Source organism: Buttiauxella agrestis (assembly GCF_900446255.1).
In the GTDB taxonomy this organism is placed as follows: Bacteria; Pseudomonadota; Gammaproteobacteria; order Enterobacterales; family Enterobacteriaceae; genus Buttiauxella; species Buttiauxella agrestis.
Map to the genome: position 1 here is coordinate 1,610,180 of NZ_UIGI01000001.1, position 115,343 is coordinate 1,725,522.

Annotated in this window: 108 protein-coding genes, 2 pseudogenes, 1 riboswitch and 1 other annotated feature (2 of these 112 running past the window's edge); of the genes and pseudogenes, 84 read left to right on the top strand and 26 right to left on the bottom strand. The window is 51.1% G+C overall.

Annotated elements, in window-relative coordinates:
- The 5 genes in view from DY231_RS07625 to DY231_RS07645 are tightly spaced (at most 19 nt apart) and all read left to right on the top strand, a layout consistent with a single transcriptional unit that may run on beyond the window.
- A protein-coding gene (locus DY231_RS07625) for an ABC transporter substrate-binding protein (RefSeq protein ID WP_115627854.1) crosses the window boundary here: on the top strand, nucleotides 1–285 show its 3' end. Its footprint begins 1,350 nt before the window's first position; 285 of the gene's 1,635 nt are visible here — the last part of the coding sequence; its start codon lies off the left edge, out of view; its stop codon occupies nucleotides 283–285.
- On the top strand, nucleotides 282–1,319 hold the full coding sequence (locus DY231_RS07630) for an ABC transporter permease (RefSeq protein ID WP_115627855.1): 1,038 nt from the start codon (nucleotides 282–284) through the stop codon (nucleotides 1,317–1,319). Before DY231_RS07625 ends, DY231_RS07630 begins: the two co-directional genes overlap by 4 nt.
- Nucleotides 1,316–2,221: an ABC transporter permease gene (locus DY231_RS07635; protein ID WP_034496802.1), complete on the top strand. Its 906-nt coding sequence runs from the start codon at nucleotides 1,316–1,318 to the stop codon at nucleotides 2,219–2,221. Before DY231_RS07630 ends, DY231_RS07635 begins: the two co-directional genes overlap by 4 nt.
- Nucleotides 2,193–3,059 (top strand): ABC transporter ATP-binding protein, encoded by an 867-nt coding sequence (locus DY231_RS07640; protein WP_115627856.1) that lies wholly within the window; start codon nucleotides 2,193–2,195, stop codon nucleotides 3,057–3,059. The genes DY231_RS07635 and DY231_RS07640 overlap by 29 nt, the downstream gene beginning before the upstream one ends.
- Before the next feature lie 19 nt (nucleotides 3,060–3,078).
- A complete protein-coding gene (locus DY231_RS07645) occupies nucleotides 3,079–3,852 on the top strand; it encodes an ABC transporter ATP-binding protein (protein ID WP_115631789.1) in 774 nt (257 codons plus the stop codon).
- Between the two features lie 31 nt (nucleotides 3,853–3,883).
- Here the strand turns inward: DY231_RS07645 and yegS are convergent, their stop codons facing one another.
- The 8 genes from yegS to DY231_RS07685 all read right to left on the bottom strand — a co-directional run bounded on the left by yegS (nucleotide 3,884) and on the right by DY231_RS07685 (nucleotide 17,618).
- Complete coding sequence (gene yegS / locus DY231_RS07650) at nucleotides 3,884–4,783, bottom strand: lipid kinase YegS (protein WP_115627857.1); 900 nt, start codon at nucleotides 4,781–4,783, stop codon at nucleotides 3,884–3,886.
- A gap of 384 nt (nucleotides 4,784–5,167) precedes the next feature.
- Nucleotides 5,168–6,529 (bottom strand): prephenate-dependent tRNA uridine(34) hydroxylase TrhP, encoded by a 1,362-nt coding sequence (gene trhP, locus DY231_RS07655; RefSeq protein ID WP_034496690.1) that lies wholly within the window; start codon nucleotides 6,527–6,529, stop codon nucleotides 5,168–5,170.
- A gap of 108 nt (nucleotides 6,530–6,637) precedes the next feature.
- Nucleotides 6,638–7,360 (bottom strand): envelope stress response regulator BaeR, encoded by a 723-nt coding sequence (baeR, locus tag DY231_RS07660; protein ID WP_034496689.1) that lies wholly within the window; start codon nucleotides 7,358–7,360, stop codon nucleotides 6,638–6,640.
- Nucleotides 7,357–8,751, bottom strand: coding sequence for an envelope stress sensor histidine kinase BaeS (baeS, locus tag DY231_RS07665; RefSeq protein ID WP_115627858.1), 1,395 nt, complete (start codon nucleotides 8,749–8,751; stop codon nucleotides 7,357–7,359). The genes baeR and baeS overlap by 4 nt, the downstream gene beginning before the upstream one ends.
- The gene (locus DY231_RS07670; RefSeq protein WP_115627859.1) at nucleotides 8,748–10,163 is read right to left on the bottom strand and encodes an MFS transporter; all 1,416 of its coding nucleotides are present in this window, start codon (nucleotides 10,161–10,163) and stop codon (nucleotides 8,748–8,750) included. The genes baeS and DY231_RS07670 overlap by 4 nt, the downstream gene beginning before the upstream one ends.
- On the bottom strand, nucleotides 10,160–13,243 hold the full coding sequence (gene mdtC, locus DY231_RS07675; RefSeq protein ID WP_115627860.1) for a multidrug efflux RND transporter permease subunit MdtC: 3,084 nt from the start codon (nucleotides 13,241–13,243) through the stop codon (nucleotides 10,160–10,162). Before mdtC ends, DY231_RS07670 begins: the two co-directional genes overlap by 4 nt.
- Nucleotides 13,240–16,371: an MdtB/MuxB family multidrug efflux RND transporter permease subunit gene (locus DY231_RS07680; protein ID WP_115627861.1), complete on the bottom strand. Its 3,132-nt coding sequence runs from the start codon at nucleotides 16,369–16,371 to the stop codon at nucleotides 13,240–13,242. Before DY231_RS07680 ends, mdtC begins: the two co-directional genes overlap by 4 nt.
- Nucleotides 16,371–17,618 (bottom strand): MdtA/MuxA family multidrug efflux RND transporter periplasmic adaptor subunit, encoded by a 1,248-nt coding sequence (locus DY231_RS07685; protein WP_115627862.1) that lies wholly within the window; start codon nucleotides 17,616–17,618, stop codon nucleotides 16,371–16,373. The genes DY231_RS07680 and DY231_RS07685 overlap by 1 nt, the downstream gene beginning before the upstream one ends.
- Before the next feature lie 229 nt (nucleotides 17,619–17,847).
- Here DY231_RS07685 and DY231_RS07690 point away from each other — a divergent pair.
- Both DY231_RS07690 and DY231_RS07695 read left to right on the top strand, forming a co-directional pair.
- A pseudogene (locus tag DY231_RS07690) lies at nucleotides 17,848–18,194 on the top strand (type II toxin-antitoxin system RelE/ParE family toxin).
- Nucleotide 18,195: 1 nt separating this feature from the next.
- The gene (locus DY231_RS07695; RefSeq protein WP_115627863.1) at nucleotides 18,196–18,513 is read left to right on the top strand and encodes a helix-turn-helix domain-containing protein; all 318 of its coding nucleotides are present in this window, start codon (nucleotides 18,196–18,198) and stop codon (nucleotides 18,511–18,513) included.
- Nucleotides 18,514–18,543: 30 nt separating this feature from the next.
- Here DY231_RS07695 and yegD read toward each other — a convergent pair whose 3' ends face one another.
- Nucleotides 18,544–19,902, bottom strand: coding sequence for a molecular chaperone (gene yegD / locus DY231_RS07700; RefSeq protein ID WP_034496673.1), 1,359 nt, complete (start codon nucleotides 19,900–19,902; stop codon nucleotides 18,544–18,546).
- 133 nt (nucleotides 19,903–20,035) lie between these two features.
- Between yegD and alkA the strand changes: the two genes are divergently transcribed.
- Entirely contained in the window at nucleotides 20,036–20,881 is an 846-nt protein-coding gene (gene alkA / locus DY231_RS07705; RefSeq protein ID WP_115627864.1) for a DNA-3-methyladenine glycosylase 2, read from the top strand.
- Here the strand turns inward: alkA and DY231_RS07710 are convergent.
- A complete protein-coding gene (locus tag DY231_RS07710; protein WP_115627865.1) occupies nucleotides 20,874–24,209 on the bottom strand; it encodes a diguanylate cyclase in 3,336 nt (1,111 codons plus the stop codon). The two genes, alkA and DY231_RS07710, sit on opposite strands and share 8 nt — an antisense overlap.
- A gap of 342 nt (nucleotides 24,210–24,551) precedes the next feature.
- On the opposite strand from DY231_RS07710, the gene udk reads away from it, so the two are divergent.
- The 3 genes from udk to asmA all read left to right on the top strand — a co-directional run bounded on the left by udk (nucleotide 24,552) and on the right by asmA (nucleotide 27,788).
- On the top strand, nucleotides 24,552–25,193 hold the full coding sequence (gene udk, locus DY231_RS07715; RefSeq protein ID WP_034496665.1) for a uridine kinase: 642 nt from the start codon (nucleotides 24,552–24,554) through the stop codon (nucleotides 25,191–25,193).
- Between the two features lie 145 nt (nucleotides 25,194–25,338).
- A complete protein-coding gene (gene dcd, locus DY231_RS07720) occupies nucleotides 25,339–25,920 on the top strand; it encodes a dCTP deaminase (protein ID WP_034496664.1) in 582 nt (193 codons plus the stop codon).
- 23 nt (nucleotides 25,921–25,943) lie between these two features.
- Nucleotides 25,944–27,788: an outer membrane assembly protein AsmA gene (gene asmA, locus DY231_RS07725; RefSeq protein ID WP_115627866.1), complete on the top strand. Its 1,845-nt coding sequence runs from the start codon at nucleotides 25,944–25,946 to the stop codon at nucleotides 27,786–27,788.
- Nucleotides 27,789–27,927: 139 nt separating this feature from the next.
- On the opposite strand, the gene DY231_RS07730 is transcribed toward asmA, so the two are convergent.
- Entirely contained in the window at nucleotides 27,928–29,508 is a 1,581-nt protein-coding gene (locus tag DY231_RS07730; protein WP_115627867.1) for a TerC family protein, read from the bottom strand.
- Between the two features lie 735 nt (nucleotides 29,509–30,243).
- Here DY231_RS07730 and DY231_RS07735 point away from each other — a divergent pair.
- From DY231_RS07735 to wzzB, 38 genes are all read left to right on the top strand, one after another.
- Nucleotides 30,244–31,377, top strand: a complete 1,134-nt coding sequence (locus DY231_RS07735) for a polysaccharide export protein (protein WP_034496656.1) — start codon at nucleotides 30,244–30,246, stop codon at nucleotides 31,375–31,377.
- A gap of 6 nt (nucleotides 31,378–31,383) precedes the next feature.
- Nucleotides 31,384–31,827, top strand: coding sequence for a low molecular weight protein-tyrosine-phosphatase Wzb (gene wzb, locus DY231_RS07740; RefSeq protein WP_034496653.1), 444 nt, complete (start codon nucleotides 31,384–31,386; stop codon nucleotides 31,825–31,827).
- A gap of 2 nt (nucleotides 31,828–31,829) precedes the next feature.
- Nucleotides 31,830–33,998, top strand: a complete 2,169-nt coding sequence (gene wzc / locus DY231_RS07745) for a tyrosine-protein kinase Wzc (RefSeq protein WP_115627868.1) — start codon at nucleotides 31,830–31,832, stop codon at nucleotides 33,996–33,998.
- Between the two features lie 117 nt (nucleotides 33,999–34,115).
- Nucleotides 34,116–34,952, top strand: coding sequence for a colanic acid biosynthesis glycosyltransferase WcaA (gene wcaA / locus DY231_RS07750; RefSeq protein WP_034496648.1), 837 nt, complete (start codon nucleotides 34,116–34,118; stop codon nucleotides 34,950–34,952).
- A 2-nt stretch (nucleotides 34,953–34,954) separates the two neighbouring features.
- Nucleotides 34,955–35,440 (top strand): colanic acid biosynthesis acetyltransferase WcaB, encoded by a 486-nt coding sequence (gene wcaB / locus DY231_RS07755; RefSeq protein ID WP_115627869.1) that lies wholly within the window; start codon nucleotides 34,955–34,957, stop codon nucleotides 35,438–35,440.
- On the top strand, nucleotides 35,437–36,654 hold the full coding sequence (gene wcaC / locus DY231_RS07760) for a colanic acid biosynthesis glycosyltransferase WcaC (protein WP_115627870.1): 1,218 nt from the start codon (nucleotides 35,437–35,439) through the stop codon (nucleotides 36,652–36,654). The genes wcaB and wcaC overlap by 4 nt, the downstream gene beginning before the upstream one ends.
- The gene (gene wcaD / locus DY231_RS07765) at nucleotides 36,629–37,849 is read left to right on the top strand and encodes a colanic acid polymerase WcaD (RefSeq protein ID WP_115627871.1); all 1,221 of its coding nucleotides are present in this window, start codon (nucleotides 36,629–36,631) and stop codon (nucleotides 37,847–37,849) included. Before wcaC ends, wcaD begins: the two co-directional genes overlap by 26 nt.
- An 11-nt stretch (nucleotides 37,850–37,860) precedes the next feature.
- Nucleotides 37,861–38,613 (top strand): colanic acid biosynthesis glycosyltransferase WcaE, encoded by a 753-nt coding sequence (gene wcaE / locus DY231_RS07770; RefSeq protein ID WP_115627872.1) that lies wholly within the window; start codon nucleotides 37,861–37,863, stop codon nucleotides 38,611–38,613.
- An 18-nt stretch (nucleotides 38,614–38,631) separates the two neighbouring features.
- Nucleotides 38,632–39,174: a colanic acid biosynthesis acetyltransferase WcaF gene (gene wcaF / locus DY231_RS07775; protein ID WP_115627873.1), complete on the top strand. Its 543-nt coding sequence runs from the start codon at nucleotides 38,632–38,634 to the stop codon at nucleotides 39,172–39,174.
- Nucleotides 39,175–39,255: 81 nt separating this feature from the next.
- Complete coding sequence (gene gmd / locus DY231_RS07780; protein WP_034496631.1) at nucleotides 39,256–40,377, top strand: GDP-mannose 4,6-dehydratase; 1,122 nt, start codon at nucleotides 39,256–39,258, stop codon at nucleotides 40,375–40,377.
- Nucleotides 40,378–40,379: 2 nt separating this feature from the next.
- Nucleotides 40,380–41,345: a GDP-L-fucose synthase gene (gene fcl, locus DY231_RS07785; protein WP_115627874.1), complete on the top strand. Its 966-nt coding sequence runs from the start codon at nucleotides 40,380–40,382 to the stop codon at nucleotides 41,343–41,345.
- Nucleotides 41,346–41,347: 2 nt separating this feature from the next.
- The gene (locus tag DY231_RS07790; RefSeq protein ID WP_115627875.1) at nucleotides 41,348–41,827 is read left to right on the top strand and encodes a GDP-mannose mannosyl hydrolase; all 480 of its coding nucleotides are present in this window, start codon (nucleotides 41,348–41,350) and stop codon (nucleotides 41,825–41,827) included.
- Nucleotides 41,824–43,044 (top strand): colanic acid biosynthesis fucosyltransferase WcaI, encoded by a 1,221-nt coding sequence (gene wcaI / locus DY231_RS07795; protein WP_115627876.1) that lies wholly within the window; start codon nucleotides 41,824–41,826, stop codon nucleotides 43,042–43,044. The genes DY231_RS07790 and wcaI overlap by 4 nt, the downstream gene beginning before the upstream one ends.
- Nucleotides 43,045–43,061: 17 nt before the next feature.
- Nucleotides 43,062–44,507: a mannose-1-phosphate guanyltransferase gene (gene cpsB, locus DY231_RS07800; protein WP_115627877.1), complete on the top strand. Its 1,446-nt coding sequence runs from the start codon at nucleotides 43,062–43,064 to the stop codon at nucleotides 44,505–44,507.
- A gap of 73 nt (nucleotides 44,508–44,580) precedes the next feature.
- Nucleotides 44,581–45,951, top strand: a complete 1,371-nt coding sequence (gene cpsG, locus DY231_RS07805; RefSeq protein ID WP_115627878.1) for a colanic acid biosynthesis phosphomannomutase CpsG — start codon at nucleotides 44,581–44,583, stop codon at nucleotides 45,949–45,951.
- Nucleotides 45,952–46,104: 153 nt separating this feature from the next.
- On the top strand, nucleotides 46,105–47,499 hold the full coding sequence (gene wcaJ / locus DY231_RS07810) for an undecaprenyl-phosphate glucose phosphotransferase (RefSeq protein WP_115627879.1): 1,395 nt from the start codon (nucleotides 46,105–46,107) through the stop codon (nucleotides 47,497–47,499).
- Nucleotides 47,500–47,561: 62 nt separating this feature from the next.
- The gene (locus tag DY231_RS07815) at nucleotides 47,562–49,037 is read left to right on the top strand and encodes an MOP flippase family protein (RefSeq protein ID WP_115627880.1); all 1,476 of its coding nucleotides are present in this window, start codon (nucleotides 47,562–47,564) and stop codon (nucleotides 49,035–49,037) included.
- Nucleotides 49,034–50,314 (top strand): colanic acid biosynthesis pyruvyl transferase WcaK, encoded by a 1,281-nt coding sequence (wcaK, locus tag DY231_RS07820; protein ID WP_115627881.1) that lies wholly within the window; start codon nucleotides 49,034–49,036, stop codon nucleotides 50,312–50,314. Before DY231_RS07815 ends, wcaK begins: the two co-directional genes overlap by 4 nt.
- A complete protein-coding gene (gene wcaL / locus DY231_RS07825) occupies nucleotides 50,311–51,531 on the top strand; it encodes a colanic acid biosynthesis glycosyltransferase WcaL (RefSeq protein ID WP_115627882.1) in 1,221 nt (406 codons plus the stop codon). The genes wcaK and wcaL overlap by 4 nt, the downstream gene beginning before the upstream one ends.
- Before the next feature lie 6 nt (nucleotides 51,532–51,537).
- Nucleotides 51,538–52,965, top strand: a complete 1,428-nt coding sequence (gene wcaM, locus DY231_RS07830; protein WP_115627883.1) for a colanic acid biosynthesis protein WcaM — start codon at nucleotides 51,538–51,540, stop codon at nucleotides 52,963–52,965.
- 230 nt (nucleotides 52,966–53,195) lie between these two features.
- A complete protein-coding gene (locus DY231_RS07835) occupies nucleotides 53,196–54,191 on the top strand; it encodes an NAD-dependent epimerase/dehydratase family protein (protein WP_115627884.1) in 996 nt (331 codons plus the stop codon).
- Nucleotides 54,192–54,393: 202 nt separating this feature from the next.
- Nucleotides 54,394–55,290 carry a UTP--glucose-1-phosphate uridylyltransferase GalF gene (gene galF, locus DY231_RS07840; RefSeq protein ID WP_115627885.1) on the top strand — a complete coding sequence of 299 codons (897 nt, stop codon included), beginning with the start codon at nucleotides 54,394–54,396 and terminating at the stop codon, nucleotides 55,288–55,290.
- A gap of 338 nt (nucleotides 55,291–55,628) precedes the next feature.
- A complete protein-coding gene (locus DY231_RS25555; RefSeq protein ID WP_115627886.1) occupies nucleotides 55,629–56,252 on the top strand; it encodes a CatB-related O-acetyltransferase in 624 nt (207 codons plus the stop codon).
- Nucleotides 56,245–56,835, top strand: coding sequence for an acyltransferase (locus DY231_RS07850; protein WP_115627887.1), 591 nt, complete (start codon nucleotides 56,245–56,247; stop codon nucleotides 56,833–56,835). The genes DY231_RS25555 and DY231_RS07850 overlap by 8 nt, the downstream gene beginning before the upstream one ends.
- A 126-nt stretch (nucleotides 56,836–56,961) precedes the next feature.
- Nucleotides 56,962–58,047, top strand: a complete 1,086-nt coding sequence (gene rfbB, locus DY231_RS07855) for a dTDP-glucose 4,6-dehydratase (protein WP_115627888.1) — start codon at nucleotides 56,962–56,964, stop codon at nucleotides 58,045–58,047.
- A 42-nt stretch (nucleotides 58,048–58,089) separates the two neighbouring features.
- Entirely contained in the window at nucleotides 58,090–58,965 is an 876-nt protein-coding gene (gene rfbA / locus DY231_RS07860) for a glucose-1-phosphate thymidylyltransferase RfbA (protein ID WP_115631790.1), read from the top strand.
- 41 nt (nucleotides 58,966–59,006) lie between these two features.
- Nucleotides 59,007–59,561 carry a dTDP-4-dehydrorhamnose 3,5-epimerase gene (gene rfbC / locus DY231_RS07865; protein WP_115627889.1) on the top strand — a complete coding sequence of 185 codons (555 nt, stop codon included), beginning with the start codon at nucleotides 59,007–59,009 and terminating at the stop codon, nucleotides 59,559–59,561.
- Nucleotides 59,562–60,392, top strand: a complete 831-nt coding sequence (locus tag DY231_RS07870; RefSeq protein ID WP_115627890.1) for an NAD-dependent epimerase/dehydratase family protein — start codon at nucleotides 59,562–59,564, stop codon at nucleotides 60,390–60,392. It abuts the gene before it with no gap.
- On the top strand, nucleotides 60,389–61,843 hold the full coding sequence (locus tag DY231_RS07875; protein WP_115627891.1) for an oligosaccharide flippase family protein: 1,455 nt from the start codon (nucleotides 60,389–60,391) through the stop codon (nucleotides 61,841–61,843). Before DY231_RS07870 ends, DY231_RS07875 begins: the two co-directional genes overlap by 4 nt.
- A gap of 66 nt (nucleotides 61,844–61,909) precedes the next feature.
- Nucleotides 61,910–62,791 carry a glycosyltransferase family 2 protein gene (locus DY231_RS07880; RefSeq protein WP_218568333.1) on the top strand — a complete coding sequence of 294 codons (882 nt, stop codon included), beginning with the start codon at nucleotides 61,910–61,912 and terminating at the stop codon, nucleotides 62,789–62,791.
- Between the two features lie 7 nt (nucleotides 62,792–62,798).
- On the top strand, nucleotides 62,799–64,043 hold the full coding sequence (locus DY231_RS07890) for a hypothetical protein (protein ID WP_147295633.1): 1,245 nt from the start codon (nucleotides 62,799–62,801) through the stop codon (nucleotides 64,041–64,043).
- On the top strand, nucleotides 64,027–65,061 hold the full coding sequence (locus tag DY231_RS07895; RefSeq protein ID WP_115627895.1) for a glycosyltransferase family 4 protein: 1,035 nt from the start codon (nucleotides 64,027–64,029) through the stop codon (nucleotides 65,059–65,061). The genes DY231_RS07890 and DY231_RS07895 overlap by 17 nt, the downstream gene beginning before the upstream one ends.
- Nucleotides 65,024–65,662, top strand: a complete 639-nt coding sequence (locus tag DY231_RS07900; RefSeq protein ID WP_256682649.1) for a DapH/DapD/GlmU-related protein — start codon at nucleotides 65,024–65,026, stop codon at nucleotides 65,660–65,662. Before DY231_RS07895 ends, DY231_RS07900 begins: the two co-directional genes overlap by 38 nt.
- Complete coding sequence (locus tag DY231_RS07905) at nucleotides 65,655–66,680, top strand: WaaS/CpsH family glycosyltransferase (protein ID WP_115627896.1); 1,026 nt, start codon at nucleotides 65,655–65,657, stop codon at nucleotides 66,678–66,680. Before DY231_RS07900 ends, DY231_RS07905 begins: the two co-directional genes overlap by 8 nt.
- A 3-nt stretch (nucleotides 66,681–66,683) precedes the next feature.
- Nucleotides 66,684–68,111, top strand: coding sequence for a mannose-1-phosphate guanyltransferase (gene cpsB, locus DY231_RS07910; RefSeq protein ID WP_115627897.1), 1,428 nt, complete (start codon nucleotides 66,684–66,686; stop codon nucleotides 68,109–68,111).
- A 73-nt stretch (nucleotides 68,112–68,184) separates the two neighbouring features.
- Nucleotides 68,185–69,555: a colanic acid biosynthesis phosphomannomutase CpsG gene (gene cpsG, locus DY231_RS07915; protein WP_115627898.1), complete on the top strand. Its 1,371-nt coding sequence runs from the start codon at nucleotides 68,185–68,187 to the stop codon at nucleotides 69,553–69,555.
- A 146-nt stretch (nucleotides 69,556–69,701) separates the two neighbouring features.
- Nucleotides 69,702–71,111: an NADP-dependent phosphogluconate dehydrogenase gene (gnd, locus tag DY231_RS07920; protein WP_115627899.1), complete on the top strand. Its 1,410-nt coding sequence runs from the start codon at nucleotides 69,702–69,704 to the stop codon at nucleotides 71,109–71,111.
- Nucleotides 71,112–71,367: 256 nt separating this feature from the next.
- Nucleotides 71,368–72,354 (top strand): LPS O-antigen chain length determinant protein WzzB, encoded by a 987-nt coding sequence (wzzB, locus tag DY231_RS07925; RefSeq protein WP_115627900.1) that lies wholly within the window; start codon nucleotides 71,368–71,370, stop codon nucleotides 72,352–72,354.
- A 57-nt stretch (nucleotides 72,355–72,411) separates the two neighbouring features.
- Here wzzB and hisIE read toward each other — a convergent pair whose 3' ends face one another.
- The 9 genes from hisIE to hisL form a co-directional block, all read right to left on the bottom strand.
- Nucleotides 72,412–73,023 carry a bifunctional phosphoribosyl-AMP cyclohydrolase/phosphoribosyl-ATP diphosphatase HisIE gene (gene hisIE / locus DY231_RS07930; RefSeq protein WP_115627901.1) on the bottom strand — a complete coding sequence of 204 codons (612 nt, stop codon included), beginning with the start codon at nucleotides 73,021–73,023 and terminating at the stop codon, nucleotides 72,412–72,414.
- On the bottom strand, nucleotides 73,017–73,793 hold the full coding sequence (hisF, locus tag DY231_RS07935) for an imidazole glycerol phosphate synthase subunit HisF (RefSeq protein WP_115627902.1): 777 nt from the start codon (nucleotides 73,791–73,793) through the stop codon (nucleotides 73,017–73,019). Before hisF ends, hisIE begins: the two co-directional genes overlap by 7 nt.
- Complete coding sequence (gene hisA, locus DY231_RS07940; protein ID WP_115627903.1) at nucleotides 73,775–74,512, bottom strand: 1-(5-phosphoribosyl)-5-[(5-phosphoribosylamino)methylideneamino]imidazole-4-carboxamide isomerase; 738 nt, start codon at nucleotides 74,510–74,512, stop codon at nucleotides 73,775–73,777. Before hisA ends, hisF begins: the two co-directional genes overlap by 19 nt.
- 5 nt (nucleotides 74,513–74,517) lie before the next feature.
- Nucleotides 74,518–75,108: an imidazole glycerol phosphate synthase subunit HisH gene (gene hisH, locus DY231_RS07945; protein ID WP_115627904.1), complete on the bottom strand. Its 591-nt coding sequence runs from the start codon at nucleotides 75,106–75,108 to the stop codon at nucleotides 74,518–74,520.
- Nucleotides 75,108–76,175: a bifunctional histidinol-phosphatase/imidazoleglycerol-phosphate dehydratase HisB gene (gene hisB, locus DY231_RS07950; RefSeq protein ID WP_115627905.1), complete on the bottom strand. Its 1,068-nt coding sequence runs from the start codon at nucleotides 76,173–76,175 to the stop codon at nucleotides 75,108–75,110. Before hisB ends, hisH begins: the two co-directional genes overlap by 1 nt.
- A complete protein-coding gene (hisC, locus tag DY231_RS07955) occupies nucleotides 76,172–77,254 on the bottom strand; it encodes a histidinol-phosphate transaminase (RefSeq protein ID WP_115627906.1) in 1,083 nt (360 codons plus the stop codon). The genes hisB and hisC overlap by 4 nt, the downstream gene beginning before the upstream one ends.
- Nucleotides 77,251–78,558 (bottom strand): histidinol dehydrogenase, encoded by a 1,308-nt coding sequence (hisD, locus tag DY231_RS07960; protein ID WP_115627907.1) that lies wholly within the window; start codon nucleotides 78,556–78,558, stop codon nucleotides 77,251–77,253. Before hisD ends, hisC begins: the two co-directional genes overlap by 4 nt.
- 4 nt (nucleotides 78,559–78,562) lie before the next feature.
- Nucleotides 78,563–79,462 (bottom strand): ATP phosphoribosyltransferase, encoded by a 900-nt coding sequence (gene hisG / locus DY231_RS07965; protein WP_115627908.1) that lies wholly within the window; start codon nucleotides 79,460–79,462, stop codon nucleotides 78,563–78,565.
- Nucleotides 79,463–79,498: 36 nt separating this feature from the next.
- Nucleotides 79,499–79,621, bottom strand: a sequence feature (His leader region).
- Nucleotides 79,597–79,674 carry a his operon leader peptide gene (gene hisL, locus DY231_RS25605; RefSeq protein WP_115631792.1) on the bottom strand — a complete coding sequence of 26 codons (78 nt, stop codon included), beginning with the start codon at nucleotides 79,672–79,674 and terminating at the stop codon, nucleotides 79,597–79,599. Its footprint overlaps the feature before it by 25 nt.
- A 170-nt stretch (nucleotides 79,675–79,844) precedes the next feature.
- On the opposite strand from hisL, the gene DY231_RS07975 reads away from it, so the two are divergent.
- From DY231_RS07975 to DY231_RS07995, 5 genes are all read left to right on the top strand, one after another.
- Complete coding sequence (locus DY231_RS07975) at nucleotides 79,845–80,672, top strand: SDR family oxidoreductase (RefSeq protein WP_115627909.1); 828 nt, start codon at nucleotides 79,845–79,847, stop codon at nucleotides 80,670–80,672.
- 38 nt (nucleotides 80,673–80,710) lie between these two features.
- A complete protein-coding gene (locus DY231_RS07980) occupies nucleotides 80,711–81,637 on the top strand; it encodes a LysR substrate-binding domain-containing protein (RefSeq protein WP_034496523.1) in 927 nt (308 codons plus the stop codon).
- A 125-nt stretch (nucleotides 81,638–81,762) separates the two neighbouring features.
- A complete protein-coding gene (gene gabT, locus DY231_RS07985) occupies nucleotides 81,763–83,061 on the top strand; it encodes a 4-aminobutyrate--2-oxoglutarate transaminase (RefSeq protein WP_115627910.1) in 1,299 nt (432 codons plus the stop codon).
- Between the two features lie 155 nt (nucleotides 83,062–83,216).
- Complete coding sequence (gene yoeI / locus DY231_RS25610; protein WP_115631794.1) at nucleotides 83,217–83,279, top strand: membrane protein YoeI; 63 nt, start codon at nucleotides 83,217–83,219, stop codon at nucleotides 83,277–83,279.
- Nucleotides 83,269–84,633, top strand: a complete 1,365-nt coding sequence (locus tag DY231_RS07995) for an APC family permease (RefSeq protein ID WP_115631793.1) — start codon at nucleotides 83,269–83,271, stop codon at nucleotides 84,631–84,633. The genes yoeI and DY231_RS07995 overlap by 11 nt, the downstream gene beginning before the upstream one ends.
- A gap of 58 nt (nucleotides 84,634–84,691) precedes the next feature.
- Here the strand turns inward: DY231_RS07995 and sbcB are convergent, their stop codons facing one another.
- The gene (gene sbcB / locus DY231_RS08000; RefSeq protein ID WP_115627911.1) at nucleotides 84,692–86,119 is read right to left on the bottom strand and encodes an exodeoxyribonuclease I; all 1,428 of its coding nucleotides are present in this window, start codon (nucleotides 86,117–86,119) and stop codon (nucleotides 84,692–84,694) included.
- 265 nt (nucleotides 86,120–86,384) lie between these two features.
- On the opposite strand from sbcB, the gene dacD reads away from it, so the two are divergent.
- The 4 genes from dacD to DY231_RS08020 all read left to right on the top strand — a co-directional run bounded on the left by dacD (nucleotide 86,385) and on the right by DY231_RS08020 (nucleotide 89,910).
- Complete coding sequence (gene dacD, locus DY231_RS08005) at nucleotides 86,385–87,551, top strand: serine-type D-Ala-D-Ala carboxypeptidase DacD (protein ID WP_115627912.1); 1,167 nt, start codon at nucleotides 86,385–86,387, stop codon at nucleotides 87,549–87,551.
- A 194-nt stretch (nucleotides 87,552–87,745) separates the two neighbouring features.
- Complete coding sequence (gene sbmC / locus DY231_RS08010) at nucleotides 87,746–88,216, top strand: DNA gyrase inhibitor SbmC (RefSeq protein WP_115627913.1); 471 nt, start codon at nucleotides 87,746–87,748, stop codon at nucleotides 88,214–88,216.
- A gap of 90 nt (nucleotides 88,217–88,306) precedes the next feature.
- Nucleotides 88,307–89,365, top strand: a complete 1,059-nt coding sequence (locus DY231_RS08015) for an FUSC family protein (RefSeq protein ID WP_115627914.1) — start codon at nucleotides 88,307–88,309, stop codon at nucleotides 89,363–89,365.
- A 224-nt stretch (nucleotides 89,366–89,589) separates the two neighbouring features.
- Entirely contained in the window at nucleotides 89,590–89,910 is a 321-nt protein-coding gene (locus DY231_RS08020) for a DUF496 family protein (RefSeq protein WP_034496514.1), read from the top strand.
- Nucleotides 89,911–90,044: 134 nt separating this feature from the next.
- On the opposite strand, the gene DY231_RS08025 is transcribed toward DY231_RS08020, so the two are convergent.
- Nucleotides 90,045–90,905, bottom strand: coding sequence for a GHMP family kinase ATP-binding protein (locus DY231_RS08025; protein WP_115627915.1), 861 nt, complete (start codon nucleotides 90,903–90,905; stop codon nucleotides 90,045–90,047).
- Between the two features lie 180 nt (nucleotides 90,906–91,085).
- A riboswitch (cobalamin riboswitch) is annotated at nucleotides 91,086–91,265 on the top strand.
- A 100-nt stretch (nucleotides 91,266–91,365) separates the two neighbouring features.
- On the opposite strand from DY231_RS08025, the gene DY231_RS08030 reads away from it, so the two are divergent.
- The 20 genes from DY231_RS08030 to cobT all read left to right on the top strand — a co-directional run bounded on the left by DY231_RS08030 (nucleotide 91,366) and on the right by cobT (nucleotide 107,972).
- Nucleotides 91,366–92,748 carry a cobyrinic acid a,c-diamide synthase CobB gene (locus DY231_RS08030; protein WP_115627916.1) on the top strand — a complete coding sequence of 461 codons (1,383 nt, stop codon included), beginning with the start codon at nucleotides 91,366–91,368 and terminating at the stop codon, nucleotides 92,746–92,748.
- Nucleotides 92,745–93,704 carry an adenosylcobinamide-phosphate synthase CbiB gene (gene cbiB / locus DY231_RS08035; RefSeq protein ID WP_115627917.1) on the top strand — a complete coding sequence of 320 codons (960 nt, stop codon included), beginning with the start codon at nucleotides 92,745–92,747 and terminating at the stop codon, nucleotides 93,702–93,704. The genes DY231_RS08030 and cbiB overlap by 4 nt, the downstream gene beginning before the upstream one ends.
- 9 nt (nucleotides 93,705–93,713) lie before the next feature.
- Nucleotides 93,714–94,346 (top strand): cobalt-precorrin-8 methylmutase, encoded by a 633-nt coding sequence (locus DY231_RS08040; protein ID WP_115627918.1) that lies wholly within the window; start codon nucleotides 93,714–93,716, stop codon nucleotides 94,344–94,346.
- A complete protein-coding gene (gene cbiD, locus DY231_RS08045) occupies nucleotides 94,343–95,479 on the top strand; it encodes a cobalt-precorrin-5B (C(1))-methyltransferase CbiD (RefSeq protein ID WP_115627919.1) in 1,137 nt (378 codons plus the stop codon). Before DY231_RS08040 ends, cbiD begins: the two co-directional genes overlap by 4 nt.
- Nucleotides 95,473–96,075, top strand: a complete 603-nt coding sequence (locus tag DY231_RS08050; protein WP_115627920.1) for a cobalt-precorrin-7 (C(5))-methyltransferase — start codon at nucleotides 95,473–95,475, stop codon at nucleotides 96,073–96,075. Before cbiD ends, DY231_RS08050 begins: the two co-directional genes overlap by 7 nt.
- Nucleotides 96,065–96,634, top strand: coding sequence for a decarboxylating cobalt-precorrin-6B (C(15))-methyltransferase (locus DY231_RS08055; protein WP_115627921.1), 570 nt, complete (start codon nucleotides 96,065–96,067; stop codon nucleotides 96,632–96,634). Before DY231_RS08050 ends, DY231_RS08055 begins: the two co-directional genes overlap by 11 nt.
- A complete protein-coding gene (locus tag DY231_RS08060) occupies nucleotides 96,627–97,400 on the top strand; it encodes a cobalt-precorrin-4 methyltransferase (RefSeq protein ID WP_115627922.1) in 774 nt (257 codons plus the stop codon). The genes DY231_RS08055 and DY231_RS08060 overlap by 8 nt, the downstream gene beginning before the upstream one ends.
- On the top strand, nucleotides 97,381–98,442 hold the full coding sequence (gene cbiG, locus DY231_RS08065; RefSeq protein ID WP_115627923.1) for a cobalt-precorrin 5A hydrolase: 1,062 nt from the start codon (nucleotides 97,381–97,383) through the stop codon (nucleotides 98,440–98,442). The genes DY231_RS08060 and cbiG overlap by 20 nt, the downstream gene beginning before the upstream one ends.
- Complete coding sequence (locus tag DY231_RS08070; protein ID WP_034496493.1) at nucleotides 98,436–99,161, top strand: precorrin-3B C(17)-methyltransferase; 726 nt, start codon at nucleotides 98,436–98,438, stop codon at nucleotides 99,159–99,161. Before cbiG ends, DY231_RS08070 begins: the two co-directional genes overlap by 7 nt.
- 50 nt (nucleotides 99,162–99,211) lie before the next feature.
- Entirely contained in the window at nucleotides 99,212–100,000 is a 789-nt protein-coding gene (locus DY231_RS08075; RefSeq protein ID WP_115627924.1) for a cobalt-precorrin-6A reductase, read from the top strand.
- On the top strand, nucleotides 100,000–100,794 hold the full coding sequence (gene cbiK, locus DY231_RS08080; RefSeq protein ID WP_034496489.1) for a sirohydrochlorin cobaltochelatase: 795 nt from the start codon (nucleotides 100,000–100,002) through the stop codon (nucleotides 100,792–100,794). The genes DY231_RS08075 and cbiK overlap by 1 nt, the downstream gene beginning before the upstream one ends.
- The gene (locus DY231_RS08085) at nucleotides 100,791–101,501 is read left to right on the top strand and encodes a cobalt-factor II C(20)-methyltransferase (protein ID WP_115627925.1); all 711 of its coding nucleotides are present in this window, start codon (nucleotides 100,791–100,793) and stop codon (nucleotides 101,499–101,501) included. The genes cbiK and DY231_RS08085 overlap by 4 nt, the downstream gene beginning before the upstream one ends.
- A gap of 3 nt (nucleotides 101,502–101,504) precedes the next feature.
- Complete coding sequence (gene cbiM, locus DY231_RS08090) at nucleotides 101,505–102,236, top strand: cobalt ECF transporter S component CbiM (protein WP_115627926.1); 732 nt, start codon at nucleotides 101,505–101,507, stop codon at nucleotides 102,234–102,236.
- A gap of 1 nt (nucleotide 102,237) precedes the next feature.
- Nucleotides 102,238–102,519 (top strand): energy-coupling factor ABC transporter substrate-binding protein, encoded by a 282-nt coding sequence (locus DY231_RS08095; RefSeq protein WP_034496484.1) that lies wholly within the window; start codon nucleotides 102,238–102,240, stop codon nucleotides 102,517–102,519.
- Entirely contained in the window at nucleotides 102,506–103,183 is a 678-nt protein-coding gene (locus tag DY231_RS08100; RefSeq protein ID WP_115627927.1) for an energy-coupling factor ABC transporter transmembrane protein, read from the top strand. The genes DY231_RS08095 and DY231_RS08100 overlap by 14 nt, the downstream gene beginning before the upstream one ends.
- An 11-nt stretch (nucleotides 103,184–103,194) precedes the next feature.
- A complete protein-coding gene (locus tag DY231_RS08105; RefSeq protein ID WP_115627928.1) occupies nucleotides 103,195–104,001 on the top strand; it encodes an ATP-binding cassette domain-containing protein in 807 nt (268 codons plus the stop codon).
- The gene (locus DY231_RS08110; RefSeq protein WP_115627929.1) at nucleotides 104,001–105,536 is read left to right on the top strand and encodes a cobyric acid synthase; all 1,536 of its coding nucleotides are present in this window, start codon (nucleotides 104,001–104,003) and stop codon (nucleotides 105,534–105,536) included. Before DY231_RS08105 ends, DY231_RS08110 begins: the two co-directional genes overlap by 1 nt.
- Nucleotides 105,533–106,075 (top strand): bifunctional adenosylcobinamide kinase/adenosylcobinamide-phosphate guanylyltransferase, encoded by a 543-nt coding sequence (gene cobU, locus DY231_RS08115; RefSeq protein WP_115627930.1) that lies wholly within the window; start codon nucleotides 105,533–105,535, stop codon nucleotides 106,073–106,075. Before DY231_RS08110 ends, cobU begins: the two co-directional genes overlap by 4 nt.
- Nucleotides 106,075–106,818 carry an adenosylcobinamide-GDP ribazoletransferase gene (gene cobS / locus DY231_RS08120; protein ID WP_115631795.1) on the top strand — a complete coding sequence of 248 codons (744 nt, stop codon included), beginning with the start codon at nucleotides 106,075–106,077 and terminating at the stop codon, nucleotides 106,816–106,818. The genes cobU and cobS overlap by 1 nt, the downstream gene beginning before the upstream one ends.
- Nucleotides 106,819–106,919: 101 nt before the next feature.
- The gene (gene cobT / locus DY231_RS08125) at nucleotides 106,920–107,972 is read left to right on the top strand and encodes a nicotinate-nucleotide--dimethylbenzimidazole phosphoribosyltransferase (RefSeq protein ID WP_115627931.1); all 1,053 of its coding nucleotides are present in this window, start codon (nucleotides 106,920–106,922) and stop codon (nucleotides 107,970–107,972) included.
- A 590-nt stretch (nucleotides 107,973–108,562) separates the two neighbouring features.
- Here cobT and acuI read toward each other — a convergent pair.
- On the bottom strand, nucleotides 108,563–109,537 hold the full coding sequence (gene acuI / locus DY231_RS08130; RefSeq protein WP_115627932.1) for an acrylyl-CoA reductase (NADPH): 975 nt from the start codon (nucleotides 109,535–109,537) through the stop codon (nucleotides 108,563–108,565).
- A 260-nt stretch (nucleotides 109,538–109,797) separates the two neighbouring features.
- Here acuI and DY231_RS08135 point away from each other — a divergent pair, with 260 nt between their 5' ends.
- From DY231_RS08135 to DY231_RS08150, 4 genes are read left to right on the top strand one after another with little or no spacing between them, the layout of a single operon-like run.
- Nucleotides 109,798–110,784 carry an ABC transporter substrate-binding protein gene (locus DY231_RS08135; protein ID WP_218568334.1) on the top strand — a complete coding sequence of 329 codons (987 nt, stop codon included), beginning with the start codon at nucleotides 109,798–109,800 and terminating at the stop codon, nucleotides 110,782–110,784.
- A 9-nt stretch (nucleotides 110,785–110,793) separates the two neighbouring features.
- Nucleotides 110,794–111,573, top strand: coding sequence for an ABC transporter ATP-binding protein (locus DY231_RS08140; RefSeq protein ID WP_115627933.1), 780 nt, complete (start codon nucleotides 110,794–110,796; stop codon nucleotides 111,571–111,573).
- Nucleotides 111,570–112,328, top strand: a complete 759-nt coding sequence (locus tag DY231_RS08145) for an ABC transporter permease (RefSeq protein ID WP_115627934.1) — start codon at nucleotides 111,570–111,572, stop codon at nucleotides 112,326–112,328. Before DY231_RS08140 ends, DY231_RS08145 begins: the two co-directional genes overlap by 4 nt.
- A 12-nt stretch (nucleotides 112,329–112,340) precedes the next feature.
- Nucleotides 112,341–112,841 (top strand): nucleoside deaminase, encoded by a 501-nt coding sequence (locus DY231_RS08150; protein ID WP_115627935.1) that lies wholly within the window; start codon nucleotides 112,341–112,343, stop codon nucleotides 112,839–112,841.
- A 47-nt stretch (nucleotides 112,842–112,888) separates the two neighbouring features.
- Here DY231_RS08150 and cueP read toward each other — a convergent pair whose 3' ends face one another.
- The gene (gene cueP / locus DY231_RS08155) at nucleotides 112,889–113,431 is read right to left on the bottom strand and encodes a copper-binding periplasmic metallochaperone CueP (protein ID WP_115627936.1); all 543 of its coding nucleotides are present in this window, start codon (nucleotides 113,429–113,431) and stop codon (nucleotides 112,889–112,891) included.
- 115 nt (nucleotides 113,432–113,546) lie between these two features.
- On the opposite strand from cueP, the pseudogene proR reads away from it, so the two are divergent.
- Both proR and DY231_RS08165 read left to right on the top strand, forming a co-directional pair.
- Nucleotides 113,547–113,684: pseudogene (gene proR, locus DY231_RS25365) on the top strand (transcriptional regulator ProR); the annotation flags it as partial.
- Nucleotides 113,685–113,936: 252 nt separating this feature from the next.
- Nucleotides 113,937–114,248, top strand: coding sequence for a helix-turn-helix domain-containing protein (locus DY231_RS08165; RefSeq protein ID WP_115627937.1), 312 nt, complete (start codon nucleotides 113,937–113,939; stop codon nucleotides 114,246–114,248).
- 195 nt (nucleotides 114,249–114,443) lie between these two features.
- Here DY231_RS08165 and DY231_RS08170 read toward each other — a convergent pair whose 3' ends face one another.
- Together DY231_RS08170 and DY231_RS08175 are read right to left on the bottom strand one after the other, a co-directional pair.
- Nucleotides 114,444–115,088, bottom strand: a complete 645-nt coding sequence (locus DY231_RS08170; RefSeq protein ID WP_115627938.1) for a helix-turn-helix domain-containing protein — start codon at nucleotides 115,086–115,088, stop codon at nucleotides 114,444–114,446.
- A gap of 126 nt (nucleotides 115,089–115,214) precedes the next feature.
- Nucleotides 115,215–115,343, bottom strand: partial view of a helix-turn-helix domain-containing protein gene (locus DY231_RS08175; RefSeq protein ID WP_115627939.1) — the end only. The gene runs 531 nt beyond the window's last position; the window shows 129 of its 660 coding nt (coding positions 532–660); the start codon falls outside the window, past its right edge; its stop codon occupies nucleotides 115,215–115,217.

Consider the following 115,343-nt stretch of genomic DNA (forward strand, 5'->3'; position numbering starts at 1 on the left):
ACCAACTTCCAGGGCTGGCGCACCAGCTTCTACGACAAACAAATTAATCAGCAAATCGACCAGGCGCTGGTCGAGCGCGACCCGGCAAAGCAGCTCGAGGAATATCAGGCCATTCAGACGCGTTATGACGAGCTGATCCCGGCGTTGCTGCCGCTTTCGCAAATGGTGGACTCGGTAGTGGTGCGCAACGAAGTGCAGAACTACCAGCCGCACCCGTCGGCCACCACTTTCCTGCGCGATGTTTATAAAACGCAAACCGCTGAGAATGGGGAGAACAAAGGATGAGCATGATTTTGCTGGCACCGGGCGGCCGCGCCCGGCGTTTTTCAAAGCGCTTAACTCAGGTGTTGATCACCTTGTTTGGGCTGCTGTTGCTGACCTTTTTCATTGGCCGCGTGATGCCTATCGACCCGGTGCTGGCGATAGTCGGCCCGGATGCCGACCAAAGCACCTATCAGCAGGTTTATCACCAACTCGGCTTTGATCAATCTTTGGCAACGCAGTTCTGGATTTACCTCGGCGGCCTGCTGCATGGCGATTTAGGCAACGCGCTGCTGACCGGGAAACCGGTGGTGGATGACATTCTGCGCGTCTTCCCGGCGACGCTGGAACTGGCGACAGTGGCGATTATCGTCGGTGCGGGCCTTGGTATTCCACTAGGCGTTTGGGCGGCGGCGCGTCGCAACAGCGTGGTGGATTACGCAGTGCGAATTATCAGCCTCGCCGGTTATTCGACGCCGATCTTCTGGGTCGGGATGATGGGATTGCTGCTGTTTTACGCCTGGCTGGGTTGGGTGGGTGGCGCAGGGCGCATTGATTTAGGGCTGGATGGCGTGGTGCCGCGCCGCAGCGGTTTGCTGCTGGTGGATGCTCTTCTTGCCGGAAACAGCGCGGTGTTTTTCAACGCGCTAAATCACCTGATTCTGCCAGCCTCGCTGCTCGGCTTCCATTCGATGGCCTACATCAGCCGTATGACGCGCAGCTTTATGCTGGCGCAGCTGTCGCAGGAATTCATTATTACCGCGCGGGTAAAAGGGCTGACAGAGCGCCAGGTTATCTGGAACCACGCGTTCCGAAACATTCTGGTGCAACTGCTGACGGTAGTCGCGCTGGCGTACGGTTCGCTGCTCGAAGGCGCTGTGTTAATTGAAACCGTATTCTCGTGGCCGGGCTTTGGTTCTTATTTAACGGGCAGTTTGCTGCTCGGCGATATGAATGCGGTGATGGGCTGTGTGCTGGTGGTCGGGGTGATCTTCGTGTTGCTCAATCTGCTGTCCGACATGCTTTACCAACTCTTTGATCCGAGGACAAAATCATGACGGTTTCCTTTGGAACGCCTCAACTGACGGCTGCGGACGAGCGCTCGCTGCGCGTTAAACGTGCAGGTCTTCGCGCGGTTGGGTTTATCGGCAAAATGGCGCGTAACCCCCTGACCGCCATTGGCGGGGGGATTGTCTTCTTGCTGCTGATGGTGGCGATTTTCGCGCCATGGATAGCGCCGTATAACCCGCTGGTGCAGGATCTCAACCGCGCGCTGACGGCACCCAACGCGACGCACTGGTTTGGCACCGACGAATTTGGTCGCGATATCTTCAGCCGCCTGGTTTATGGCTCGCGCATTACGCTCTACATCGTGCTGCTGGTGTCAGTCACCGTTGGCCCGCTGGGTTTACTGCTCGGTGTGACCGCCGGATATTTTGGCGGCAAAGTCGATATGGTTCTGATGCGCATTACCGATATCTTCATCTCGTTCCCAAGCCTGGTGCTGGCGCTGGCGTTTGTGGCGGCACTCGGCCCCGGCCTTGAGCATGTGGTGATCGCGATTACGCTGACCGCGTGGCCGCCGATTGCCCGCCTGGCGCGTGCGGAAACGCTCTCGTTACGGCAGGCTGATTTTATCTCTGCGGTCCGCCTGCAAGGGGCTTCGCCGGTGCGTGTGCTATGGCGCCACATTGTGCCGCTGTGCATGCCGTCGGTCATTATCCGCATCACCATGAATATGGCGGGCATCATTCTGACTGCCGCAGGTTTGGGCTTCCTGGGCCTTGGCGCACAGCCGCCAGAGCCAGAGTGGGGCGCGATGATTTCCAGCGGGCGCACTTACATGATGGAGTGCTGGTGGGTAGTAACGATTCCGGGGCTGGCGATTTTAATCAACAGTCTGGCATTCAACTTCTTGGGAGATGGCTTACGTGACATCCTCGATCCTCGCAGCGAATAACTCGCCGCAACTGCTTGATGTACGCGACCTGAACGTGACGTTTGTGAACGGTCGCCAGCAAACCCACGCGGTGCGTGGCGTTTCATTCCAGCTTGGGCGTGAAAAGCTGGCGATTGTCGGCGAGTCAGGCTCCGGGAAATCCACCGTGGGGCGTGCGCTGTTGCAGCTTCATCCTAAAAAAGCGCAGATCACCGCCGATCGTATGCAGTTTGGCGACGTTGACCTGCTCAATGCCACGGATGCGCAAATGCGAAATGTGCGCGGCAAACGTATTTCTATGATTATGCAGGACCCGAAATACTCGCTAAACCCTGTGATGTGCGTCGGGGATCAAATTGCGGAAGCGTGGCTGACGCACCATCGCGTCGGGCATAAAGAAGCGAAGCAAAAGGTGCTGGAAATGCTGGAAGTGGTGCGTATTCGCCAGCCGGAACGCGTCTATAACCTCTATCCGCACGAAGTTTCTGGCGGCCAGGGCCAGCGCATCATGATTGCTATGATGTTGATTACCGACCCGGAAATGGTGATTGCCGACGAACCGACTTCCGCGCTCGATGTTTCAGTGCGTTTGCAGGTGCTGGCGCTGCTGGATGATTTAGTGCAATCGCGTGGGCTGGGGCTGATTTTCATCAGCCACGACATCAACCTGGTGCGCAGTTTCTGCGACCGCGTGCTGGTGATGTATGCCGGGCGGGTAGTGGAATCTATCGCCGCAAAAGATTTGGACAACGCGCAGCATCCGTACACGCAGGGGCTTATCAGCGCTTTGCCGGATATGGACAAACGTCGTGCGCATCTGCCGGTTCTGCAACGTCAGGCCAGTTGGCTAACCCAATAAGGAGCAACGAATGTCATCCATGATTGAAGTCAGCCAGCTCAATTTAACCTTTGGCGAAGGGGCGAAAACCAACCAGGTGCTGTTTGATGTGAATTTTAACGTTGGGCGCGGTGAGATTTTTGGCCTGGTGGGGGAGTCGGGCTCCGGGAAAACGACGGTGCTGAAATGCCTGGCGGGATTGTTTACCCACTGGCAGGGAAAACTGGTAATTGATGGGACGGAACTCGAGCACAAAATCAGCCGCGAACGGTGCCGCATGGTGCAAATGGTATTTCAGGATCCCTACGGTTCGCTCCATCCGCGCCATACCATCGGCGACATTCTGGAAGAACCGCTGCAAATTCATGGCTTCACCGACCGCGACCGCCGCATCAACATGATGCTCGATAAAGTCGGCCTGAACCGTGCGTTTCGCAGCCGTTATCCGCATCAACTTTCCGGCGGGCAGCGCCAGCGTGTGGCGATTGCGCGTGCGCTGATACTTGAACCGGAAGTGCTGCTGCTTGATGAACCTACTTCAGCATTGGATGTTTCGGTGCAGGCAGAAATTCTCAATTTACTTTCGGATTTACAGCAGGAATCGAAACTCACCTATTTAATGGTCACGCACGATTTAGGCGTGATTGCACATTTATGCCATCGCGTCGGTGTAATGCAACACGGGAAGATTCTTGAGTCACTCAGTACCGATAATTTAATTAGCGGTGCGGCGCAAAATCCTTATACCCAAATGCTGGTGAATGCCAGTCGGCAATATAGCCGGGAGATGGCAAGTCAGGTAGCGAAGTTCTAAGCCCCCTGACATAACAACCTGCCCGCGCGGGCTAACCTAACAGCGGGCAGTTTGGCGGCAGGCGGCAACTGAGCGCATTGGGATGGATATCAATGCGGAATTTCTGGCTGGTCAGCGGCTCGCCATCAAGGTTAAAAGTAATGTCGTGCGGGGCGGTTATCTCGAACCAGGATGAACGCCCATCAATAATATTGGGGTTGTCGTCTGGTTGCGTCAGCGTTTTAAAAATTGCCGGCAGCAACTCTTCGCCAGTAAAAATACGCAACTCTAATAAACCATCATTAATCAATGCCTGCGGGCAAAGCTCCTGCCCACCGCCCGCCTGGCGGCCATTGCCGATACCAATCACCAGCGCGTCGCCTTGCCATTCAAAATTTTCACCCCGGATTTCGCAGCGATCCGGCTTGAGTGTGTCGAGGCGAATCAGTCCGTGAACAAAATAGGCAATTCCACCCAATGCAGCTTTCAGTTTTTCCGGTGTTTCGGTCGTAATACGCGTCCCGAAACCGCCCGTCGCCATATTGATAAAGAACGCGGATTCGTTGACCTGCACCAAATCGATATCCACTCCTTTACCGACAATCGCTAATTGCAAAGCTTTGTCGAGATCCTGAGGAATGCCGACGCTGGTCGCAAAATCGTTGGCGGTGCCTAGCGGGAGAATCCCTAACACCGGGCGGCGTTCAGGAGCAAGTTGTGCCAGCGCGGTCGCCACTTCGTTTATCGTGCCGTCTCCGCCGCCCGCAATGACGGTATCGACACCCAAACTGGATGCTTCTTTAACGTAACGAATCGCGTCGCCTTGTTCCCAGGTAACGCGGATGTGTAACGTGTAACCCTCGTCACGCATGACTTTTACGGCGCTACGCAAGATGTCGTTGTTGGCACCTTTGCCGTTCAGAATGACGAGTGATACGGGAAACTGCTCCATGGCGGACCTCAGGAAATGTAATTGAATTCTGAGTGTATCGTATGTGTGGGATTTGCGGGTAAGAACAGGCTGAGTCTGCGGCGTTTAGCAAAAAAGAAGGCCTGCGGAAGGGAGATTCCACAGGCCAATGAGGTGGTTCTTGGTACATATCCGTCATACTTCAAATTGTAGATGCGTTGGCTTTCCTCGTTCACCCCAGTCACTTACTTGAGTAAGCTCCTGGGGATTCACTGCGTCGCCGCCTTTCTACAATTCGAATTATTAGGATATAGCTAGCATTTATGGGTTATGTTTTTCAGCCCGGCGATAATAACCGCAACAAGCGAAGCGGTATGTGATCGGTTTCTAAGAAATGTCCTGGCGTGAAAAAATACCCCAAATTAACTAGTTAGCATGCGGATCGCGTGAGGTCTGACCGGCTAAATTGCGCATCAGCAGCGCATAATCCAGCGAGACATCTTCCGGCACAGGCATCCATACGGTGTGACCGTCGCCCGGTGCAACGTCAATCGGCTGCGCCTTGGTGTTTTCCAGCACTTCAAGCGTGAAAGTCACGTTACCTTGCGGCGTCATCATCTCCAGGCTGTCACCCAACAAGAATTTGTTTTTCACTTTTACCGCTGCCAGGTCGCCACGGCGTTCACCGGTAAATTCGCCAACAAACTGCTGAGTTTCCGAAACGGAGTGACCGTAATCGTAATTCTGATAAGAATCATGATTATGGCGACGCAAGAAACCTTCGGTGTATCCGCGGTGCGCGAGGCCTTCGAGCGTGGTTAAAAGGGTAGGGTCGAACGGTTTGCCTGCGGCGGCATCGTCAATCGCGCGGCGATAGACCTGAGCGGTACGCGCACAGTAATAGTAAGACTTGGTGCGACCTTCGATTTTCAGCGAGTGGACGCCCATTTTGGTCAGGCGCTCAACGTGTTCAATGGCACGCAAATCTTTGGAGTTCATGATGTAGGTGCCGTGTTCGTCTTCGAACGCCGTCATGTATTCGCCAGGACGCTTGGCTTCTTCCAGCATAAACACCTGGTCAGTGGGTGCGCCTGCGCCCAAAGTTGGTTCAATGTTTTGCACCGGAATGGGCTCATGAAGATGCACGATATTACCGACATCATCTTCTTTGCCTTCTTCAACTTTGTATTCCCAACGGCAGGCGTTGGTGCAGGTGCCCTGGTTCGGGTCACGCTTGTTGATGTAGCCAGAAAGCAGGCAGCGGCCAGAATAAGCCATGCACAATGCGCCGTGCACGAAGATTTCCAGTTCCATGTCCGGTACTTGCTCACGGACTTCAGCAATCTCTTCCAGAGACAACTCGCGGGACAAAATCACGCGCGTCAGCCCCATTTGTTTCCAGAACTTCACCGTCGCCCAGTTCACGGCGTTGGCCTGTACAGACAGGTGAACGTCCATTTCCGGGAACGCTTCGCGGACCATCATGATAAGGCCTGGATCGGACATGATCAGCGCATCCGGTCCCATATCAATAACCGGCTTCAGGTCGCGGATAAAGGTTTTTAGCTTGGCGTTATGCGGAGCAATGTTCACCACCACGTAGAATTTTTTACCCAGCTCATGGGCTTCATTGATGCCGAGCTGGAGATTCTCGTGGTTGAATTCGTTATTGCGCACGCGCAGGCTGTAACGCGGCTGGCCCGCGTAAACCGCATCGGCACCATAGGCAAAAGCGTAACGCATATTTTTCAGCGTTCCGGCTGGCGAAAGGAGTTCTGGTTTAAACATGTTTTTCTCGTTCTGATTTCAGGTCAGAACCGCCACATGGGATGTAGCGGTTTTAAGGCACAATTTTAGGGCGGGAATTGTAGCGCTAATTGGTTCCAGAAACTACTCTCACGCAATTCGGCAGGCGTCAGCTTCCCAGCGATAACCCACACCATAAACGGCGCGGATAAACGACTGTTCTTCATCGAGCGCTTCGAGCTTGCGGCGCAGGTTTTTGATATGGCTGTCGATGGTGCGGTCTGTGACGACGCGGTAATCATCATAAAGTTGGTTCAATAACTGCTCTCGCGAGAACACTTTGCCCGGTTCGTGGGACAGCGTTTTCAGCAGACGGAATTCCGCAGGCGTTAAATCCAGCAGCTTGTCGCGCCAGCTTGCCTGGAAACGGCCTTCGTCGATGATTAACGGGCTGATGTCGTCTGCCGCCACCGGGTCACGCTGGCGTTTGCAGCGGCGCAAAATCGTTTTCACGCGCGCCACCACTTCCCGCGGGCTGTACGGTTTGCAGATGTAATCATCGGCACCAATTTCCAGCCCTAACAGACGGTCGATTTCTTCTATTTTGGCCGTCACCATCACAATCGGAATTTCCGAGAAGCGGCGGATTTCGCGGCACAGCGTCAGGCCGTCGGTGCCTGGCAGCATTAAATCAAGCAGGATTAAATCCGGCGGCGTCTGGCGCACAAACGGCAGCACTTTGTCGCCGTGGGTAATCAATTCCGGGGCGTAACCCGCAGCACGTAAGTAATCAATCAACAGTTGCCCGAGCTTCGGCTCGTCTTCAACAATTAAGATGCGCGGTGTGTTTTCGTCAATGGGTAATTCGGTCATACAGGTCTCAACGATTCAGGCTCCAGCGGTAACTCTACTGTAATGCTAACCCCGCCGAAAGGCGAATGCGTGGCGTAAAGCTTGCCGTTATGGGCGGCAACAATGTTCTGGCAGATGGACAAACCGAGACCAGAACCACCGCTGGCGCGGTTGCGCGAACCTTCAGCGCGATAAAAACGCTCAAACAGCATGGTTAATTGCTCGTCGCTCACGCCCGGCGTGCTATCGGCAAAGTGCATGATAAATCGCTGATTAACCACTTCGCCAGAAATCACCAACTGGCCGCCTGTATCGGTGTAACGCAGGCTGTTTTCCAGCAGGTTATTGAATAACTGCATTAAACGGTCGCTGTCACCGAAAATAGTCACGCTATCGGGCAGCGCCAGGCTGATTTTCAAACCGCGCGAATTGAAACGCTCACGGAAAGCCCCGGCGACAATTTCCAGCAGGTTGATGATATCCAAAGACTGTTTCTGGTAGGCCAGCGCGCCTTCGTCGGACATCGACAGCTGATGCAGGTCATCAACCAGTTTGGTGAGCGTCGCCACTTCCATCTGTAATGATGCAACGGATTCCGGCGTGAATTTGCGTACGCCATCCTGAATCGCCTCCAGTTCGCCGCGTAAAATCGCCAGCGGGGTGCGCAATTCATGGGAAATATCCGCCATATAGGCGCGGCGCATATTGTGGTTTTTCTCCAGCGTGCTGGCGAGTTGGTTAAAGTCCTGTGCCAGTTTGCCGAGTTCATCCTGGCTGGTGGAATCAACGCGGGTGGAGAAATCCCCGGCGGCCAGTTTGTGCGTGCCGTCGACCAGTCGTTTGACCGGAGCCAGCAGCCCACGCGCCAGCAGGAAGGTGGCGGCCGCGGCAAGCAGTGTCGCCAGGCCGACGATTATCCAACTGGTGCGCCGTTGTTGGCGGTCGAAATTAATATCCGTGTTGCGCGTCAGGCGCTCAACCGGCGAGGCGACAACCCAGCCCGCATCACGCCCGTTGACGTTAATCGCCCGGCGCATACCATCGGTCGGCACCGGGCCACGTGGGCCAACCAGCACTTTGTAATCCTGATCGACGACCCAGAATTGGGTGCGCCAGCCGTGCGGCGGCAGGTTGTTGTTTTCCACATCGCCATGCTCAAAAGAGCGCAACAGCTTGAACATAAAGCGATCGTTATTGCGCAGAAACTGCCAGTTGCCGTGCTGCTCGTACTGTTCACCCAGCGCGTCGCTCAACATTTCCAGACGCTGTTCATTGCCACGTTTGATGTAATCAATAAACCCATGTTCGAAACTGAGCCGCACGCCCCAATGCATGATGGCCAGCACCAGAAGGCAGGTCGAGAAAATCGCGAGGAATAGTTTGCCGGTAATACCAGGCCGCCAGAGCTTCATTCGCTCCTCCTTTTGCGTCGCGCAATCACGACATTTTTGGTGGTGTCTTTCGGGACGCGAGCAAAAATCAGCGCGGGAAGGGCGATAACTAGCGCCATACTCAAATATGTATACATAAATACGTGGTGAATAACCGCCGGATCGGCCGCCAGGTGGTGATGGCCGTACATGCCCAAAAGTAGACCGGCAATGGTGACGCCGATACTCATGGAAAGCTGCATGACCATGGAGAGCATGCTGTTGCCGCCGCTTGCGAGGTCGTCTGGCAAGTCTTTGAGCGTCAGCGTGTTCATTGACGAGAAGCGCGTGGAGTTCACCATGCCGAGCATGAACAGCACCACCGGCAGCGCGTAATACCAACCTAAAAGCGCGGTTGCCATGAATAGCAAGATAACCACCGCTAAACCGAGCGTGGTGGCCACCAGCACGTTGCGATAGCCAAAGCGGTTAACCACCTGCACCACAATGCGTTTCATTCCCATACTGCCGAGCACCATCGGCACCATCATCAGGCCCGCGTGGAAGGGCGAAAAACCGAGGCCAATTTGCAAAAATACCGGCGTCATAAACGGGATCATGCCGCTGCCGATACGGCCGCAAAAACTGCCTAACAGGCCGAGCGAGAATGTTTTGGTCTTAAAAAGATTGAGGTTAAACAGGGCATTATCATTGGCTTTAGCGTGCCATAAATAGAGCGCTATTGCTGCCGTACCGCCGCCTACCAACAGCCACACGGTGGAGGGGCTAACACCTAAACCTTTTGCGCCATCAAGGGCAATGGTCAATGCGGCCATGCCAAACGCCAGATAGACAAAGCCCATCATGTCGAATTTGCGTGTCTGCATGGTGTAGTTCGGCATCAGCCACAAGGTGGCGATGGCGCCGATAATGCCAACCGGCAGGTTAATCAGGAAGATCCAGTGCCACGAGGCGTATTCCACCAGCACGCCGCCGAGCGCGGGGCCGAGCAATGGGCCGATTTGCCCCGGCAACGTGACGAAGGTCATCGCCGCCATATATTGTTCGCGCGGGACGATTTTCATCACCGTTAATCGCCCGACGGGCACCATCATCGCTCCGCCGATCCCTTGCACGACACGCGCCATCACCAGTTCGTTCAGCGTGGATGCGTGGGCGCACAACAGCGAGCCGAGGGTAAACAGCACAATGGCGGTGAAGAAGATATTGCGCACGCCAACGCGGTCAGCCAGCCAGCCGCTGGCGGGCAACATCACCGCCACCGTCAACACATACGACACGATAACCGAGTGCATATGCAGCGGGCTTTCCCCCAGGCTCGCCGCCATAGAGGGCAGGGCGGTGTTGACGATGGTGGTGTCGAGCGATTGCATGAAGAAGCCAAAGGCGACAATCCACAGTTGCCAGCGCACGGCGGCAGGCAATTCGGTCATGGGTTCAATACCTCATCTTTACGAGCTTTACGCGCAAACCGCATCCGCAAACGGTCAAAGAACAAGTACACCACTGGTGTGGTGTACAGCGTCAATAACTGGCTGACGACCAGCCCGCCAACGATGGTGATCCCCAGCGGTTGGCGTAACTCTGCGCCGTCACCGCTGGTCAGCACCAGCGGCAGTGCGCCAAACAACGCCGCCAGCGTGGTCATCATTATCGGGCGGAAACGCAACAGGCAGGCCTGGAAAATGGCTTCTTCAGGTTGCAGGTTGCCGTTGCGCTGCGCGTCGATGGCGAAGTCCACCATCATGATGGCGTTTTTCTTCACGATGCCGATTAAAAGCATGATGCCAATGAGCGCAATTAAGCTAAACGGCGCACCAAATATTTCCAGGGCTAACAATGCGCCCACCCCCGCCGAAGGCAGCGTGGAGAGGATCGTCAGCGGGTGAACGTAGCTCTCGTAAAGAATCCCCAACACGATATAAACCGTGGCAATGGCGGCGATGATCAGCAGCACCTGGGATTTCATGGTGTCCTGGAACACCTGCGCGGTTCCGGCGTACATGCCGCGTACCGTTGAAGGCACGCCGAGCGCGGTCATCGTACGGTCAATGGCGTCGCTGGCTTCGGAAAGCGACACGCCAGTCGGCAGGTTAAACGACACGGTAGACGCGGCAGAAAGCCCCTGATGGTTGACCGAAAGCGGCGCATTTGCGGGCTGCCATTTCGCAAACCAGGAAAGCGGGATCGCCTTGCCTTCTTTATTGATAACAAACATTTGATCCAACGCGCTGATGTCTTGCGTATAACGCGAGTCAACTTCCATCACCACTTTGTACTGGTTAAGCGGCTGGTAAATCGTGGAAATCTGCCGCTGTCCAAAGGCGTTATTGAGCAGGGCGTTGGCATCTTCCACGCTGATCCCCAACCGCGCCATGGATTCGCGGTCATAAATCAGATCCATTTCCGCGCCGTTGTTCTGGCTGTCGGAGTTCACGTCCGCAAGCTGCGGCAGTTTTGCCAGCGCCTGGCGGATTTTTGGCTCCCAGGTGCGTAAATCGGCCAGGTTATCGGAAAGCAAAGTGTACTGATAACTGGCGTTGGCCTGGCGACCACCGACACGAATATCCTGTACCGCCATCAAAAACAGGCTGGCTCCCGGCTCTTTGGCCAGCGCTTTACGCAGACGGTCAATCACCTGTTGTGCAGTTTCTTTGCGTTCGGAAAGCGGTTTTAGCGAGATAAACATCATGCCGCTGTTCACCCGCGAGCCACCGGTAAACCCGGTCACGTTTTCCACCGCCGGATCTTCACGAATGATCTTCATAAAGTCCTGAAGTTTGCCGCGCATCGCCTGGAATGAAATGCTTTGGTCGGCCTGGATATTGCCCATTAACCGCCCGGTGTCTTGTTCCGGGAAGAAGGTTTTTGGAATGGCAATATAGAGCCAGACATTCAGCGCAATGGTTGCCAGCAGCACCAGACCCACCAGTTTTGTATGGTTCAGCACCCATTTCAGCGAACGCCCATAGCTTTGCTGCATCGCAATCAGTAAGCGGCCAAAACCACGCTGGCGCGTTGGCGTATGTTGCGGTTTGTTCTTGAGCAACCAGCCGCACATCATCGGCGTGAGCGTAATCGACACCACCAGCGAGATACCGATAGCGACGGAAAGCGTGACGGCAAACTCTTTGAATAGTCGCCCCGGTAAACCGCCCATTAGCAGCAATGGCAGGAAGACCGCCACCAAAGACAGACTCATCGACAGCACCGTAAAACCGACTTCACGCACGCCCTGTAACGCGGCCTGTAAGGGTTTAACGCCCGCCTCGAGATGGCGGGAAATATTCTCCAGCACCACGATGGCGTCATCCACTACAAAACCGGTGGCGATGGTCAGCGCCATTAATGACAAGTTATTCAGGCTAAAACCGCACAAATACATGGCGATAAACGTGCCAATCAGCGACACCGGAACTGCAACGGCGGGGATCAGCGTGGCGCGCCCGGAACGCAGGAACAAGAACACCACCAGAATGACCAGCGCGACGGAGATAATCAGCGATTGTTCGACTTCTTCAAGCGAGGCGCGAATAGTCGGCGAGCGATCCTGGGCAATTTGCAAATCGATTGATGCCGGAATGGTTTCCCGTAGCTCAGGGATTTTCGCCCGGATGCGGTCAACCGTTTCGATGATATTCGCTTCCTGGGATTTACGAATCATCAGCAAAATCGCGGGCTTGGCGTTGGTCATCCCGGCGTTGCGCACGTCCTGCACGGAATCGGTTACGGTGGCGACATCACTCAAATGCACCGCGCCACCGTTGTTGTAGTGAATGATCAGCGGCTGGTATTCGGCGGCGGTTTTAAGTTCGTCATTGGTCTGCAACTGCCAGCGCTGGGTGCCATCTTCCAGCGCGCCTTGCGGGCGGCGCACGTTGGCATCACTAATCGACTTGCGCACCGCGTCCAGTGAAACCCCCTGGTTAAACAGCGCCTGCGGGTTTAGTGCCACACGTACCGCCGGAAGCGAGCTTCCCCCGACATCCACATCACCGACGCCATCAATTTGCGCCACCGTCTGCGCCAGTTGCGTCGAGGCGAAATCATAAAGCTGCCCCTGAGAAAACGTGTCGGAGGTGAGCGTCAGAATAATAATGGGCGCATCGGACGGGTTGGCTTTGCGATACGTTGGGCGGCTTGGCATGCCGCTGGGCAACAGACTTTGCGCGGCGTTGATAGCGGCCTGTACGTCACGCGCGGCTCCGTTGATATCGCGGTCAAAGGTAAATTCCAGAATGATGCGCGTGCTGCCGAGTGAACTCGACGAGGTCATCTCGTTCACGCCAGCAATGCGCCCGAGCGCGCGTTCCAGCGGTGTAGCCACCGATGACGCCATGGTTTCAGGCGACGCACCGGGGAGTGACGCACTGACCATGATCACCGGGAAATCCACCTGCGGCAGCGGCGCCACAGGCAATAGGCGGAAGCCCAGCACGCCGCACAATGTGATGGCGGCGGTCAGTAAAATGGTGGCGACGGGCCGGTAGATGAACAGTGCGAAGAATTTCACAGCACTTCCTCATCACTTTCGTGACGCCCAAAACGGCGGCGCACCGCATGCGACAGGTTATCAAACAGCAGATAGATAACCGGCGTGGTAAACAGCGTTAAGACCTGGCTCACCAGCAGACCACCGACCATGCCAATCCCCAGCGGGCGGCGCAGTTCAGCACCGACGCCGGTTGAAAGCATCAGCGGCAGCGCACCCAAAAGGGCGGCAAGCGTGGTCATCAGAATAGGGCGGAAACGCAGCAAACAGGCCTGGTAAATGGCCTCATACGGTTTCATGCCTTGCTCACGTTCAGCCGCCAGCGCGAAGTCGATCATCATGATGGCGTTTTTCTTCACGATACCGATAAGCAAAATGATGCCGATGATGGCAATCACGTCCAGTTCCGCTCCCGCCAGCATTAATGCCATCAGTGCGCCGACGCCTGCGGTTGGCAGCGTGGAAAGAATGGTTATCGGGTGAATAAAACTTTCGTACAACACGCCGAGCACGATATACATCGCCACTACGGAGGCGACGATAAGCCAGATAGTGCTGCCCAGGGCATTCTGGAAGGCGAGGGTGCTGCCCTGGAATTGGGTGGTGATATCCGCAGGCATCGCCAGCTCTTTTTCCGCCGCTGTAATCGCTTTAACCGCGTCTTCGAGCGAGTGATCGCTTGTGACGTTAAACGAGAATGTCGTCGACGGGAACTGGTCAAGATGGTTGATAGTCAGCGGCGCAAAACGCTGCTCGATTTTGGCAATCGCACTTAACGGTACGCTGCCGCCCTCTGTGCTGGCGAGACGAATATTATCCAGCCCGCTCAGACCCGGCGTGGTGCTGGTGTCGTGTTCAAGCACCACGCGGTACTGGTTGGCCTGGGTGTAAATAGTGGAAATCAGGCGCTGACCAAATGCGTTATACAGGGCGTTATCGACATCCGACATCGAGATGCCAAGGCGGCTGGCGCTGGCTCTGTCAACATTCACATAGGCTACCAGGCCTCTATCCTGCCAGTCGCTGCTGACATCTGCCAGTTGCGGCAAGGTACGCAATTTTTCTGTTAACTGCGGCACCCAGGTGCTGAGTTCATCGAGCGATGTGGCCTGCAATGTGAACTGGTACTGCGTCCGGCTCACCGTGGTATCGATGGTTAAGTCCTGAACCGGTTGCAGATACAACTCGACGCCAGGGACTTTCGCCACGCCATTTTGCAGACGTTCAATCACCACCGGAATACGGTCGTCACGATCGCTTAACGGTTTGAGGTTGATTTGCAAACGTGCGCTATTAAGCGAAGGGTTAGTGCCGTCAACGCCGACAAACGAAGTCAGACTTTCTACAGCCGGATCTTTCAATATGACGTCGGCAACCTGCTGCTGGCGCTGCGCCATATTGGCAAAGGAAACCGACTGCGGCGCTTGCAGCGTGCCCTGAATAATGCCGTTATCCTGAATCGGGAAGAAGCCTTTCGGGATGAACATCCACAGCACAACGGTGAGTGCCAGGGTGCCAAAAGCCACACCCAGCGTGAGCCATGGGTGGTTTAATACGCGGGTTAACATGCGCCCGTAACCGGCAATCACACGGTCAAAGAAGCGCTCGCTGGCGCGGGAAAAACGGTTCTGTTTGCGCAGCGATTCGTGGCTTAACATGCGCGCGCACATCATTGGTGTGAGCGTCAGTGACACTACCGCTGAAATCAAAATCGCGATGGCCAGCGTGACGGCAAATTCGCGGAACAGGCGGCCAACGATATCGCCCATAAACAGCAGCGGAATTAGTACCGCTATGAGCGAGAAGGTCAGCGAGATAATCGTGAAGCCAATTTCTCCGGCCCCTTTGAGCGAGGCGGCGAGCGGTTTCTCACCCTTCTCGATATAACGCGAGATGTTCTCGATAACCACAATCGCATCGTCGACCACAAAACCGGTGGCGATGGTTAATGCCATTAGCGTCAGGTTGTTTATCGAAAAGTCGAGGAACACCATCACTGCAAACGTACCAATCAGTGACAGCGGCACCGCGACGGCAGGGATAATGGTCGCCGGAACGTTGCGCAGGAACAGGTAAATAATCATCACCACCAGGGCGATGGCGAGCATCAACTCATGCTGCGTGTCACTGACCGAGGCGCGGATATTGGTGGTGCGGTCGCTCAGTAATTTTACTTCGACCGACTTCGGCAAACTTTTGGTTAATCCAGGCAACATCGCACGAATGGCATCGGCGGTGTCGATGATATTGGCACCCGGCTGGCGTTGCACGTTCATCACTATCGCGGGCTGTTTGTTCGCCCACGCGCCGAGCCACGCGTTTTCAGCGCCTTGCTCTACGGTTGCGACATCGCCAAGACGAATCGGTGCGCCATTTTGATAAGCGATGATCAGATTGCGATATTCATCCGCAGACTGCATTTGGTCGTTGGCGGACAGCGTGACGGCGCGTTCGGGGCCATCCAGGCTGCCTTTTGCCGAGTTAACGTTGGCGCTGGTAATCGCGGTGCGCACGGTTTCGCTGGTCAGGCCTAGTGCCGCAATCGCCGGGGCGTTAAGTTTTACGCGTACCGCCGGGCGCTGGCCGCCGGAAAGCGTGACCAGTCCGACGCCGGAAACCTGGGAAATTTTCTGCGCCACACGCGTTTCTACCATGTCTTCAACTTGCGTCATCGGCATGGCGGAAGAGGTCACGGCGAGCGTCATAATCGGCGGGTCGGCCGGGTTCACTTTGCTATAAACCGGCGGGTTGGGCAGATCGGTCGGCAGTAAATTGGTTGCGGCGTTAATCGCGGCCTGCACTTCCTGCTCGGCGACATCCAGCGGTAAAGAGAGCTGGAATTGCAGCGTCACCACCGATGCGCCGCCGGCACTTTGCGACGACATTTGTTTCAGGCCGGACATCTGCCCAAACTGGCGCTCAAGTGGTGCGGTAATCGCCGATGTCACCACATCAGGACTCGCACCTGGATAAAGCGTGACGACCTGAATCGTCGGGTAATCCACTTCCGGCAGTGCAGAAACGGGCAGGAAACGATAACCGATGATCCCGGCAAGTAAGATAGCCACCATTAATAATGTGGTCGCCACGGGGCGCAGAATAAACAGGCGCGATGGGCCTCCCGTGGCGCTCGGTGGTAGCACCTGCATCAGGAAGTCGCTCCGTGACGTTGGTGTTTTTGCGGGTGTTCAACTTCTTTCGATGGGGAAGCGGCGGTGGCTGATTGCGCTTCGACCACCTCAACTTTTGCACCTTCTGTCAGACGGTCGATGCCGTCAGTCACCACGCGATCCCCGGCGGAAAGCCCGGCGGAAATCACCACTTTTTGGCTGTCCTGAATACCGGTTGTCACCAGGTGTTTACTGACTTTATCTTCGCTGTTAAGCACCCAGACAAAGTTGCCTTCGTTGCCCATTTGCAGCGCGGCTGTTGGGATGACAACTGCGTTTTGCTGGGTATCGACCAGCATGCGCGCGTTGACGAACTGGTTCGGGAACAGGGCGTCATCTTCATTGTTAAAACGAGCTTTGAGTTTAATGGTGCCGGTGGTGACATCAATCTGGTTATCGAGGCTCAGTAATGAACCGCTGCTTAATTTCAGCTTGTTGGTGCGATCCCAGGCCTCAACAACCAGCGTTGCTCCCGCTTTCTGCGCTTTCACCACGGTTGCAATATCGCCTTCCGGCAGGGTGAAAATCAAATCGATAGGGTGTGTTTGCGTCAATACGACAATTCCGGCGGTATCGCTGCTCGAAATCTGGTTGCCAACATCCACCTGTTTCAGGCCCACGCGGCCATCAATGGGCGCGGTAATCCGGCTCCAGTCGAGCTGCAACTGCGCGCTGGCGACGGCGGCTTCGTCGGCTTTTATGGTGCCCATTGATTCGTTGACCAGCGCCTGTTGCGCGTCCATTTCCTGGCGTGAAACCAGGTTGGTTTTCACCAACTGTTGAAAACGCGCGAGGTCACGGCGTGCATTCGCAAGTGTGGCCTGATCTTTTGCCAGTTGTCCCTGGGCTTGGGCTAATGCAATTTTGAACTGGCTTGGGTCGATTTCTGCGAGTAAATCGCCCGCTTTAACTTGCTGGCCTTCCTGGAAGTGAATCGCCAGCAGTTGCCCATCCACACGGCTACGCACCGTAACAGTATTGGCGGCGGTGATGGTGCCAAGACCGGTGAGGTAGCGAGGAACAGATTCGCTGGTCGCGGTTGCGGCCTGGACAGGCGCTAATGCACCACGCATTCCCTGCCGTGAGCCAGCAGGGCGCTGTTGTGTTGACTGCGAACCCGCGGTTTCGTTACCCGTGCTTGAATGACGCCAGTAAAAAATGGCGGCGATAACGACAATGACGGCGGCTGCAATCGCAAACCCACGTGTGGTGAAAGTGCCTTTCATAGTTGTATTTGTTCTCATCCTGAAACCATTCGGCCTAATGATACTAGTGTAGAGAGTGAGAGCGGCGGAAAAATGGAGGAAATATGAAGTACTGTATGGATAAGTCTTAGATGGCGGTTTTTTGCGTACATCCTCGAAGGAATGCGGCTGAATGATATCCTGTTTGAATCTTCGCCAATAAACTGTGGTTTATATTGTAAATATAAACTATAGTTTATGAGGTGAATGTATGACATGGACGGTTTTTACAACCCGGTGTTTCGATGAGTGGTTTGATGAACAAAGAGAAGAAATCCAGGATCGCATGTTACACGCATTGGGAAACTTGCAATTTTTGGGGCCAGGTTTGTCACGCCCTACGCAGATACGATAAAAGGATCGCGTTTCAAAAATATGAAAGAGCTGAGAGTGCAGCATTGTGGCAGGCCCATTCGCGCATTGTATGCTTTTGACCTTTCCCGCCGAGCCATTGTGTTGTGCGCCGGGGATAAATCGAAAAATAAGCGCTTCTACGAATCCATGACGAGTCTTGCCGACAAAGAGTTTATGGCCTGGTTGAAGTCGCAGGAGAAGTAATATGAAAAGTAATAACAAAGGCTACAGAACGCTCGATGAGATCGTTGCGACTCTCTCGCCAGAAAGACAAAAAAGGGTGGCCGAAGGAACTCAGGAGCTGATTCTCGAATGCTGTCTGCATATGATGCGGGAGCAAAAAGGCTGGTCGCAGCAGCAACTGGCCGAAGTCATGGGTATTAGCCAACCCGCCGTCACTGCGATTGAAAAGCGTGGTAATGAAGTCAAACTAGGGACGCTAAAGCGCTATATCGAGGCGTTGGGCGGTAAACTTTCGCTACACATAGAGTTCCCGGACGGGGTGAAACAACTCAGTATTTAAAACGCCGTGAGTTTCCCCACGGCGCATTGATTAATCGCGGAACACCACATCAGCCCAGCGGGCCAGGCCTGCGGTTACAGAGCCGAAATCATCGCCCCCGGCTAATGGAATGCCCGGTAATTGCTGTGCCAGAGCGTGCTTAAGCAGCGGCGAACGCGCACTTCCCCCGGTCAGATAAATGACATCAGGCTTCACGGCGCTGTTTTCCAACGCAAGCGTGACTTGTTCCATGATGCGTTGCAGCGGCTGGCTAATCGCCATTTCCAGTTCTGGTTGGGTAATTTCGCAACCCAGTTCCTTGCTGATAAATGGCAGCATAGTGGCGACTTGTTTGCTGTCGGACAGCGCAATTTTGCTCTCTTCAGCAGCACGCACCAGGCGATAACTGAGTCGCTGACGCCACACTTTTTGCAGGAATGCTACTTTCTCGGGTTCACGCGAATCGCGTACCAACTCGTTTAGCATGCGACCGTTGGCGCTGCTGTAGAAATCGTTTTGTGCAGGCACGTCGTTGATTGCCACCGCATTCCACCACGGCAATACCGGCAGCGCGATACCTTTTTCGGTTTGGCCACCCATCCCCAATAACGGAGAAAGCTGCTTAAACGCCAGCATAATGTCGAGATCGTTACCGCCAACGCGGCAACCGCTGTGGCCGAGCAAACTCTGTTCACGGTCGCGACGAGCGCGCCATTGCGGCCCCATCAATAACACTGAACAGTCGGTTGTCCCGCCGCCGATATCGACGACCAGCACCTGTTTTTCTTCGGTTAACGTCGCTTCAAAATCAAGTCCTGCGGCGACGGGCTCGAACTGGAACACCACGTCTTTAAAACCTGCGCGATGTGCAGCGCGTTCAAGGATACCTTGCGCCTGTTGGTTTGCTTCATCGCCGCCTAAGCCCTGGAAGTTTATCGGGCGGCCGATCACGGCCTGGGTAATCGGCTCGGCAACCTGGCTTTGTGCCTGTTTGCGAATGTGTAACATCATGGCGCAAACCAAATCTTCAAACACGGCGACCTGCTGCGGTTTTAAGCCCGTGGCACCGAGGAAAGATTTTGGTGATTTAACGAAGTAAACTTCTTCAGGATCTTCCATGTACTGGCGCAGGGAACTCAACCCGAATTGCACACTGCCTGGCAAGACGTCGATGTCTTCATCGCGATTAAAGGAGACTGCGCGGCGCAACAATGCCTGAGTTTCAGTGCCGGTAGCCGGGACTTCATGATGGCGATACAGCCATTCACTGACTGACTCACGCGTCGGGGCGCATAACATTGAAGGAAGCAGCGTCGAGCCGTTTTCCATCTCCAGCGCCTGCGGGACACCATCGCGCATCACTGCCACAGAGCAGTTTGCAGTACCATAATCGAAGCCTATAAATTGCATAAAATCCCCATGCCGGTGAAGAAGGGGGGCGACTTTAGCGGAATGTGACGCATCCGGCAACCGAATATCAAAGCAAGGCATTATTCAAAAGGTAAGCCTATGCTATGCCAACGCGAAATGACAGGATTTGAGAATGTATCAACTGAGCTACAACCCGCCGTACGACTGGAAGTGGATGTTTGGTTTTCTTGCCGGGCGTGCGGTTAACGGCATAGAGATTGTCACCGAAGAGCGTTATTGCCGCAGCTTTGCTTTGGGGGATCATCAGGGTCTGCTCACGCTGGAACCTGATGAAGCCACCTGCACACTCAATGTGACGTTAACTGAAGGGTTGCAGGCCGTTGCAGATGAGGTTTTGCAACGCGTAAAGCAACTGTTGGATCTCGAATGTCAGCCGCATACCATTCTGGAGAGCCTGGGGGATTTGTCGGCGGCGCGTCCCGGTTTGCGCTTGCCGGGTTGTATGGACACTTTCGAGCAATCTATTCGTGCGATTTTGGGGCAGCTCGTCAGTGTGGCGATGGCGGCGAAACTTACCAGTAAACTGGCGCAGGCTTTTGGCGAACCGCTGGTGGAAAATCCTGAGTGGTTTGTTTTTCCCACGCCCCAAAAGCTGGCCGCGTTACAACCTGAGCAGCTAAAACAGCTCGGAATGCCGTTAAAGCGAGGCGAAGCCATTATTCATCTTGCTCAACTCATGGTGAATGGCGAGTTCCCGCTTCACAGCCCTGTCGATGTGGAGAGTGGCGTGAAAGCATTAACGACCTATCCGGGTATTGGGCGCTGGACGGCAAACTACATTGCGCTACGGGGCTGGCAAGCCTCAGATGTTTTCTTGCCTGATGATTACCTGATTAAGCAACGCTTCCCTGGTATGACGCCCGCGCAAATCCGCCGTTATGCGGAGCGCTGGAAGCCGTGGCGCTCCTATGCGCTGTTGCATATCTGGTATAGCGAGGGCTGGGTTCCCGTCAATTGATGGCGAAGTAACTCGAATTGAGCAGCATCTCAAGTGGCAACGGTTGAGTGACTGCTTCACCAAATATCAGATCGACGCCAATTCCTGACAGCGTATCCATCACCATCGGGATATCCGCCGGGCCTGCGATAGTTTGCAGCGTCTGGCGCTGCGCGTGACCCTGAATAATCGTCACCATCATTTCGTCCATCAGGTTGCAATGCACGTTCTGAATCAGTTCTTCATCGACGATGATGTAACTGAAGTATTGGCGCGCAACACGTTTAAAGATATCCAGGTCACGTCCCACATGGCTCAGAATCAACTGACAGCCGCTGTCATGCAGCCTTTGCAGGTTTCTTTCGATTTTTTCATCGTCGTTCTGTAGCACTTCGCAATGCACCATCAGATGCAACAAGCGGGTTGGGAGCGTGCTTCGTGTGAACAGCACCAGCAATTCGTCAACGACCTTGTCACACGCCAGGCTATGAGAGGAGAGGGCAAGGGCGACGCCAAAGCCTTTGTTGGTTACGGACTGAGAAAACTTGCTGAAGAATTCGTTGAAGATCCGCAGATCGAGCGCGCAGTGCAACTCAGCGTCGGTGACGGCTGCGCGGAACGTTTTCTCGTCAATGACCACGCCGTCGTTACCCCAGAAGCGCAGCGAAAGCAGATAGAAGCTGGTTGTCTCAGGGATGCGCGGAGGTGCTACGCCAAGGGCAATCATCAAGATCGGGTTATCATTGATGATAGATTTTTGCTCGGCAAGGGTGATGTTTTGGCCATCTTTACGGATGTCATGTTGGGAAGATTCAAAGACTGTTACCCGGCCACGGCCACCATTTTTTGAGGCATAACAGGCGATATCTGCCTGGGAAAGCACCTCTGATGCCAGGCGATTATCGGCATCAATTTGCGTGATCCCGGCGCTGGCACCAATGCGATGCAAACGCCCGTTCCACGTAAAGTGGTAATCATTGATGCTCTGGATAATCCGTTCCGAAATATGGCGCGCATTGTCAGCCGAACAATCCGGCAGCAGCAGCCCAAACTCATCGCCGCCCAGGCGCGCCAGGAAATCGCCGGTGCGTAACATACTGAGCATCAAAGACGAAAGCTCGCGCAACAGCGCGTCGCCCGCCGCGTGACCCGCGTTATCGTTCACCGCTTTAAAGCGATCGAGGTCAATAAACACTAACGCGTGGCGCTGACGATTTTCTCCGGCACTTTGCAGCAGGCGTTTAAGGTGGTTTTCAAAGCTGACCCGGTTTGCCAGGTGCGTCAGCCCATCGTGTGAGGCGCTGTAGCTCAGTTGCTTGAGCATTTTACGGGATTCGGTGACGTCCTGAATAACCAGCACCGAGCCAATACTTTGCCCATCAAGTGTGGTCAGCGGTGTGATGCTGTAGTGAATGTCGTAGCTGCCACCGTTGCGGCAATGCAGAACCACATCGTGTTCAATCGTCGCGCGGGAATAATCACCGCTATGAATGTTTTCCATTACCGGGCCGTTGTCACCAAAGGTAATGTGCAGGATTGCCAGAATATGCTGACCAATCGCTTGCTGCTGCGGCCAGCCGCTCAACTTTTCGGCGATCGGATTCATAAAGGTGATATTCATATCCACATCAGTACAAATCACCGCTTCGCCAATCGAGTCCAGCGTAATGTGCAGACGCTCTTTTTCCTGATACAGCGCTTCGTTCAGCTGTTTCACTTCGGTCATATCCATGTTGATGCCCAGCAAGCGCTCGACGTCCCCATTTTTATTCAGTACGCGGTTGGCAAGCGATCGAATATGGCGAATGCCTTCTTTGACATGAATGCGATATTCCATCTTAAATGGCACGCGAGCCTGCAAGGCATCGCGCACCGTTTTCTCAGCCGCAGGCGCATCATCAGCGACAATACGCTCCAGCCACAATGCGTAGGTGGGTTTCAGATGCGCCGGAACCTCATAGAGATCAAACATACGTTTGTCCCAACTGATCACGTCAGTCCCAAGATCCCATTCCCAGATACCGATACCGCCGGCCTCATTGGCCAGCGTGATGCGCTCCATCAGGCGTTTGTTCACCCATTCGGTGTGCTTGAGATCGTTAATGTCTTCGATTTGGGCGATTAAATAGAGTGGCGTGCCGTCAATATCTCGCACAATGGAAACCGCCAGCAGCGCCCACACCACATCACCTTTGCTGGTGTAGTAACGTTTTTCCATCGAATAGCTATTGATACTGCCGCTGACCAACATATTGAGCTGGTGCAAGTCGGCGTGTAAATCTTCCGGGTGCGTAATTTGCTGGAAGGTGAGCGAACGGAGTTGATCTGAGGTGTAACCGAGGAATTTACTCAGCGATTTATTCACCTGCAACCATTGCCCGTCGGTCGAAACCAGCGCCATACCGATAGCGGAATATTCCATGGCATTACGGAAACGTGCTTCGCTTTCGGTGATGTGTTTACGCTCTTCGCGAAATGAGTACATCACCATGGTCATCACATTGGCAGGCAATAGAATCATCAGGAACGGCAGCCACGGTGCGTTATTCATGACAGTTGTGTGGGGTTGTTGCATGTCGATGTGACTGTTGGTTGCCATCATTAATGAGACCACCATCAGCGTGCCAAGGAAAACAATAAACGCTTCGAGGCGGGGCAGGCGAATAGCGCTCCACATCAGGAAAACAATAATAAAGGTAAATGGCCACGGCATATAACGCAGGGCGAGATAACTTAACGTCAGGGTAATGACAAAAGTGAATAGGGTTTCTAATAATAATTTTGGATTTTTATGGCGTAAAAGGGTGCTGGGTTTAAACAATAACGCGGTGGGCACCAGGGCTAGGCTGCCGATCGTTTCGGATAGCATCCAGACGAAAAAAGTTTTGGCAACGCTTCCGCCATCAGGTCCGGCTAACCATACCGCCAATATACCGCCAACAATCGGCGGGATGACGGCACTGCATATCACCAGCCGAACCCAATTATGCAAATTTTGCAGAGGGTTATGCTGTGGCAGCAGGCGGCGCATTAATGTTGCACCAAGCACCGCTTCAATAATATTGATGGCGGTATAGCCCAAATTAATTTCGTTTAGGGGAAATAATACTGCTGAGGCGCACAAACTCCCCACGGCGCAAACCGCAATAACCATGGGCCATTGACGGAATGAATTGCGGAATAAAGCCACCATCATGAGAGATGTCGGGAACCAAAGCGGTGCTAAAACAGTTCCAACCAGGGATAATTCGAGTGAATACAGGGTAAATATAAAGCTGAGAAACCCTAATCCCACTGGCAGTACGAAGGAAGGCATTGCGATTAATTCTTTTGTGTTTTGTTTGATCATTACCGCAAATCCGTTAAGGCGTGCCGCCAGGTGCCATGCCCGGATGCAAATAAAAAGATAAGTTTCGGTTTATGCTAGTACAAACAATTTACATTTCCTATGTCGGTTGGTCATAATTTAACATTAAGAGGTAATAAAAAGTGATATTAGACATACTTATTTTCACCGTTTGATAATTGTCCCTGTAATTGGAAGGGCATTGCTGGATTAACCCTGAAAGCTAAAATCACCCGCCAACGTGCATTACTCTGGTATCAGCGGGCGGATCTCCCTATAATTGCCGCGTTTGACGCATCTGCGTCCCCCTTCCTCAACATTTAAGTCAACAAGGCTCGTTACAACATGACTGACAAGTCCCATCAATGCGTCATCATCGGGATAGCCGGTGCGTCGGCTTCAGGAAAAAGTCTTATTGCCAGCACACTGTATCGCGAACTGCGCGATCAGGTTGGTGATGAACACATTGGTGTCATTCCAGAAGACAGTTACTACAAAGACCAAAGCCATCTTTCGATGGAAGAACGAGTTAAGACCAACTATGACCATCCTAACGCGATGGATCACAATTTGTTGTTCCAACACCTGCAAATGCTTAAAGCCGGAAACCCAATTGAACTCCCGGTTTACAGCTACGTGGAACACACCCGCACGGGTAACACGGTTCATTTAATGCCGAAGAAGGTCATCATTCTGGAAGGGATTTTGTTGCTGACGGATGCCCGTCTGCGCGAAGAGATGAACTTCTCCATTTTTGTTGATACGCCGCTGGATATTTGCCTGATGCGCCGCATGAAGCGTGACGTTAATGAACGTGGCCGCTCCATGGACTCCGTTATGGCTCAGTATCAGAAAACCGTTCGCCCGATGTTCTTGCAATTCATTGAGCCTTCTAAGCAGTATGCCGATATCATCGTGCCGCGCGGGGGTAAAAACCGTATTGCCATCGATATTCTTAAGGCGAAAATCAGTCAGTTCTTTGAGTAATCTCCAGGCGTAAAAACCACCGCACCTGCAATGTGAAAGACGACGGGTATCATGAAATCCCGCTATTTACCCGTCGTTGCGTGGCTATCTGCGCCGCGCTGTGGCAGGGTAAACAAAACTGAGCTTGAGATAAGGAGCATCTGAAATGCGTTTGTGTGACCGCGATATAGAGGCCTGGCTTGATGACGGGCGCTTAACGATTACCCCTCGTCCTCCAGTTGAACGCATTAGCGGTGCTACCGTAGATGTGCGCCTGGGGAATAAATTCCGTACTTTCAGCGGCCATACTGCTCCGTTTATCGACTTAAGCGGACCTAAAGATGAAGTGAGCGAAGCATTAGAGCGCGTGATGAGTGACGAAATTGTTCTCCGCGAAGGTGATGCTTTCTATCTGCACCCAGGCGAACTGGCTTTAGCGGTAACGCTTGAGTCCGTGACCATTCCTGCTGATTTAGTCGGTTGGTTGGATGGCCGTTCATCTTTAGCGCGTTTAGGCTTGATGGTTCACGTTACGGCTCACCGCATCGACCCAGGCTGGCATGGTTGCATCGTACTGGAGTTCTTTAATTCCGGTAAACTGCCTTTGGCTTTACGTCCTGGTATGATGATTGGTGCGCTAAGCTTTGAACCACTTTCTGGCCCGGCTGCACGTCCTTACAACAGCCGTCAGGATGCAAAGTATCGCGATCAGCAAGGTGCGGTTGCAAGCCGTATTGATAAGGACTGAGTTCCCATCTGTATGAGGGCTGTATGAAACGATTTATAACCACGCTGATGATATTGCTGGTCGTGCTGGTGGCCGGCCTTTCTGCGTTGGTATTGTTGGTTAATCCCAATGATTTTCGTGCATATATGGTGCGCCAGGTTGAAACCCGTAGTGGCTATCAGCTTCATCTGGATGGGCCGCTGCGTTGGCATGTCTGGCCGCAGCTCAGTATTTTATCAGGGCGTATGTCGCTGACCGCACCAGGGGCAAGCCAGCCGTTGGTCAGTGCCGATAACATGCGCCTCGACGTGGCTTTAGTTCCGCTGTTATCCCATCAGTTGAAAGTCCAGCAGGTGATGCTCAAAGGTGCGGTGATTCAACTGACTCCGCAAACTGAAGAGCGTCGTCCCAAAGATGCACCCGTTGGGCCATCAACCGGCATTACCCCGCCAGGTGAAGACCGTGGCTGGTCGTTTGATATTGCGAAGTTAAAAGTTGCCGATAGTGTGCTGGTGTTCCAGCATGACGGCGATGAACAAATCACCGTGCGCAATATCAATCTGCAAATGGAACAAAATGACAGGAAGCAGGCGCACATTGAACTGAGCAGCCGCATTAATCGCGATCAGCGCGACCTGAATTTTTCTCTGGTGGCTGACCTCGACGCCAGTAATTACCCTCAACAGCTCACGGCGAATATCTCGAAACTGGATTACCAGTTACGCGGTGCCGACCTTCCGGTCAGTGGCATCGCCGGGAGTGCGACCTTCGCTGCCAGTTGGTCTGATCCGCAACATCTTCTTGAATTCAGCCAGCTGCAACTGACGGCTAACGATAGTGACCTGCAGGGTAACGGGCGTGTAGTGCTCGAAGATAAGCCTCAATGGCAGCTCGATCTGCGCTCCAGTAAACTGAATCTTGATGCTCTGGTTGCTGAGAATGCCGTAACCAGCACCAAAGTCGTGCAGCAGGCGCAACAGCAAAGCAGTTTGCCACGCCCGGTGATTGCCTCCGGCGTAGACGATAACAGTTATCAGAGCCTGCGCGGTTTCAGCGCACAGGTGAAAATTGCTGCGGGTAATGTGCGTTGGCGCGGGCTGGACTTCACCGATGTTCAGTCGGCAATGACTAACCAGTATGGCTTGCTTAACCTTTCAGAGCTGGCGGGCAAGTTTGGCAAAGGCAGCATGTCATTCCCGGGCGTTCTGGATGCGCGTAAAAACGAGCCGAGTTTAAACTTCAATCCGAAAGTAACTGACATCGAAATTGGGCCGATCCTCACTGCGTTCGATTATCCGATTGCTTTGACCGGTTTGCTGTCGATGGATGGCGAGTTTAGCGGTGACAAACTCAATGCTGATGCATTCCGCCGCAGCTGGCAGGGCGATGCGAACATCACCATGTCGAATACCACAATGCAGGGGATGAACTTCCAGCAAATGATTCAGCAGGCCGTTGCCCGCAGTAATGGCGATGTGCAGGCCCAGCAAAACTATGACAACGTCACCACGCTTGAAAGTTTTGCAGCGCAGGCGAGCCTCGATAACGGTCAATTGACGCTCGACAAGATGTCGGGTAAATCCTCGGTGCTAGAGCTTACTGGCAAAGGGACGCTCGACCTGGTTAAGCAGCAGTGCGATACGCGATTTAACGTCACTGTGTTGGGCGGTTGGGAAGGCGAAAGCAAGCTGATTGAGGTGCTGAAAACCACGCCTATTCCGCTTCGGGTTTATGGCCCGTGGCAGAAGCTGAATTACTCTTTGCAAGTGGATCAGGTACTGCGCAAACAGTTGCAGGGCGAAGCGAAACGTCGGTTGAATGACTGGCTGGATAAGCACAAAGACAGCAGTAAATCGAAAGATGTGAAAGAGTTGCTAAATAATCTGTAGCGTTGTTTTGTAGGGGGGATAAGCCGTAGGCGTCATCCACCTTGTATGTCGGATTTTGTCGGATGACGCTGGCGCTTATTCGACCTACGACGGGTTTGTCATCACCCTCAGAGAGAACCGAAAGGTTCTCTCTTTTGTTTTACACTTCGTAATCCATCTCTTCATCATCCTCGAGCGGCACAATTTGCACCTTCTGCACCCGGTGGCTTTCCACTTGCAGCGTGCGCAACAGAAAATCCCCCACCTGGACTGCTTCACCGTTAACCGGAATATGTTGCAGCAACTCCATCAGCAAACCGGCGATGGTGTGATAGTTACGTTTGTCATCAAGCGGCAGCGGCACATACTGAATTAAATCCTCAAGCGGCATATGCCCGTTGGCCGTCCAGGTGCCATCCGGGTTTTTCTGGATATCATGGCGCGCGTCAATCTCTTCGATTTCATTAGGCAAGTTACCGGCGATGGTCTCCATCACGTCACTTAATGTCACCACACCTTCGACGGAACCAAATTCATCGACCACAAAGGCAAAGTGCGTGCGTCCATTGCGAAACTGTTCCAGCGCGGCCAACAGCGGCAGCGTTTCCGGGAATATCAGAGGCTGGCGAATCAATGCCTCAAGATCAAGCGGCTCGCCCTTCAACGACTGCTGGAGCAAATCAATGACGTGCACCACACCTAAAATTTCATCGCCTTCACCGCTAATGACCACGCGGGTATGCTGATTTTTATCCAGCAACGCGCGCGTTTGTTCCTCTGGATCGCCAGGTTTGATGTGCTCGACGTCATGGCGCGAGGTCATGATGCTGCTGACGGTACGCCGGTTCAGATTGAGCACTCGTTCAATCATCAACCGTTCCTGAGGCTCAAAAATTTCATCCTGTTGCGAGTGGTCAGCAATCAACGATGCCGTTTGCGCATCCAGTTCCGCTTCTTCCTTTTTCCCGTTAAGCAGACGTAAAACAGCCTCGGCGGTGCGCTGGCGCAATGACTGGTCGGCTGATAAGAAGCGGCGACGATTGAAAATGGCGAGCTGGTTCAGACTCTCAATCATCACCGAGAAACCAATGGCGGCGTACAAATAGCCTTTCGGAATATGGTAGCCAAAACCGTCAGCCACCAGACTAAAGCCAATCATCAACAGGAAACTCAGGCACAAAATCACGATGGTTGGGTGATTGTTCACAAAGCGCGTCAGGGCTTTGCTGGCAAGCAGCATCAGGCAAATGGCGATGATGACCGCGGCCATCATGACGGGCAAATGGTCGACCATCCCCACGGCGGTAATCACCGAGTCGAGAGAAAATACCGCATCGAGAACGACGATTTGCGCCACCACCGGCCAGAAGCGTGCGCCCCTTCGCTGCGAGTGGGATTCGCTGTCTTTACCTTCAAGGCGTTCGTTTAGCTCAACGGTAGCTTTGAATAACAAGAACAGGCCGCCAAACAGCATGATTAAATCCCTGGCGCTGAATGCCAGTTCACCGAGATGAAACAGCGGGCGGGTCAGCGTTACCAGCCAGGAGATAGAAGCCAGCAGCAGCAAACGCATTAACATCGCCAGTATCAGCCCCGTGACACGAGCACGGTCGCGCTGAGCCGGGGGAAGTTTTTCGGCAAGTATGGCGATAAACACCAGGTTATCGATACCCAGAACCAATTCAATAACGACCAGAGTCACCAGTCCTGCCCAGATTGAGGGGTCGACAATCCATTCCATACGCCGGTCAGTACCTCATTAAAGATGACAAATGTCACAATGAAATGATGGATACTCACTGGGGAAATTGCAATGCCAGATGCGGGAATAATCCATTCATGCCGAATTCTTGTGCCTGCCTCGTTTAATTCCACTTAATCACCAGGGTAAATAATTAATTATTTTGCTAAATAAAAGGCAATTGCTTTTTCTTATATTAAAAATCACATGAGATAGTTCTGTATATTCCACTGTGGCGTATCACTTATTAATTTTCTGTCAATATAAAGAAAATCCTAAACGCGTGTAAATGTGCTGTTAATACTAATCTTAAAAGTCAGGTTCTCCTTCTGCGGAACCTTGCCTGATATAGGGTTAGCTGTAACAATCGATATCGGTGTCTGATATTAGATGTATTTTTTATATTCGCTGAAGCCATGATATTTAACCTGGCACCGCAGGGTTTATTTTCTAAGATAATTCTTTGAATTTAATTTCTGTAACGATTACCCATTATAACTTGTCTTTTTTCAGTAGGTTGGTGACTGTAAGCCAGGGGCGGTAGCATGCCCGAAGGCCAGAGAATAAGCCTCAATTATTCTGTCAATAGGATGTCGGGAAATAAGAGTTTTTTTAGGATTGATGCCAGATATTTCTGCGGCAACCAGGTTTACATTCAGACCTCATTCAAATACCTAACGAGTCACTTATTTTATTCGCTCAGGATAATTACTCTGCCATAGTGATAAATACTCAATGATAAAATACAAACTTAAATTGATGCCTTTATTGGTGTCAGTAACCCTTATGAGTGGTTGCACAGTGCTCCCCGGTAGCAATATGTCTACGATGGGGAAAGATGTTATCAAGCAACAGGATTCAGACTTCAATCTGGATCGCATGGTTAACGTTTATCCGTTAACGCCGCGTCTGGTTGAACAATTACGCGTACGCCCTGCGGTCGCTCAGCCAAATATGTCTCTCGACCAGGAAATCGCTGCGTACCAATATCGCGTGGGGCCAGGCGACGTGCTGAACGTCACCGTCTGGGATCACCCGGAACTCACCACGCCTGCGGGCCAATATCGTAGCTCAAGCGATGCCGGTAACTGGGTACAGTCTGACGGCACGATGTTCTATCCGTATGTCGGTAAAGTAAAAGTCACGGGTAAAACCCTTTCTGAAATTCGTAGTGATATTACCAGCCGCCTTGCGACGTACATCGCAGACCCGCAGGTGGACGTTAATATCGCTGGGTTCAGATCGCAAAAAGCCTACGTCTCGGGCCAGGTCAACAAATCAGGGCAACAGGCGATTACTAACGTCCCGCTCACCGTTCTGGATGCGATCAATGCCGCAGGTGGCCTGACCGATGCTGCCGACTGGCGCAACGTGGTGCTGACGCACAACGGCCAGGAAAAGCGCATTTCTCTGCAAGCCCTGATGCAAAACGGCGACCTGAGCCAGAACCATCTTCTGTACCCAGGCGACATTTTATTCGTGCCGCGCAATGACGACCTGAAAGTGTTCGTGATGGGTGAAGTGAAGAAACAAACCACCCTCAAAATGGACTTCAGCGGCATGACGCTGACCGAAGCGCTCGGCCAGGCTGAAGGTCTGGATATGACCTCATCCAACGCCAGCGGCATCTTCGTTATTCGCCCAATCAAAGAGAAGCAGGGCGGCAAAATCGCCAACATTTATCAGCTTGATATGTCCGATGCGACCTCGCTGGTGATGGGCACCGAATTCCAGCTGCAACCTTACGACGTGGTGTATGTGACCACCGCACCAGTCACGCGTTGGAATCGCCTGATCAACCAACTGCTGCCAACCATCAGTGGCGTTCGTTATATGACGGATACCGCCAAAGATATCCATACCTGGTAACGCGCTATGTTCAACAAAATTCTGGTTGTTTGTGTGGGGAATATTTGCCGTTCCCCAACCGCTGAGCGGTTATTAAAGAATTACCATCCGCAGCTTACTGTGACTTCCGCAGGGCTTGGGGCGCTGGTGGGAAAAGGGGCGGATGTGGGCGCAATCCGCGTGGCCGAGCAACACAACCTCTCGCTTGAGGGGCATTGTGCGAAGCAGGTTTCCGGAAAAATGTGCCGCGAATACGACCTGATCCTCGCCATGGAAAAACGCCATATCTCCGCAATTTGCGAAATGGCTCCAGAGATGCGCGGCAAAGTGATGCTGTTCGGTCACTGGGATGCGGAGCGGGAAATTCCCGATCCGTATCGCAAAAGCCACGACGCTTTTGAAGCGGTTTACGGTCTTCTGGACCAGAGCGCTCAGAAATGGGCTAACGCACTCAACGCTCATCAGGGATAACAATGACAGAAAAATCACGCCGTCCGAGCGCCCCGACTGAGGGCAATGACGAAATTGATATTGGCCGATTGTTTGGCACGGTTCTCGAAGCCCGCTGGTGGGTTTTGGGGATCACCGCCGTCTTCGCCATTCTTGCCACCGTCTACGCGATGTTTGCCACACCCATCTATAAAGCCGATGCGCTGGTGCAAATTGAACAAAACGCCGGTAACTCGCTGGTTAATGACATCAGCTCCGCGCTCTCAAACAAACCGCCAGCATCTGCTGCGGAAATGCAGCTGATTCAATCGCGCCTGGTTTTAGGTAAAACGGTTGACGATCTCAACCTTGATATTGCGGTGGAGAAAAACAGTTTCTGGTTATTGGGCGCGGGTTGGGACCGCTTGCAGGGTCGCCAAAATGACACCGTTGTGGTCGATACTTTTAACCTCCCTGCGGGGCAGGGCAAAAACATCTTCACCGTCGAAGTCACTAGCTCAACGCAATATCAGCTCACCAGTGATAACGGATTTAGCGCCAAAGGGCAGGTCGGGCAAACCCTCAGCAAAGATGGCATCACAATGAACGTGAGCGCGATTAAAGCTGAAGTGGGCGATACCTTTACCGTCACCAAATATTCCACGCTTGGCATGATTAACCAGCTACAGGGCAATCTGGTGGTCGCTGAAAACGGCAAAGATACCGGGGTATTAAGCCTTTCTTACACCGGTGAAGACCGGGATAAAATTCGCGATATCCTCGACAGCATCACGCGCAATTATCTTGAGCAGAACGTACAGCGCAAATCGGAAGAAGCGGCGAAAAGCCTGAAGTTCCTTGCCGAACAATTGCCAGAAGTGCGCACGCGTCTGGATGCCGCTGAAAACAAGCTCAACGCCTATCGCCAACAGCAAGATTCGGTTGATTTGTCGCTTGAAGCGAAATCTGTGCTCGACACCATGGTGAACATTGACGCGCAGCTTAACGAGCTGACCTTCAAAGAAGCCGAAATTTCCAAGCTATATACCAAAGTTCACCCGGCGTACCGCACGCTGCTGGAAAAACGTAAAACGCTGGAAGATGAGAAAGCGCGTCTGAATGGCCGTGTGACGGCCATGCCGAAAACCCAACAAGAAATCGTGCGTTTGACGCGTGATGTGGAATCCGGCCAGCAGGTTTACATGCAATTGCTGAACAAACAGCAAGAGCTGAAAATCACCGAAGCCAGCACCGTGGGCGATGTGCGCATTGTTGATGCGGCGATTGCACAACCTGGAATGGTTAAACCGCAACGGGCGTTGATTATTCTCGGCAGCATTATTCTTGGCCTGATGCTTTCTATTATGGGCGTGCTGCTACGTTCGCTGTTCAACCGTGGCATCGAAAGCCCGGCGGTGCTGGAAGAGGCGGGAATTGGTGTTTACGCCAGCATTCCACTTTCTGAATGGCAGAAATCTCGTGATAACGCCACGGTTCGCGGTGTGAAAGCGGCGAAGCGCAATAAACAAAGCCAACTGCTGGCGGTGGGCAATCCCACGGATCTCGCCATCGAAGCCATTCGCAGCCTGCGCACCAGTCTGCACTTCGCCATGATGCAGGCATCGAACAATGTTCTGATGCTCACCGGTGTCAGCCCGTCGATTGGTAAAACCTTTGTCTGCGCCAACCTGGCCGCCGTGATTAGCCAGACCAACAAACGCGTGTTGCTTATCGACTGCGATATGCGTAAAGGCTACACCCACGAACTGCTCGGCACCACCAACACCAATGGCCTGGCCGAAGTGCTGACCGGGCAGGCGGAAATCAGCCGCTGTGCGCAAAAAACTTCCGTACCTAATTTCGACCTCGTTCCGCGCGGTGTGGTGCCTTCAAACCCTTCTGAACTGCTGATGAGCGAGCGCTTTGCCGAGCTGATTGCGTGGGCGAGCAAGAACTATGACCTGGTGTTGATCGATACCCCGCCAATTCTCGCCGTGACCGATGCCGCTGTGGTCGGGCGCCACGCGGGCACCACGCTGATGGTGGCGCGTTATGCGGTGAACACGCTCAAAGAAGTCGAAACCAGCCTTAGCCGCTTTGAACAAAACGGTATCAACGTGCGCGGCGTGATCCTGAACTCCATCTTCCGCCGTGCGGCAGGATATGAAGATTACGGTTACTACGAATACGAATATAAATCTGATGCGAAATAGTCAGGCATCAGCTGGCGGATGACGCTTTGCTTATCCGCCCTACATTTCACGCCCTGTAGGGTGGATAAGCGATAGCGTCATCCACCAATAAATAAAAACGATTTTCGGGGGAACGCCATGAATAACCCACTTATCTCTATTTATATGCCGACATGGAATCGTCAGCAGCTGGCAATCCGCGCCATTAAATCCGTGTTGCGCCAGGATTATGAACACTGGGAAATGTTAATCGTTGACGACTGCTCTTCATCCTACGAACAGCTCCAGCGCTTTGTGGAAGAACTCGGCGATGCGCGTGTGCGTTACACCCGCAATGATTTCAACTCTGGCGCGTGTTCAGTGCGTAACCAGGCCATCAGCCAGGCGACGGGCGAATTGATCACGGGTATTGATGACGATGATGAATGGACGCCTAATCGTCTGTCCGTTTTTCTGGAGCACAAACACCAACTGGTGACACACGCCTTTTTATACGCCAACGACTACGTCTGTGAAGGGCAGGTTTATTCACAGCCCGCCAGCCTGCCGCTGTACCCAAAATCGCCGTTTTCACTAAAGCTGTTTTATAAGCGCAATATTATTGGTAATCAGGTGTTTACCTACGCCAGTCGCTTCAAGGCTTGCCTGTTTGATACCACACTGGCTGCGGCTCAGGACTACGACATCTTCCTGCGAATGGTGGTCGAGTACGGTCAACCCTGGAAAGTGGAAGAAGCCACGCAAATTTTGCATGTTAACCACGGTGAAATGCAGATAACGAAATCGCCGAAAAAATTCGCCGGGTACTTTCACTTCTACCGAAAGCACAAAGATAAATTCGACCGGGCCAGCAAGAAATACCAGCTGTTCACCCTCTACCAAATCCGCAATAAACGCATGTCTTTACGCACGTTATTAGCGCTGTTGAGCGTGCGTAATACCAAACGTCTTGCCGACGGACTACGGGGGAAATAACCGTGCTTGAAGATCTGCGCGCAAATTCCTGGAGCCTCCGCCCCTGCTGCATGGTGATGGCTTATCGCATCGCGCACTTTTGCTCGGTGTGGCGCAAAAAAAGCGTCATCAACAATCTCTGGGCGGCACCGGTCATCCTGCTTTATCGCTTTATCACTGAATGCCTGTTTGGCTATGAAATCCAGGCGGGCGCCACCATCGGGCGTCGTTTTACTATTCACCACGGTTATGCCGTCGTCATCAATAAGTTCGTGGTTGCCGGAGACGATTTCACTATTCGCCACGGCGTCACTATCGGCAATCGCAGCAAAAGCAATGATTGCCCGGTGATTGGCAACAGTGTGGAACTGGGTGCGAATGTGGTGATGATTGGTGATATCACCGTGGGTAATAACGTGGTGGTCGGTGCAGGAAGTGTAGTGCTGGACAACGTGCCGGACAATGCGCTGGTCGTAGGCGAGAAAGCGCAAGTAAAGGTTATAAAATGAATATCTTACAATTCAACGTTCGCCTGGCTGAAGGCGGTGCGGCAGGTGTTGCGCTGGATCTTCATCAGCGCGCCAACGCCGCCGGTTTTAGCTCCCGTTTTATCTATGGTTACGGCAAGGGCGGAAAGAAAAGCGCCAGCCACGATAAATTCCCCGGCGTAGTAAAACACACGCCGCGCCTGACCTCGATTGCCAACATCATTCTGTTCCGCTTTTTCAACCGCGACCCGTTTGGCAACCTCAATAACCTGTACCGAAAAGTGACCCGCAGCACCGGCCCGGTGGTTCTGCATTTCCATGTGGTCCACAGCTACTGGCTGAATCTGGAAGAGATGGTGACGTTTTGCCAGCGCGTGAAAGCCCATAAAGCAGATGTCACTTTTGTCTGGACGCTACACGACCACTGGAGCATTACCGGGCGCTGTGCGTTTCTCGATGGATGCGATGGCTGGAAAACCGGTTGCCAGAAATGCCCAACGCTAAATAACTATCCGCCCGTCAAAACCGACCGCGCCCATTTGCTGGTGGACACCAAACGCCAGTTGTTCCGCGAAATGTTAGCGCTGGGCTGCCAGTTTATCTCCCCGAGCCAGCATGTAGCCGATGCTTTTAACCGTATTTACGGGGCAGGGCGCTGCAAAATTATCAATAACGGAATCGACGTCGCAACCGAGGCGATTCTGGCCGAACTGCCGCTGACGAGTGCGGCGGGTGACAAGCCCAAAGTGGCCGTGGTGGCGCACGATTTACGTTATGACGGCAAGACCAACCAGCAGCTGGTGCAGGCGATGATGGCGCTGGGCGATGAAATTGAACTGCACACCTTCGGGAAATTCTCGCCGTTTAATGGCCCGAACGTCGTGAATCACGGTTACATGACCGACAAAAAAGCGCTGATGAGCGAGCTCAATGAAATGGATTCGCTGGTCTTCAGTTCGCAGGTGGATAACTACCCGCTGATTTTGTGCGAAGCGCTGTCGATTGGCGTGCCGGTTATCGCCACACAAAGTGACGCCGCCGATGAAGTGCTGCGCAAAGTCGACGGTAAAACCTTTAGCGATATGCGCGTGCTGGAACTGGTGAAAATGCCAAAAGAAGCGCTGGCACAGCAGGTGTTTGGCAAGGATTTGCAGAGTTTCAAAACTGCGAGTCGCCAGGCGTTTAGTGGACAACAGATGCTGGAGGAATATGTCTCGTTCTATCAGAATCTGTAGTTATCTGCTGCTGCCGTTCATCTATCTGGTGGTCAACGTCAAGTTGGCCTCACTCGGAGAAAGTTTCCCGATAACGATAGTCACCTTCTTGCCCGCCATTCTCTTTTTGTACATTGAACGCATTAGCGTCAAAAAATTGATGATTGCTTTGGGCATCGGTGCGGGACTCACCGCATTTAACTACATCTTTGGCCAATCGCTGGATGCCAGCAAATATGTCACCTCGACATTATTGTTCGTTTATATCGTGCTGATCATGGCGATGACGTGGAGCTGCCGCTTCAAAACTATTTCACAACGTAATCACCGTAAGTTATTAAGGTTATTTTATGGTGTTGTCGGCATTATTGTGATGTTGGCAGCAGCGGAAATGGCTCAGATTATTCTCACTGGTGGCAGTAGCCTGATTGAGAAAATTTCGAAGTTTCTTATATACAGTAATAGCTATGTTCTGAACTTTATTAGCTTCGGCGGTAAGCGTACCACGGCTCTTTATTTTGAACCGGCGTTCTTCGCTCTGGCGTTAATCTCAATTTGGCTCAGTATCAAACAGTTCGGTATCAAAACACCAAAAACTGATGGTATGATTCTTTTGGGGATAGTGCTTTCGGGATCGTTTTCAGGGGTAATGACTTTTATCCTGTTCTATTTGCTTGAATGGGCATTTCAATACCTTAATAAAAATGCAATAAAGAAGAAGTTACCGTTAGCGATAATTTCTCTCTCCGTATTTTTAGTAGGGTTAATATTCGCATTCCCTTATATCGCCACACGCCTGGGTGATTTGGGAACGGAAGGTTCGTCATCGTATTATCGTATTATTGGCCCTCTGGCAATGGTCGGGCATTCATTGACCAATATTGATGGGGTAGTGCGGTTTGGATCTTTATATGAATATGTCGCATCATTCGGAATCTTTAACGGTGCGGATGTCGGTAAAACAGTAGACAATGGTTTGTATCTGCTAATTATTTATTTTTCATGGTTCGCGGTATTACTGACAATTTGGTATATGTGGAAAGTCATTAAAATGATGCGCACGGCATTTGGTAATAATGAAAATTACCGTGTGCAATTATGGCTCTTTACCCCTGTATCACTGTTTTTTACCGGTTCAATTTTTAGCCCTGAATATGCGTTCTTAATTGTTTGCCCGTTTATTTTACGTAAAGCACTCAATATTACGAACACCTGAGGTCAATAACAATGCTGCTAAGTGTCATCACGGTTGCTTATAAAAATCTTGCCGGAATAGAAAAAACCTGGCAGTCGCTGGCCCATTTAGCGAAGGCGCCTGGTATCACATTTGAGTGGATTGTGGTTGATGGTGGCTCGCAAGATGGTACCGCCGAGTTTCTGGAAAACCTGAATGGGCAGTACAACTTACGTTTCGTGAGTAAGAAAGATAACGGCATTTATGATGCGATGAACAAAGGCATTGATATGGCTCAGGGCCGTTATGCGTTGTTCCTTAACTCAGGTGATGTTTTCCATCAGGATATCGTGAATGTCGCCCGCCAGCTTGCTGAAAGGCCGTTGACGGAAAATGCCATGATCATTGGCGATGCATTATTAGACTTTGGTGACGGGACAAAAATAGAGCGTCGGGCAAAACAGGGTTGGTATATTTACCACAGTTTGCCCGCCAGCCATCAGGCGATATTTTTCCCTATGGATGGTCTGCTTAAATACCCGTATGACCTGCAATATAAAGTATCTTCGGATTACGCCCTGGCAGCTAAAATGTATAAAAGCGGTTATGCATTTAAACGCGTCAAGGGGATTGTCTCCGAGTTTTCAATGGGCGGTGTTTCTACCACCAATAATATTGAGTTGTGCCGTGATGCGAGAAGCGTGCAGCGCAGAATATTACACGTCCCAGGCTTTATTGCGGAATTGTCTTATAAGCTCCGTTTGCGCACCACCGGAAAATCAAAAGCATTATATAACAAAGCCTGATTCTCACAGGAATAACTTATGCAGGAATTAAATGACTTCTCGGTACCGAAAGGTTTTCGGGGTGCAAACTCTATTAAGGTTCAACTCTGGTGGGCAGTACAAGCAACATTATTTGCCTGGTCACCACAAGTGTTATATCGCTGGCGGGCATTTTTATTACGCTTGTTTGGCGCACGAATCGGTAAAGGTGTTGTGATTCGTCCGTCAGTGAAAATTACTTACCCATGGAAATTAACCCTCGGGGATTATGCCTGGGTCGGCGATGACGCCGTGTTATATACGCTGGGTGAAATTACGATTGGTGCAAATTCGGTCGTTTCACAAAAGTGTTATTTATGTACCGGCAGCCACGATTATATGAGCAAGCATTTTGATATTACTGCCACACCCATTGTTATTGGTGAGAAGTGTTGGCTTGCCACGGATGTCTTTGTTTCACCTGGCGTCACGATTGAAAATGGCACCGTCGTCGGTGCTCGCAGCAGTGTTTATAAATCATTACCGGCAAATGCCGTTTGCCGGGGTAACCCAGCCATAAAAATACGTTCCAGAACTTTGTAGATATTACGGTGGATGACACTTCGTTTATCCACTCTACGAACCTACAAATCAGAACCTGGTTTTTAAAGAGGAAAATACATTATGACTAAAGTAGCTCTCATCACGGGTGTTACCGGACAAGACGGCTCTTATCTGGCGGAACTGCTGCTGGAAAAAGGTTATGAAGTTCACGGTATTAAACGTCGCGCATCTTCTTTCAACACCGAACGTGTTGATCATATTTACCAGGATCCGCATTCCGGTAATCCTAAATTCCATCTGCACTACGGTGATCTGACGGACAGCTCGAACCTGACCCGTATTCTTTCCGAAGTGCAGCCGGATGAAGTGTATAACCTCGGCGCAATGAGCCACGTAGCGGTTTCTTTCGAATCCCCGGAATACACTGCTGATGTGGATGCGATGGGAACCTTGCGTCTGCTCGAAGCGATTCGCTTCTTAGGTCTTGAGAAGAAAACCCGTTTCTACCAGGCCTCGACGTCTGAGTTGTATGGTCTGGTGCAGGAAACCCCGCAGAAAGAAACCACACCTTTCTACCCGCGCTCTCCGTATGCCGTAGCCAAACTTTACGCCTACTGGATCACCGTCAACTACCGCGAATCGTACGGCATGTTTGCCTGTAACGGCATTCTGTTCAACCACGAATCTCCACGCCGTGGCGAAACCTTCGTGACCCGTAAAATCACCCGCGCTATCGCCAACATTGCTCAGGGCCTGGAAAAATGCCTGTATCTGGGCAACATGGATTCCCTGCGTGACTGGGGCCATGCCAAAGACTACGTGAAAATGCAGTGGATGATGTTGCAGCAAGACAACCCGGAAGACTTCGTGATTGCGACCGGCGTGCAGTATTCCGTGCGCGAATTCGTGGAAATGGCGGCGGCACAGTTGGGTATCAAACTGCGCTTTGAAGGCACCGGCGTTGACGAAAAAGGCATCGTTGTTTCCGTAACCGGCCATGACGCACCGGGCGTGAAACCAGGCGACGTCATTATCTCCGTTGACCCGCGTTACTTCCGTCCTGCTGAAGTGGAAACCCTGCTGGGCGACCCAACTAAAGCACACGAAAAACTGGGCTGGAAACCAGAAATCACACTGCGTGAAATGGTTGGCGAAATGGTCGCTAAAGACCTTGAAGCGGCGAAAAAGCATTCGTTGCTGAAGTCACACGGCTACGAGGTTGCCATCGCGCTGGAGTCCTGAGTATGAATAAACAACGTATCTTTGTTGCTGGCCATCGCGGGATGGTCGGTTCCGCCATCGTGCGTCAGCTTGAGCAACGTGCAGACGTTGAACTGGTGCTGCGTAACCGCGATGAGCTGAACCTGCTGGACGGCGCGGCGGTTAATGCTTTCTTCGCCGATGCGCGTATTGATCAGGTTTACCTGGCGGCGGCGAAAGTGGGTGGAATTGTGGCGAACAACACCTACCCGGCTGACTTCATCTACGAAAATATGATGATTGAAGCCAACATTATTCACAGCGCGCACACGCACAACGTGAATAAGCTGCTGTTCCTCGGTTCCTCGTGCATCTATCCAAAAATGGCGAACCAGCCAATGGCGGAAAGCGAGCTGCTGCAAGGCACGCTTGAAGCGACCAACGAGCCGTACGCGATTGCCAAAATCGCGGGTATCAAACTGTGCGAGTCCTACAATCGCCAGTTCGGTCGCGATTATCGTTCGGTCATGCCAACCAATTTGTATGGCCCGCACGATAATTTCCACCCGAGTAACTCGCACGTGATTCCGGCATTGTTGCGTCGTTTCCACGAAGCGACTGCGCAAAACTCGCCAGACGTGGTGGTGTGGGGCAGCGGTACGCCAATGCGTGAATTCCTGCACGTTGACGATATGGCGGCAGCCAGCATTCACATTATGGAGCTGGCAAGCGAAGTGTGGCAGGAAAATACCGAGCCGATGCTTTCGCATATCAACGTCGGCACCGGTGTGGACTGCACCATCCGCGAGCTGGCGCAGACCATCGCGAAAGTGACCGGTTACCGTGGCCGCGTGGTGTTTGATGCCACCAAACCTGACGGCACGCCGCGCAAACTGCTCGACGTGACGCGCCTGCGCCGTCTGGGCTGGTATCCGGAAGTCACACTGGAACCTGGCCTTGCCAGCACTTACCAGTGGTTCCTCGAAAACCAGCAACGGTTCCGGGGGTAAGTATGTTTTTGAGTGCTGAAGACTTCGCAACCGTTGTCCGCTCCACACCGCTGATTTCCATCGATTTGATTGTTGAAAATCAGGCAGGAGAATTCCTGCTGGGCTTACGCACTCAGCGCCCGGCGCAGAACTTTTGGTTCGTGCCGGGTGGCCGGGTACAGAAAGACGAAACGCTGGAGCGCGCTTTTGCGCGCTTAACCGAAGCTGAATTAGGCCAGCGGTTTACTCTTTCAGACGGTGAGTTTTACGGCGTGTGGCAGCACTTCTACGACGACAATTTCTCCGGGCCGGATTTCTCCACGCACTATGTGGTGCTGGGGTTCCGCCTGCGCATGGATGCTGATGCGCTGCAACTGCCGACTGCGCAGCATAACGACTACTGCTGGTTAACGCAGGAAGCACTGCTGGCGACCCAGAACGTCCACGACAACAGCCGCGCTTACTTTCTGACCGACAAGGCAGATAAGGTCATCGGATTATGAAGATTCTGGTCTACGGCATTAACTACTCGCCAGAGCTGACAGGCATCGGGAAATACACCGGCGAGATGGTGGAGTGGATGACGAGCCAGGGCCATGAGGTGCGGGTCATTACCGCACCACCTTATTACCCGGTATGGGAAGTACATCCCGATTATTCATCCTGGAAATACAAGAAAGAAGTGGGTGCCGCGACCGTCTGGCGCTGCCCGCTGTATGTGCCAAAGCAGCCATCAACGTTAAAGCGTCTGATTCATTTAGGCAGCTTTGCGCTTAGCTCGTTCTTCCCGCTGATCGCGCAACGTCGCTGGAAGCCGGATCGCATTATCGGCGTCGTGCCGACCCTCTTTTGCGTGCCGGGCATGCGCCTGCTCGCAAAATTGAGCGGTGCGCGCACGCTGCTGCATATTCAGGATTACGAAGTCGACGCCATGCTCGGCCTGGGAATGGCGGGCAAAAAACAGGGCAAAGTGGCGAAACTGGCACAGCGCTTTGAACAAAGTGGATTGCATAACGTCGACCATGTTTCGACCATTTCGCGCTCAATGATGAACAAAGCGGCGGAAAAGGGCGTTGATCCCGGCAAAGTGATCTTCTTCCCGAACTGGTCAGAAGTGGAGCGTTTTCGCGCTATCTCCCACGAAGAGATCCTTGCGGTGCGCAACAGCCTGCAACTGCCTGCGGATAAAAAAATCATTCTCTATTCCGGCAACATCGGGGAAAAGCAGGGGCTGGAAACGGTGATTGAAGTGGCGGAGCGTTTTGCTCATCAGCCATACCTGTTTGTGATTGTCGGCCAGGGCGGTGGCAAAGCCCGCCTGCAAAAACTGACACAGGACAAAGGGCTGCGCAACGTGGTGTTCCATCCGCTTCAGCCTTACAACGCGCTACCTGCACTGTTGCGTCTTGCGGATTGCCACCTGGTGATTCAACGCCGTGGCGCGGCCGATGCCGTGTTGCCATCGAAGCTAACCAATATTCTTGCCGTGGGCGGAAATGCGGTGATTACCGCAGAACCGGATACCGAACTCGGCCAACTTTGCGACGCGTATTCCGGTATTGCCGTGTGTGTAGAGCCTGAGTCGGTTGACGCGTTAGCCGACGGTATTGAGCGCTGCCTGCAATTGCCGGTACACAACACGGTGGCATGTGAATATGCCGAGCGCACGCTCGAGAAAAACAGCGTGCTGAACCAATTTATTGCAGACATTACTGCATAAGAAATCGGGGTTAAATCATGAGTCACAGTCAACTCTACCCAGTCATTATGGCTGGCGGAAACGGCAGCCGGTTGTGGCCGTTGTCCCGCGTACTTTACCCGAAACAGTTCCTGTGCCTGAAAGGCGAACTGACGATGCTGCAAACCACTATCAGCCGCCTGAACGGCGTTGAATGCGAAAGCCCGGTGGTGATTTGCAATGAAGAACACCGTTTTATCGTCGCGGAGCAACTGCGTGAGCTGAACAAGCTGACGGAAAATATCGTGCTGGAACCTGCCGGGCGTAACACCGCTCCAGCCATTGCGCTGGCGGCTCTGGCGGCGGTGCGCAATCAGCCGGAAAACGACCCGCTGATGCTGATTCTCGCAGCAGACCATGTGATTGAGAACGAAGAGGCATTTCGTGACGCTGTGCGTAACGCGCTGCCGTTCGCAGAAGCCGGGAAACTGGTCACGTTTGGGATCGTGCCCGATCTGCCAGAAACCGGTTATGGCTACATTCGCCGTGGCGAACTGGAGAACCCGAATACCCCAGATGTTGATGCTGTGGCCTTTAGCGTGGCGCAGTTTGTCGAAAAACCGGATCTCGACACCGCGCAGGCTTATGTCGCCAGCGGCGAATATTACTGGAACAGCGGCATGTTCCTGTTCCGCGCCGGGCGCTATCTCGAAGAGTTGAAAAAATTCCGCCCGGATATTCTCGTCGCCTGCGAAAAAGCGATGGCGAATATCGATCCGGATCTCGACTTTGTGCGCGTTGACGAAGCGGCGTTCCTGGCGTGCCCGGATGAGTCTATCGACTACGCCGTGATGGAAAAAACTGCCGATGCGGTGGTGGTGCCGATGGATGCAGGCTGGAGCGACGTGGGTTCATGGTCTTCTCTTTGGGAAATCAGCACCAAAAACCAGCAGGGCAATGTGCATCATGGCGATGTGATAAGCCACAATACCGAAAACAGCTACATCTACGCGGAATCCGGCCTGGTCACCACGGTTGGCGTGAAAGATCTGATTGTTGTGCAGACCAAAGATGCGGTGCTGATTGCCGACCGTGACCACGTTCAGAGCGTGAAGAAAGTGGTTGAGCAAATCAAATTCGATGGCCGCCACGAACACCACAACCACCGCGAAGTGTACCGCCCGTGGGGCAAATACGACTCCATCGATGAAGGCGAGCGTTACCAGGTGAAGCGCATCACCGTGAAACCGGGCGAAGGTTTGTCATTGCAGATGCACCATCACCGCGCCGAGCACTGGATTGTGGTGGCGGGTACCGCGAAAGTCACACTGGGTGAAGAGACAAAATTGCTGGGCGAAAACGAGTCCATCTACATCCCGCTTGGCGTGACGCACTGCCTGGAAAACCCCGGAAAAATCCCGCTCGACCTGATTGAAGTGCGTTCCGGCACTTACCTCGAAGAAGACGACATCGTGCGTTTCGAAGACCGTTACGGGCGTATCTAGCCAATAAAAATTTGATGAGTCCCCGCAGACCACTCTGCGGGTTGGGTAACTGTTGCCCGAAGGAGACTGAAAAGTGCAAAAACTGACCTGTTTTAAAGCCTATGACATCCGTGGAAAGCTCGGCGAAGAGCTGAACGAAGAGATAGCCGAGCGCATTGGCCGCGCCTATGGCGAGTACCTGAAGCCGAAAACCATCGTGCTGGGCGGTGATGTGCGCCTGACCAGCGAAGTCCTGAAACTGGCGCTGGCAAAAGGGTTGCAGGATGCGGGCGTGGACGTGCTGGATATCGGCCTGTCCGGCACCGAAGAAATCTATTTCGCCACCTGGCATCTGAATGTGGACGGCGGGATTGAAGTCACCGCCAGCCACAATCCGATGGACTACAACGGCATGAAACTGGTGCGCGAAGGCGCTCGCCCAATCAGCGGCGACACCGGCCTGCGCGATGTGCAGCGTCTGGCGGAAGCCAACGATTTCCCGCCAGTTGATGCCGCAAAACGCGGCAGCTACCAGAAGATTTCGGTGGTTGAGGCGTATATCGACCATCTGTTCACCTACATCAACGTGGCCAACATCAAACCGCTGAAGCTGGTGATTAACTCCGGTAACGGCGCGGCTGGCCCGATTGCCGATGCCATCGAAGCCCGCTTTAAATCACTCAATGTGCCGCTGACGTTTATCAAAGTGCACAACCAGCCTGACGGCAACTTCCCGAACGGTATCCCGAACCCGCTGCTGCCGGAGTGCCGCGACGACACCCGCAATGCGGTGATTGAACACGGTGCGGATATGGGGATTGCCTTTGACGGCGATTTCGACCGCTGCTTCCTGTTCGATGAGAAAGGGCAGTTTATCGAGGGTTATTACATCGTCGGCCTGCTGGCGGCGGCCTTCCTGGAAAAACAGCCGGGGGCGAAGATTATTCACGACCCGCGCCTGTCGTGGAACACGGTGGATATCGTGGAGCGCGCAGGTGGCACACCGGTGATGTCGAAAACCGGGCACGCGTTTATCAAAGAGCGTATGCGTCAGGAAGATGCGATTTACGGCGGTGAAATGAGCGCCCACCACTATTTCCGTGATTTTGCCTACTGCGACAGCGGGATGATCCCGTGGCTGCTGGTGACGGAACTGCTGTGCCTGAAAGGCAAAACCCTGGGCGAGCTGGTGTGTGACCGCATGGCGGCGTGGCCGGCGAGCGGGGAAATCAACAGCAAGCTGGCCGATCCGAAAGTCGCCATTGAACGCGTACAGCAGCACTTTTCGCCGCACGCGGAAGAGATCGATAACACGGACGGCGTGAGCATGGCGTTTGCCGACTGGCGCTTTAACCTGCGCAGCTCAAACACCGAGCCGGTGGTGCGCCTGAATGTAGAATCGCGCAGCGATGAAAAGCTGATGCAGGCGCGAACGCAGGAAATTATGGAACTGTTGAATCAGTGATTGGTGGGGACGGCATCTCCTGGCATTTGTAGGGTGGATAAACGAAGTGTCATCCACCGTGGTGTTGCAAAAACACATGGCGGATGACGCAAGCTTATCCGCCCTACAACGGCAGGAAAGGGGAGCCGTCACTCCTTTAATAAAGGTAAAACGATGACAAACCTAAAAAAGCGCGAGCTGCCAAAAACGAACGCATCGTTGATCTCTATGGTGCAACGTTTTTCCGACATAACCATTATGTTTGTTGGCTTATGGGTAGTGTGTCAGGTCAACGCGTTACCGTTTTTGTACATGCATTTGCTGATGGCGTTGCTGGCCCTCGTCGTCTTTCAAATGATTGGTGGAATAACCGATTTTTATCGTTCCTGGCGCGGTGTGCGAATTTCCAGTGAACTGATGCTGCTGCTGCAAAACTGGACGCTGAGCCTGATTTTCAGCGCCGGGCTGCTGGCATTTAACCCAGATTTCGACGGTTCATTCTGGGTCTATCTCGCCTGGTATGTGTTAACCAGTTTCGGCATGGTGATGTGCCGCTCGTTTATTCGTTTCGGTGCTGGTTGGCTGCGCAATATGGGCTACAACACGCGCCGCATTGCTATCGCGGGTTCTATGCCGGTCGGTTACACGCTCGCCGAAAGCTTCCGCAATGAGCCGTGGTTAGGTTTTGATGTGATGGGCGTTTACGACGACGAACAGCCAGAAACAAAACACGGTGATTATGCGGGCTGTTTCGCAGATTTAGTGGAACAGGCGCGGGCAGGGCGCATCGACAATGTCTATATCGCGATGGCGATGAGCGAAGAAGCACGCATTAAAAGCCTGGTGCGCGAACTGACGGATACCACCTGTTCGGTGATGCTGATCCCGGATGTTTTTACCTTCAATATTCTGAACTCCCGCACCGAAGAAGTGAACGGCGTGCCGGTTGTGCCGCTGTTTGATACGCCGCTCAACGGTATCAACCGCATCCTGAAACGTCTCGAAGATATTGTGCTTTCGGCGATGATCCTGCTGTTTATTTCCCCGGTGTTGCTGTGTATCAGTGCGGCGGTGAAATTGACGTCTCCCGGCCCGGTTATCTTCCGCCAGACACGCTACGGCATGGACGGCAAGCCGATCAAGGTGTGGAAATTCCGCTCGATGAAAGTGATGGAAAACGACACGGTCGTCACCCAGGCCACCAAAGGCGATAAGCGTGTGACGCCGGTCGGGAATTTCCTGCGCCGTACCTCTCTTGACGAACTGCCGCAGTTTATCAATGTGCTGATGGGTGAGATGTCGATTGTTGGCCCGCGCCCTCACGCGGTGGCACACAACGAGCAGTATCGCTCGCTAATTGAAGGCTACATGTTGCGCCATAAAGTGAAGCCGGGCATTACAGGCTGGGCGCAAATCAACGGCTGGCGCGGTGAGACCGATACGCTCGAGAAGATGGAAAAACGCGTTGAGTTTGACCTGGAATATATCCGCGAATGGAGCCTGTGGTTTGACATCAAAATTGTCTTCCTCACCATTTTCAAAGGCTTTGTGAATAAAGCCGCGTATTAAGTGACGAACTTTTTGTAGGTCGGATAAGCGCAGCGTCATCCGACAAATTAACGGATAACCCAATGAGCCTCAGAGAAAAAACCATCAGCGGCGCGAAATGGTCTGCTATCGCCACGGTCATCATTATTAGCCTTGGCCTGGTGCAGATGACCGTGCTGGCGAGAGTTGTCGACAATCATGAGTTTGGTCTGCTGACCATCTCGCTGGTGATTATCGCGCTGGCCGATACGCTGTCGGATTTTGGCATTGCCAACTCGATCATCCAGCGTAAGGAAATCAGCCACCTCGAACTCACCACGCTGTACTGGCTGAATGTGGGCCTCGGGATCGTGGTGTTTGCCACCGTATTTTTACTCAGCGATGTGATCGCTTCGGTGTTGCATGCACCGAAGCTTTCGCCACTGATTAAAACGCTGTCGTTTGCTTTTATTGTCATCCCGCACGGCCAGCAGTTCCGCGCGTTGATGCAAAAAGAGCTGGAGTTTTCGAAGATTGGCTCGATTGAAACGGTTTCCGTGATGGCGGGCTTTACGGTCACGGTGGGGGCGGCGATGTTTTACCCGTTCGCCATGACCGCGATTATCGGTTATCTGGTCAACACCGTGGTGCGCACGTCGTTGTTCGGCTTCTTTGGCCGCAAAATTTATCGCCCTGGCCTGCATTTCTCGCTGAAGTCTGTCAGCTCTAATCTGAAGTTTGGCGCGTGGCTGACGGCTGACAGCATTATCAATTACGTGAACACCAACCTTTCAACCCTTGTGCTGGCTCGTATTTTGGGGGCCAGCATCGCCGGGGGTTACAACCTCGCTTATAACGTGGCGGTGGTGCCACCGATGAAGCTGAACCCAATTATCACTCGCGTGCTGTTCCCGGCTTTTGCCAAAATCCAGGACGATACCGACAAGTTACGTATCAACTTCTACAAACTGTTGTCGATTGTCGGAATCATCAACTTCCCGGCGCTGCTTGGTCTTTTAGTGGTTTCGAATAATTTTGTGCCGCTGGTATTTGGTGAAAAGTGGCAATTCATTACCCCGATTCTGCAATTGCTGTGTGTGGTGGGGCTGTTGCGCTCTATCGGCAACCCGATTGGTTCGCTGCTGATGGCGAAAGCGCGGGTCGATATCAGCTTTAAATTCAATGTCTTCAAAACGTGTCTGTTTATCCCGGCGATTATCGTCGGTGGGCATCTTGCGGGCGCGTTGGGTGTGACGCTCGGCTTCCTGTTTGTGCAGGTGGTGAACACCGTACTGAGCTACTTCGTGATGATCAAACCGGTGCTTGGCTCCAGTTATCGTCAGTACATTCAGAGCATCTGGCTGCCGTTTTACCTTTCCATTCCAACCATTGTGGTGAGTGCTGCGCTGGGGATCGCCCTGAAAGGGCATATCTCCCTCGGCCTGTTACTGGCGACGCAAATTGCGTCGGGCGCACTGGCCTTTATCGTCATGCTGTTGCTTTCGCGTAACGCGCTGGTGGTCGAGATGAAACGTCAGTTCATAAGAAGAGAACCCCATTTGAAAAAGAGGTCTGTATGAAATTATTAATTCTTGGCAACCACACCTGCGGCAACCGTGGTGATAGCGCCATTTTGCGCGGACTTATTGATGCGATTACCACTATTGATGAATCGGTAGACGTTGACGTAATGAGCCGCTACCCGGTGAGTTCTGCCTGGCTGCTGGGCCGCCCGGTGATGGGCGACGGTCTGTATAAGCAAATGAAGCAGCACAACAATGCTGTTGGGTTGATGGGGCGAGTGAAGAAAGTGCTGCGCCGTAAATATCAACACCAGGTTTTGCTGGCAAAGGCGACTGACAACGGGCGTCTGCGCAATATTTCTATCCCACAGGGCTTTATTGATTTCGTGAAATCGCTGCAAAAATATGACGCGATTATTCAGGTCGGCGGATCGTTTTTTGTCGATTTATACGGTGTTTCGCAGTTCGAGCATGCGCTGTGCAGTTTTATGGCGAAAAAGCCGGTTTACATGATTGGGCACAGCGTGGGGCCATTCCAGGACCCGCAGTTTAATCATCTGGCGAGTTATGTCTTCGGCAATGTGGAATCGCTGATTTTGCGTGAAACCGTCAGCCTTAAATTGATGAACCAAAGTAATATCGACAGCAGCAAAGTCGAGCAGGGCGTGGATACCGCGTGGCTTGTGGACCATCACAACGACAATTTTGTACCGAATTATGCGGTCAATCACTGGCTTAACACCATCAAGCGTAAGAAAACTGTCGCAATTACGCTGCGTGAACTGGCTCCGTTCGACAAGCGCCTCGGCACCACGCAACAGGCCTACGAGCAAGCGTTCGCAGCGGTGGTTAATCGCGTGATTGAAGAGGGTTATCAGGTGTTGGCGCTCTCAACCTGTACGGGAATCGATAGCTACAACAAAGATGACCGCATGGTGGCGCTCAATCTGCGGCAGTACGTGAATGACCCGGAGCAATATCATGTGGTGATGGATGAACTCAACGACCTGGAAATGGGCAAGATTCTGGGCGAGTGTGAGCTGACCGTGGGCACACGTCTGCATTCGGCGATTATCTCCATGAACTTCGGCACGCCTGCGATTGCTATCAATTACGAACACAAATCCGCGGGCATCATGCAGCAGTTGGGTGTGCCAGAAATGGCGATAGAAATCCGCCAGTTACTTAACGGTTCGCTCCAGAGTGTGGTGGCGGATGTATTAGGGCAATTGCCTGCCATTAATGAGCGCCTGGCTCATGCGGTGCGCGCTGAACGTGAGGACGGCCTGCGCATGGTGGAGTCGGTATTAACTCGAATTAAGGAGGGAAAATGAAAGTCGGTTTCTTCCTGCTCAAATTCCCGGTGGCATCCGAAACCTTCGTACTCAACCAGATAACCGCGTTTATCGACATGGGGTACGAGGTGGAAATTGTCGCGATTCAAAAAGGCGATTTGACCCATACGCATTCGGCATTCAAGGAGTACGGGCTGGCGGAGAAAACCACCTGGCTGATGGATGAACCTGCGGGAAAGGTCGCAAAACTGCAATCCCGCGCGTTGAACACGCTGCGTGGCTCGTTACGCCCGCGCACCTGGCGTGCGCTGAATGCAAAACGTTACGGCGAAGAAGCACGCAATCTGATTTTGTCCTCTATTTGTGGCAGCCACCCGCAAACCGTGTGCGCGGATGTGTTTATCGCCCACTTCGGCCCGGCGGGGGTGACGGCGGCCAAACTCCGTGAACTGGGCTTGCTGAAGGGCAAAATCGCCACCGTATTCCACGGCATTGATATTTCAGGCCGCGAAGCCCTGAATCATTACACGCCTGAATATCAAAAGCTGTTTACCCGCGGCGATTTAATGCTGCCCATCAGTCAATTATGGGCGGGGCGCTTGCACAAAATGGGCTGCCCGACGGCGAAAATCAGCGTGTCGCGCATGGGCGTCGACATGGAACGCTTTTCACAACGCCCGGTGAAAGCACCGGCCAAAACGCTGGAGATTATCTCGGTGGCCCGGCTAACTGAGAAAAAAGGGCTGCACGTCGCCATCGACGCTTGTCTGATGCTCAAAGAGCGCGGCGTGAAATTCCGCTACAACATCCTGGGGATTGGCCCGTGGGAAAAACGCCTGCGCACGCTGATTGAACAATTTCAGCTCGACGATGTGGTGTTTATGCCGGGTTTTAAACCTAACCACGAAGTGAAAGCGATGCTGGATGAAGCCGATGTCTTCTTGCTGCCTTCTATTACGGGCGAAGATGGCGATATGGAAGGCATTCCCGTGGCATTGATGGAAGCGATGGCGGTCGGCATTCCGGTGATTTCTACGGTTCATAGCGGTATTCCGGAACTGATTGATGCCGGGCGTTCAGGCTGGCTGGTGCCAGAGAAAGATGCGGCAGCCCTCGCAGATTGCTTACAAGCTTTCGGCAATATCGAGGCCAGCGAGCTGAAACCGATGCTGAACCTGGCGCGCGAAAAAGTTGAAACTGAATTCAACCAGAAGGTTATCTACCAGCAACTCGCTCGCCAGTTACAGATGTTATGAGGACGTATGCGCAAAACATTTAAAACTCCCCACACCTCCTTCTCTCCCTCCCGCCGCAAATTACTAAAAGCCAGCTCCGTGCTGGCCGCGGTGCCATTTATCTCCCCTCGCTATGTATTAGCTGCCGCTGGCAAAAGTGAGGTCAGCGTCCAAAAGTTCTATCGTGGTGACTGGATTGCCGCCTTCAAACAGGCATTCTCAACCGCTGATACCGTGACCGTTCCCGCCAATTTAGTCTGCGACAACATCAATACGGCTATCTTTATGCCCGAGGGTAAAACTTTGCATGTTGCGGGCGGCTTAAAAGGCAACGGTAAAGGGCGCTTTGTGATGCAGGACGGCTGCCAGGTTTTAGGCGAGAAGGGCGGGCGATTTAACAATATTACCCTTGATGTGCGTGGCTCAGACTGCACCATCAAAGGGATTGATATGAGCGGCTTTGTGCCGGTTACGCAAATCTACATCGGCGGCAAAGAGAAGCGCACCATGCGTAACCTGGTGATAGACCAGATCACGGTGCACGATGCGAACTACGCTATTTTGCGGCAAGGGTTCCATAACCGCATGGAAAACGTAAAGATCACTAATGGACACTTTAGTCACTTACAAGGTGATGCTATCGAATGGAACGTGGCGATTAACGACCACGATTTGCTTATCTCAGACCATGTCATCGAAAACATTGACTGTACCAATGGCAAGATAAACTGGGGAATCGGTATCGGCCTTGCGGGAAGTACCTACGACAACGACTATCCTGAAGACCAGGCGGTTAAGAATTTTGTGGTGGCGAATATCACCGGTAGCAACTGCCGCCAGCTGGTGCACGTTGAAAACGGCAAACACTTCATCATCCGTAATATAAAGGCACGCAATATTAATCACACTTTCAGTCAGAAAGCGGGCATTGATAACGCTACGGTAGCTATTTATGGTTGTGATAATTTCGTGCTTGATAATATTCATATGACAGATAGTGCTGGGTTTTTAATTGGCTATGGTGTGATCAAAGGTAAGTATTTATCTATTCCGCAAAATTTTAAACTAAACGATATTTCGCTTGATAATAGTCACATGAAGTATAAAAGCCGCGGAATTCAGATATCTTCCGGCAATGCGACCTCCTTTGTGGCTATCACGAACGTCACCATGAAGCGCGCTAGCCTTGAGTTGCATAACAAACCGCAACACTTGTTTCTGAGAAACATCGATGTGATGCAGTACGCTAACGCGGGACCTGCGCTAAAACTAAACTTCGACCTGCGCAAAGATGTGCGTGGCCGTTTTATGGCAAAAGACGAGACGCTGCTGTCGCTCGCCAATGTGCGTGCTGTGAACGAGAAAGGGCACAGTTCGGTGGACATTGACAGGGTGGATCAGCGGTATGTGAATAGTGAGCACCTGAACTTCACATTACCTGGTAATACCCGTTAAGAAATTTTAACGTCAGGTGTTGATGAATGTTGGCGTGATTGATTTTTGATTAACAATTAATTCAGTATCAAAATGAGTAGGCTTTTTGTGCTGGCTATCAGGCTTCAAAAGTTTATAATTCTGCAACAAAATCAGATGCTATACAGGCAAGGCATTTGAAAAACTCCCATGAAATCACACAGCTCACGTTTTGGTGACTTCATCGGAAAAATTAACTTACTGGGCTTAGTATGAAAGATAAGGTTATTTTTGTTGGTGCATCTGGCTTCGTTGGAACCCGACTGATTGAAACAGCACATTCTGAATTCGAGATCAAAAATTTAGATAAACAAGGTAGCCACTTTTATCAAGACATTACTGTTACCGGTGATGTTCGTGAACAAAGCTCTCTTGATGACCATTTCTTCGGACAAAACACCGTAGTGCTACTTGCAGCTGAACACCGCGATGACGTAAGCCCAACTTCGCTCTACTATGATGTGAATGTTCAGGGAACGCGTAACGTCCTGGCTGCAATGGATAAGAATGGTGTTAAGAATATCATTTTCACCAGTTCTGTAGCTGTTTATGGTCTTAACAAAAAAAATCCTGACGAAACCCATCCTATAGATCCCTTCAATCATTATGGTAAGAGCAAATGGCAGGCGGAAGAAGTCCTGCGTGCCTGGCATAATGAAGCGCCTGAAGAACGTTCTCTGACTATCATTCGTCCTACCGTAATTTTCGGTGAGCGAAATCGTGGCAATGTCTACAATCTCCTTAAACAGATTGCCAGTGGTAAATTTGCGATGGTAGGAGCAGGTAACAATTACAAATCTATGGCTTACGTCGGCAATATTGTTGAGTTCATCAAGTACAAACTCCAGAATGTTGAGGCCGGTTATCAAGTCTACAACTATGTTGATAAACCTGATCTCAATATGAATCAGCTAGTATCCGAAGTTGAAAAAAGCTTAAGCAAAAAAATCCCATCTGTTCACTTACCCTATCCGGTAGGGATGCTTGGCGGCTTCTGTTTTGATGTTTTGAGCAAAATCACGGGTAAAAAGTACTCAATCAGTTCGGTGCGGGTGAAGAAATTCTGCGCAACGACACAGTTTGATGCGAGTAAGGTACATGCTTGTGGTTTTGTTGCACCTTACACCTTGTCGCAAGGTTTGGATCGTACTTTGCAGTATGAATTTGTCTCCGCTAAAAAAGACGATATCACTTTTGTTTCTGAGTGAGGGAAGGGCGCACCAGGGGTGATTCAGCGGGAGTAATCCGATTCAGACTTACCTTGGTTGCATGTATTCTACAGGAACGTACATTTTCTTTACGAGATGTAGTTGGTGGAATAATCATCTGACATTTACTCGTATGTAAATTTTTGATGGATATGCATTTGCCAGTGACTATAATCCCTCAACTATCATAGGTGGGCAGAATATGATTAATTTGAAAGCAGTGATTCCGGTTGCCGGTTTGGGTATGCATATGTTGCCTGCAACAAAAGCTATCCCGAAAGAGATGCTACCGATTGTAGATAAGCCAATGATTCAATACATTGTTGACGAAATCGTAGCTGCCGGTATCAAAGAAATCGTGCTGGTAACGCACTCTTCAAAGAATGCTGTAGAGAACCATTTCGACACATCTTATGAACTGGAAGCCTTGCTTGAGCAGCGCGTTAAGCGCCAGTTGCTCGCAGAAGTCCAGTCTATCTGCCCTCCGGGCGTGACGATTATGAACGTCCGCCAGGCTCAACCTTTAGGCCTTGGTCACTCGATTTTGTGCGCCCATCCGGTCATCGGTGATAATCCATTCGTTGTAGTATTACCTGACGTTATTCTTGATGGCGCCAGTGCGGACCCATTGCGCTATAATTTAGCAGCCATTGTTGAGCGTTTTAAAGAGACGGGCCGCAGCCAGGTTCTGGCAAAACGAATGCCGAACGTCGATCTGTCTGAGTACTCAGTAATTACGACCGAAGAGCCACTTCAAAATGACGGGCAAATTGGCCGTATCGTTGATTTTGTGGAAAAACCGGATCAACCACAGACTCTGGATTCTGACGTGGCTGCTGTTGGTCGCTATGTGTTGTCTGCGGATATCTGGCCTGAACTTGAGAAAACCGAACCAGGTGCCTGGGGCCGTATCCAACTTACCGATGCCATCGCTGCGCTGAACCAAAAACAAGCGGTTGAAGCGGCATTGATGACAGGTGAAAGCTACGATTGCGGCAAGAAAATGGGGTATATGCAGGCGTTTGTGCAATATGGTCTGCGCAACCATAAAGAAGGCCAGAAGTTCAGGGATAGCATTCAGAAATTACTGGCTCGTTGATTCTTTTGTAATCGATGATGATCAAAGTCTGATGAAAAGAACGGCAGTCGATAGTCGTGGGGGAGTTACAGTTTTGTAACTTTTCTGCTGCTGACTGCCGTTTTTATTGGGTAAAATCAGATATAGGATTTTTCCGATGAAATAGTGCATATTCGATTATTCATCAACGTGACTATTCGAATGAGTATCAACATTTAGCCATCTATTCGTTGAACAGGATGGTAAGAGAAGAATTTCAGTCCACTGGTAGCTGTTGAGCCAGGGGCGGTAGCATGGTTGCTATTTTCTCAACGTTAAATTATTAATTTCGAAAATGCATGTAACTAAAAGGTTGAGCCATGTTTTTCTCAAAACTAAAAAGAAATATTTCTATTCTGAAAACAAATCTAAAATCTACATTATATAAAAACAGAAATAAAAGTACTTCATTTGGGAAAAGAACAATATTATTTTCACCTGTGACAATAACTAACTCAGTAATTGGTGACTATACTTACTTTGCTGGTAGTGCTCATGTCAATAATACAACAATCGGCAAGTTTTGCTCAATTGCTGATGATGTGAGAATTGGATTAGGAACTCATCCAATTAATTTATTTTCCACGCATCCTATATTTTATTCAAATAAAAGTAGGTTGCCATATATATTGGGAGATATTAACTATGCTCTTGCCGAGAAAATAAAAATTAATGAAACAAAACCAATCAACATAGGGAATGATGTTTGGATAGGTGTAGGGGCGATTATTATCGATGGGGTAAATATTGGTGATGGAGCAATTATTGGTGCAGGTTCAATAGTGACCAAAGATGTTTCATCTTATACAATAGTCGCAGGAGTTCCAGCGAAAGTCATTAACCACCGGAATATTAATCATGACAAATGGTGGGATTATAATGATGAACAACTCATTGAGTATGTAAACACCATGCTGGCAAAAGGAATGTTTGAAGATGTATGAGTTGATTTATAGAGTGAAAAGGAAATTAACTTGCTTAATTACTGGTAAATTGTATTCGCTATCATTCAATTCGTTTGGTCGGAAAAGTACAATTTACCAACCAGACCTTTTGCAAGGCGTGAGATATTTTGAGATAGGTGAAAATACCCATATTCAAAAAGGTTTATGGGCATTAGCGTTAAAAATAAATAGTAAATCCCCTTTATTAAAAATAGGTAGTAATGTTTATATTGGTAGATATTGTCATTTGGTTTCAGTAAGCGAATTAATTATCGAAAATGATGCACTGATTGCTGACAAAGTATATATTTCAGACAATGTGCATGAATATACTAATATTAATAAAGCCATTGCTAAACAACCAGTTGCACTAAAACGAGAGGTAAGAATTGGTCAGGGATGCTGGATTGGGGAAAACGTAAGTATTATCGGTGCTAATGTTGGTAAGAATTCTGTCGTTGCAGCTAATTCTGTGGTTGTCAAAGATGTTCCTGATTATACAGTTGTTGCTGGAGTACCTGCTCGAGTGATAAAAAAATATTGTTTTGAAAGAAAAGAATGGATAGCAGAAACAAATCAATGAGATGTATTAAAACTTATATGATTTAAGGTTTGATATAATCCCTGCTTGATGATCCATAAATGATGAACTATATAATTTACTGCTCAATAAAATCGATTAAATAGTATAAAGCTGAAGAGATACAATATGAAAATTTTAGTTACTGGCGGTGCTGGATTTATTGGGTCCGCTGTTGTTCGCCATATCATCGAAAATACAAACGATGAAGTCATAAATGTAGATAAGCTAACATACGCTGGTAATCTTAGTTCAGTTGCTGATGCTTCAACCAGTGATCGGTATCAATTTGTACAAGCTGATATTTGTGACAAAGAAGCTATCGATTCAATTTTCGAATTACATCAACCTGATGCAGTCATGCATTTAGCCGCAGAAAGTCATGTCGACCGCTCTATTTCTGGCCCCGGTGAGTTCATCGAAACCAATATCACTGGCACATATGTACTGCTTGAAACTGCCAGAAAATATTGGATGTCATTGCCAGAATCTCGTAAAAATGCATTCAGGTTCCATCATATCTCAACTGATGAAGTTTATGGCGATTTGCCACATCCTGATGAGTGGGACAGTAATGAGCCATTGCCATTATTTACAGAAAAAACATCATATGCCCCAAGTAGCCCTTACTCTGCTTCCAAAGCGGCAAGCGATCACTTAGTCCGGGCATGGCAAAGAACATACAACATGCCAACAATTGTGACCAATTGCTCGAATAATTATGGCCCTTATCATTTCCCTGAAAAATTAATTCCTCTGATTATCCTTAATGCACTGGAAGGCAAAAATTTGCCGATCTACGGAGAAGGCGATCAAATTCGCGATTGGTTGTATGTAGAAGACCATGCTTGTGCATTATATAAAGTCATTAGCGAAGGCGCGATTGGTGAAACATACAACATCGGAGGTTTCAATGAAAAGAAAAACATTGAAGTTGTTGATACCATTTGCGATATCCTCGATGAATTAATGCCTAAAGAGACATCATATAAATCGCAGATAACATATGTTGCCGATCGACCTGGTCATGATCGTCGCTATGCAATTGATGCATCTAAAATTAATAAAGAATTAAACTGGCTTCCAAATGAAACATTCCAAACCGGTATAAGAAAAACAGTTGAATGGTATTTAAGTAACACCGAGTGGGTCAACAATATAAAAAATGGTACCTACCAAGACTGGATAGCTAAAAACTATACCCAGAGAAACTAACTAAATTTCTGATGTAATAATTAACTAAGCAATGAGGAAATGATGGCAATTCGTAAAGGAATTATATTGGCTGGTGGTTCAGGTACTCGTTTATATCCTGTAACGATGGCTGTTAGTAAACAACTATTACCCATTTATGACAAACCAATGATTTACTATCCACTAAGTACGCTAATGCTTGCGGGGATTAAAGATATTCTAATCATAAGCACCCCACAAGATACACCAAGGTTTGAGCAGTTACTTGGTGATGGTAGCCAGTGGGGATTAAATTTATCCTATAGAATTCAAGAAAGCCCTGATGGTTTAGCCCAGGCATTTATAATTGGTGAGGATTTCATTGGTGAGGATAATTGCGCACTAATACTTGGAGATAATGTTTACTACGGTCATGATCTGCCTAAAGAACTGGAACAGGCTGTTACAAAAACCGAAGGAGCGACCGTATTTGCTTATCATGTCAAAGATCCTGAGCGATACGGTGTTGTTGAGTTTGATGAGTCAGGGAAGGCCATTTCACTTGAAGAAAAGCCTAAAAAACCAAAAAGTAATTATGCTGTTACTGGCCTTTATTTCTTTGATAACAAAGTTGTCAAAATGGCAAAGAGCCTTAAACCATCAGAGCGTGGTGAGTTAGAAATAACAGATATTAATCGTCTTTACTTAGAAAATGGTGAATTATCTGTAGCTATTATGGGTCGTGGGTACGCTTGGTTAGATACTGGGACACATGAAAGTTTGATAGAAGCTGGCAACTTTATTCAGACTATTGAATCAAGACAAGGGCTTAAAGTATCTTGTCCGGAAGAAATTGCTTATCGCATGCATTTTATTGATAAAGAACAATTAAAAAAATTGGCAAAGCCACTTAGCAAAAATGAGTATGGCAAATACCTGCTCAATTTGGCTAGGGATTAATCAATATCAGTGTGTTAAATCGAAGAAGAGTAAATTATTTAATGAAAATTATAGAAACAGGTCTTAAAGACGCCATTGTTATTGAACCCAGAGTTTTTAAGGATGAGAGAGGGTATTTTTTTGAGCTTTATCAGCAAAAAAGATACGAAGACGCTGGTATTAAACTCCCTTTTGTTCAGGACAACCGCTCACGTTCTACAAAAAATGTATTGAGAGGCCTACATTTTCAGAAAAATAAACCTCAAGGCAAGCTCGTTACGGTTACCGAAGGGGAAGTCTTTGATGTTGCTGTCGATTTAAGGCCTGATTCTCCTACTTTTGGTAAGCATCATTCTGTGATCCTTAGTGGTGAAAATTTCCTTGAGTTTTATATCCCTCCGGGATTTGCACATGGTTTTTGTGTATTGAGTGAAGTTGCATGTTTCCAATATAAGTGCACAGATTATTATGACCCAACCGATGAAGGTGGGCTTATCTGGAGTGATTCTGAACTTGGTATAGAGTGGCCAATTAATTCTCCTGTTGTATCGGGGAAAGATCAGGTTTTGCCTTTATTCGACCAAATAAAAGAAAACATAATTAAAGGGTGGAAGTAAATGGCACATTATACTGTCATAGGTGGTAAAGGTTTTATTGGTTCTCATATAGTAAAAAAATTAGAAGATACTGGGAAAGATGTTTGGGTTCCTTCGCGAAATGACGACTCAATTTACACAAAAGATTTAGGTATTGTAATCTATTGTGCTGGTAATGGTGACTGTGCAAAAACACCGTTCAACGTAGTTGAAGCGAATATAACCTTATTGGCTAAGGTTGTTGAGAAAGCCAATTTTGAAAAATTAATTTACGTTTCTTCTACACGCGTTTATATGAACGGTCCAGGTTCTTCAGAAAATGATGATCTGGTGGTATGTAACGATGATAACAGACGTCTCTTTAATATTACAAAACTTGCAGCAGAAGAGTTATGTATCCGAAGCGGGCGAAATGTTGTTATTGTACGACCAAGTAATGTTTATGGTTTAGCTTTGAACAGTACATTATTTCTTCCCTCTATTATTCGTCATGCGATTAATAATGGAGAGGTTAATATGTTTGTAAGGCCAGAATATACTAAAGATTATGTTTCAGTCGATGATGTTGCAGATGTAAGCATTTATCTGTCCAAAGTAATTACAGCAAATCAGCATGTATTTAATATAGCTTCAGGTTACAATACAAATGCTCAAGCAATAGCAGATGTATTAGTACAACATACGCAATGTGAAATTAACTGGCATGAAGTCAACTTCCCACGTGAGTATTTCCCGGAAACAGACATATCTGCGATAAAAGCTATTTATAAAGATTATACTCCGCGAAATGTGCTTAAAGATCTGGAGTATATGATCAGGAATTTCAAGAATGAACTTGGCAGAGTTGAATGAGTGGGTTTAATAGACTGATTAAAAATTCTGTAGCTAATATTATAAATGGTTTTTCAAATGTGATTATGGGGATTGTTATATCTCCATTACTTTTGCATAAACTGACCACAACTGAATTCTCTGTGTGGTCATTAGCTCTTCAGGCAGGAGCATTGATTGGAATTATTGGCTTTGGACTGCAAATCACGGTTGGACGATTCGTTTCACTGCATCGAAGTGATCAATTTCAGTTAAGAAGTGTGCTGTATAACTCTAAATTAGTTTCATACATTCTTGCATCTATGATGCTAATTTTGGTATTAGTTATTAACCATTACTACTCTTCCTTTTTTACCGCAATACCGGTTGAATATCAAAAACAAGCTAAAACTACTTTTTTGTTAATCTGCATATCTTTTATCATTAATAATATATCTTCTATTTATTTAGGATATTTTACAGGTATTGAAAGAAACGATATTACTGCTTCTGTGAATCTTGTATTCAAAACGATACTGGGTGTTTTTATTGTATTCATAGCAAAATATGGTATTTTTGCAATGTGTATTGTTTATTTCTCAATTAACCTTATTAATCAGATTTTCTTTTTCTATATTTTTAATAGGAACTTGGGGAAAGACGCAACAAAAAAAACAATGAATGCTGTAGTAATAAAGAAGATTGCAATTTTTTACATTGGATTGTTAATATGGAATATTGCACAGTTTCTAATCACGGGTATAGGAACATTCACCGTTGGTAAATTCGCTTTTAACGAACTTGCTGGTTATGTACTTGCCATGACACTAATCAATGCGGTAGTGGGTATAATTGGGGCAATAACCAGTCCGATTATACAACCTATGCTTCGTTTATATAATGCTGGAAAAGTTCAGAACCTTGAAAAGCTAGTTGTATTACTATCGCTACTGTATGCATTTATTGTTTATATTGCATATTTTGTATCATCTAACATTTCCGGGTGGATTCTTAATTTGTGGTTGGGGCACGATTTATCTGTGCACATAGAATCATCTTTTACACTCTTACTTACGGCATTTTTAATCAGGATGATCGCGGCACCTTACGGGATGATGCTGGTGGCTTTCGGTAAGCAGTTGTCAGTTGCTTACCTCCCTTTACTGGAGGGGGTAATAAATTTTACACTCTCTATATTTTTCGTGAAAGAATATGGAGCCGTAGGTATTGCTTATGCAACAGCAATATCTGGGATGTCTATAATGGTTTTCTATGCATTTAAATTTTATAGAGAGTCTGAAATAAGAGATGGACTGATATTTACATCATTTTTAATAATACCAGCAACTATTTCTGTTTTGATGTTAGTTAATTATTACTTTGCGCATTCGCTATATGGCAAGTATATACACATCAGTCAACTTGCATTAAGTCTTATATCCTTAATTTTGGTCGCTATTCTAATTAGAAAAATTAAATCTATAGTTGATTAATTATATCTAACAATACATTATCTGTATGTAATACATAGAAAGGGTGTTTAATACATAGTAAATATGATGAAAATTGGCTTGGTTACAGTGCTTTATAATTCCCCTGCGGTTTTGACCGATTTTTTCTCTAGTTTAGCAGTGCAGAATTACAACGAATATTGTTTATATGTTGTTGATAATAGTTCATCGTCTGAGTCATTGAATTTAGCCAGAAAACTGAGCGCTGAATTATTTATCAATGTTAAATTTATCGATAATCAAGGTTCAAATGTTGGTGTCGCTGCTGGTAATAATCAAGGCGCGAGAGAAGCATATGAAGATAATTGCGATTATATCCTTTTTCTTAACAACGATCTGCTCTTTGAAAACCCAAATATCCTCAAATCATTAGTGATATATGCAGATAGTCAAAAAATGGATATGGTCAGCCCAACCATTTTGAATTATCCAGAAAAAAAAGTATGGTACTGTGGTGGATATTTTGATGAGTGGAAGTCGTTAGCTCCTCACAAAGATATCGATACCGCTTATAATGCTGCAAATTTCCCACCGGTACATCAACACGATTATGCTCCAACTTGTTTTTTGATGGTGTCACGTCATTTATGGGATACGATCGGAGAGATGGACGAGAAATATTTTGCTTATTATGATGACACTGATTTTTTATATCGTGCTCGTAAAGCTGGATTTGTTGTTAATGTTATATCTGATTTAATAATTTATCATAAAGTCGGATCTTCAACTGGTGGTGACTTATCTTATTTTGGCATGTACCATTTGACCCGAAATAGATTGTATTTTATTCGAAAAAATTTACATGGACTTAAAAAAGCTTATTCATTATCCTATTTGTTTCTAACTCGATTATATATGCTGATTTTTACTTCCAATAGACAGAAGAAAGCAATTCGTAAAGGATTGATTGATGGTTTACGTATGAAATGAGAATGAGATGAAAATTAATACTAACGCTTTTTATCTTTCAATCATTGCAGGGATAATGATTTTTCTACCATCAATGTTGATGATTCTGTTCCACCAATCTTCTTTTACATTGGGAATAGTGGCTAGTTCTATAGTTATAATCTGTGCATACTGCCTGGTTAGCCGTAAAAGAGCAACACTTGAAAGAAAAACATACTCGTTGTTGCTATCGATTGTTTTTTTGAGTTTATTTTTATTATTGCATTTTATCATAGTTTATTATTTTCCTGCCTCAGGGATATTTCCTCCTGATGTACCCAAATTCATTATAAGCTTCTGCTTTATTATGATATGTACTGTTGCTGCATTTATAACAAAAATAGTCATCGATGACACTTTGGAGCATGAAGTTCATATTGCATTACGAATTATTTTATATATTCTTATTTTTAATGCACTTATTAGTATATCTAAAATTGACTTCTTCAATAGTGGTTTGGCAAAACCAACTTTTTTGTTTCAAGAGCCTTCTCATTTTGCTTTGGTATGTGCACCTTTATTAATGTATTTTTCTTTTACAAATATTAAAAGTCCGTTGAGATTATCACTACTCCTTTTATTTGGTTTGTGGGGGGGGTACATACAAAACTTCACAATGATTCTTGCCGTACTACTTGCATATTTAATTACTACAAAAAGTTTATTACCTTCATTCTTTATAATTATACTTATGTCTATTCCTGTATATATATTTATAGAAAGTGATTTCTTCTCATATTATAGAGACCGTTTAGATTTAGCTGGAGATAGCCAGAATTTATCATCTTTGGTGCTGCTGCAAGGATGGGAAAATTCATTTCTTACATTAAGAAAAAGTTTGCTGGGTGTTGGATTTCAACAGTACGGGACATCAACGCTTTATGGTGATATATCTGAGAAGATATACTCGATGCTGCATATTTATATAAACACATTTGATGCAGGGTCAACAGCGCCGAAAATAATTGGAGAATTTGGCATCTTTGGTATTGTACTAGTTCTTACCTATTTATGGGGGTGGTGGAAAATATTTAAACTTGTCAGACGGAATAGGTTTACAGGCAGTAAAAAATTCTTGCTTTTTAGTAGTGTATATTTATCTAGTTTCCTGGAATTTTTCGTACGTGGAGCCGGTTATTTCACTCCCAGTATGTTTTTCTTTATCGTTTCTGTCATGTATTTCATATCAAATAATAAATTTAAAAAGAGAGTTTGTCATGAAGTTAATTATTGATGGTGTAATCGAAAATTTGCAAAATGGTGGTGGATGCACAGTTTATTTTGATCAGATATTATCTTTTTATCAAAAGCACAATAATAAACTTAACTATATTAGATACGAAAATAGTCATGAAAATATAACATTGAATGGATCTGCTACAAAAACTTTCAGACGAGAACTTCGTGTTTTAGAAAGATGGAGAGATGTTGATCTGACAGAATTTGGTAAAGATAATATATTTCATTCAACACACTATCGTTTACCGGTAAATAAAAAAAACAATAAAATAATTACCACTGTGCATGATTTTACTTACGAAATTTATCGCAAAGGTCCCGCGCAATGGATGCATTCATGGCAAAAAAATAGGGCTATCACTAAAAGCGATTTAGTTATTTGTGTCTCTCATAATACAGCCAGAGATTTGATGAAGTATTCGCCAATTAATGAGAGTAAAATCCGTGTGGTACACAATGGCGTATCTGATAGTTATTATAAAATTGAAGGCATTGATAAAACTAATGAGGTCTTATTTGTTGGCGCCAGAGGCTGGTATAAAAATTTTTCAATGGCCGTGGATGCACTTGCACTAATTCCTTCCTTGACGTTAAGTATCGTAGGCGGTGGCGCACTAACAAAAGAAGAAATTGCAATGCTGGATCAAAAGATCCCAAATCGCTACAAGCATTTGGGGCGAGTGAGTGATGAGCAGTTAAACAAAATATATAACCGTGTATATTGTCTTCTTTATCCATCATCTTACGAAGGATTTGGTATTCCAGTTATTGAAGCAATGCGGTGTGGGTGCGTTGTAATTGCGGTTAATGAATCTTCCATACCAGAAGTAGCCGGGAACGCAGCTTATTTATTAGACAAGCCTAATCCTTTAGCCATTGCTGATGCTCTGAAAGAGTTATCAAATTCAAGTGGTTATACAAAATTACAGCATGCTGGGTTACTTCAAGCACTTAATTTTTCTTGGGAAAAATGCTATGAAGAAACTCAAGCAGTTTATAATGAGTGCCTCTGATATGTTAAATATGATTCAACACTATGGAATATTGGGTTTAATTAAATTAATTTTTGATAAATTTATTACATTTTTTATTTTTAAAAATGCCAGAATAATTCGTAGACCTTTTGATGTTCGCGGTAAGAAAAAAATGTCAATCGGCCCAGGGTTAACAACCGGTCGGTATTGTAGGCTTGAAGCACATGGGGTAGATGACCAATATTCTTTAGTTATTGGCCGGGATTGTCAGATTAATGACTCCGTACATATAGCTGCGGCAGAAAGCGTTAAACTGGGTGATAATGTATTGATTGCCAGTCGTGTTTTCATTACCGACTTAAATCATGGTGTCTATAAAGGTGATTTGCAATCTCACCCTGATATCATTTGTAACGAAAGAACATTGCATACTAATCCTGTTGATATAGGATCAAACGTTTGGTTGGGTGAAGGTGTAGTGGTTCTCCCTGGTGTTAGTATTGGCTCCTCATCGATAATAGGTGCTAATTCTGTAGTTACAAGAAGTATACCGGCTAATTCTATCGCCGTTGGGAATCCAGCGAAAATTATTAAACATTTTGATTTTAATTTAAATAAATGGGTAAGTGTTAATGATTAATGATAGTACTGCTTTATTTATTTGCCCTGACTTCTTCGATTATAAAAAATACATAACCCAGGAATTGTCCTCTAAGTATAAAAAAGTTATTAGCTTGTCAGACCGCCCTGCCTGTTCTTCAATTGCGAAGGCCCTAATTAAGTATAATGCCCCAGTTTATTCTTCTGCGATAGCCGCTAAATATAGCCAACATATCATTAACCTGATAGAAAATGAGCTTCCGAATATTTCAGATGTTATCATTATAAAGGGTACTTGTATTACACCTTCGTTTATTGAGCAGTTGCGGAGCAAGAAAAATGACATCAATATAGTGTGTTATTCATGGGACTCAATTTCCAACATCAAGACGTTTATTTCTCTTGCTGAAAAAGCCGACAAGTCTTTTACTTTTGATCTAAAAGATAGTGTTGATTATAAGTTGAATTATCTACCGCTATTTTATGTAGACCATGCTGTTTGTGTTGATATTTCAGATGCGTCTGATTCTACTATAACAAATAACATTTTTGACTACACATTTATAGGAAGCTACCACGGAGATCGTATTCGTGTGCTATCCAAGTTTTTATCAAAGAAACCCAATTCGAAAAGTTTTATAAAAATATATTTTCAGAGCTATTTGCAGTATTTATTTTATTTGGCCACCGACTCATCTTTACGTTCATGCTCTAAAGAATGGATTACTTTCAAGCCGCTATCGCGCGTTGAGCTAGAAGCAAAAGTAGAATGCAGTGAAGCTATTATTGATATTCATCATTCAGGGCAAACAGGTCTAACGATGAGGACCTGGGAAACGCTTCATGCAGGACACCGATTGATAACTACTAACCCTGTCGTTCTTTTGCACACTACAACTAAATTAGCAACGGTAATTGATCGTGACAGCGGTACAGAGTGGGAAAGTGATCAATGTGAAAAATATCGGTACGAGTTGCTGAAATTAGTTCCACACTCGGTAAGTTATGAAAGTTTGCCATTGTCCGATTGGATCATGGCGCTGCTAATGAAGAGCTAAAAAATGAGTATTTTTCCCGTAATTATGGCTGGCGGAAACGGTAGCCGCCTATGGCCGTTGTCCCGTGTGCTTTACCCAAAACAGTTCCTGTGCCTGAAAGGGGAACTAACGATGTTGCAAACAACCGTCAGCCGACTGAATGGCGTCGAATGCGAAAGCCCGGTGGTGATTTGCAACGAACAGCACCGTTTTATCGTCGCCGAACAACTACGCCAGCTTGATAAGCTCACAAATAATATCATTCTTGAACCTGTTGGTCGCAATACCGCACCGGCTATCGCGCTTGCAGCACTGGCGGCGGTGCGCAATCAGCCACAAAATGACCCGCTGATGCTTATTCTGGCAGCTGATCATATTATTCAGAATGAAGAAGCTTTTCGAAATGCGGTACGCAACGCTTTGCCATATGCGGAAGCCGGGAAATTGGTCACATTTGGCATAATTCCCGTTCAACCTGAAACAGGATATGGCTATATCCGTCGTGGTGATGAGCTTAATTCTCAATGCGTAGGCACTGGTTTTAATGTTGCCGAATTTGTCGAAAAACCGGATCTTGACACCGCGCTGGCCTATGTCGCCAGCGGCGAATATTACTGGAATAGCGGCATGTTCCTGTTCCGTGCCGGGCGCTACCTCGAAGAGCTGAAAAAATTCCGCCCGGATATTCTCAGCGCCTGCGAAAAAGCGATGGCGAATATCGACCCGGATCTCGACTTTGTGCGCGTTGACGAAGCGGCGTTCCTGGCGTGCCCGGATGAGTCTATCGACTACGCCGTGATGGAAAAAACTGCCGATGCGGTGGTGGTGCCAATGGATGCGGGCTGGAGCGACGTGGGTTCATGGTCTTCTCTTTGGGAAATCAGCACCAAAAACCAGCAGGGTAATGTGCATCACGGCGATGTGATAAGCCACAATACCGAAAACAGCTACATCTATGCGGAATCCGGCCTGGTGACTACCGTCGGCGTGAAAGATTTAGTGGTGGTACAAACTAAAGATGCGGTTCTGGTTGCAGACAGGAATTGCGTTCAGGATGTGAAAAAGATCGTCGAAGAACTGAAAGCAGCGGGTCGCCACGAGCACCACAACCACCGCGAAGTGTACCGCCCGTGGGGCAAATACGACTCCATCGATGAAGGCGAGCGCTACCAGGTAAAACGCATCACCGTGAAACCGGGCGAAGGTTTGTCTTTGCAGATGCACCACCACCGCGCCGAACACTGGATTGTGGTGGCGGGTACCGCGAAAGTCACACTGGGTGAAGAGACAAAATTGCTGGGCGAAAACGAGTCCATCTACATCCCGCTTGGCGTGACGCACTGCCTGGAAAACCCCGGCAAAATCCCGCTCGACCTGATTGAAGTGCGTTCCGGCACTTACCTCGAAGAAGACGACATCGTGCGTTTTCAAGACCGTTACGGGCGTATCTAGCCAATAAAAATTTGATGAGTCCCCGCAGACCACTCTGCGGGTTGGGTAACTGTTGCCCGAAGGAGACTGAAAAGTGCAAAAACTGACCTGTTTTAAAGCCTACGACATCCGTGGTCGCCTGGGCGAAGAGCTGAATGAAGACATTGCGCAGCGCATTGGCCGCGCCTATGGCGAGTACCTGAAACCGAAAACCATCGTACTGGGTGGCGATGTGCGCCTGACCAGTGAGCGACTTAAACTGGCGCTGGCTAAAGGATTGCAGGATGCGGGCGTGGACGTGCTGGATATCGGCCTGTCCGGCACCGAAGAAATCTATTTCGCCACCTGGCATCTGAATGTGGACGGCGGCATTGAAGTCACCGCCAGCCACAACCCGATGGACTACAACGGCATGAAACTGGTGCGCGAAGGCGCTCGCCCAATCAGCGGCGACACCGGCCTGCGCGACGTGCAGCGTCTTGCGGAAGCCAATGACTTCCCGCCAGTTGATGCTGCAAAACGTGGCAGCTACCAGAAGATTTCGGTGGTTAAGGCGTATATCGACCATCTGTTCACCTACATCAACGTGGCCAATATCAAGCCACTGAAACTGGTGATTAACTCTGGTAACGGCGCGGCTGGCCCGATTGTCGATGCTATCGAAGCCCGCTTTAAATCACTCAATGTGCCGCTGACGTTTATCAAAGTGCACAACCAGCCTGACGGTAATTTCCCGAACGGTATCCCGAACCCGCTGCTGCCGGAGTGTCGCGACGACACCCGCAATGCGGTGATTGAACACGGAGCGGATATGGGGATTGCCTTTGACGGCGATTTCGACCGCTGCTTCCTGTTCGATGAGAAAGGGCAGTTCATTGAAGGCTATTACATCGTCGGCCTGCTGGCGGCGGCCTTCCTGGAAAAACAGCCGGGGGCGAAGATTATTCACGACCCGCGTCTGTCGTGGAACACGGTGGATATCGTGGAGCGCGCAGGTGGCACACCGGTGATGTCGAAAACCGGGCACGCGTTTATCAAAGAGCGCATGCGTCAGGAAGATGCGATTTACGGCGGCGAAATGAGCGCCCACCACTATTTCCGTGATTTTGCCTACTGCGACAGCGGGATGATCCCGTGGCTGCTGGTGACGGAACTGCTGTGCCTGAAAGGCAAAACCCTGGGCGAACTGGTGCGTGACCGCATGGCGGCGTGGCCGGCGAGCGGGGAAATCAACAGCAAGCTGGCCGATCCGAAAGTCGCCATTGAACGCGTACAGCAGCACTTTTCGCCGCACGCGGAAGAGATCGATAACACGGACGGCGTGAGCATGGCGTTTGCCGACTGGCGCTTTAACCTGCGCAGCTCAAACACCGAGCCGGTGGTGCGCCTGAATGTGGAATCGCGCAATAACAGCCAGCTGATGGAAGAAAAAACAGAAGAAATCCTGAAACTGTTGCGGCAGTAAGGTTTGACCATATTGAATGATAGTTCATCAGTAGGTGAGCATGGTTGATCAAACTCTACCCACACCCTACAAACCTGAGTTAACATCAAGACAACATTAGTACGGCGTTGAAGTCGTAGTAACCTTCCAAAAGACAGGAGTTTGTAATGTCCAAACAGCAGATCGGCGTCGTTGGTATGGCCGTGATGGGGCGCAACCTTGCGCTGAACATCGAAAGCCGTGGCTATACCGTTTCCGTGTTCAACCGTTCTGGCGATAAAACTGAAGAAGTTATCGCAGAGAACCCGGGCAAGAAGCTGGTTCCTTACTATACGGTGCAAGAGTTTGTAGAATCGCTCGAAACTCCACGCCGCATCCTGTTGATGGTTAAGGCTGGAGAAGCCACGGACAAGACCATTGATTCTCTCAAGCCATATCTTGAAAAGGGCGATATCTTGATTGATGGTGGTAACACCTTCTTCCTGGATACCATCCGCCGTAACCGTGAACTTTCTGCGGAAGGTTTCAACTTTATCGGTACCGGTGTTTCTGGTGGTGAAGAGGGCGCATTGAAAGGTCCTTCTATCATGCCTGGCGGTCAGAAAGAAGCTTACGAACTTGTTGCCCCAATTTTGAAGCAAATCGCTGCTGTTGCTGAAGATGGCGAACCATGCGTTACCTATATTGGTGCTGATGGCGCTGGTCATTATGTGAAGATGGTTCACAACGGTATCGAATATGGCGATATGCAGCTAATCGCTGAAGCCTATTCACTGCTCAAAAATGGCCTGAACCTGTCGAACGAAGAGTTGGCAACAACCTTTACCGACTGGAACAAAGGCGAACTCAGCAGCTACCTGATTGATATCACTAAAGACATCTTCACTAAAAAAGATGAAGAAGGTCACTATCTGGTTGATGTGATTCTTGATGAGGCAGCGAACAAAGGTACAGGCAAGTGGACTAGTCAGAGCTCGCTGGATCTGGGTGAACCACTGTCTTTGATCACCGAATCTGTATTCGCACGTTATATCTCTTCTTTGAAAGAACAACGCGTGGCAGCTTCTAAAGTGCTTAGCGGCCCACAGGCTAAGCCTTTTGCTGGTGATAAAACTGATTTTGCCGAAAAAGTGCGTCGTGCATTGTATCTGGGCAAGATTGTTTCTTACGCGCAAGGTTTTTCCCAACTGCGTGCAGCATCTGAAGAGAATAACTGGGATCTCAACTACGGTGAGATTGCTAAGATTTTCCGTGCTGGCTGCATTATCCGTGCTCAGTTCTTGCAGAAAATTACTGATGCATATGCAGAAAATCCGGCTATCGCAAACTTGCTGCTGGCACCATACTTCAAGCAAATTGCTGATGAGTATCAGCAGGCATTGCGTGATGTAGTTTCTTACGCAGTACAAAATGGCATTCCAACCCCGACTTTCTCTGCTGCGATTTCTTACTACGATAGCTACCGTTCAGCAGTTTTGCCTGCTAACCTGATTCAGGCGCAGCGCGACTACTTCGGCGCGCATACCTATAAGCGTACCGATAAAGAAGGCGTGTTCCATACCGAATGGCTTAGCTAATCACGTTAGCGCGTGTGTTGATAAATTCAACGGTCCCTTCTTGGGGCCGTTTTTTTAAGATTTTACTGGTGCGCTAATAATCAAAAATATTATAAATTTGGTGCATCACATATGATCTGGCCATACAAGATTTGTATGTAATTTGTGCACTCGAGACAAGTATTTAATTTTCAATCAAAAACTGCATTTCTACATTTGTTGTTCTAATCTACAATTCGCAATGAACGTTCGGTGAATCACTTTTCCTAGGGTAACCATGAATCAAGATAATAATAATGTGGTAAAAAATCACATTAGTGAGCCAGCAGAAACAATTGATTTAATTGATCTTATTATGCAGTTGTGGAAAGGCAAAGTCACCATCATCGCTTTTGCTGTTCTTGCTATCGTTCTTGCAGTTATCTATCTATTCGTCGCTAAAGAGAAATGGACCTCTGAGGCTATCGTTACACTTCCTGATTCAGGGCAGATAGCGAACTACAATAATGGAATGAATGTTCTGTATGGCGCTGGCGCTCCAACGATTGTTGATATTCAAGAGCGTTTCTTTGGTCGCTTCAACTCTGCCATCTCCGCTTTATCTGAGCAGTTAGACAACCAGGAAAAACCGGAAAAACTGACTATCGAAGAGTCAGTTAAAGGTCAACCAGTGCCACTGAAAGTAAGTTATGTCTCTACGAGTGCGGCAGAAGCGCAAAAAACACTCACTACTTATATTCAGCAGATCAATAAAAGGGTTGTCACTGAACTGGACGATGACTTGAAAACCAGCATTAACTCTAAAGTCGAGGATCTGAATGTAGATTTGGCGACTAAAGAGAAAATCGCTCAAGAGAAGAAAGACAAGCGTCTGGAGATTTTGAATCAGGCATTGATCGTTGCGCAGCAATCCAATATCAAGAATACCCTGGTTCAGCAGGCTGAAACGCTGTCGGAAGATACCTTGTTTGTTTTGGGTAGCGATGCGCTTTCAGCGACCATAAAGAATGAAGCGACGCGTCCTCTGCCGTTGGATGATAGCTATTTTAATGCTCGTCAATCCTTACTTGCCATTAACGCATTGAAATCTAAACCAGAAGCAACGTACGCGTTCCGCTATGTCATGAAACCAACCTTACCGATTCACCGCGACAGCCCTAAAAAGGGTCTGACGCTAGTCCTCGGAGCGTTAGTCGGTCTGATTCTTGGCTCTGGCGTGGTGCTCGGTCGTAACGCGTTACGCAATTACAAACCAGTTGTCTAAGCACTAATCTAAGATACACAAAAGGCCGCGATTGCGGCCTTTTTAACATCCCAAAAACTACTTATGCCTTTCCCGCAAATTCTCAATCACCGCGCTCAAATCGAGATCCTGATCCTGCAACAGCACCAGCAAGTGATACACCAAATCCGATGCCTCATTCTTCAGCTCAAAGCGGTCATTCACTGTCGCCGCCAGCGCAGTCTCAACGCCTTCCTCACCGACTTTCTGCGCGATGCGTTTAGTGCCACTCGCATACAATTTGGCGGTGTATGAGCTTTCCGGATCGGCAGTTTTGCGCGATGCCAACAGTTCCTCTAGCTGATACAAGAAGTGCCAGTCGTGATGCGTTTCGCCAAAGCAGCTTGAGGTGCCGAGGTGGCAGGTCGGGCCGATAGGATTCACCAGCACCAGAAGCGTGTCGTTATCGCAATCTGGTGCAATGTTCACCACGTTAAGGAAGTTGCCCGAGGTTTCGCCTTTGGTCCACAAGCGCTGTTTGGTGCGCGAGAAGAAAGTGACCTTGCCGCTTTCAATCGTTTGTGCCAGAGCTTCAGGATTCATGTACCCCAGCATTAGCACTTCACCCGATTTCGCGTGTTGAACAATCACCGGCATCAATCCGTCGATTTTTTCCCAGTCCAGTTGGTTTTGCTGCTCTTGTGTTAGCACACTCTTATCTCCACGCCTTGCTGAGCCAGGTATAATTTCAGCTCGCCAATATTAATAATTTGTTTATGGAACACGGATGCCGCCAGCGCACCGTCAACGTCCGCATCACGGAAGGCTTCGAGGAAGTGTTCCATGGTTCCCGCGCCACCGGAGGCAATCAGCGGCACGCGGCAAACTTCACGCACTTTCTTTAATTGCTCCAGGTCGTAACCGTTACGCACGCCATCCTGGTTCATCATATTAAGTACGATTTCCCCGGCACCGCGCTTTTGCACTTCCTGCACCCAGTCCACGGTTTCCCACGAGGTCACGCGAGTGCGGCTTTCATCGCCGGTATATTGATTGACGTGATATTTCCCGGTTTCGCTATCAAACCAGGTATCAATACCCACCACAATACATTGCACGCCAAAACGTTCCGCCAGGCGAGTAATCAGTTCAGGGTCGGCCAGGGCAGGGGAGTTGATAGAGATTTTGTCTGCGCCGAAGGAAAGAATTTGTGCGGCATCGTCAATCGACTTAATACCGCCCGCCACGCAGAACGGAATATCGATGACTTCCGCCACGCGTGACACCCAGCTTTTATCAACCACACGCCCATCGCTGGATGCGGTGATATCGTAAAACACCAGTTCGTCGGCACCTTCGGCAGCGTAACGTTGCGCAAGTGGCACGATATCGCCGATGATTTCATGGTTGCGGAATTGCACACCTTTTACGACTTGCCCGTCGCGTACGTCCAGGCAAGGAATTATCCGTTTTGCCAGCATGAAATCGCCTCCGTTACGTTGAATTTCCCTTCCAGTAATGCCCGCCCGACAATCACTCCCTGCACACCGGTTCCACGCAGAGCCGCGATATCATCAAGTCCGCCAATACCCCCGGAAGACTGGAATGCCACCTGCGGATAACGCGCGCACACTTCTTCATAAAGTGAAACGTTTGAACCCGCCAGCGTGCCATCGCGGGAAATATCGGTGCACAACACATGTTTGAGTCCGACGGGGAGATACATCTCCACCAGTTCTTCGAGCGATACGCCAGAGTTCTCTTGCCAGCCGCTCACCGCGACCTGTTTATTGCCTTGTTCGTCGATGCGTACATCGAGCGCCAGGACCAGCGCATCGGCACCAAAACGTTCAAACCAGCCTTTCACAATCTCGGGTGATTTCACCGCCGTTGAGCCAACCACAACGCGGGCCACGCCCGCTTCAAGCAACGCCGCAACATCTTCCTCAGTGCGTACGCCACCGCCAACCTGCACCGGAACATTCACCCCGGCTACCAGCGTTTTAATCAGCGGGATCTGGCGTTTTGCCGGGTCTTTCGCTCCGGTTAAATCCACCAGATGCAGCACTTGCGCACCTTGCGCTTCGTAATCTTGCAGACGAGGAAGCGGGTCATTGCCGTAATCGCGCTGTTGGCCGTAATCCCCCTGGTGGAGGCGCACCACTGTGCCATCAATTAAATCAAGAGCCGGAATAATCATGGTGCTTACATCTCCAGGAAGTTTTTCAGTAATTTTGCGCCTGCGGCACCCGAGCGCTCCGGATGGAACTGCACGCCGAAGAAATTATCTTTTTGTACAGCGGCGGTGAAAGCTTCACCGTAACTGGCCTGCGCGATGGTATTCGCACAAACAGGCATCGCGTAGCTGTGCACAAAGTAAAAATAATCGCCGTCGTCAATGCCACGGAACAGGCGGTCGCCCGCTTTGGGATAGACGCGGTTCCAGCCCATATGCGGCAAAGGCAAACCGTGGTCGGTCATTTTCAGCACCGGTTCGTCGATGATGCCGAGCATGTCGATGCCATTGCTTTCATCACTGCGAGAGGCCAAAAGTTGCATCCCGAGGCAAATGCCGAGCACCGGCTGGGTACAGGCTTTAATCAGCTCAACCAAATCGCGCTCACGAATCTGATCCATCGCCGCCTGCGCGGTTCCCACGCCGGGTAAAAACAGTTTATCGGCGCGCAGCACCACATCCGCGTCGCGGCTTACCATAGGCTCATAGCCATGGCGCTGAATCGCCGCTTTTACCGAGTGCAGATTGGCGCATCCTGTGTCCAGAATCACCACGTTCATTACAACACTCCTTTAGAGGAGGGCAGCGTGTCACCTTCGACGCGAATCGCCTGGCGCAGTGTGCGACCAAAGACTTTAAACAGGCTTTCGACACGGTGATGGTCGTTTTTGCCTTTGGTTTTAAGGTGCAGCGTCACGCCCATGGTGTAAGAGAGCGAACGGAAGAAGTGTTCGACCATTTCAGTGCTTAAATCGCCAACGCGCTGGAAGTTGTACTCGGCTTTGTATTCAAGGTGCGGGCGGCCAGAAATATCCAGCGCGCAGCGGGCCAGGCATTCGTCCATCGGCAGTGTGAAGCCGAAACGTGTAATCCCGCGTTTGTCACCGAGGGCGATTTTCAGCGCTTCACCCAGTGCCAGACCGGTGTCTTCTACGGTGTGGTGATCGTCGATATACAGATCGCCTTTCACGCTGATATCCATCCGGAAGCCGCCGTGGGTGGCAATCTGGTCCAGCATGTGGTCGAAGAAACCGACGCCGGTGTTAATTTTGCTACCGCCTTCGCGGTCAAGCCAGACCTGCACGTCGATTTGCGTCTCTTTCGTGGCGCGTTCCACGTGTGCGTAACGGTCACGTTTGGTCAGTTGGTCGCTGATGGCAGACCAATTCAGCGTTTCGCCGTGGTAACGCAGCCCCTGAATGCCCATGTTCTCGGCCAGTTCAATGTCCGTTGCACGGTCGCCAATCACGTAGCTGTTAGGTTTATCCAGCACACCTTCTTCCAGGTAGCCTTTCACCATCGCCAGTTTAGGCTTGCGGCACTCGCAGTTGTCGGCAGGAAGATGCGGGCAAATCAGTACGTCATCAAAGCTCACACCCTGCGAGCTAAACACCTGCATCATCAGGTTGTGCGGGCCATCGAAATCCGCCTGCGGGAAGCTCTCCGTCCCTAAGCCGTCCTGATTGGTGATCATCACAAGCTTGTATCCTGCTTTTTGCAATTGCAGCAGGGCGGGGATCACAGCTGGCTCAAACGCCAGTTTGTCCATGCGGTCCACCTGGAAATCAGAAGGAGGCTCGGAAATTAAAGTGCCGTCACGGTCGATAAAAAGTATTTTCTGGCTCACACGCCCTCCGTGGCCGTTAGGCCGGGTTGTTCACGCAGCGCAGCAATAGTGCGCTCGCACTCGGTACGGGTGCCGACGGTAATCCGCAGGCAGCCGCTTAACGATGGTTGTTTATTTTGGTCACGTAGGATAATGCCCTGATCCCACAGAGATTTGAACACTGCACTTGAAGCGGTGATGCGCGCCAGCACATAGTTGGTTTCAGAGTCAAAAACTTGCTCAACGCAGGCCACGTCCTGCAATGCCGAGATCAGATATTGGCGATTGACTAAAATTTCGGCCACCCGCTCGCGCATCGCATTGATACCCTGCGGGCTTAACGCCTGAGCGGCGATATCCGCAACCGGCGTTGAAAGCGGGTAAGGGGCAATCACTTTCATCAGCAAGTTAATCACTTCTTCGTTGGCCAGCGTAAAGCCGCAGCGCAGGCCAGCCAGCGCAAAGGCTTTGGAAAGCGTGCGCAGCACCACAAGGTGCGGATACTCATTCAACCAGCCAGCCAGAGTCGCCTGCGGGCAAAACTCAATATAGGCTTCGTCCGCAACCACTAAGGCTTTACCGCGAGCCATTTCCAGCAGCACGCGGAAATCTTGCGGATTGATTAACTGCCCCGTCGGGTTATTCGGGCTGCAAACGTAAATGACTTTTACGCCTTCAATATTCTCCGCAATGGCCGGTAAATCGAGCTGCCAGTCTGCCAGTGTCGGTACGACGCGGCATTCCACGTTGAAGGCTTCGCTGCTCACGCTGTACATACCGTACGTTGGTGGGCAGTAGAGAACGGCATCTTTGCCCGGCTCGCAGAATGCACGGATCAACAGTTCGATACCTTCGTCTGCGCCACGGCTGACCAGCACTTGCTCAGGTTTCACGCCTGCGTATTCGGCGTAACGTTCGATAACCAGTTTCGGCTGGCATTCAGGGTAACGGTTCAGCGTCTGCTGCGTTAATTCAAATTCAACTGCGGTCGGATATTCGTTGGCGTTCAGCCACACATCACCATTGCCACCCAGGCGGCGAGCCGACTGGTAAGGGGTCAGGGCGCGAACGTTCTCACGGGCTAACTCTTCAATGCTCATTGCATCTCCTTCAGCGCTGCAACACGCAGGGTAACGGCGTTTTTGTGGGCATCCAGCAGCTCGGCGGCGGCCAGCGTTTCAATGGTTTTAGCAAGGCTGGCGAAACCTTGCGGCGAGAGTTCCTGAACCGTCATGCGTTTCTGGAAATCAGCCAGACCCAGGCTCGAACAGGTCGATGTATAACCGTACGTTGGTAGCACATGGTTAGTACCCGAAGCGTAGTCGCCAGCTGACTCCGGCGACCAGTCACCGAGGAACACGGAACCGGCGCTGGTGATGCTATCCACCAGGTCGCGGGCATTACGCGTCTGAATAATCAGGTGCTCCGGGCCGTACTGGTTAGAAATCTCAATACATTGCTCTAAATCGCGGGCCACTATCAGGCGGCTGCTTTCCAGTGCTTTACGCGCCGTTTCAGCACGCGGCAGTGCGGCAAGCTGGCGTTCGACCGCTTCGGCTACGGCTTGCGCCATCTGCGCATCCGGCGTCAGCAAAATCACTTGCGAGTCCGGGCCGTGTTCAGCCTGTGAAAGCAGGTCGGATGCCACGAAGTCAGGCGTCGCGCCGCTGTCGGCAATCACTAAGACTTCAGACGGGCCAGCCGGCATGTCGATTGCCGCGCCATCAAGACGCTGGCTGACCTGGCGTTTAGCTTCGGTCACAAAAGCGTTGCCTGGCCCAAAAATTTTATCCACTTTCGGAATGCTTTCGGTGCCCAGCGCCAGCGCAGCGATTGCCTGCGCACCGCCAACCTGAAACACTTCCTGCACGCCACACAGTTGCGCGGCATACAGAATTTCATCGGCAATTGGCGGCGGTGAACACAGCACCACTTTTTTGCAACCCGCAATCCGCGCGGGAGTGGCAAGCATCAATACGGTTGAAAATAGTGGCGCCGAACCGCCTGGAATATATAAGCCAACGGACGCCACCGGGCGAGTCACCTGCTGGCAACGCACGCCTGGCATGGTTTCGATATCCACCGGCGCGAGCTGTTGCGCGACGTGGAATTTCTCGATATTCGCCACGGCCACGGCCATCGCATCTTTAATTTCTGAACCCAGACGCGCTACCGCCGCGGAAATTTCCTGCTCACTGACTCTGAGTTGCTGCACTTCAGTTTTATCAAACTTTGCGCTGTATTCACGTAGAGCCACATCGCCGTTGGCTTTCACATTATTCAGGATGTCCGCGACCGTGCGGGTAATGCTCTCGGATGCCGAAATTGCCGGGCGCGTCAGCAGCGCATTTTGTGCCGCCGCATCGCATTCATTCCAGTCAATCAACGTATTGAAGTTTGCCATGGTGTTACTCCATCATTTTCTCAATTGGTAACACCAGAATTGAACTGGCACCCAGCGCTTTCAGTTTTTCCATGGTTTCCCAGAACAGCGTTTCACTGCTCACCATATGCATCGCTACACGCTGTTGATCGCCTGCGAGCGGCAGAATGGTTGGGCGTTCAGCGCCTGGCAGCAGAGAGATAATCTCGTCCAGACGCTCACTTGGTGCATGCAACATAATGTATTTCGATTCACGCGCCTGAATCACGCCCTGAATACGAGTCATCAGTTTGTCGATAAGCTGTTGTTTAGCTTCTGGCATTTCGCCATCGCGCTGAATCAGGCACGCTTTGGAACGGTAAATCACTTCTACTTCACGCAGGCCGTTGGCTTCAAGCGTTGCACCGGTAGAAACCAGGTCACAAATCGCATCAGCCAGACCCGCACGCGGGGCAACTTCAACGGAACCGTTCAACAAGCAAGATTTGAACTGCACACCTTTGCCATCAAGGTAGCGCTTTAACAGGTGAGGGTAAGAGGTGGCGATACGTTTGTTGTTGAGGCATGCCGGGCCATCCCATGGCTCATCAACAGAAATCGCCAGCGAGAAACGGCAACCGCCGAAATCTAAACGACGCAGCGTGTAATAACGAGGATCTTCGCCCTGAGCGCGGCGAGTCAGCAACTCTTCTTCCAGCACGTTCTCGCCAATAATCCCCAAATCCACCACGCCGTCCATAATCAGCCCAGGGATATCGTCATCACGGACACGCAGAATGTCGATCGGCATGTTTTCTGCCAACGCAATCAGGCGCTGAGTGTGCAGGTTGATTTTTATCCCGCAGCGAGCCAGTAATTCGCGTGAGTCATCGCTCAAACGGCCTGATTTCTGAATAGCTATGCGTAAACGGTTGTTGTCTAACATGTGCAATCTCTCCTGATAAATTCTTGTCTGACGTCCAAAAAAAAGCCCCCGGAAGAAATCTTCCGGGGGCTTATTGACTCGTTCATGCACCAGTGGAAGATTTTTTCATCTTCCAGCACACATCGCCTGAAAGACTAGTCAGGATGATAGTGATGATGGTGGGTCGTATTTTGAACGCGTGTCATAAAATTCTCGTATGAATGTTTATTCATGATGTGCTTTTAACGTAAACCAGATGCAGCGTTGAGCGCAAGGGCTTTTTTCACCTGGGATTAATATTCTGTTTAGCCGCAGTAATTGTCAGTTCCGCTAACGTGGCGTAGCCTAAAAGCAGGGCGAAAAAGAACCGCAGAGAAATATGCTGCATTCCAGGAGACAGGAAATGAAAAAGGTTGCGATTGTCGGGTTAGGCTGGTTGGGAATGCCACTGGCATTGTCATTGTCAGCGCGTGGCTGGCAAGTGACAGGAAGTAAAACCACCCTTGATGGTGTCGAAGCCGCAAGAATGTGCGGAATTGACAGTTATCAATTGCAACTCACGCCCGAACTGATTTGCGATAGCGACGATCTCGACGCGTTGCTTGATGCTGATGCTTTGGTGATAACGCTGCCCGCTCGCCGCACCGGTGAAGGGGACGATTTTTATCTGCAAGCGGTTCAGGAAATTGTCGATAGCGCGTTAGCACATGATATTCCGCGCATCATTTTTACCAGCTCCACGTCGGTTTACGGTGAAACAGAAAGCACCGTGAAAGAAACCTCGCCGCTTGAACCGGTGACTGCCAGTGGCCGCGTGCTTAAAGAACTTGAAACCTGGCTGCATGATTTGCCGGGAACCTCGGTCGATATTCTGCGCCTGGCAGGCTTAGTTGGGCCGGAGCGCCATCCTGGGCGCTTCCTTGCAGGGAAAGTGGATGTGCAAAACGGCACGCATGGCGTCAACCTGGTGCATCTCGAAGATGTTATTTCAGCTATTACGCTGTTGTTGCAGGCTCCAAAGGGCGGACACATCTATAATTTATGTGCGCCAGATCACCCATCGCGTGCTGAGTTCTACACTCAAATGGCGCGCCAGATGAACCTTGATGCGCCAGTGTTCAGAACGGAAGGGCAAAATGGCCACGGTAAGCTGGTGGATGGCAACCGTATTTGCAATGAACTTGGGTTTGAATATCAGTATCCAAACCCGCTGGTAATGCCCATGCAGTAACCGCTGTGGGGCATTGCTCGTGACCGAAGGGAACGAGTATGAAACCACTGCTGGATGTATTGATCATTCTCGATACCCTCGATAAAGAAGGGAGCTTTGCTGCGGCGGCAACAAAGCTTTTCAAAACGCCTTCCGCACTCAGTTACACCGTTCAAAAACTCGAAAACGATCTCAACATTCAAATCCTCGACCGTTCCGGTCATCGCGCACGTTTTACGCGAACGGGTCAGCTTCTGCTGGAAAAAGGCCGCGAAGTACTGCATTCCGTACGTGAACTGGAACAGCAGGCTATCAAGCTACATCAGGGCTGGGAGAACGAACTGGTCATTGGTGTAGACGACTCTTTCCCATTCTCACTGCTGACTCCGCTGATTGAAGCGTTCTACAAAAGTTACAGCGTGACGCGCCTGAAATTTATTAATGGCGTGCTCGGTGGTTCCTGGGAGGCGCTCACCGAAGGGCGGGCGGATATTATCGTTGGCGCAATGAGTGACCCGCCGTCACTGAGCGGTTTTGGTTTTACCTTGCTCGGGCAACTCGAAAGCGTGTTTGTCGTCGCGCCACATCATCCCCTGGCTGAGATCGAAGAACCTCTAACGCGCCGGGTGGTGAAACGCAGTCGCGCGGTGATCGTCGGCGACACTTCCCGTCTTGAACCGTCGCGTTCGATGCATTTGCTTGAAGATCAGGATGCAATCACTGTTTTTGATTTCAAAACTAAACTCGAGCTGCAAATCAGCGGCATCGGCTGCGGTTACGTTCCGCGTTACATGGCGCAACGCTTTATTGAAAGTGGCGTTTTGGTAGAAAAACGGGTGGTTTCCCATGTGCCGTTTGTTCCGGTATGGATTGGCTGGAACGAGCAAACCGCTGGGCTTGCCAGCGAATGGTGGCGCGAGCAGATAGTCAGCAGTCCGGAGATTGCCGTGGTCTACGGCACCACGGAAAATAATACAAATGGGTGAGTGGCAGGGTGCTGTCGTCACATCTATGGTTAAGAGTGGATCGTTATTTCTTCTGAAAGTGTCTTCGCGTTTATTTTTCTTCTCTGCGTGGTTTTGCAGAGTTTTTTTGTGCGCAAGGAGTCTGTATGAAGCAAACCAATCAGCAATGGCAGTCACGACGTGAGCAGGCGGTTCCTCAGGGAGTCGGCAATGCGTTGCCGGTATACATCGAAAAAGCGAAAAATGCCGAAATCTGGGATGTTGAAGGCAAACGCTATATTGATTTTGCTTCGGGTATTGCGGTGCTCAATACCGGGCATAACCATCCGGCAGTGATTGACGCGGTACGTCAACAGCTTGAAAAATTTACCCATCCTTGTTTCCAGGTCACGCCATACGGCAATTATATCGAGCTTGCCGAACGGCTGAATACACTGGTGCCGATAAGCGAACCGTGCCAGACCCTGTTTCTCACCACTGGCGCAGAAGCCGTTGAAAATGCCATTAAAGTGGCGCGAATCGCCACCGGGCGCTCGGCTATTATTGCGTTTCGTGGCGCGTTCCATGGCCGAACCCTTCTGGGAATGGCGCTAACGGGCAAAGTTCAGCCGTATAAAAAAGGTTACGGCCCCTTCCCGGCAGGTATATATCACGCGCCTTATCCAGCGGCATATCTTGGCGTGAGCGACACTCAGGCGCTGGCCTCACTGGCGGGTATTTTTGCCGCCGATGTGTCACCCGATGAAGTCGCCGCCATTATTATTGAACCGGTACAAGGGGAAGGGGGCTTCTACGCCGCATCGCCTTCCTTTATGAAACAACTGCGCGCGCTGTGCGATAAACACGGCATCGTGTTGATTGCCGACGAAATCCAGAGCGGTTTTTGCCGTACCGGTAAAACCTTCGCGATTGAACACAGTGAAGTGGAACCCGATTTAGTCACGATGGCGAAAAGCCTGGCGGGCGGTTTCCCACTTTCGGCGCTGGTCGGCAAGAAATCGTTGTTTGATAAAGCCATGCCGGGCGGGCTTGGCGGCACTTATGCGGGTTCACCCGTGGCGATTGCTGCCGCGCTGGCGGTGACTGATATCATTGAGACGGAAAATCTCAATGCCCGCGCGCAAGAAATTGGCGAGCAAATCACCCGTCGTTTACACGAAATGGCTGAGCAATTTGACTGTATTGGCGATGTCCGTGGTTATGGCGCAATGATTGCCATGGAACTGGTGGAAGAGCGTGACAGCCATCGTCCAAATAAAGAGTTAACACAAGAACTTGTTAAAGAAGCCGGTAAAAAGGGACTGGTGCTGCTTTCTTGCGGAGTGCGAGCCAATGTGATTCGTTTTCTCGTTCCGTTAACTGCTGAAAAAGAAATTGTTAATGAAGGTCTCAACATCTTGTCATCATGCCTCGAATTAGTGCAAAATACGCGCCTCACTAAATGAGAACAAAAAAACCGACGTTAAACGCGTCGGTTATTTTTTTGCATTAAGTTCCAGTAGTCAAACAGGCATCCGCCAAAAAATCCAAGAGGCCGGGCTTCGTACCGGATAGATACTAGCTTTTAAAAAACGACAGTCGTGTCGCCGAGGAAATTCAGATGGGGCAGCTTTTTGCTTTTGCGCAGGTATTCGCCGTTTGGGGGAATGACCATGTCGCTTAACGTCACCGCAGGTGCAAAATCTCGTGTTGAACTCCGTAAGAGCCTAACGCTCATTCCGGTTGTTATGATGGGCCTTGCTTATATGCAGCCTATGACCTTGTTCGATACATTTGGGATTGTATCTGGCCTTACCGACGGACATGTCGCTACGGCTTACGCGTTTGCCCTTGTGGCAATTTTGTTTACCGCGTTAAGTTATGGAAAGCTAGTACGCCGCTTCCCATCAGCGGGTTCCGCCTATACCTACGCTCAAAAAGCTATCCACCCGGTGGTCGGCTTTATGGTGGGCTGGTCGGCGCTGCTTGATTATCTCTTCATGCCGATGATCAACATCCTGCTGGCAAAAATCTATTTTGAAGCCCTGGTGCCGTCGATCCCATCGTGGATATTCGTGGTGCTGCTGGTGGGCTTTATGACCATCTCCAACCTGCGTGGCATCAAAACTGTGGCTAACTTCAATAGCCTCATCGTTGTGCTGCAAATGATTGTGATGGTGGTGATAACGGGTCTGGTGATTTACGGCGTAGCCAATGGCGAAGGTGCCGGCACGTTAACCAGCACGCGTCCATTCTGGTCTGAACACGCAAACGTGGTGCCGATGATCACCGGAGCGACGATACTGTGCTTCTCGTTCCTCGGCTTTGACGGCATTAGCTCGTTGTCCGAAGAAACTAAAGATGCTGGCCGAGTCATCCCGAAAGCGATTTTCCTGACTGCCCTGATTGGCGGCGTGATCTTCGTGGTGGTGTCTTACTTCCTGCAACTGTACTTCCCGGACATCTCTCGCTTCCATGACCCGGATGCGTCACAGCCAGAAATCATGCTGTTCGTGGCAGGTAAAACCTTCCAGTTCGGAATCCTGATTTTCTCCTGTGTGACTGTTCTGGCGTCAGGTATGGCGGCACATGCGGGCGTTTCGCGCCTGATGTATGTGATGGGTCGTGACGGCGTGTTCCCGGAGCGTTTCTTCGGTTACATTCACCCGAAATGGCGCACCCCGGCGTTGAACGTTGTGCTGGTGGGTATCATTGCTCTGTTCGCGGTGAAATTTGACCTGGTTACAGCAACGGCGCTGATTAACTTCGGTGCGCTGGTGGCGTTCACCTTCGTGAACCTGTCAGTCATTTCCCAGTTCTGGATCCGCGAAGGCCGTAACAAGTCCATCAAAGATCACATCAACTATCTGGTGCTGCCAATCTGTGGCGCGCTGACAGTGGGTGCATTGTGGATTAACCTGGAAGAAAGCTCGATGATTCTGGGGCTGATTTGGGCGGCTATCGGCCTGACCTATCTGGCCTTCGTGACTCGTCGCTTCCGTAACCCGGTGCCACAATTCAACGAAGACCTGGCGTAATCGCTGCAGATGAAAAAGGCCGCGAAAGCGGCCTTTTTGTTTTATACCTTCAAAGAAATTAACCCACCAAAAACTGCGCGTACTCAAACAATGCCTTAAGCAACGCCGTCTTTTCTTTATCGCTTTCATGCAGGTTGTACAGCGCTTCCAGTTCTTGCGCGTAGGCCTGCAGCGCCTCCTGAGACAACACCTCACGGCGATGTTCTAACCAGCGCTGTTGTTCTGCTTCATCCAGCGTGCCGGGGAAATTTCGCGCGCGATAGTTAAACAGCAATTTCTCGATGCGTTTATCGGCAAAGGTAATATCCAGCGCCGGTAAATTTTGCGGCTCCGTCTCCAGTACAATGCGCATCGCCGCGCGATCGGCATCGCTGAAGAAGCCATTATACAATTGAGCATCGACATTATCAGACGGCACAAAAGGCTCGGCCTCAGCAAAAATAGCCACCGCTTTTTCACGCGCGGCCGGGTGTTCACGCAGTAATTTCAGGTTATCCAGGCAACGTTTACGATCGATGCCTAACCGCTCGGCATCTTCCGGACGCAGAGTATTCGCCACCGCCAGCACCGGGCATTTATTCAAATGCACCAGTTTGATGGGCACCGCCGGACTATCGCCCAACGCGGCTTTCGGTGTATACAAACGCTCGCGTAATGCATCGGCATCCAGTTCCAGCAGTGGAGAAATATCTCCAGCCAAATCGACCATGATCACCGCATTACGGTTATCCGGATGCCAGGCCAGCGGCGCAATCCAACTGGTATTGCCGCGCCACGCACCGAACATGCCCGAAACATGCACCAGCGGTTTCATCTGCGGAATATCAATCAGCGTGGTGAGCTTGTGTTTGGAGCGGTAAGTATAGAGATACTCGAACAGACGCGGCTGGCGTGTTTTAACCAGTTGCGCCATAGCGATAGTGGCGTAAACGTCGGACATCGCATCGTGCGCGTTGGCATGATCAATTCCGTTGGCTTTGGTTAAATGCTCCAGGCGAAAACTCGGCAGACCATCCTCGTTTTCCGGCCAGACAATCCCTTCAGGGCGCAACGCATAACAGGCGCGCATCACATCAAGCAGATCCCAGCGCGAGTTATCGTTCTGCCAGCTCCAGCCATACGGGTCGTAAAAATTACGATAGAAAATATTACGCGTCACTTCATCATCGAAGCGCACATTGTTGTAGCCCACCACACAGGTCTTGGGCAGCGTAAAAATACTGTGGATGCGTTTAGCAAAATCGGCTTCGTTGACTCCCTGAGCCAGCGCGTGCTGCGGGGTAATCCCGGTAATCATCACTGCTTCGGGTTGAGGCAGATAGTCATCAGCGGGTTTGCAGTAAAATACTTCCGGTTCGCCAATGACATTGAACTCGGAATCTGTCCGAATCGCTGCAAATTGCGCGGGGCGGTCAAGCGAAGGACTTTTGCCGAAAGTCTCATAATCATGGAAGAGAAAGGTCGGTTGTTGCGTTGTATTATCCACGGTTTACTCCCGCCCTTGAGTGTTGTTTAACATATTGTTATTAAACTGAAATCCCACTAAAACTCTCTCCATGTTTCAAACTTGTTGGTCAGTCACTGCATCAGTGCATGGTAAACCATTAACAGGCCTCCTGCACCACTGCGCAAGATATTCAAGATGAGTATGCAATGCTATCTATTCATATATTTTTGCAATTTAATTGCGAAAATTATCGCAAACTCCAGTAAAAGAAGCGGCTGAATTTATTGTTACCGAGGGTATATCGTTGAAGATCCGTCTGTTTGCTGTCTGTTCTCTGCTGTCATTATCTGCTCACTCCGCTTTTGCCGACGATATCTTTGTTAACCCGCCATCCCCTCCACAAATTCAGGCGGGTTCCTGGGTGTTGATGGATTACACCACCGGGCAAATTCTGGCTGCGGAAAATGAACATGTGCGACGCAACCCGGCAAGTCTGACTAAATTGATGACGGGCTATGTGGTGGACCGCGCCATTGATAGCGGGCGCATCAAGGCTGACGATATCGTGACAGTGGGCAGAGATGCCTGGGCAAAAGGCAATCCGGTTTTCGACGGTTCATCGCTGATGTTTTTGAAACAGGGTGACAGACTCACCGTTCACGATTTGAGTCGCGGGTTGATTATCGACTCCGGGAACGATGCTTGTGTCGCGCTAGCCGATTACGTTGCTGGCGGGCAGCCGCAATTTGTGGCGATGATGAATAAATACGTGCAGCAATTACGCCTGCGCGATACCCATTTTGAAACGGTACACGGCCTGGATGCACCGGGTCAGCACAGTTCCGCTTACGATCTTGCCGTGTTATCCCGCGCCATTATTCATGGCGAACCTGATTTTTATCATATGTATAGCGAACGTAGCCTGACCTGGAATGGCATCACCCAACAGAACCGTAATGGGCTGTTATGGGACAAAGGCTTGAATGTCGATGGCCTGAAAACCGGTCACACCGCGAGTGCCGGGTTCAATCTTATTGCGTCGAGTGTTGATGGCGAGCGCCGTTTAATTGCTGTGGTGATGGGGGCTGAAAGCCCGAAAGGGCGTGAAGATCAGGCGCGTAAATTACTGCACTGGGGTCAGGATAATTTCGATACCGTTCAGGTTCTGCATAAAGGTAAGAAAATTGGCACCGAGACAATCTGGTACGGCGATCAAAAGAAAGTCGAAGTCGGAACCAATCAGGATGTCTATCTGGCGCTGCCAAAATCTGAAGTGCCTAATATTAAAGCTAAATATGTCCTCGACAAGCCTGAGCTGGAAGCCCCTATAGCGGCTAACCAGCATGTCGGTGAGATTGAACTGTTTGACCGCGATAAACTGATTGCGCACTGGCCGCTGGTGACGCTGGCTGATGTCAAAAAGGGCAGCGCATGGTCGCGCTTCAGCGATTATCTGAGCCACAAACTGTAAATTAATTGAAGGATGCAAACGGGGTCGGCAGTTATGCCGGCCCTTTTTTTTGCCTGTACTAAGATCTACAGGCGATAGATTCGCGAAAAGCGATCATGCTCGCAAAGTAACCACATCACCCTGACAAAGGATTGTTTCCCTGCAATTTAGTGGTGTATAAACATACAGTATTTTTAAACGAGTCAGGAGGTCATATGGAATTTAACGTACAACAAGTGCATGAGCGGAAAGTAGCTGGTTTTCATATGGTAGGGCCGTGGGAAAAAACGGTTCATCAAGGGTTTGAGCAGCTTTCTCTGTGGGTGAAAACACACAAAATTGTCGGCGAAGAGTGGCTGGCGGTTTATTACGATAACCCAGACGTTGTGCCTGCGGAAAAGCTGCGCTGCGATACCGTAGTATCAGTGGCCGAAAACTTCACCGTGCCTGAAAACAGTGAAGGCGTTATCACCACTAAAATAGAAGCCGGGCAGTATGCGGTGGCGCGCGCCCGAGTCGATGACGGTGATTTCGCCAGGCCGTGGAACCTGTTCTTCGACAGCCTGCTGGCTGACAACCGCTATCAAATGGCATCGAAACCCTGCTTTGAACACTATCTTAACGATGGTTCGGAGAGTGGAGTCTGGGAAATCGACATGTTTATCCCGGTGGCAGATCAAGTCTGATGCTAAAGGGGGCGCAAGCCCCCTAACTTTGTGATGCCACCTCAATAAAAACAGGTACAATCCCGTTTTTGTTTTTCAGGAGACCCGGGTGTGCGCCCCGACAAATCATTAAGCCCGTTTGAGCTCCGCGTTTATCGCCACTACCGAGTCGTGCACGGTATCCGTATCGCGCTGGCATTTGTGCTCACCTTTCTTATTGTCCATCTTCTGAAAGTGCCAGAAGGGACATGGCCATTAATCACCCTCGTGGTGGTGATGGGGCCGATTTCCTTTTGGGGAAACGTTGTCCCGCGTGCATTTGAGCGTATTGGTGGCACCATTTGTGGTGCAACTATGGGCCTGGTTGCGCTCAGGTTAGAGCTGTTTTCGCTGCCTTTGATGTTGGTGTGGTGTGCGCTGGCGATGTTTATCTGCGGCTATCTGGCCCTGGGTAAAAGGCCCTATCAGGCTTTGCTGATTGGTATCACACTTGCCGTGGTGGTGGGTGCGCCCGCAGGAGACATGGAAATCGCGATGTGGCGTAGCGGTGATGTTATCTTCGGTTCATTACTGGCGATGCTCTTCACCAGCATTTACCCGCAGCGTGCGTTTATCCACTGGCGTATTCAAATGGCGAATTTCGTCACGGCCTTTGGTCGGGTCTACAACGCCGGTTTTTCTCCAAACCTGGTGGAACGCCCACACCTGGAAAAGCATCTGCGCCAGGTATTAAGTGATGTGGTCAGAATGCGGGCGTTGATTGGCCCGAGCAGCAAAGAAACCCACATTCAAAAAACCATTTTTGAAGCGATTCAAACCGTCAGCCGTAACATGGTGTGCACGCTCGAGCTGCAAATTAATGCTTACTGGGCGTCCCGTGAAAGCCACTTCCTGATGATCAACGCACGCACACTGCGTGACACTCAGCAGATGACGCAACGCACACTCGCGGCAATTGCCCTGGCATTGCATGACGGAAATCCGTCGCCGATTTCTGCCAATAACGAAAAACTAACCGAAATCGTCAGTGAGTTGCGCCAGTTGATGCAAGAGGGGCCGAACGGGAAACTTCAGGAAACCCCCATTCATGGCTACGTCTGGTTGAGCCTTGAGCTTGCCCGTCAACTGGAATTGCTCTCACAGTTGATCTGCCGCGCGTTACGCAAATAATTGCTTAGTCTGATATGAATTGCTGGTTTCGATTCAGCACTATTTGAGGTTAAGATAGCGAAAGAGACCCATCGCCTGTATGTTCGGGTTGCAGCTAATCACCATGCAGCTTGAAGAATGACATTGTCAGCGGCCGTCGCTACCTTTAAGGTAAGCTTATGACCGTTAACTTAATGAATCGTTGTTTTAACGAATCCAAGTATGAAATTAGCAGGGGTATAAAAATGGAACCAACCAAACCATCTTTCCAGGACGTGCTTGAGTTTGTGCGTCTGTTCCGTCGTAAAAACAAACTGCAACGTGAAATCCAGGACGTGCAGAAAAAGATCCGTGATAACTCAAAACGCGTTCTGCTGCTGGACAACCTGAGCGATTACATCAAGCCGGGCATGAGCATCGAAGCTATTCAGGGCATCATCGCCAGCATGAAAACCGACTACGAAGACCGCGTTGATGACTACATCATCAAAAACGCTGAGCTGTCTAAAGAGCGTCGTGAAATTTCCAAAAAATTGAAAGTGATGGGCGAAATCAAGGCCGATTAAATTTACCCGTCATACTTCGGGCTGCCTCTGCGTTGGCTGCGTTCACTTGCCGCCTTGATGCAACTCGAATTATTTAGGGTAAATAGTGTTAATTTTAGAAACCGCCATTCATGGCGGTTTTTTTTCGCCTGAGTTTAACGCACGCCGCCTGCTACCATCTTCACCAGATGTTGCCGTGGGTAATGCACATCAATAGCCAACTGTTTAATCTGCCAGCGTAATTTCTCAGCATCATGTTTGCGCACATCCAGCATCAGTCCCACAGCACTTCCGCTGTGCGCCACGTTCACGCCGAATAAATCAAACTCTTCGACCAGCGCCAACAGCGGCGAAAACATCGGTTTTGCCAGTAACGCCTGGCTGGCGATAGCGCTTTGCGTGGCAGCTTCTCCCAACAAGCGAGGATCTTGCATCCTGCAACTTTGTTGCAAGCGAAGCCACGCCTCATCGAGCGCTGCGGCATTGCTGATTAACGTCGATTCGCGCTGATGACGGCGATATTCCTCAGTCAGAATCGTCGTATCACTTTCAAGTAACAGGATATCCACTGCTGGCGCGGGCTGGCAGCTAAACTGAGTCTGTGCATTCAGATGGGAAAACAGCGTCGGCAAGACAAAAATCGTGCTGTCGGTCGGTTCGATTTTTACACATAAAGCGGCAAGGGTAGATTCGCTGAGTGTTTCACCTAAATGCCGGGCGGTTGCTAAGGCTGTTGCGGCAATATCTGCGGTGCTGCTCGCAAGGCCTTTACCCACTGGGATGGTGGACTCAAGAGCCGTGCTCAGGCTATTTGCTAATGCAGCGGGGTAGCCGAAATACGCCACCACCTGTTCCAGCATCTGGCGCATACGTGGCCGCTCTTCGCCAGACTGCACGCCTTCACGGACTTCAACGGTGCTAAACCAGTCGATAGGGCATGAAACCAGCTTTTCGCTGCCGCCAATCCAACCCTGAATGAATTCGCCGCAGGACGCCGGGCAGCGCGCTTCAGCCATAACGGTGGCAACTCTCTTTCATCGTGGATCTCATTTTGTTTTCTTCGCCACAAGCCTTAAAAAATCAATAAAAATTGTTATAGCGCAACACTCGCTATCTATTAGCTTTTACACTGTTCGAGCTTTTATATATTCACGCGCATGATAGTTTGAGTGTCATGCACGATACAACTGACTCGTTTATGCCATGTCTTTACCCGTTCTTATTTGGGGTGAATATGGCTGGGAAGGAGGTGTAATTCCTCCGCAGCCCCCGCTGCTGTGATGCCGACGAACCCGCGTAACCACTGATCTCACGATTGGGAAGGGCGGGCGAGAATGAAGCTAAGCCAGAAGACCGACGAGTCATTTAATTTAAACAACTCCTTCGGTGGGAAGTCAGTTGTCATCAGTTGCGTGCGGCTTCCGGCTGCACGCACGTGCTGACATCCGCTTTTTGCCCAAATGTAATAAGGCAACTATGGCAGGGGCAGCGAAACACGCATTCGTCATTGCAGGCACCAGCAGCGGCTGTGGCAAAACCACCGTCACGCTTGGGCTGCTCCGCGCCTTGATGGTGCGTCATCTGCGCGTTCAACCTTTCAAAATCGGCCCCGATTATCTCGATAGCGGCTGGCACAGTGCGGTGTCAGGCGTGACCTCGCGCAATCTCGACGCGTTTATGTTGCCGACTCCCACGCTCAATGGTTTGTTTAACCAACAAATGCAGCAGGCCGATGTGGCGGTTATCGAAGGCGTGATGGGGCTTTATGACGGCTACGGCACAGACCCGAACTATTGCAGCAGCGCCGCAATGGCAAAGCAGCTCGGCTGCCCGGTTATTTTGCTGGTTGATGGCAAAGCAGTCTCCACCTCTATCGCCGCCACGGTAATGGGCTTCCAGCGGTTTGACCCGTCGTTAAACATCGCGGGTATCATCCTTAATCGCGTCAACAGCGACAGCCATTACCAACTGCTGGCCGAGGCGATTACCCGTTACTGCGGTCTGCCCGTACTGGGGCGAGTGCCGGTTATGGCGGATGTGGCATTGCCATCACGCCACCTTGGCCTGGTTCCGGCACAAGAAAATCTTCCTCAGGACGAACGCTGGCAGCAGCTCGCAAAACAGCTTGAAGAAACCGTTAACATCGACCATCTGCTGGCGTTATCGTGCCTTAACTCATTGCCAGAGGGCAAAGCGCCCACCCTACCAGATGCGGCATTAGCCGATGGATTAACCCTCGCGCTGGCCGAAGACGAAGCCTTTAACTTTTATTACCCGGATAACATCGACCTGCTCGAGCAGGCCGGAGTGAAAATTCAGCGCTTCAGCCCGCTTCATGACGACGCCGTTCCCGATTGCCAGATGATCTGGCTGGGTGGCGGTTATCCCGAAGTGCATGCCGCCAGGCTCGCCGCAAATTTCAAAATGCATGAATCCCTCAAACAAGCCCATCAACGCCGCATCCCATTGTATGCCGAGTGCGGCGGGTTGATGTATCTGGGCGAATCGTTGACTGACATTGAGGGCGAAACTCACGCCATGTGCGGCGTATTGCCTGGCCACAGTCAGATGGGCAAACGCCTGACCCGCTTTGGCTACTGCGAAGCCACCGCGCGACAAGACACCTTGCTGGCAAGCAAAGGCGAAACTCTGCGCGGCCACGAATTTCACTACTCCGATTTCAGCGGCCCATTACCGGCGGCCCTCGACTGCTGCAAATGGCGCGATGGCGTGGCGATTTCGCGCTGGCAGGGAGGCATTCAGCACCAGGCGACGTTTGCCAGCTACCTGCATGTGCATTTCGCCCAGCGCCCGGCAATGCTCAATCGCTGGTTGAAACTGGCGAGGAGTGCTCAATGACGATACTGGCGTGGGGTGTGGCGTGGTTACTGGATTACTGGCTCGGCGACCCACAAAACTGGCCGCATCCGGTGCGCTGGATGGGCAATCTGATTAACGGTTTACAGCGCGTCATCCGCCAATACTGCAAAAGCGACCGCGCGCTGAAAATCGGCGGCGGCGTGTTGTGGCTGGTGGTGGTTGGCTCCACCTGGGGCATGAGTTGGGGGGTATTGCACCTCGCAAATCTCGTGCATCCGTGGCTTGGCTGGCTGGTCGAAGTGTGGATGATTTACACCGTGCTGGCTGCGCGTTGCCTGAGCGATGCCGCGCTTGAGGTCTACCGCGCCCTGAAAAATGGAACGCTTGAGCAGAGTCGCGAAAAACTCTCGTGGATTGTCGGGCGCGATACCTCGCAACTGGAACGCCCGCAAATCACCCGCGCGGTAGTGGAAACCGTGGCGGAAAACAGCGTCGATGGCGTCATCGCGCCGTTGTTTTTCCTGATGATTGGCGGCGCACCGTTAGCCATGGCCTACAAAGCGATTAACACCCTGGATTCGATGGTGGGCTACAAAACGGAAAAACACCGCGCCATCGGTTTTGTCAGCGCGAAACTCGACGATGTCGCCAACTTCATTCCCGCACGCCTGAGCTGGCTGCTTCTCACCATCGCCGCCTTTTGCTTACGCGCGAATCATCGCCAGGCGTTACGCATCGGCTGGCGTGACCGCTATCAGCACAGCAGCCCGAATTGCGCCTGGCCTGAGGCCACGGTCGCGGGCGCGTTAGGCATCCGGCTCGGCGGTCCCAATACCTATTTTGGCGAACGGGTAGAGAAACCCTGGATTGGCGATGAGCAACGCGGCATCGCGCTTGAAGACATTCCCCGCACCATTTCGCTCATGATGCTGGCTTCACTGCTCGCTTTGCTGCTGTTTGCCGCACTGCGCACTCTCGCACTGGGTATAGCTTAAGGACTCACGATGAATTACCTGCAACAACCACAGCTTATTGAACAGCATAGTTTTGAAATCATCAGCGACATTATTGCCGCCGAGCACCCGGACTATCGTTTCAACGACGCTATTCAGGAAGCGATGATCAAGCGCGTGATTCACACCACGGCCGATTTCGAGTGGCTGGATATTCTGTGGTTCTCGCCTGATGTCATTGAACAACTTAGCGAAAGTTTGCAGCGCGGTTGCACGTTGTACACCGACACGACGATGGCATTGTCCGGTATCAACAAAACGGTATTGGAGCAATTTGGTTGCAGTTATCGCTGCTATATCAGCGACCCGCGCGTCGTGGCGCTTGCCAAAGAGCAGGGTGTGACCCGCTCGATGGCGGCGGTGGATGTCGCCTTGCAGGAAGAAGGTGAAAAGATTTTTGTTTTCGGTAACGCCCCCACTGCGCTGTTTCGCCTGCTGGAAAAAGGGGCGAAACCGGCTGCCGTGATCGGTGTACCGGTCGGGTTTGTTGGTGCCGAAGAATCTAAAGAAGCGTTAGTTGAAAGCGGCCTGCCCGCCATTGCGGCGCGCGGACGCAAAGGGGGCAGCAATGTTGCCGCCGCCATTGTTAACGCCTTGCTTTACCGCTTGAAGGAGTCGGTGTGAGCGAGCCGCAATCCGACTGCGTCTGGCATAAAGGCAAGGCGTATCGCAAAGGCTACACCACCGGATCGTGTGCCACCGCGGCGGCAAAAGTCGCGGCGCTGATGGTGCTGCGCCAGCACGTTATCGACCAGGTTTCGATCATTACGCCTTCTGGTGTCACGCTGCATCTCAATGTCGAAATGCCAATGATTGAAGGCCAGCAGGCAACCGCCGCGATCCGCAAAGACGGTGGCGATGACGTTGACGCCACCCACGGGATGCTGATTTTTGCCCGCGTGCGGCTTAATGACAGCGGCGCTATCACGCTGCACGGCGGCACTGGCGTGGGCAAAGTGACGCGCAAAGGTATCGGTTTGCCTATTGGCGACTCGGCGATTAACCGCACGCCACGCCAGACCATCGAAGCGGCAGTGCGTGAAGCTATAGGCATGGAACGGGGCGCGGATATCGAAATCTTCGCCCCGGAAGGTGAAGAGCGGGCGAAGAAAACCTACAACCATCGGCTCGGTATTCTGGGCGGCATTTCGATTATTGGCACCACTGGCATTGTGATGCCGATGTCTGAAGAGAGCTGGAAACGCTCCCTGGCGCTGGAGCTGGAAATGAAACGCGCTGCCGGGCTGGATAAAGTCATCCTGGTGCCTGGCAACCACGGCGAACGCTTCGTGCGCGAGCAACTGCAACTCGAGAGCGAATGCGTGGTGACGATGAGCAACTTCGTCGGCTACATGATTCAGGAAGCGGTGCGTCTGGAATATCGCCACATCGTATTGATTGGCCACCCCGGCAAACTGGTGAAAGTCGCCGCCGGAATTTTCCACACCCATAGCCATATTGCCGACGGGCGCATGGAAACTCTGGTCGCACATCTGGCATTGATGGGCGCCCCGTTTGAATTGCTTACGGCGGTGAGCGAATGCGACACCACCGAAGCCGCACTGGAAATTATCACCGAACAGGGCTGGCAGGGCGTGTTTGAGCGCCTGGCGTCTCGCATCTGTGAGCGCGTGGAAGAGATGCTGCGCTTTACGCAATCGCCGCCAAAATGCGACGCCATTATGTTCTCGTTTGATAACCAGGTGTTGGGCAGCAGCCGTCCGCTGGTGGAAATAGTGGAGGATCTACGATGCTGACCGTCGTTGGAATTGGCCCAGGCGCTGCGCACATGCTGACGCTTCAGGCGCAAGCCGCTATTAACGACGCGCAGATTCTGGTCGGTGGCGCACGCCAGTTGGCTTTGTTTGCGCACGGCAACGCACAAACGCGGCTGTTGGATAGCGACCTCGACGGCTTAATCGACTGGTTGCGCGAGCGCATCACTGAACGAGTGGTGGTATTGGCCTCGGGCGACCCGTTGATTTATGGCATCGGCAAACTTTTATCTGCGAATTTCTCGCCCGCAGAACTGCACATCATCCCCGGCATTAGCTCGATTCAGTATCTGTGCGCCAAAGCGGCGGTAGATATGAATGACTTATGGATAACCAGCAGCCACGGGCGCGAGCCTGATTTTAATGCCGTCGCGGCGCACCAAAAAGTGGCGATGGTGACTGACCAAATCATCAATCCCTATGTCATCGCCCAGGCCATGCTGACGCGTGGCCTCAATCCTGTTTTCATTATTGGCGAAAACCTTTCGTCGGCTAATGAACGAATCCACCGCCTGCGAGCCGCTGACGTGGCGCACTCTTATGCGATGAACGTGGTGCTTATTCTCAATGAAAGATGATCTGTTTTTACGCGGCGCACGCGTGCCGATGACCAAAGAAGTGGTGCGCACTCAGGCGCTGGATCGTTTGCAGCTTCAGGATGCTCGACACTTTATCGACATCGGCGCAGGAACGGGCAGCGTTTCGCTTGAGGCGGCGATACGCTACCCACAGCTACGCGTCACGGCGATTGAACGCAACCCCGACGCGCTGGCCTTGATGGCAGAAAACCGCGAAATTTTTGCCTGCCCGAACGTGGACATTATCAGCGCGTACGCGCCAGTGGATCTGGATGTCATGGCTGACGCGGTGTTCATCGGCGGCAGCTGCGGGCAGCTCCCCGAACTTATCGACTGGTCGCTGGCGCATTTGCACCCCGGCGGACGGCTGGTGATGACCTTTATCCTGCTCGAAAATTTAACCTGCGCGCTAACTCACCTTGAGCAGTGCGCCATTCGCGATTTCGATTGCCTGCAACTGCAAGTTTCCACGCTGGCAAAGCTTGGCAGCGGCCACTATTTCAAACCGAACAATCCCACTCATCTGATTTCGTGCCTGAAGGAACAACGCCATGACTGATTTATTTGATACCCGCAAAGTCTGGTTTGTGGGGGCCGGGCCGGGCGATAAAGAACTTATCACCCTCAAAGGCTACCGCGTGCTGCAACAGGCACAAGTGGTTATCTACGCCGGATCGCTGATTAATCCTGAGCTTCTGGATTATTGCCAGGCGGGCACCGAATGCCACGACAGCGCCGCGCTCAACCTTGAGCAAATTATCGAACTGATGGCAAACGGCGTGAAAGCCGGGAAGCTGGTGGTGCGTCTGCAAACGGGCGATCTCTCCCTTTATGGCTCGATTCGCGAACAGGGCGAAATGCTAACGAAACTCGGGATCGGCTACGTTTCGGTGCCGGGCGTCAGCGCCTTTTTGGGCGCCGCTGCGCAACTGGGGGTGGAATATACGGTCCCGGAAGTCTCACAAAGCCTGATTATCACGCGCATTGAAGGCCGCACGCCGATGCCGCCGCTCGAACAGCTTGAGTCTTTCGCCCGTCACCAGACTTCTATGGCGATTTTCCTTTCAGTGCAGCGCATTAACCGCGTGGCGGAACGGCTGATTGAAGGCGGTTATCCCGCCGATACGCCGGTTGCTGTGGTCTATAAAGCCACGTGGCCGGACTGCCAGGAATTACGAGGCACCCTGACTGACATCGCCGACAAAGTGCGCGAGGCGGGGATCCGTAAAACCGCGCTGATAATGGTCGGTGCGTTTCTTGGCGAGGAGTATCACTACTCAAAACTCTACGACGCAGGATTCAGCCATGAATACCGCAAAGCCTGAGTCGATTGCCCTGTTTTGCCTGACGCCCGGCGGCGTGGCGCTGGCGCAACGTCTGCAAACGGCGCTGCCGCTCACCTGTTTTACCAGTGAAAAACTGCTGCAACCGGGGTTTATCCCGTTTGGGGAAAGCTTTGCGCAAACGGTAGAACAGGCATTTAGCCAATATTCCGCGCTGGTTTTCATCGCTGCCACGGGGATCGTGGTGCGCGTGATCGCGCCCTGGGTAAACGACAAATTACATGATCCGGCGGTGGTGGTGATGGACGAGCGCGGCGAGCACGTCATCAGCCTGCTTTCCGGCCATCTCGGTGGGGCGAACGACCTCACTCGCCAGCTAGCGGGCATTTTAGATGCCGACCCGGTGATCACCACCGCAACCGATGTTAACCACCTGGCGGCACTCGATACGCTGGCGGCAAATCTCGATGCCACTATGAAAGATTTCCGCCTCGCGGTGAAAACCGTTAATCAAATGCTGGTGAGTAAGCAGCGCGTTGGCCTGTGGTGGGATGCCGATTTTGCGAAGACTGCCGCGCTTTACGACACTCGCGGTTTTATCCCGGTCACTAGCCTGGATGCACTGCCAGAGCTGGATGCGCTGGTGTGCGTCACGCTTCGCGCCGAACTGGCAGCGCAAAATATTCCGCTGTTTAAGCTGGTGCCAAAACGCGTGGTGGCGGGGATGGGTTGTCGCCGTGATACTCCGCCGCAAATCGTCAGCGAACTGTTAACTCAGCAACTGGCAGACAACCATTTTGATCCACTAGCCTTGAGCGCTATCGGCAGCGTCACCCTTAAACAGGATGAAACCGCGCTGCTGGCACTGGCGGAAAAGTATCAGGTTCCTTTCAAAATTTTTAGCGTTGACCAACTGAGCGAACACGAACAGCGCTTTCCGGTATCGGAATTCGTGCGCGACACCATTGGCGTTGGCAGCGTCTCACAACCGGCTGCGTGGCTGATGAGCGACGGCAAGCTGGTGGGTAGCACCCTCAAACAGCAGGGTGTCACCATAACTTTAGGAGTTTCAGACAGATGTTAACGGTAATCGGCATTGGCCCTGGAAGCTTTGCCATGATGACGCAGGAGGCGATTGCCGCCCTGCAAGAGGCTGAAATTGTCGTCGGCTATAAAACCTATACCCACCTGGTCAAGCCGTTAACGGGCGATAAACAGGTCATCAAAACCGGCATGTGCAAAGAGATTGAACGCTGCCAGACCGCTATCGAACTGGCACAGGCCGGGCACAAAGTGGCGCTGATTAGCAGCGGCGATGCGGGCATTTACGGCATGGCAGGCCTGGTGCTGGAGCTGGTGACGTCGCAACAACTCGATATCGAAGTCCGACTGGTGGCGGGCATTACCGCCAGTATTGCCGCCGCGTCACTGCTCGGTGCGCCGCTGATGCACGATTTCTGTCATATCAGCCTCAGCGATTTGCTGACGCCATGGCCGGTTATTGAAAAACGCATTATCGCCGCGGCCTCGGCTGATTTTGTTATCTGCTTCTACAACCCGCGCAGCCGTGGCCGCGAAGGCCATCTGGCGCGTGCCTTCGAATTGATGCGTGAGTTTACCAACCCGCAGACGCCGGTCGGTGTGGTGAAAGCCGCCGGACGTAAGAAAGAACAGAAATGGCTGACCACTTTTGGCGAAATGGATTTTGAACCGGTCGATATGACCAGCCTGGTGATTGTCGGCAACAAGACCACTTTTGTGCGCGATGGTCTGATGATCACCCCGCGAGGCTACGAGCTGTGAGTGAACTTCTCGCTCCCGTAGGTCGGATAAGCGAAGCGTCATCCGACACGATGTCCTCTGGAGCGGTTCTGGTGTTCGGCGGCACCAGCGATGCGCGGTTTATCTGCCAGATCCTCGATGAACACCGCATTTCGTACACGCTTTCGGTGGCGACGGCAGTCGGGGAGTCGCTTGCGGGAAAGATCGGCGGCCAGATTCGCGTCGGGCGTATCGATAGCGCTGAAATCGCCGATTTACTGGTAAGCCAGGCGGTGCGCTGGGTGATTGATGCCTCGCATCCCTACGCGGAATTGCTCAGTCGCAACATTACCCAGGCCTGTGAAATTGCGGGTGTGGCGCTGAGTCGTTACCAGCGCCGCAGCGAACTTCATGACCTGGAGCATCCGTTGCTGCACAAAGTGGCGAACCTGCAAGCCGCCTGCACCGTGGCACAAAAATTTGGCTCACGCGTATTGCTGACCACCGGCAGCAAAGAGCTTGCCGCGTATCAGCAAGGTTTGCCGGGTAAAACGCTGCTGGCACGCGTGCTGCCCACCAGCGAAGTGATGGCCGAATGCGAAGCGCTGGGGTTGGGTGTGGACAATATCATCGCGCTACGCGGCCCGTTTAGTGCCGAGTTCAACGCCGCCACCTATGACTTTTGCTCGCCTGATGTGGTGATAACCAAAGAGTCTGGGGCAGAAGGTGGCTATCTCGACAAGGTCAATCCTGCGCTGGCGCGAGGCATTCCTTGCGTAGTGGTGACGCGCCCGCAACCGCTGGTGAGTGGCCCTGAATTACTTGAAAGCCGTGAAGATGTGAGCCGCCGCGTAACGCGCTGGCTGCAAGAGAGAAAATAATGAAAAAAGCCCTGTTAGTGATCAGTTTTGGCACCAGTTACCACGACACCTGTGCCAAAAATATTGTTGCCTGTGAAGAGGAACTTAGCCGCGCGTTTGCCGACCGTGACCGCTTCCGCGCTTTCACCTCCGGCATGATTATTCGCAAGTTGAAAAACCGCGATAACCTGGAAATTGACTCACCGGCTCAGGCGCTACAGCGCCTCGCGGCAATGGGTTATCAGGATGTCGCCGTGCAATCTCTGCATGTGATTAATGGCGACGAGTACGAAAAAATCTCCCGCGAAGTGCAGGCCCACAGCCACTTGTTCCAGCGCCTCGCGTTAGGCACGGCGCTACTGAGTGACTTCAACGATTACGACCTGTTGCTTAACGCGCTGCAAAGTCAGATGCCTGCGCTTGCAGCGGACGAACGCGTGGTCTTTATGGGCCATGGTGCCAGCCACCATGCGTTTTCTGCCTATGCCTGCCTCGACCATCTAATGGCGGCACGCCAAATCCCAGCACGTGTTGGGGCAGTGGAAAGCTACCCGGAAATCGACCTTATCGTGCGCGGTTTGCAGCAAGAAAACGTGCGCAAAGTCCACCTGATGCCGCTGATGTTAGTCGCAGGCGATCACGCGATTAATGACATGGCGTCAGACGAAGAAGACTCCTGGAAGACGCAGTTGCAGGAAGCGGGTATTGAAGCGCAGCCGTGGCTGCAAGGTCTGGGAGAAAACCCGCAAATTCGCGCGATGTTCGTCAACCATTTGCAGCGTGCGCTGGAAAAAACACCCGAGGTGGCGGCATGAGTGGCCGTTTATACGCCCTCGGTACTGGCCCTGGCGCCAGCGACCTGATCACCGTTCGTGCGGCGCGCATCATTGGCAAACTCGATGTGCTCTATGCCCCGGCAGGACGCAAAGGGGGCGACAGCCTGGCGCTGTCCATTGTGCGCGAATACCTGAGCGACACCACCGAAGTGCGCACCTGCCACTTCCCGATGAGCGCGGATAACGACGAAAAAGCGGTGGTGTGGGATGAAACCGCCGCGGCGCTTACGCATGAAGTGGAGCAGGGCAAGCAGGTGGGTTTTATCACGCTCGGCGATTCCATGCTGTTCAGCACCTGGGTGTTTTTACTGGCGCGAATTGGCAACCCGGAGTGGCTGGAAATTGTCCCTGGTGTGACCTCGTTTGCCGCAATTGCTTCGCGAGCGAAGTTGCCATTAGCGATGGAACAACAGTCGTTGGCGGTGATGTCATGCACCGCGTCACATCAGGCGTTGAGCGAAGCATTACGCGCCCATGACTGCGTGGTGCTGATGAAGGTTTACGGGCGTTTTGCGCAAATCAAAGCGCTATTGCAACACCTTGGAATCATCCAGCACGCGGTGTTAATGGCGGAAGCGACACTGCCGGGCGAGCAATGCTGGCGGAACCTGGAAGAGGTGCCGGACGATCAAAAGCTGCCGTATTTTTCGACCATTTTGGTTAACAAACAATGGAGCCGGGATTAACACATGGAATCACTCCTTAAAAAACTGTCGCTAAGCGGCCTTGGCATGGGGATGCTATTGCTCATCGTGCCGCAAGAAGCTTACGCCATGCACATTATGGAAGGTTTCTTGCCGCCCATGTGGGCACTGGCCTGGTGGATTTTGTTCCTGCCGTGCCTGTACGTCGGGCTGGTGCGTTTGCGCCAGATCGTGGCCCACGACAGCAACCAGAAGGTGTTGCTGGCACTCTGCGGCGCGTTTATTTTCGTGCTCTCGGCGCTGAAAATCCCCTCTGTCACCGGAAGCTGCTCGCACCCAACGGGCGTTGGCCTTGCGGTGATTTTATTTGGCCCAGGCGTAGTGGCGGTTTTGGGCGCGATTGTGCTGCTGTTCCAGGCGCTGTTGCTGGCTCACGGCGGCCTGACCACGCTTGGCGCAAACGGCATGTCGATGGCGGTTATCGGCCCGGTCGTCGGTTATCTGGTATGGAAAATGGCCTGTAAAGCGGGCTTTCGCCGCGACGTAGCCGTGTTCTTGTGTGCGATGATTGCTGACTTAACCACCTACTTTGTCACCTCCATTCAGCTTGGTGTCGCATTCCCCGACCCGCACTTTGGCATCACCGGTTCCTCGTTGAAATTCATGGGCATCTTCTGCCTGACGCAAATCCCGATTGCCATTGCCGAAGGTTTGCTCACGGTCATGATTTACGACCAGTTGACCAAAAGACAACTGCTTCCAGCCCGGAGCCAATAACATGAAAAAGACCCTGATTTTGCTCGCCCTGGTGGTGGGATTAATGATTGTGCCGTTTTTTGTTTCTCATGGCGGCGAATACGGTGGGTCAGACGACCAGGCCGAAGGCCAGATTTTAGTCGTCGCACCGCACTACAAACCCTGGTTCAAACCGCTTTATGAACCGGCCAGTAGCGAAATAGAAAGCCTGCTGTTTACCCTGCAAGGCTCAATCGGTACGGCGGTGATTTTCTACATTCTGGGTTATTACCGGGGCCGCCGCGAAGACCATGCTGGGGATTGATAAACTCAGCTATCAAAGCCGCTGGTGCCGCGTCTCGCCGCTGCGTAAATTTGCGCTGTATCTGCTGATGATGGTGCTGGCGTTTGCGCTCCCGCCGGTCGGCCAGGCGGTTTTACTGCTGGTGATTGCCGCTTTTACCTGTTGGCTGCTGCGCGTCGGGCCAGTGCGTTATTTACGCTGGCTCACGGTGCCGCTGGGCTTTTTGCTGTTCGGTGTAGTGACGATTATTTTCAGTGCTTCACACCATGCGCAGGCGCTTTTGTGGAGCGTGCCGCTTGGCACCTTGCATATCGGCATTGATGCGCAAGGCGTGGTGATGGCAAACCAGACGTTCTGGCGCAGCCTTGCCGCGCTCGCCGCCACTTACTGGCTGGTGTTGAATCTGCCGTTTCCGCAATTGATCATCCTGCTGCAACGCTTACGGGGTCCACGCCTGCTGACTGAGCAAATCCTGCTCACCTGGCGTTTTATTTTTATCCTGTTAGACGAAGCGCAGGCCATTCACCGTGCTCAGTCTTTGCGTTTCGGTTATCGTACCTTGCCCGGCGGATACCGATCGCTTGCCATGTTAATCAGCATGCTGTTTTCACGCGTGCTGCTGCGCTACCAGCAAATGGTCACGACGCTGGATGTCAAACTTTACCAGGGTGATTTCCACCTGTGAGAACCGCACCGATGCTCGCGACACATAATTTATCTTTTCACTATCAAGATGAACCCGTTCTGCACGACCTGACTTTCGACTTTGGTGCGTTCGCGGTGACGGGGATTGTTGGCGAAAACGGCTGCGGTAAATCCACCTTGTTTATGAATCTCAATGGCGTTTTGCGCCCGCAGCAGGGTGCGGTGTTGTGGCAGGGCAAACCTTTAAATTACAGTAAAGCCGGGCTAATCGAGCATCGTCAGCGCGTCACTACCGTGTTTCAGGACCCGGAACAGCAAATCTTTTATACCGATGTCGACAGCGATATCGCGTTTAGCCTGCGCAATCTTGGCGTCGATGAAAGCGAAATTGCCCGTCGCGTAGAGCGTGCCATTCAGCTGGTTGACGCGCAGAATTTCCGCCACAAACCGATTCAATATTTAAGCCACGGGCAGAAAAAACGCGTGGCGATCGCCGGGGCGCTGGTGATGGAAGCTGACTATCTATTGTTGGATGAACCGACCGCAGGGCTGGACCCAAGCGGCCGCCAGCAGATGATCGAGATCATCGCCCGTATCGCTGCACAGGGGAAGCATGTGGTCATCTCAAGCCATGACATTGACTTGATTTATGAAGTCTGCGGCGGCGTGTACGTGATGAACGGCGGTAAAATCATCGCGCAAGGTGAGCCTGGCGAGGTGTTTAGCCAGGCCGAAATGTTACGCGAAGCCGGTTTAGTCCAGCCGTGGCTGGTCAAATTACACAGCGAGCTCGGCTTCCCGCTGTGCAAGACAGAAACCCAATTATTCAACGCCTTGCGCGTTGTAAAGGAAGCATGATGAGCCTCGCAATAATGGTGCAAGGTACCGCCTCGGACGTGGGCAAAAGTATGCTGGTGGCAGGGTTTTGCCGCATCTTCGCCCAGGACGGTCATCGTACGGCACCGTTTAAATCGCAAAATATGGCGCTCAATTCTGGCATTACACCCGATGGCAAAGAGATGGGCAGGGCGCAGATATTCCAGGCCGAAGCGGCAGGTATCGCCCCCGACGTGCGCATGAATCCGGTGCTGCTCAAGCCGACCAGCGATTGCAAAGCGCAGGTGGTATTGATGGGCAAAGTCGCCACCAACATGGACGCCGTGACCTATCACAACTACAAACCGCAGCTTAAATCGCAAATCCGCGAAGTCTATCAAAGCCTGGCGGCAGAGCACGACGTGATGGTGCTCGAAGGCGCGGGCAGCCCGGCGGAAATCAATTTACGCGACCGCGATATCGTCAACATGGGTATGGCAGAACTGGCGGAATGCCCGGTGATTCTGGTGGCAGATATCGATCGCGGCGGCGTGTTTGCGGCGATTTACGGCACCATCGCGCTGCTGCTCGAACATGAAAAGTGGCGCGTCAAAGGCGTGATTATCAATAAATTTCGCGGCGATGTGGCGCTGCTTTATTCCGGCATTGAACAAATTGAAGCGCTAACCGGCGTGCCGGTTTTAGGCGTGATGCCGTGGCTGAATGTCGATCTCGAAGATGAAGACAGCGTAGTGCTCGAACGCGGCAAATATGACGCGGTGACGGAGAAAGATCTGGATATCGCGGTGCTGCAACTGCCGTATATGTCGAACTTTACCGACTTTAACGCGCTGGCCGCACAGCCGGACGTGCGCCTGCGTTATGTAGCCAGGCCTGATGAGCTGAATAACAGCGATCTGGTGATTGTGCCGGGCAGTAAAAACACCCTCGGCGACTTGCGCTGGCTGCGCGAAAACGGCCTCGAGCAGGCTCTGCTCTCGCATCACCACAACAACGGCGCGGTGCTGGGGATTTGCGGCGGTTATCAGATGCTCGGGCAACATATTTACGACGCCGTGGAATCGGGGCTTGGCGAAATGCCGGGCATTGGGCTGCTCGATGTGGTCACGCGTTTTGCCAGTGAAAAAACCACCACCCGCGTTGCCGGGCAGGTTCAGGCTGATTTACCGGGCGTGTTCGCTGCCAGCGCAGGGGCGGCACTTCAGGGCTACGAAATCCATATGGGCGAAACCCAACGCGGCGAAAATACGGCACCCTTTGCCACCTTCACCGAGTGCAATACTCAGCCTTATCATAATCTTGATGGCGCAATCAGCGACGATGGACGCGTGCTGGGTACGTATCTGCATGGCGTGTTCGATAGCGGTGAGTTTACCCGCAGCCTGCTCGACAGCCTGCGCCTGCGCAAAGGGCTGAATGCCTGGCAAGGCGAAATCTTCGATTACCAACAGCATAAAGAAACCCAGTTTAATATTCTGGCCGACGCCATGCGTGAACATATTGATCTTGAAAAGATTTACCAGATTATGCGTGAACATCAGGAGCAAGCTGTATGAAACTCGTTACCGGCGGCGCCCGCAGCGGGAAAAGCCGCCACGCAGAGCAACTGGCGGCAAATTTTGCGCGTGTGCTGTACATCGCCACCTCGAAAATCTTCGACAGCGAAATGGAACAGCGCATCCAGCATCATCGCGACAGTCGCCCGGCGCACTGGCGCACCGTTGAACAATATCGCGATTTAAACCGCGTGATTAACGAGCATAACTCGGCGCAAGAAGCGGTGCTGCTGGAGTGCATTACCACGCTGATTACCAACGTGATGTATGACGCGGCGGGCGCAACACCCGAGGATGACTGGGATTTTGAAACGATGGAGCAGGTGGTGAATCAGCAGATCGACATTTTGCTCGCCGCCTGCGAAGCCAGTCCGGCGCAAGTGATTCTGGTGACGAACGAAGTCGGGATGGGGATTGTGCCGGAAAACCGCCTGGCGCGGCATTTCCGTGATATTGCCGGACGCGTAAATCAACGTCTGGCGCAACGTGCCGATGAAGTCTGGCTGGTCGTTTCAGGGATTGGAGTGAAAATTAAATGATAGTTCGCCTGTTTTTCGCCACTTTGCAGTTTATGAGCCGCATTCCGGTGCGCGCCCGTTGGGCTGACGGAATAGAAACTCACCAGTATGTGCGCGGCATTGTGACGTTCCCGTTTGTCGGGCTGCTGCTGGGTGGATTAGCTGGCGTGGTATTTACGCTGCTGCAACCCTGGGCGGGTTTACCTTTGGCCGCAATGGGTTACGTGCTGGCCCTGGCGCTGCTGACGGGCGGCTTCCACCTCGACGGCCTTGCTGACACCTGCGATGGGGTGTTCTCAGCACGCACCCGTGACCGCATGCTCGAAATCATGCGCGACAGCCGCCTCGGCACTCACGGCGGGCTGGCGCTGATTTTTGTGATCGTGACGAAAGTGCTGGTGGTGAGCGAACTGGCCCTGCGCGATGGCAACATGCTGGCCGTCTTAGCCGCGGCTTCCATCGCCGGGCGCACCGCGTGTGTCTTGCTGATGTACAACCATCAATATGCCCGTGAAAAAGGTCTTGGGAACTTATTCATCGGCAAAGTTACCGGTACGCAAACGCTATTGACGCTGGTCGGCGGCGCGGTGTTATGCACCGTTCTGCTCCCCGCTTCGGGTCTGCTGGCGCTGGTGATTACGTTGCTGGCCATTTTTGGCCTCGGCTGGATGTTAAAGCGCACGCTCGGCGGGCAAACCGGTGACACGCTGGGTGCGGCTATCGAATTAGGCGAGCTGGTGTTTTTGTTGGCACTGCTGCGTTGATTGTCGGATGACGCTGCGCTTATCCGACCTACGGTTTGTCTTTCGTTGGGGGGATAAGCGCAGCGTCATCCACCATTTTGTAAGGCTCTAAAGAGAATAAAATGCAAACACTGAACTCCCTTTTGGCAATGATTTCTCCGCTTGATAGCGAAGCGATGGCTCGCGCACAACAACACATCGACGGTCTGTTAAAACCGTTCGGTAGCCTTGGCCGCCTCGAAGCGTTAGCAGTGCAACTGGCAGGAATGCCAGGCATGAAAAACGGCCTGAACACTCAACGCAAATCAATCTTCGTGATGTGCGCCGACCACGGTGTTTATGCGGAAGGTGTGGCGATCTCCCCGCAAATTGTGACCGCGATTCAGGCAACCAACATGACGCGCCACAACACCGGCGTATGCGTATTAGGCGCGACCGTGGGTGCCGATATTCATGTGGTGGATGTCGGTATCGACAGCGATGCGTTACCTGGCGTGCTGGATATGAAAGCGGCACGCGGCAGCGGCAACATCGCGCAAGGCCCGGCGATGAGCCGCCAACAGGCCGAAGATTTGCTGCTGGCAACCATGCAACTCACTATGCAAAAAGCCGCAGAAGGCGTCACGCTATTTGGCGTAGGTGAGCTGGGTATGGCAAACACCACGCCTGCGGCGGCGATGGTCAGCGTATTAACTGATAGCTCGCCCGACGATGTCGTGGGTATGGGTGCGAATTTCCCGAGTGACAAACTGCATCACAAAATCGCTGTGGTACGCCAGGCGATTGAAACGAATCAGCCAGATGCCGCAGACGGTATTGATGTGCTGGCGAAAGTGGGCGGTTTTGATCTTGTCGGCATGACGGGCGTGATGCTGGGTGCTGCGGCGGCAGGGCTTCCGGTGGTGCTTGATGGCTTCTTGTCGTATGCCTCAGCCCTCGCCGCGTGCCAGATTGCACCAGGCGTGCGTGAATACCTGATTCCTTCGCATTTATCGGCTGAGAAAGGTGCGGTGATTGCGATGAGCAAGTTAGGGCTGGAGCCGTATTTGCAGATGGGTATGCGTCTGGGCGAGGGCAGCGGTGCCGCGCTGGCGATGCATTTAGTGGATGCGGCGTGCGCGATGCATAACGAGATGGGGTCGCTGGCAGACAGCAACATTGTGTTGCCGGGTTGAGTTCCCGATTAAGCATAGATTGCAGTTTTCCGTTCACCCGAGCGTTCCGTTTTCACATAGATTTCAGCGAACGGTGAACGTGCCAGGTGGCTCACGCCAGCCCCCTGGCAACCCCGTCGCCCGGTGATTAAATTGCCGCTTCGCGGTAAACCCCAGCTTATCCCCAACGTTCAGGGTCGTTCGCGACTCGCTCCCGGCGGATCGCTCTCTTTCGCTGCTCCCGGCAGTTCAACCCTGACTTATGGGTAACGCTGGGGCAATTTATACCGGGAACAAGGTCAAAACCGGTCCGGCTTTGGATTTTGACTTTTGAGTCCGGCATAAATCGCCTTCGTTTTGACTGTAAGAAGCGGGTCGAGCCGTCGGGAACGGCGAGAGGTTGTGATCCGCCGGGAGCGAGTCACAACCGACCCAGCGACTGAAAGGAAAAATGAAGGTTTACCGCGAAGCGGCGATTTAGAGGCCGGGAGCCGGGATTGCCAAGGGTGCTGCGGTTAGCACCCTTGGCTCGTTCACCGTTCCGGTAATTACAGGGAACACTGAACGCTTAGTGAACGGAATAATTCCGATCCCATAAAGGCCAAATTGGATTAGCTCACCTTAACCAATGTCCGGCCCTGAATGGCGTTATTCATAAAATCATCGGCAAATTTCGGTGCCTGCTCCAGACTAATCTCCGTCGTCGCCATCTCATAGAAACTCTCCGGCAGCAATTCGGCCAGACGCTTCCACGCGGCAACTCGGCGCTCAATCGGTGCACTCACCGAATCCACACCTTGCAGGCGCACGTTACGCAAAATAAATGGCATCACGGTTGTTGGCAGCGAGAAACCACCCGCCAGACCACAGGCCGCAACACAACCGGAATAGTTCATCTGTGCCAGCAGTTTCGCGAGCACATTGCCGCCGACGGTATCGACTGCACCGGCCCACACTTGTTTTTCCAGCGGGCGAGTTTCAGCAAATTCACTGCGCGGCAGAATGCGGCTGGCACCCAACTGGCGCAGATAGTCGTGAGTGGATTCACGACCTGAAACCGCCACCACTTGATAACCCAAAGCATGGAGCAGGGCAATTGCAGTGCTACCCACGCCGCCACTGGCGCCCGTGACCACCACTTCGCCACTTGCAGGGGTTACGCCTGCTTCTTCCAGCGCCATCACGCACAACATGGCAGTGAAGCCCGCTGTACCGACAATCATTGCCTGGCGTGCGGTTAAGCCCGCAGGCAGTGGCACCAGCCATTCGGATTTCACGCGTGCTTGTTCTGCCAGGCCGCCCCAATGATTTTCGCCCACGCCCCAGCCGGTCAGTACCACTTCCTGGCCCGCGCTAAAAGCAGAGTCGCTGCTCGCTGCTACGCGGCCTGCGAAATCAATGCCCGGCACCATCGGGAAGTTGCGGATGATTTTGCCTTTGCCGGTAATGGCCAGCGCATCTTTATAGTTCAGACTTGACCATTCAACGTTGACCAGCACATTTCCCAACTCTTCAGCCGGAACGGCAATTTGTTTTACTTCTGCCTGAGTCTGGCCTTCAACTTGTTCAAGTACGACTGCTTTCATGGTGAATCCTCATTCTATGAACCGGGTATTCCGGTTGAGATGTTTCTAATGCCCAACACGGTATACCCGTCGCGCCTGAGAATAAAGAACGCCGACCCCATTACTTGCGTAAACGCCTGCTTTTTAGCAGGTTATAAGATTTTCCTATTTTAACTTTTCACCTTGCTCCTCGTATGTTTGAAACAAAAGTTTCTAACTGTTGTGACAAACGTTTCACATTTGCCCGCGGGGCAAATTCGCCACTTTTTGAGGAGATAAGCATGCGTATTTTACGACTGACGACCGCAGTAGCCCTGGCACTGGTAAGTGCGCATGCGAGCGCGCTGGATAAGCTCAAATTGCAGCTCGACTGGATGCCAAACGGTGGCGATAAAGCGTTCGTTTTTGTGGGTGTTCAGGAAGGGTTTTACGCTGAAGAAGGGCTGGATGTGACCATTCTGCCGGGGCGGGGCAGCAGCGACACGCTGACCAAAATCGCTTCGGGTGCGGCGGACATTGGCACCGGCGGGATTGCGTCATTAATGATGGCGCAGGCCGAAGGCGGTATTCCAGTGAAAGCCATTATGAGTATCTACTCGAAACAGCCTGATGCGATTTACTCCTGGCAGGGTAGCGGCGTGACTGACATGAAAAGCCTGAAAGGCAAAACGCTGGGTATCCCGACGTTCTCAGCCTCGAACGCGCTATTGCCCATCATGCTGCAAAACAACGGCGTTGATCCTGACAGCGTAAAACAGATCAAAGCCGACCCTGGCACGCTGGTGCCGATGCTGGCGCACGGGCGTGTTGACGGCGTCGTGGTGTGGTCAACCAACCGCCCGAGTATTGAAGCCACACTGACTCAAGTTGGCAAAAAACCGCTTGAACTGGCGTGGACCGATTACGGCCTCGATGGTTATGGTCTGTCGTTTTTTGCCTCCGATAAATTAATTAATGAGAAGCCAGATGTGGTGGCGCGCTTCCTGCGGGCGGCGAAAAAGTCTATCGAGTTTAGTCTCGCGCATCCGGATAAAGCCGCTGCGGACCAAAAAGCTATGGTGCCAGAAGCAGACGTCGCGATGCTGGAAGCCGATTTCAATGTCACAAAACCGCTGATTAACAATGAAATCAGCCAGAAGGATGGGCTGGGCCAATTCGATCCGGTGCTGTTAAAACACACCTGGGAGTGGGTGGCAAAATCAATGAAATATCCGCTTGATAAAGTGAACCCGGAAACGCTGGTTGACCGTCGATATCTCGCTAAGTAAGGGAATGCCATGCAGCCTGTTATAGAGTTGAGTGATGTTAATCAAACGTTTATATCCGCCGATGGCACCGAGGTTACCGCGCTCGATGAAGTGAATCTGACGCTGCGCCGCCATGAATTTGTCTCGTTTATTGGCCCGTCAGGCTGCGGGAAATCGACCATTTTGCGTTTGATTGCCGGGCTGCTCAAACCGAGCAGCGGCACGATTTCGGTGTATGGCAAACCCGTTACAGAACCGCGTGACGAAATGGGTTTTGTGTTCCAGAAACCGACACTGCTGCCGTGGCTTAACGTGCTCGATAACATCACCTTTCCGATGAAGCACAAATATGGTCGCGTCGATGCCAAAGATATTGCTCGCGGACATGAACTGCTGGAAATGACTGGCCTGACGCAGTTTGCAGGCAAACGCCCGGCGGAGCTGTCAGGCGGCATGCAACAACGCGTTTCCATCGCTCGTTCGCTGCTGCATGACCCGGATATTTTGTTGATGGATGAGCCGTTTTCGGCCCTCGATTCCCTGACGCGCGATGAAATGAGCTTTGAGCTGATGCGCATCTGGAACGAACGCCCGAAAACGGTGCTGTTCGTCACGCACTCGATTCAGGAGGCGTTGCTGCTTTCCGACCGAATTGTGGTGATGAGTGCGCGCCCCGGGCGGGTCAGCGAAATTATTGATGTGCCGCTGGTGCGTCCAAGAAATGAAGAGACGCTGAATCATCCGCTGTTCCACGAGTTAACGGCGCAGATCCGCCACAAAGTGTTTAGCTGCCGCAAGGAGCCAGTATGAGAGCGTTTCTGGAACGATACATCGCGCTGCTGGCACTGGTGGTGGCGATTTTGATTTGGGAGGGAGCATGTAAATTATTTGCGATCCCGGTGTTTATCCTGCCTTCGCCGTCGGCTATTTTTGCCTCTGTCAGCACCCTGGATGCCGGGCGTTGGTTGACGCATATTCTGGCGACGTTAAGCGTGGCGTTAAGCGGTTTCCTGCTGGCGATTGTGATTGCGCTGCCACTTGCCATTGCTATCGTCAGCTCTAAATTGCTCGCCCGCCTGGTGTTACCGTGGCTGATTGTGATTCAGTCCACGCCGGTTGTGGCAATTGCGCCCATTATTGTCGTCACGCTCGGCTCCGGCATGCTGCCGCGGGTGGTGATCACCACACTGATTTCGTTTTTCCCACTGGTGATTTCCACCGCTACGGGTATGACGTCAGTGCCTGCCGAGTTGATCGAACTCTCGAAAACCCTGCGCGCGCCGCGTAACCGTGAATACTGGCAAATCCGCATGCCCTATGCTGTGCCGTATATTTTCAGCGCGCTGAAAGTAGCGATTACGCTGTCGATAATCGGGGCGGTAGTCGCGGAGTTTGTCGCCGCCGACCAGGGGCTGGGTTATCTGATTTTGTTCAGCACCTCATCATTCAAAATCCCCCTGGCCTTCGCCAGTTTGTTCCTGCTGGTGGTGTGTAGTTTGACCCTTTATGGCCTGGTGAGTTGGCTGCAAAAACGCCTGTTCCCATGGAGCCTTGATGCAAAATAAGGATGGAAAAATATGTCTGTAAAACGTGGGCCAGGGCCGAACAAAGAACAAATTTTACGCCACCTGCGCCGCTCTAATGCCGTGGCGCAGCGAGCGATTGCCCTCGGGCATCATCCGTTTGGCGCATTATTAGTCGCGCCGGATAACGAAACTGTGCTGCTCGAGCAGTGCAACATCGACACCGTAAACCATGCGGAATCGACGCTTGCGCGAATCGCTGCCACCAATTACACCGCCGAATATTTGTGGCAGTGCACGCTGTATACCGCCGTCGAGCCATGTTGTATGTGCGCGGGAACCGCGTACTGGGCGAACATTGGGCGGGTGGTTTTCGGCATGTACGAAAGCCAATTGCTGGAGGCGACAGGCAGCCACGAAGAAAACCCGACGATGAGCGTGTCATCGAAATATGTTTTTGAGCATTGCCAGAAACCGGTGGAGTTAATCGGCCCGGTGCCGGAAATCATCGAAGAGACGAGGGCGATGCAGCAGGCGTTTTGGTCGCACAGATAGAGGGTTGAATGTCGGGTGAACGTTAGCCTCACCCGACATGACAACGGTTAACCTTGCAATTGCAGCGTGGTTAAACAGGTCTGGCTGTCTTTATGTGTCGCTATCGGTGCGCTGGCGGTTTTGCCCTGATAGTTCACTTCAATTGTGCCTTCGATATCTCGGGGTAGCCACACGCCGACAAACCCGTTGGCGTGGCTGGTCATGCTTTTCTGCACCAGGACTTTGCCGCTTTTATCCGTCACTTTTACCTCAAATGGCGTATTCGCCAACTCTCCGCGACAGCCCGACAGGCTGTGGTTAAAACACGGATGGGTTTGTGTCAGATACGGTGCGAACGACAGGTAAAACTTATCGCCCAACGGGTAGCTGAACTGCTGCGTCCCATCGGATAATTTCAACTCGGTGCTGGTGATCCCTGCGTTATATGGCAGCGGACGCGCCTGAGTCGAACCGTCGATCGCCTCCACCATTTGCTCGGTAGTTTTGCCTGAAATACCGTGTGCGGCAAGGAAATCAGCATCACCCTGCGCAGCTAACGCAGAGCCGCTGATGCTGAGTGCCAGTAAGGCGAAAAGCAGTTTTTGTTTCATCAATGAATACCTTTCAAAAGAGGGAATTAAGCCTGCCGCAGAGACTAAACCTTCCAGTAAGGGGAGGGTCAAAATGATATGCAAAACTTTACAGAGTGTGGGGGTATAGTGTTTGCCATGTATAGCGGGCATGGAAAGGCAGGGGCAAGACCTGAAATTATCGACGTTAAAACGGTATGTAGAGGCGACGGGAAGTAAGCTGCGTGTTGAAATTGAGTTACCGGATGGCAGCCATTATGGGTTTAAGGTTTAGCCCCTTTCGAAACTTGGTAAGCGCTTTCTGAGGCATAAAACTCCTCCAGCCAATAGGGTTACGCTGTCTAATGTAACCCTCTGCAACAACCAAAATATCTTTGGAAACCAATTCGCAACCTACTCATTAGCGGGTTGGTTAACATTAACGACTACGGTATAGTCAGCCCCGCTGCGGCAAAATCCGCAGCCAGGTTTCGCAGCCTGAATATCACATCGGGAACACATATATTCTTTCTCTCGGAGATTATTTATGACGTTACCCCGTAGCACCGCGTTCCTTCCTTTCCAGAACGACTGGCATCCAGCCGATATCATCGCCGCACTACGCAAAAAAGGCACTTCCCTGGCTGCTTTATCCCGTCAGTCAGGATTGAGTTCTTCAACGCTTGCAAATGCACTTTCCCGCCCGTGGGCAAAAGGGGAAATGCTAATCAGCAAAGCGATTGGTGTTCCTGCTGAGGATATCTGGCCGAGTCGTTATTACGATGCTGATCGCAATCTGATTAATAGACTGATGCGTGTGCGTGAAGCCAGAAAATCTAGTGGTAATTTAGGGATATGAACTTTAAACCTACTTATCGTCAGAAATCAATGTTGCAAAAAAGGGAGTGACCATCGATTCCATTTTCCAAGCGGCCCCCTTCCACGGTGGTATCTGTGAAAACCGATGGCGGATTTACGGCAGCTAATCAGTAACGGCCTCTGCAAAGAAGACGTATTTATATGCAGTGTATCGGCTGTGTTTTACGCTTTCAGATTACAACTCTTCAGGCAAATCATTGATCCCAATTAAAATGCCTTTCTCTATTACGATGTGATTACCTTCTTTCAGCTTAGCCAATATCTTTAACACGCCACTGCGGGACAGCTTTGATCTTTCACATACATATCGCTCGACGGTAATAGAGTGGCGAATGTTTACTGGCTGGTTAATAAAATCGATAAGCAAGTGGCGCAAGATCTCATACGAGGTGGGGGCTGTAATAAACATATTCTGTAAATACAATCTATTAGCGACTATTTCGGCATGTTTGGCATAGATTTCCCACAAATTCTTTTCAGCAATAACACTAAATGCTTTTTCCCTGGAGATGACGGCTATCTCGCTTTCAAAGAGGGTGTAAATTCTAAAATCCACAGCACTGGATAGCAGGGTAATAAAACCCAAAATAGCCGGGGCTTGTTGAATACTGATCACTCTGTCGTTAGGGTCAGCACAAATATTAATGGCCCCCGCACGCAGCAGAAAACAATTATGACGCCCATTATCTTCAGTATTAAAACGGGTTCTGGGTGGATAGACTTTAAACTTCACCCCTTCAGAAAGTTCCCGCAACAACTCTTGCGCGTAAGGTGAGGGAACATTTAAAAACTCTTGAATAATCGTTCTTTTATCTTTCATGGCTGCTACACATACAGGCCAATAAACATTTAAAAAATATAGCACATCCCATTTGTTTACTGCATTGAACGACTCAGATACTGCGATTCGCGGGGAAGAAAACCGTAACTGTCAGTGAAATAAATTTCAATAGCGGGAAGGGAGTTGGTTTACTTTCTTTAACAACCCTTTATCAATGTCAATGAAGCCGCCAGCTTTCAATTCTGCCAGGATTCGCATAATCCCGCTACGCGATAAAAAGGTACGTTCTTTAAT

Bases quoted from the DNA above. Each gene is read 5' to 3' on its own strand.
- DY231_RS08095 (WP_034496484.1), top strand. From the start codon at position 102,238: ATGAAAAAGACCCTGATTTTGCTCGCCCTGGTGGTGGGATTAATGATT.
- DY231_RS07635 (WP_034496802.1), top strand. From the start codon at position 1,316: ATGACGGTTTCCTTTGGAACGCCTCAACTGACGGCTGCGGACGAGCGC.
- DY231_RS08040 (WP_115627918.1), top strand. From the start codon at position 93,714: ATGAATTACCTGCAACAACCACAGCTTATTGAACAGCATAGTTTTGAA.
- cobU (WP_115627930.1), top strand. From the start codon at position 105,533: ATGAAACTCGTTACCGGCGGCGCCCGCAGCGGGAAAAGCCGCCACGCA.
- DY231_RS07680 (WP_115627861.1), bottom strand. From the start codon at position 16,371: ATGCAGGTGCTACCACCGAGCGCCACGGGAGGCCCATCGCGCCTGTTT.
- wzzB (WP_115627900.1), top strand. From the start codon at position 71,368: ATGAATCAAGATAATAATAATGTGGTAAAAAATCACATTAGTGAGCCA.
- DY231_RS07670 (WP_115627859.1), bottom strand. From the start codon at position 10,163: ATGACCGAATTGCCTGCCGCCGTGCGCTGGCAACTGTGGATTGTCGCC.
- DY231_RS08140 (WP_115627933.1), top strand. From the start codon at position 110,794: ATGCAGCCTGTTATAGAGTTGAGTGATGTTAATCAAACGTTTATATCC.
- DY231_RS08030 (WP_115627916.1), top strand. From the start codon at position 91,366: ATGGCAGGGGCAGCGAAACACGCATTCGTCATTGCAGGCACCAGCAGC.
- baeS (WP_115627858.1), bottom strand. From the start codon at position 8,751: ATGAAGCTCTGGCGGCCTGGTATTACCGGCAAACTATTCCTCGCGATT.
- DY231_RS08100 (WP_115627927.1), top strand. From the start codon at position 102,506: ATGCTGGGGATTGATAAACTCAGCTATCAAAGCCGCTGGTGCCGCGTC.
- DY231_RS08060 (WP_115627922.1), top strand. From the start codon at position 96,627: ATGACTGATTTATTTGATACCCGCAAAGTCTGGTTTGTGGGGGCCGGG.
- dcd (WP_034496664.1), top strand. From the start codon at position 25,339: ATGCGTTTGTGTGACCGCGATATAGAGGCCTGGCTTGATGACGGGCGC.
- hisG (WP_115627908.1), bottom strand. From the start codon at position 79,462: ATGTTAGACAACAACCGTTTACGCATAGCTATTCAGAAATCAGGCCGT.
- wcaL (WP_115627882.1), top strand. From the start codon at position 50,311: ATGAAAGTCGGTTTCTTCCTGCTCAAATTCCCGGTGGCATCCGAAACC.
- fcl (WP_115627874.1), top strand. From the start codon at position 40,380: ATGAATAAACAACGTATCTTTGTTGCTGGCCATCGCGGGATGGTCGGT.
- DY231_RS08105 (WP_115627928.1), top strand. From the start codon at position 103,195: ATGCTCGCGACACATAATTTATCTTTTCACTATCAAGATGAACCCGTT.
- cueP (WP_115627936.1), bottom strand. From the start codon at position 113,431: ATGAAACAAAAACTGCTTTTCGCCTTACTGGCACTCAGCATCAGCGGC.
- cbiM (WP_115627926.1), top strand. From the start codon at position 101,505: ATGGAATCACTCCTTAAAAAACTGTCGCTAAGCGGCCTTGGCATGGGG.
- cbiB (WP_115627917.1), top strand. From the start codon at position 92,745: ATGACGATACTGGCGTGGGGTGTGGCGTGGTTACTGGATTACTGGCTC.
- DY231_RS07980 (WP_034496523.1), top strand. From the start codon at position 80,711: ATGAAACCACTGCTGGATGTATTGATCATTCTCGATACCCTCGATAAA.
- DY231_RS07900 (WP_256682649.1), top strand. From the start codon at position 65,024: ATGAAGAAACTCAAGCAGTTTATAATGAGTGCCTCTGATATGTTAAAT.
- wzb (WP_034496653.1), top strand. From the start codon at position 31,384: ATGTTCAACAAAATTCTGGTTGTTTGTGTGGGGAATATTTGCCGTTCC.
- cpsB (WP_115627877.1), top strand. From the start codon at position 43,062: ATGAGTCACAGTCAACTCTACCCAGTCATTATGGCTGGCGGAAACGGC.
- wcaA (WP_034496648.1), top strand. From the start codon at position 34,116: ATGAATAACCCACTTATCTCTATTTATATGCCGACATGGAATCGTCAG.
- DY231_RS08020 (WP_034496514.1), top strand. From the start codon at position 89,590: ATGGAACCAACCAAACCATCTTTCCAGGACGTGCTTGAGTTTGTGCGT.
- hisL (WP_115631792.1), bottom strand. From the start codon at position 79,674: ATGAATAAACATTCATACGAGAATTTTATGACACGCGTTCAAAATACG.
- rfbC (WP_115627889.1), top strand. From the start codon at position 59,007: ATGAAAATTATAGAAACAGGTCTTAAAGACGCCATTGTTATTGAACCC.
- DY231_RS07735 (WP_034496656.1), top strand. From the start codon at position 30,244: ATGATAAAATACAAACTTAAATTGATGCCTTTATTGGTGTCAGTAACC.
- rfbB (WP_115627888.1), top strand. From the start codon at position 56,962: ATGAAAATTTTAGTTACTGGCGGTGCTGGATTTATTGGGTCCGCTGTT.
- wcaD (WP_115627871.1), top strand. From the start codon at position 36,629: ATGTCTCGTTCTATCAGAATCTGTAGTTATCTGCTGCTGCCGTTCATC.
- DY231_RS07695 (WP_115627863.1), top strand. From the start codon at position 18,196: ATGAAAAGTAATAACAAAGGCTACAGAACGCTCGATGAGATCGTTGCG.
- cpsB (WP_115627897.1), top strand. From the start codon at position 66,684: ATGAGTATTTTTCCCGTAATTATGGCTGGCGGAAACGGTAGCCGCCTA.
- DY231_RS08075 (WP_115627924.1), top strand. From the start codon at position 99,212: ATGTCCTCTGGAGCGGTTCTGGTGTTCGGCGGCACCAGCGATGCGCGG.
- hisD (WP_115627907.1), bottom strand. From the start codon at position 78,558: ATGGCAAACTTCAATACGTTGATTGACTGGAATGAATGCGATGCGGCG.
- wcaJ (WP_115627879.1), top strand. From the start codon at position 46,105: ATGACAAACCTAAAAAAGCGCGAGCTGCCAAAAACGAACGCATCGTTG.
- gabT (WP_115627910.1), top strand. From the start codon at position 81,763: ATGAAGCAAACCAATCAGCAATGGCAGTCACGACGTGAGCAGGCGGTT.
- wcaI (WP_115627876.1), top strand. From the start codon at position 41,824: ATGAAGATTCTGGTCTACGGCATTAACTACTCGCCAGAGCTGACAGGC.
- baeR (WP_034496689.1), bottom strand. From the start codon at position 7,360: ATGACCGAATTACCCATTGACGAAAACACACCGCGCATCTTAATTGTT.
- acuI (WP_115627932.1), bottom strand. From the start codon at position 109,537: ATGAAAGCAGTCGTACTTGAACAAGTTGAAGGCCAGACTCAGGCAGAA.
- wcaK (WP_115627881.1), top strand. From the start codon at position 49,034: ATGAAATTATTAATTCTTGGCAACCACACCTGCGGCAACCGTGGTGAT.
- udk (WP_034496665.1), top strand. From the start codon at position 24,552: ATGACTGACAAGTCCCATCAATGCGTCATCATCGGGATAGCCGGTGCG.
- hisC (WP_115627906.1), bottom strand. From the start codon at position 77,254: ATGAGCATTGAAGAGTTAGCCCGTGAGAACGTTCGCGCCCTGACCCCT.
- rfbA (WP_115631790.1), top strand. From the start codon at position 58,090: ATGGCAATTCGTAAAGGAATTATATTGGCTGGTGGTTCAGGTACTCGT.
- hisA (WP_115627903.1), bottom strand. From the start codon at position 74,512: ATGATTATTCCGGCTCTTGATTTAATTGATGGCACAGTGGTGCGCCTC.
- yegD (WP_034496673.1), bottom strand. From the start codon at position 19,902: ATGCAATTTATAGGCTTCGATTATGGTACTGCAAACTGCTCTGTGGCA.
- DY231_RS07630 (WP_115627855.1), top strand. From the start codon at position 282: ATGAGCATGATTTTGCTGGCACCGGGCGGCCGCGCCCGGCGTTTTTCA.
- cobT (WP_115627931.1), top strand. From the start codon at position 106,920: ATGCAAACACTGAACTCCCTTTTGGCAATGATTTCTCCGCTTGATAGC.
- wcaF (WP_115627873.1), top strand. From the start codon at position 38,632: ATGCAGGAATTAAATGACTTCTCGGTACCGAAAGGTTTTCGGGGTGCA.
- DY231_RS07890 (WP_147295633.1), top strand. From the start codon at position 62,799: ATGAAAATTAATACTAACGCTTTTTATCTTTCAATCATTGCAGGGATA.
- DY231_RS08025 (WP_115627915.1), bottom strand. From the start codon at position 90,905: ATGGCTGAAGCGCGCTGCCCGGCGTCCTGCGGCGAATTCATTCAGGGT.
- gmd (WP_034496631.1), top strand. From the start codon at position 39,256: ATGACTAAAGTAGCTCTCATCACGGGTGTTACCGGACAAGACGGCTCT.
- DY231_RS08165 (WP_115627937.1), top strand. From the start codon at position 113,937: ATGACGTTACCCCGTAGCACCGCGTTCCTTCCTTTCCAGAACGACTGG.
- DY231_RS07685 (WP_115627862.1), bottom strand. From the start codon at position 17,618: ATGAAAGGCACTTTCACCACACGTGGGTTTGCGATTGCAGCCGCCGTC.
- DY231_RS07815 (WP_115627880.1), top strand. From the start codon at position 47,562: ATGAGCCTCAGAGAAAAAACCATCAGCGGCGCGAAATGGTCTGCTATC.
- wcaE (WP_115627872.1), top strand. From the start codon at position 37,861: ATGCTGCTAAGTGTCATCACGGTTGCTTATAAAAATCTTGCCGGAATA.
- DY231_RS07790 (WP_115627875.1), top strand. From the start codon at position 41,348: ATGTTTTTGAGTGCTGAAGACTTCGCAACCGTTGTCCGCTCCACACCG.
- DY231_RS07995 (WP_115631793.1), top strand. From the start codon at position 83,269: ATGTCGCTTAACGTCACCGCAGGTGCAAAATCTCGTGTTGAACTCCGT.
- DY231_RS08170 (WP_115627938.1), bottom strand. From the start codon at position 115,088: ATGAAAGATAAAAGAACGATTATTCAAGAGTTTTTAAATGTTCCCTCA.
- DY231_RS08055 (WP_115627921.1), top strand. From the start codon at position 96,065: ATGAAAGATGATCTGTTTTTACGCGGCGCACGCGTGCCGATGACCAAA.
- DY231_RS07835 (WP_115627884.1), top strand. From the start codon at position 53,196: ATGAAAGATAAGGTTATTTTTGTTGGTGCATCTGGCTTCGTTGGAACC.
- galF (WP_115627885.1), top strand. From the start codon at position 54,394: ATGATTAATTTGAAAGCAGTGATTCCGGTTGCCGGTTTGGGTATGCAT.
- DY231_RS25555 (WP_115627886.1), top strand. From the start codon at position 55,629: ATGTTTTTCTCAAAACTAAAAAGAAATATTTCTATTCTGAAAACAAAT.
- DY231_RS07895 (WP_115627895.1), top strand. From the start codon at position 64,027: ATGAAGTTAATTATTGATGGTGTAATCGAAAATTTGCAAAATGGTGGT.
- trhP (WP_034496690.1), bottom strand. From the start codon at position 6,529: ATGTTTAAACCAGAACTCCTTTCGCCAGCCGGAACGCTGAAAAATATG.
- asmA (WP_115627866.1), top strand. From the start codon at position 25,944: ATGAAACGATTTATAACCACGCTGATGATATTGCTGGTCGTGCTGGTG.
- yegS (WP_115627857.1), bottom strand. From the start codon at position 4,783: ATGGAGCAGTTTCCCGTATCACTCGTCATTCTGAACGGCAAAGGTGCC.
- DY231_RS08050 (WP_115627920.1), top strand. From the start codon at position 95,473: ATGCTGACCGTCGTTGGAATTGGCCCAGGCGCTGCGCACATGCTGACG.
- DY231_RS08070 (WP_034496493.1), top strand. From the start codon at position 98,436: ATGTTAACGGTAATCGGCATTGGCCCTGGAAGCTTTGCCATGATGACG.
- DY231_RS08145 (WP_115627934.1), top strand. From the start codon at position 111,570: ATGAGAGCGTTTCTGGAACGATACATCGCGCTGCTGGCACTGGTGGTG.
- DY231_RS08110 (WP_115627929.1), top strand. From the start codon at position 104,001: ATGAGCCTCGCAATAATGGTGCAAGGTACCGCCTCGGACGTGGGCAAA.
- DY231_RS07645 (WP_115631789.1), top strand. From the start codon at position 3,079: ATGATTGAAGTCAGCCAGCTCAATTTAACCTTTGGCGAAGGGGCGAAA.
- sbmC (WP_115627913.1), top strand. From the start codon at position 87,746: ATGGAATTTAACGTACAACAAGTGCATGAGCGGAAAGTAGCTGGTTTT.
- DY231_RS07850 (WP_115627887.1), top strand. From the start codon at position 56,245: ATGTATGAGTTGATTTATAGAGTGAAAAGGAAATTAACTTGCTTAATT.
- alkA (WP_115627864.1), top strand. From the start codon at position 20,036: ATGTATCAACTGAGCTACAACCCGCCGTACGACTGGAAGTGGATGTTT.
- DY231_RS08150 (WP_115627935.1), top strand. From the start codon at position 112,341: ATGTCTGTAAAACGTGGGCCAGGGCCGAACAAAGAACAAATTTTACGC.
- wcaC (WP_115627870.1), top strand. From the start codon at position 35,437: ATGAATATCTTACAATTCAACGTTCGCCTGGCTGAAGGCGGTGCGGCA.
- DY231_RS07875 (WP_115627891.1), top strand. From the start codon at position 60,389: ATGAGTGGGTTTAATAGACTGATTAAAAATTCTGTAGCTAATATTATA.
- DY231_RS07975 (WP_115627909.1), top strand. From the start codon at position 79,845: ATGAAAAAGGTTGCGATTGTCGGGTTAGGCTGGTTGGGAATGCCACTG.
- gnd (WP_115627899.1), top strand. From the start codon at position 69,702: ATGTCCAAACAGCAGATCGGCGTCGTTGGTATGGCCGTGATGGGGCGC.
- wzc (WP_115627868.1), top strand. From the start codon at position 31,830: ATGACAGAAAAATCACGCCGTCCGAGCGCCCCGACTGAGGGCAATGAC.
- wcaM (WP_115627883.1), top strand. From the start codon at position 51,538: ATGCGCAAAACATTTAAAACTCCCCACACCTCCTTCTCTCCCTCCCGC.
- DY231_RS07730 (WP_115627867.1), bottom strand. From the start codon at position 29,508: ATGGAATGGATTGTCGACCCCTCAATCTGGGCAGGACTGGTGACTCTG.
- DY231_RS08135 (WP_218568334.1), top strand. From the start codon at position 109,798: ATGCGTATTTTACGACTGACGACCGCAGTAGCCCTGGCACTGGTAAGT.
- DY231_RS07905 (WP_115627896.1), top strand. From the start codon at position 65,655: ATGATTAATGATAGTACTGCTTTATTTATTTGCCCTGACTTCTTCGAT.
- cbiG (WP_115627923.1), top strand. From the start codon at position 97,381: ATGAATACCGCAAAGCCTGAGTCGATTGCCCTGTTTTGCCTGACGCCC.
- DY231_RS08085 (WP_115627925.1), top strand. From the start codon at position 100,791: ATGAGTGGCCGTTTATACGCCCTCGGTACTGGCCCTGGCGCCAGCGAC.
- hisH (WP_115627904.1), bottom strand. From the start codon at position 75,108: ATGAACGTGGTGATTCTGGACACAGGATGCGCCAATCTGCACTCGGTA.
- DY231_RS07880 (WP_218568333.1), top strand. From the start codon at position 61,910: ATGAAAATTGGCTTGGTTACAGTGCTTTATAATTCCCCTGCGGTTTTG.
- hisF (WP_115627902.1), bottom strand. From the start codon at position 73,793: ATGCTGGCAAAACGGATAATTCCTTGCCTGGACGTACGCGACGGGCAA.
- cbiK (WP_034496489.1), top strand. From the start codon at position 100,000: ATGAAAAAAGCCCTGTTAGTGATCAGTTTTGGCACCAGTTACCACGAC.
- DY231_RS07710 (WP_115627865.1), bottom strand. From the start codon at position 24,209: ATGATCAAACAAAACACAAAAGAATTAATCGCAATGCCTTCCTTCGTA.
- DY231_RS07870 (WP_115627890.1), top strand. From the start codon at position 59,562: ATGGCACATTATACTGTCATAGGTGGTAAAGGTTTTATTGGTTCTCAT.